General features: G+C 72.9%; 99 protein-coding genes, 1 tRNA gene and 3 pseudogenes (1 of these 103 only partly in view). 35 read left to right on the forward strand and 68 right to left on the reverse strand.

Translation table 11 applies throughout. From position 1 onward, the window contains the following. The first annotated feature begins 618 nt into the window (after window positions 1-618). Window positions 619-1,614, forward strand: a complete 996-nt coding sequence (gene trpS / locus ACZ3IG_RS29900; RefSeq protein WP_467435957.1) for a tryptophan--tRNA ligase — start codon at window positions 619-621, stop codon at window positions 1,612-1,614. A 12-nt stretch (window positions 1,615-1,626) separates the two neighbouring features. Here trpS and proC read toward each other — a convergent pair whose 3' ends face one another. The 4 genes from proC to ACZ3IG_RS29920 form a co-directional block, all read right to left on the reverse strand. Further along, window positions 1,627-2,439 carry a pyrroline-5-carboxylate reductase gene (gene proC / locus ACZ3IG_RS29905; protein WP_467435958.1) on the reverse strand — a complete coding sequence of 271 codons (813 nt, stop codon included), beginning with the start codon at window positions 2,437-2,439 and terminating at the stop codon, window positions 1,627-1,629. 108 nt (window positions 2,440-2,547) lie between these two features. Beyond that, window positions 2,548-3,321, reverse strand: coding sequence for a class I SAM-dependent methyltransferase (locus tag ACZ3IG_RS29910; RefSeq protein WP_467435959.1), 774 nt, complete (start codon window positions 3,319-3,321; stop codon window positions 2,548-2,550). A 29-nt stretch (window positions 3,322-3,350) separates the two neighbouring features. Continuing rightward, window positions 3,351-3,860 carry an EamA/RhaT family transporter gene (locus tag ACZ3IG_RS29915; protein WP_467435960.1) on the reverse strand — a complete coding sequence of 170 codons (510 nt, stop codon included), beginning with the start codon at window positions 3,858-3,860 and terminating at the stop codon, window positions 3,351-3,353. Window positions 3,861-3,949: 89 nt separating this feature from the next. Further along, window positions 3,950-4,270, reverse strand: a complete 321-nt coding sequence (locus ACZ3IG_RS29920) for an SH3 domain-containing protein (RefSeq protein ID WP_467435961.1) — start codon at window positions 4,268-4,270, stop codon at window positions 3,950-3,952. 152 nt (window positions 4,271-4,422) lie between these two features. Here ACZ3IG_RS29920 and ACZ3IG_RS29925 point away from each other — a divergent pair, with 152 nt between their 5' ends. Further along, complete coding sequence (locus ACZ3IG_RS29925; RefSeq protein WP_467435962.1) at window positions 4,423-6,552, forward strand: protein kinase domain-containing protein; 2,130 nt, start codon at window positions 4,423-4,425, stop codon at window positions 6,550-6,552. A gap of 519 nt (window positions 6,553-7,071) precedes the next feature. Here ACZ3IG_RS29925 and ilvD read toward each other — a convergent pair. The 3 genes from ilvD to ACZ3IG_RS29940 form a co-directional block, all read right to left on the reverse strand. Next, on the reverse strand, window positions 7,072-8,925 hold the full coding sequence (gene ilvD / locus ACZ3IG_RS29930) for a dihydroxy-acid dehydratase (protein ID WP_467435964.1): 1,854 nt from the start codon (window positions 8,923-8,925) through the stop codon (window positions 7,072-7,074). Between the two features lie 160 nt (window positions 8,926-9,085). Then, window positions 9,086-9,907, reverse strand: a complete 822-nt coding sequence (locus tag ACZ3IG_RS29935) for a sugar phosphate isomerase/epimerase family protein (protein WP_467435965.1) — start codon at window positions 9,905-9,907, stop codon at window positions 9,086-9,088. 125 nt (window positions 9,908-10,032) lie between these two features. Further along, window positions 10,033-10,965, reverse strand: a complete 933-nt coding sequence (locus tag ACZ3IG_RS29940; protein WP_467435967.1) for a Ppx/GppA family phosphatase — start codon at window positions 10,963-10,965, stop codon at window positions 10,033-10,035. 71 nt (window positions 10,966-11,036) lie between these two features. Here ACZ3IG_RS29940 and ACZ3IG_RS29945 point away from each other — a divergent pair, with 71 nt between their 5' ends. After that, window positions 11,037-11,975, forward strand: coding sequence for a DUF3109 family protein (locus ACZ3IG_RS29945; RefSeq protein ID WP_467435968.1), 939 nt, complete (start codon window positions 11,037-11,039; stop codon window positions 11,973-11,975). 47 nt (window positions 11,976-12,022) lie between these two features. Here ACZ3IG_RS29945 and ACZ3IG_RS29950 read toward each other — a convergent pair whose 3' ends face one another. Next, window positions 12,023-13,732, reverse strand: a complete 1,710-nt coding sequence (locus ACZ3IG_RS29950; protein ID WP_467435969.1) for a BACON domain-containing protein — start codon at window positions 13,730-13,732, stop codon at window positions 12,023-12,025. 279 nt (window positions 13,733-14,011) lie between these two features. Here ACZ3IG_RS29950 and radA point away from each other — a divergent pair, with 279 nt between their 5' ends. Together radA and disA are read left to right on the forward strand one after the other, a co-directional pair. Beyond that, window positions 14,012-15,421 (forward strand): DNA repair protein RadA, encoded by a 1,410-nt coding sequence (gene radA, locus ACZ3IG_RS29955; protein WP_467435970.1) that lies wholly within the window; start codon window positions 14,012-14,014, stop codon window positions 15,419-15,421. An 81-nt stretch (window positions 15,422-15,502) separates the two neighbouring features. Further along, the gene (gene disA, locus ACZ3IG_RS29960) at window positions 15,503-16,627 is read left to right on the forward strand and encodes a DNA integrity scanning diadenylate cyclase DisA (RefSeq protein WP_467435971.1); all 1,125 of its coding nucleotides are present in this window, start codon (window positions 15,503-15,505) and stop codon (window positions 16,625-16,627) included. A 48-nt stretch (window positions 16,628-16,675) separates the two neighbouring features. On the opposite strand, the gene ACZ3IG_RS29965 is transcribed toward disA, so the two are convergent. Continuing rightward, window positions 16,676-17,527, reverse strand: a complete 852-nt coding sequence (locus tag ACZ3IG_RS29965; RefSeq protein WP_467435972.1) for a hypothetical protein — start codon at window positions 17,525-17,527, stop codon at window positions 16,676-16,678. A 261-nt stretch (window positions 17,528-17,788) separates the two neighbouring features. On the opposite strand from ACZ3IG_RS29965, the gene ACZ3IG_RS29970 reads away from it, so the two are divergent. From ACZ3IG_RS29970 to cseC, 5 genes are all read left to right on the forward strand, one after another. Continuing rightward, window positions 17,789-18,805 (forward strand): HhH-GPD family protein, encoded by a 1,017-nt coding sequence (locus tag ACZ3IG_RS29970; RefSeq protein WP_467435974.1) that lies wholly within the window; start codon window positions 17,789-17,791, stop codon window positions 18,803-18,805. Window positions 18,806-19,015: 210 nt separating this feature from the next. After that, the gene (locus tag ACZ3IG_RS29975; protein ID WP_467435975.1) at window positions 19,016-19,567 is read left to right on the forward strand and encodes a SigE family RNA polymerase sigma factor; all 552 of its coding nucleotides are present in this window, start codon (window positions 19,016-19,018) and stop codon (window positions 19,565-19,567) included. Next, complete coding sequence (locus ACZ3IG_RS29980) at window positions 19,555-20,211, forward strand: hypothetical protein (RefSeq protein WP_467435976.1); 657 nt, start codon at window positions 19,555-19,557, stop codon at window positions 20,209-20,211. The genes ACZ3IG_RS29975 and ACZ3IG_RS29980 overlap by 13 nt, the downstream gene beginning before the upstream one ends. A gap of 119 nt (window positions 20,212-20,330) precedes the next feature. Continuing rightward, a complete protein-coding gene (cseB, locus tag ACZ3IG_RS29985; protein WP_467435977.1) occupies window positions 20,331-21,032 on the forward strand; it encodes a two-component system response regulator CseB in 702 nt (233 codons plus the stop codon). Window positions 21,033-21,046: 14 nt separating this feature from the next. Then, window positions 21,047-22,648 carry a two-component system sensor histidine kinase CseC gene (cseC, locus tag ACZ3IG_RS29990; protein WP_467435979.1) on the forward strand — a complete coding sequence of 534 codons (1,602 nt, stop codon included), beginning with the start codon at window positions 21,047-21,049 and terminating at the stop codon, window positions 22,646-22,648. Window positions 22,649-23,239: 591 nt separating this feature from the next. Here cseC and ACZ3IG_RS29995 read toward each other — a convergent pair. Next, window positions 23,240-24,835: an MDR family MFS transporter gene (locus ACZ3IG_RS29995; RefSeq protein WP_467435980.1), complete on the reverse strand. Its 1,596-nt coding sequence runs from the start codon at window positions 24,833-24,835 to the stop codon at window positions 23,240-23,242. 155 nt (window positions 24,836-24,990) lie between these two features. Between ACZ3IG_RS29995 and ACZ3IG_RS30000 the strand changes: the two genes are divergently transcribed. Beyond that, window positions 24,991-25,569 (forward strand): TetR/AcrR family transcriptional regulator, encoded by a 579-nt coding sequence (locus ACZ3IG_RS30000; protein WP_467435981.1) that lies wholly within the window; start codon window positions 24,991-24,993, stop codon window positions 25,567-25,569. Between the two features lie 34 nt (window positions 25,570-25,603). Here ACZ3IG_RS30000 and ACZ3IG_RS30005 read toward each other — a convergent pair whose 3' ends face one another. Further along, the gene (locus ACZ3IG_RS30005) at window positions 25,604-26,266 is read right to left on the reverse strand and encodes a M23 family metallopeptidase (RefSeq protein ID WP_467435982.1); all 663 of its coding nucleotides are present in this window, start codon (window positions 26,264-26,266) and stop codon (window positions 25,604-25,606) included. Between the two features lie 480 nt (window positions 26,267-26,746). On the opposite strand from ACZ3IG_RS30005, the gene ACZ3IG_RS30010 reads away from it, so the two are divergent. Beyond that, a complete protein-coding gene (locus ACZ3IG_RS30010; protein ID WP_467435983.1) occupies window positions 26,747-27,388 on the forward strand; it encodes an HAD family acid phosphatase in 642 nt (213 codons plus the stop codon). Window positions 27,389-27,631: 243 nt separating this feature from the next. On the opposite strand, the gene ACZ3IG_RS30015 is transcribed toward ACZ3IG_RS30010, so the two are convergent. Continuing rightward, the gene (locus tag ACZ3IG_RS30015; protein ID WP_467435985.1) at window positions 27,632-30,157 is read right to left on the reverse strand and encodes an ATP-dependent Clp protease ATP-binding subunit; all 2,526 of its coding nucleotides are present in this window, start codon (window positions 30,155-30,157) and stop codon (window positions 27,632-27,634) included. 429 nt (window positions 30,158-30,586) lie between these two features. On the opposite strand from ACZ3IG_RS30015, the gene ACZ3IG_RS30020 reads away from it, so the two are divergent. After that, the gene (locus tag ACZ3IG_RS30020) at window positions 30,587-31,336 is read left to right on the forward strand and encodes an SCO3374 family protein (RefSeq protein ID WP_467435986.1); all 750 of its coding nucleotides are present in this window, start codon (window positions 30,587-30,589) and stop codon (window positions 31,334-31,336) included. 59 nt (window positions 31,337-31,395) lie between these two features. On the opposite strand, the gene ACZ3IG_RS30025 is transcribed toward ACZ3IG_RS30020, so the two are convergent. The 10 genes from ACZ3IG_RS30025 to ACZ3IG_RS30070 all read right to left on the reverse strand — a co-directional run bounded on the left by ACZ3IG_RS30025 (window position 31,396) and on the right by ACZ3IG_RS30070 (window position 40,019). Continuing rightward, entirely contained in the window at window positions 31,396-31,731 is a 336-nt protein-coding gene (locus ACZ3IG_RS30025) for a histone-like nucleoid-structuring protein Lsr2 (protein WP_467435987.1), read from the reverse strand. A gap of 282 nt (window positions 31,732-32,013) precedes the next feature. Further along, window positions 32,014-32,547: an amino-acid N-acetyltransferase gene (locus ACZ3IG_RS30030; RefSeq protein ID WP_189421975.1), complete on the reverse strand. Its 534-nt coding sequence runs from the start codon at window positions 32,545-32,547 to the stop codon at window positions 32,014-32,016. Window positions 32,548-32,556: 9 nt separating this feature from the next. Continuing rightward, on the reverse strand, window positions 32,557-32,991 hold the full coding sequence (locus ACZ3IG_RS30035; protein WP_467436112.1) for a BlaI/MecI/CopY family transcriptional regulator: 435 nt from the start codon (window positions 32,989-32,991) through the stop codon (window positions 32,557-32,559). A gap of 71 nt (window positions 32,992-33,062) precedes the next feature. Further along, window positions 33,063-33,230: a hypothetical protein gene (locus tag ACZ3IG_RS30040; protein WP_467435989.1), complete on the reverse strand. Its 168-nt coding sequence runs from the start codon at window positions 33,228-33,230 to the stop codon at window positions 33,063-33,065. A gap of 26 nt (window positions 33,231-33,256) precedes the next feature. After that, window positions 33,257-33,862, reverse strand: a complete 606-nt coding sequence (locus tag ACZ3IG_RS30045; RefSeq protein WP_467435990.1) for a hypothetical protein — start codon at window positions 33,860-33,862, stop codon at window positions 33,257-33,259. 309 nt (window positions 33,863-34,171) lie between these two features. Continuing rightward, the gene (locus ACZ3IG_RS30050; protein WP_403541618.1) at window positions 34,172-34,969 is read right to left on the reverse strand and encodes a type III pantothenate kinase; all 798 of its coding nucleotides are present in this window, start codon (window positions 34,967-34,969) and stop codon (window positions 34,172-34,174) included. A gap of 7 nt (window positions 34,970-34,976) precedes the next feature. Further along, window positions 34,977-35,960: a carboxylating nicotinate-nucleotide diphosphorylase gene (gene nadC / locus ACZ3IG_RS30055; RefSeq protein ID WP_467435992.1), complete on the reverse strand. Its 984-nt coding sequence runs from the start codon at window positions 35,958-35,960 to the stop codon at window positions 34,977-34,979. Next, window positions 35,957-37,705, reverse strand: coding sequence for an L-aspartate oxidase (locus ACZ3IG_RS30060; RefSeq protein ID WP_467435993.1), 1,749 nt, complete (start codon window positions 37,703-37,705; stop codon window positions 35,957-35,959). The genes nadC and ACZ3IG_RS30060 overlap by 4 nt, the downstream gene beginning before the upstream one ends. Continuing rightward, on the reverse strand, window positions 37,702-38,766 hold the full coding sequence (gene panC / locus ACZ3IG_RS30065) for a pantoate--beta-alanine ligase (protein ID WP_467435994.1): 1,065 nt from the start codon (window positions 38,764-38,766) through the stop codon (window positions 37,702-37,704). Before panC ends, ACZ3IG_RS30060 begins: the two co-directional genes overlap by 4 nt. Further along, window positions 38,763-40,019, reverse strand: a complete 1,257-nt coding sequence (locus tag ACZ3IG_RS30070; protein ID WP_467435996.1) for a Rossmann-like and DUF2520 domain-containing protein — start codon at window positions 40,017-40,019, stop codon at window positions 38,763-38,765. The genes panC and ACZ3IG_RS30070 overlap by 4 nt, the downstream gene beginning before the upstream one ends. Window positions 40,020-40,270: 251 nt before the next feature. On the opposite strand from ACZ3IG_RS30070, the gene ACZ3IG_RS30075 reads away from it, so the two are divergent. Further along, the gene (locus ACZ3IG_RS30075) at window positions 40,271-41,431 is read left to right on the forward strand and encodes a threonine aldolase family protein (RefSeq protein ID WP_467436113.1); all 1,161 of its coding nucleotides are present in this window, start codon (window positions 40,271-40,273) and stop codon (window positions 41,429-41,431) included. On the opposite strand, the gene ACZ3IG_RS30080 is transcribed toward ACZ3IG_RS30075, so the two are convergent. The 3 genes from ACZ3IG_RS30080 to ACZ3IG_RS30090 form a co-directional block, all read right to left on the reverse strand. Next, window positions 41,432-42,193, reverse strand: a complete 762-nt coding sequence (locus ACZ3IG_RS30080) for a helix-turn-helix domain-containing protein (protein WP_467435997.1) — start codon at window positions 42,191-42,193, stop codon at window positions 41,432-41,434. It lies immediately after the preceding gene. Window positions 42,194-42,724: 531 nt separating this feature from the next. Then, complete coding sequence (locus ACZ3IG_RS30085) at window positions 42,725-43,399, reverse strand: response regulator transcription factor (protein WP_467435998.1); 675 nt, start codon at window positions 43,397-43,399, stop codon at window positions 42,725-42,727. Between the two features lie 68 nt (window positions 43,400-43,467). After that, entirely contained in the window at window positions 43,468-44,670 is a 1,203-nt protein-coding gene (locus ACZ3IG_RS30090; protein ID WP_467436000.1) for a sensor histidine kinase, read from the reverse strand. Window positions 44,671-44,797: 127 nt separating this feature from the next. Here ACZ3IG_RS30090 and ACZ3IG_RS30095 point away from each other — a divergent pair. Both ACZ3IG_RS30095 and ACZ3IG_RS30100 read left to right on the forward strand, forming a co-directional pair. Continuing rightward, a pseudogene (locus ACZ3IG_RS30095) lies at window positions 44,798-45,593 on the forward strand (SAM-dependent methyltransferase); the annotation flags it as partial. Window positions 45,594-45,979: 386 nt separating this feature from the next. Continuing rightward, window positions 45,980-46,279, forward strand: a pseudogene (locus ACZ3IG_RS30100) (SAM-dependent methyltransferase); the annotation flags it as partial. On the opposite strand, the gene ACZ3IG_RS30105 reads toward ACZ3IG_RS30100, so the two are convergent. Next, window positions 46,244-47,395: an NADH-quinone oxidoreductase subunit D gene (locus tag ACZ3IG_RS30105; protein WP_467436001.1), complete on the reverse strand. Its 1,152-nt coding sequence runs from the start codon at window positions 47,393-47,395 to the stop codon at window positions 46,244-46,246. The pseudogene ACZ3IG_RS30100 and the gene ACZ3IG_RS30105 overlap by 36 nt on opposite strands. A 31-nt stretch (window positions 47,396-47,426) precedes the next feature. On the opposite strand from ACZ3IG_RS30105, the gene ACZ3IG_RS30110 reads away from it, so the two are divergent. Both ACZ3IG_RS30110 and ACZ3IG_RS30115 read left to right on the forward strand, forming a co-directional pair. Beyond that, the gene (locus ACZ3IG_RS30110; protein ID WP_467436003.1) at window positions 47,427-47,933 is read left to right on the forward strand and encodes a PH domain-containing protein; all 507 of its coding nucleotides are present in this window, start codon (window positions 47,427-47,429) and stop codon (window positions 47,931-47,933) included. Continuing rightward, a complete protein-coding gene (locus ACZ3IG_RS30115) occupies window positions 47,930-49,264 on the forward strand; it encodes a PH domain-containing protein (RefSeq protein ID WP_467436004.1) in 1,335 nt (444 codons plus the stop codon). The genes ACZ3IG_RS30110 and ACZ3IG_RS30115 overlap by 4 nt, the downstream gene beginning before the upstream one ends. Window positions 49,265-49,269: 5 nt before the next feature. Here the strand turns inward: ACZ3IG_RS30115 and ACZ3IG_RS30120 are convergent, their stop codons facing one another. After that, window positions 49,270-50,514: a hypothetical protein gene (locus ACZ3IG_RS30120; RefSeq protein ID WP_467436005.1), complete on the reverse strand. Its 1,245-nt coding sequence runs from the start codon at window positions 50,512-50,514 to the stop codon at window positions 49,270-49,272. 289 nt (window positions 50,515-50,803) lie between these two features. Here ACZ3IG_RS30120 and folP point away from each other — a divergent pair, with 289 nt between their 5' ends. The 5 genes from folP (at window position 50,804) to ACZ3IG_RS30145 (ending at window position 53,953) form a co-directional block, all read left to right on the forward strand. Next, window positions 50,804-51,688 (forward strand): dihydropteroate synthase, encoded by an 885-nt coding sequence (folP, locus tag ACZ3IG_RS30125; RefSeq protein WP_467436006.1) that lies wholly within the window; start codon window positions 50,804-50,806, stop codon window positions 51,686-51,688. Then, window positions 51,685-52,188: a nuclear transport factor 2 family protein gene (locus ACZ3IG_RS30130; protein WP_467436007.1), complete on the forward strand. Its 504-nt coding sequence runs from the start codon at window positions 51,685-51,687 to the stop codon at window positions 52,186-52,188. The genes folP and ACZ3IG_RS30130 overlap by 4 nt, the downstream gene beginning before the upstream one ends. Before the next feature lie 237 nt (window positions 52,189-52,425). Next, window positions 52,426-52,785, forward strand: coding sequence for a dihydroneopterin aldolase (folB, locus tag ACZ3IG_RS30135; RefSeq protein ID WP_467436008.1), 360 nt, complete (start codon window positions 52,426-52,428; stop codon window positions 52,783-52,785). Then, complete coding sequence (folK, locus tag ACZ3IG_RS30140) at window positions 52,782-53,393, forward strand: 2-amino-4-hydroxy-6-hydroxymethyldihydropteridine diphosphokinase (protein WP_467436009.1); 612 nt, start codon at window positions 52,782-52,784, stop codon at window positions 53,391-53,393. Before folB ends, folK begins: the two co-directional genes overlap by 4 nt. A 71-nt stretch (window positions 53,394-53,464) precedes the next feature. After that, a complete protein-coding gene (locus tag ACZ3IG_RS30145) occupies window positions 53,465-53,953 on the forward strand; it encodes a DUF3180 domain-containing protein (protein ID WP_467436011.1) in 489 nt (162 codons plus the stop codon). 13 nt (window positions 53,954-53,966) lie between these two features. Here ACZ3IG_RS30145 and folE read toward each other — a convergent pair whose 3' ends face one another. The 6 genes from folE to dacB form a co-directional block, all read right to left on the reverse strand. After that, the gene (folE, locus tag ACZ3IG_RS30150) at window positions 53,967-54,572 is read right to left on the reverse strand and encodes a GTP cyclohydrolase I FolE (RefSeq protein ID WP_467436012.1); all 606 of its coding nucleotides are present in this window, start codon (window positions 54,570-54,572) and stop codon (window positions 53,967-53,969) included. Between the two features lie 119 nt (window positions 54,573-54,691). Further along, on the reverse strand, window positions 54,692-56,743 hold the full coding sequence (gene ftsH / locus ACZ3IG_RS30155; RefSeq protein ID WP_467436013.1) for an ATP-dependent zinc metalloprotease FtsH: 2,052 nt from the start codon (window positions 56,741-56,743) through the stop codon (window positions 54,692-54,694). Window positions 56,744-56,916: 173 nt separating this feature from the next. After that, entirely contained in the window at window positions 56,917-57,477 is a 561-nt protein-coding gene (hpt, locus tag ACZ3IG_RS30160; RefSeq protein ID WP_215170151.1) for a hypoxanthine phosphoribosyltransferase, read from the reverse strand. Between the two features lie 77 nt (window positions 57,478-57,554). After that, on the reverse strand, window positions 57,555-58,613 hold the full coding sequence (gene tilS, locus ACZ3IG_RS30165; RefSeq protein ID WP_467436015.1) for a tRNA lysidine(34) synthetase TilS: 1,059 nt from the start codon (window positions 58,611-58,613) through the stop codon (window positions 57,555-57,557). Window positions 58,614-58,802: 189 nt separating this feature from the next. Next, window positions 58,803-59,933, reverse strand: coding sequence for a zinc-dependent metalloprotease (locus tag ACZ3IG_RS30170; protein WP_215170155.1), 1,131 nt, complete (start codon window positions 59,931-59,933; stop codon window positions 58,803-58,805). Between the two features lie 68 nt (window positions 59,934-60,001). Continuing rightward, window positions 60,002-61,576: a D-alanyl-D-alanine carboxypeptidase/D-alanyl-D-alanine endopeptidase gene (gene dacB / locus ACZ3IG_RS30175; RefSeq protein WP_467436016.1), complete on the reverse strand. Its 1,575-nt coding sequence runs from the start codon at window positions 61,574-61,576 to the stop codon at window positions 60,002-60,004. Between the two features lie 79 nt (window positions 61,577-61,655). Here dacB and ACZ3IG_RS30180 point away from each other — a divergent pair, with 79 nt between their 5' ends. Beyond that, the gene (locus tag ACZ3IG_RS30180; protein ID WP_215170163.1) at window positions 61,656-62,147 is read left to right on the forward strand and encodes an inorganic diphosphatase; all 492 of its coding nucleotides are present in this window, start codon (window positions 61,656-61,658) and stop codon (window positions 62,145-62,147) included. A 136-nt stretch (window positions 62,148-62,283) separates the two neighbouring features. Then, a complete protein-coding gene (locus ACZ3IG_RS30185) occupies window positions 62,284-63,954 on the forward strand; it encodes a threonine/serine exporter family protein (protein ID WP_467436018.1) in 1,671 nt (556 codons plus the stop codon). A gap of 59 nt (window positions 63,955-64,013) precedes the next feature. On the opposite strand, the gene ACZ3IG_RS30190 is transcribed toward ACZ3IG_RS30185, so the two are convergent. From ACZ3IG_RS30190 to ACZ3IG_RS30220, 7 genes are all read right to left on the reverse strand, one after another. Continuing rightward, window positions 64,014-64,970, reverse strand: a complete 957-nt coding sequence (locus ACZ3IG_RS30190; protein ID WP_467436019.1) for a DedA family protein — start codon at window positions 64,968-64,970, stop codon at window positions 64,014-64,016. Between the two features lie 146 nt (window positions 64,971-65,116). Next, window positions 65,117-65,878: a MerR family transcriptional regulator gene (locus tag ACZ3IG_RS30195; protein ID WP_467436020.1), complete on the reverse strand. Its 762-nt coding sequence runs from the start codon at window positions 65,876-65,878 to the stop codon at window positions 65,117-65,119. Window positions 65,879-65,951: 73 nt separating this feature from the next. Then, window positions 65,952-66,680 carry an ABC transporter permease gene (locus ACZ3IG_RS30200; protein WP_467436115.1) on the reverse strand — a complete coding sequence of 243 codons (729 nt, stop codon included), beginning with the start codon at window positions 66,678-66,680 and terminating at the stop codon, window positions 65,952-65,954. A 38-nt stretch (window positions 66,681-66,718) separates the two neighbouring features. Beyond that, entirely contained in the window at window positions 66,719-67,696 is a 978-nt protein-coding gene (locus tag ACZ3IG_RS30205; protein ID WP_467436021.1) for an ATP-binding cassette domain-containing protein, read from the reverse strand. A 75-nt stretch (window positions 67,697-67,771) separates the two neighbouring features. Next, window positions 67,772-68,413: a PadR family transcriptional regulator gene (locus ACZ3IG_RS30210; protein ID WP_467436022.1), complete on the reverse strand. Its 642-nt coding sequence runs from the start codon at window positions 68,411-68,413 to the stop codon at window positions 67,772-67,774. A gap of 206 nt (window positions 68,414-68,619) precedes the next feature. Next, window positions 68,620-70,080 (reverse strand): aldehyde dehydrogenase family protein, encoded by a 1,461-nt coding sequence (locus ACZ3IG_RS30215; RefSeq protein WP_467436024.1) that lies wholly within the window; start codon window positions 70,078-70,080, stop codon window positions 68,620-68,622. A gap of 200 nt (window positions 70,081-70,280) precedes the next feature. Then, window positions 70,281-71,105, reverse strand: a complete 825-nt coding sequence (locus ACZ3IG_RS30220) for a helix-turn-helix domain-containing protein (RefSeq protein WP_467436116.1) — start codon at window positions 71,103-71,105, stop codon at window positions 70,281-70,283. 367 nt (window positions 71,106-71,472) lie between these two features. On the opposite strand from ACZ3IG_RS30220, the gene ACZ3IG_RS30225 reads away from it, so the two are divergent. Next, entirely contained in the window at window positions 71,473-71,976 is a 504-nt protein-coding gene (locus tag ACZ3IG_RS30225) for an ATP-binding protein (protein WP_467436025.1), read from the forward strand. A 147-nt stretch (window positions 71,977-72,123) separates the two neighbouring features. On the opposite strand, the gene ACZ3IG_RS30230 is transcribed toward ACZ3IG_RS30225, so the two are convergent. The 5 genes from ACZ3IG_RS30230 to rpmG all read right to left on the reverse strand — a co-directional run bounded on the left by ACZ3IG_RS30230 (window position 72,124) and on the right by rpmG (window position 74,477). After that, window positions 72,124-72,366 carry a DUF397 domain-containing protein gene (locus ACZ3IG_RS30230; RefSeq protein WP_215174570.1) on the reverse strand — a complete coding sequence of 81 codons (243 nt, stop codon included), beginning with the start codon at window positions 72,364-72,366 and terminating at the stop codon, window positions 72,124-72,126. A 269-nt stretch (window positions 72,367-72,635) separates the two neighbouring features. Continuing rightward, window positions 72,636-72,869, reverse strand: coding sequence for a 30S ribosomal protein S18 (gene rpsR / locus ACZ3IG_RS30235; protein ID WP_467436026.1), 234 nt, complete (start codon window positions 72,867-72,869; stop codon window positions 72,636-72,638). A 5-nt stretch (window positions 72,870-72,874) separates the two neighbouring features. After that, window positions 72,875-74,056, reverse strand: coding sequence for a CobW family GTP-binding protein (locus ACZ3IG_RS30240; RefSeq protein ID WP_467436028.1), 1,182 nt, complete (start codon window positions 74,054-74,056; stop codon window positions 72,875-72,877). Beyond that, window positions 74,056-74,304: a type B 50S ribosomal protein L31 gene (locus ACZ3IG_RS30245; RefSeq protein ID WP_467436029.1), complete on the reverse strand. Its 249-nt coding sequence runs from the start codon at window positions 74,302-74,304 to the stop codon at window positions 74,056-74,058. Before ACZ3IG_RS30245 ends, ACZ3IG_RS30240 begins: the two co-directional genes overlap by 1 nt. An 8-nt stretch (window positions 74,305-74,312) precedes the next feature. Next, the gene (gene rpmG, locus ACZ3IG_RS30250) at window positions 74,313-74,477 is read right to left on the reverse strand and encodes a 50S ribosomal protein L33 (protein WP_044382365.1); all 165 of its coding nucleotides are present in this window, start codon (window positions 74,475-74,477) and stop codon (window positions 74,313-74,315) included. Window positions 74,478-74,548: 71 nt separating this feature from the next. Between rpmG and rpmB the strand changes: the two genes are divergently transcribed. From rpmB to ACZ3IG_RS30270, 4 genes are all read left to right on the forward strand, one after another. Then, window positions 74,549-74,785, forward strand: coding sequence for a 50S ribosomal protein L28 (gene rpmB / locus ACZ3IG_RS30255; RefSeq protein ID WP_215174563.1), 237 nt, complete (start codon window positions 74,549-74,551; stop codon window positions 74,783-74,785). Further along, window positions 74,785-75,090, forward strand: a complete 306-nt coding sequence (gene rpsN / locus ACZ3IG_RS30260; RefSeq protein WP_215174561.1) for a 30S ribosomal protein S14 — start codon at window positions 74,785-74,787, stop codon at window positions 75,088-75,090. The genes rpmB and rpsN overlap by 1 nt, the downstream gene beginning before the upstream one ends. Before the next feature lie 556 nt (window positions 75,091-75,646). Continuing rightward, on the forward strand, window positions 75,647-75,955 hold the full coding sequence (locus ACZ3IG_RS30265) for a hypothetical protein (protein WP_467436032.1): 309 nt from the start codon (window positions 75,647-75,649) through the stop codon (window positions 75,953-75,955). A 92-nt stretch (window positions 75,956-76,047) separates the two neighbouring features. Beyond that, entirely contained in the window at window positions 76,048-76,599 is a 552-nt protein-coding gene (locus ACZ3IG_RS30270) for a DUF4232 domain-containing protein (protein WP_467436033.1), read from the forward strand. Between the two features lie 32 nt (window positions 76,600-76,631). On the opposite strand, the gene ACZ3IG_RS30275 is transcribed toward ACZ3IG_RS30270, so the two are convergent. Further along, complete coding sequence (locus tag ACZ3IG_RS30275; RefSeq protein ID WP_467436034.1) at window positions 76,632-77,837, reverse strand: DUF2786 domain-containing protein; 1,206 nt, start codon at window positions 77,835-77,837, stop codon at window positions 76,632-76,634. A gap of 126 nt (window positions 77,838-77,963) precedes the next feature. Here ACZ3IG_RS30275 and ACZ3IG_RS30280 point away from each other — a divergent pair, with 126 nt between their 5' ends. Together ACZ3IG_RS30280 and ACZ3IG_RS30285 are read left to right on the forward strand one after the other, a co-directional pair. Next, window positions 77,964-78,737 carry a Clp protease N-terminal domain-containing protein gene (locus ACZ3IG_RS30280; RefSeq protein ID WP_467436036.1) on the forward strand — a complete coding sequence of 258 codons (774 nt, stop codon included), beginning with the start codon at window positions 77,964-77,966 and terminating at the stop codon, window positions 78,735-78,737. 111 nt (window positions 78,738-78,848) lie between these two features. Next, window positions 78,849-80,519 carry a bifunctional 3'-5' exonuclease/DNA polymerase gene (locus ACZ3IG_RS30285; protein ID WP_467436037.1) on the forward strand — a complete coding sequence of 557 codons (1,671 nt, stop codon included), beginning with the start codon at window positions 78,849-78,851 and terminating at the stop codon, window positions 80,517-80,519. A gap of 72 nt (window positions 80,520-80,591) precedes the next feature. On the opposite strand, the gene ACZ3IG_RS30290 is transcribed toward ACZ3IG_RS30285, so the two are convergent. Together ACZ3IG_RS30290 and ACZ3IG_RS30295 are read right to left on the reverse strand one after the other, a co-directional pair. Beyond that, the gene (locus ACZ3IG_RS30290) at window positions 80,592-81,188 is read right to left on the reverse strand and encodes a TetR/AcrR family transcriptional regulator (protein ID WP_467436038.1); all 597 of its coding nucleotides are present in this window, start codon (window positions 81,186-81,188) and stop codon (window positions 80,592-80,594) included. A 68-nt stretch (window positions 81,189-81,256) separates the two neighbouring features. After that, on the reverse strand, window positions 81,257-81,712 hold the full coding sequence (locus ACZ3IG_RS30295) for a hypothetical protein (protein ID WP_467436040.1): 456 nt from the start codon (window positions 81,710-81,712) through the stop codon (window positions 81,257-81,259). A gap of 268 nt (window positions 81,713-81,980) precedes the next feature. Here ACZ3IG_RS30295 and ACZ3IG_RS30300 point away from each other — a divergent pair, with 268 nt between their 5' ends. Beyond that, window positions 81,981-83,702 (forward strand): translation initiation factor 2, encoded by a 1,722-nt coding sequence (locus ACZ3IG_RS30300; protein WP_467436041.1) that lies wholly within the window; start codon window positions 81,981-81,983, stop codon window positions 83,700-83,702. Here ACZ3IG_RS30300 and ACZ3IG_RS30305 read toward each other — a convergent pair. The 12 genes from ACZ3IG_RS30305 to bldG form a co-directional block, all read right to left on the reverse strand. Continuing rightward, the gene (locus ACZ3IG_RS30305; RefSeq protein ID WP_467436042.1) at window positions 83,699-85,741 is read right to left on the reverse strand and encodes a hypothetical protein; all 2,043 of its coding nucleotides are present in this window, start codon (window positions 85,739-85,741) and stop codon (window positions 83,699-83,701) included. The genes ACZ3IG_RS30300 and ACZ3IG_RS30305 overlap by 4 nt on opposite strands. 232 nt (window positions 85,742-85,973) lie before the next feature. Next, window positions 85,974-86,047 (reverse strand) — tRNA-Thr (locus tag ACZ3IG_RS30310). 118 nt (window positions 86,048-86,165) lie between these two features. Next, window positions 86,166-87,740 (reverse strand): alpha/beta hydrolase, encoded by a 1,575-nt coding sequence (locus ACZ3IG_RS30315; RefSeq protein ID WP_467436043.1) that lies wholly within the window; start codon window positions 87,738-87,740, stop codon window positions 86,166-86,168. A 154-nt stretch (window positions 87,741-87,894) separates the two neighbouring features. Then, entirely contained in the window at window positions 87,895-89,100 is a 1,206-nt protein-coding gene (locus tag ACZ3IG_RS30320; protein WP_467436045.1) for a DNA polymerase III subunit delta', read from the reverse strand. Window positions 89,101-89,466: 366 nt separating this feature from the next. Continuing rightward, window positions 89,467-92,865 carry a dTMP kinase gene (tmk, locus tag ACZ3IG_RS30325; protein WP_467436046.1) on the reverse strand — a complete coding sequence of 1,133 codons (3,399 nt, stop codon included), beginning with the start codon at window positions 92,863-92,865 and terminating at the stop codon, window positions 89,467-89,469. A 127-nt stretch (window positions 92,866-92,992) separates the two neighbouring features. Further along, on the reverse strand, window positions 92,993-95,842 hold the full coding sequence (gene topA / locus ACZ3IG_RS30330) for a type I DNA topoisomerase (RefSeq protein ID WP_467436047.1): 2,850 nt from the start codon (window positions 95,840-95,842) through the stop codon (window positions 92,993-92,995). Between the two features lie 503 nt (window positions 95,843-96,345). Continuing rightward, the gene (locus ACZ3IG_RS30335; protein WP_467436049.1) at window positions 96,346-96,543 is read right to left on the reverse strand and encodes a hypothetical protein; all 198 of its coding nucleotides are present in this window, start codon (window positions 96,541-96,543) and stop codon (window positions 96,346-96,348) included. A 449-nt stretch (window positions 96,544-96,992) separates the two neighbouring features. Beyond that, entirely contained in the window at window positions 96,993-98,516 is a 1,524-nt protein-coding gene (locus ACZ3IG_RS30340; protein ID WP_467436050.1) for a DUF7059 domain-containing protein, read from the reverse strand. Window positions 98,517-98,565: 49 nt separating this feature from the next. Continuing rightward, window positions 98,566-99,156, reverse strand: coding sequence for a small secreted protein (locus tag ACZ3IG_RS30345; RefSeq protein ID WP_467436051.1), 591 nt, complete (start codon window positions 99,154-99,156; stop codon window positions 98,566-98,568). A 237-nt stretch (window positions 99,157-99,393) separates the two neighbouring features. After that, window positions 99,394-101,778, reverse strand: a complete 2,385-nt coding sequence (locus ACZ3IG_RS30350) for a sodium-translocating pyrophosphatase (protein WP_467436053.1) — start codon at window positions 101,776-101,778, stop codon at window positions 99,394-99,396. A gap of 345 nt (window positions 101,779-102,123) precedes the next feature. Continuing rightward, window positions 102,124-102,558, reverse strand: a complete 435-nt coding sequence (locus ACZ3IG_RS30355; protein WP_467436054.1) for an ATP-binding protein — start codon at window positions 102,556-102,558, stop codon at window positions 102,124-102,126. Window positions 102,559-102,672: 114 nt separating this feature from the next. Continuing rightward, a complete protein-coding gene (gene bldG / locus ACZ3IG_RS30360) occupies window positions 102,673-103,014 on the reverse strand; it encodes an anti-sigma factor antagonist BldG (RefSeq protein WP_003991900.1) in 342 nt (113 codons plus the stop codon). Between the two features lie 83 nt (window positions 103,015-103,097). Between bldG and ACZ3IG_RS30365 the strand changes: the two genes are divergently transcribed. Then, entirely contained in the window at window positions 103,098-105,638 is a 2,541-nt protein-coding gene (locus ACZ3IG_RS30365; protein ID WP_467436055.1) for a DEAD/DEAH box helicase, read from the forward strand. Here the strand turns inward: ACZ3IG_RS30365 and ACZ3IG_RS30370 are convergent. The 7 genes and pseudogenes from ACZ3IG_RS30370 to ssd form a co-directional block, all read right to left on the reverse strand. Next, window positions 105,586-106,050 (reverse strand): annotated as a pseudogene (locus ACZ3IG_RS30370) (Rv3654c family TadE-like protein); the annotation flags it as partial. The gene ACZ3IG_RS30365 and the pseudogene ACZ3IG_RS30370 overlap by 53 nt on opposite strands. Beyond that, window positions 106,047-106,424 (reverse strand): TadE family type IV pilus minor pilin, encoded by a 378-nt coding sequence (locus tag ACZ3IG_RS30375; RefSeq protein WP_467436056.1) that lies wholly within the window; start codon window positions 106,422-106,424, stop codon window positions 106,047-106,049. The pseudogene ACZ3IG_RS30370 and the gene ACZ3IG_RS30375, both read right to left, overlap by 4 nt. Further along, entirely contained in the window at window positions 106,411-106,641 is a 231-nt protein-coding gene (locus tag ACZ3IG_RS30380; RefSeq protein ID WP_467436057.1) for a DUF4244 domain-containing protein, read from the reverse strand. Before ACZ3IG_RS30380 ends, ACZ3IG_RS30375 begins: the two co-directional genes overlap by 14 nt. Window positions 106,642-106,716: 75 nt before the next feature. After that, on the reverse strand, window positions 106,717-107,508 hold the full coding sequence (locus tag ACZ3IG_RS30385; RefSeq protein ID WP_467436058.1) for a type II secretion system F family protein: 792 nt from the start codon (window positions 107,506-107,508) through the stop codon (window positions 106,717-106,719). Next, window positions 107,505-108,446: a type II secretion system F family protein gene (locus ACZ3IG_RS30390; RefSeq protein ID WP_467436118.1), complete on the reverse strand. Its 942-nt coding sequence runs from the start codon at window positions 108,444-108,446 to the stop codon at window positions 107,505-107,507. The genes ACZ3IG_RS30385 and ACZ3IG_RS30390 overlap by 4 nt, the downstream gene beginning before the upstream one ends. Window position 108,447: 1 nt before the next feature. Further along, window positions 108,448-109,611: a TadA family conjugal transfer-associated ATPase gene (locus ACZ3IG_RS30395; protein WP_467436060.1), complete on the reverse strand. Its 1,164-nt coding sequence runs from the start codon at window positions 109,609-109,611 to the stop codon at window positions 108,448-108,450. Window positions 109,612-109,826: 215 nt separating this feature from the next. Further along, a complete protein-coding gene (gene ssd, locus ACZ3IG_RS30400) occupies window positions 109,827-110,930 on the reverse strand; it encodes a septum site-determining protein Ssd (protein ID WP_467436061.1) in 1,104 nt (367 codons plus the stop codon). A gap of 575 nt (window positions 110,931-111,505) precedes the next feature. Between ssd and ACZ3IG_RS30405 the strand changes: the two genes are divergently transcribed. After that, complete coding sequence (locus ACZ3IG_RS30405; protein WP_467436062.1) at window positions 111,506-112,390, forward strand: HAD family hydrolase; 885 nt, start codon at window positions 111,506-111,508, stop codon at window positions 112,388-112,390. Window positions 112,391-112,779: 389 nt separating this feature from the next. On the opposite strand, the gene ACZ3IG_RS30410 is transcribed toward ACZ3IG_RS30405, so the two are convergent. Then, window positions 112,780-113,154 carry the final stretch of a Fic family protein gene (locus ACZ3IG_RS30410; protein WP_467436064.1) on the reverse strand. 456 nt of this gene lie beyond the right edge of the window, so only the last 375 of its 831 coding nucleotides appear in the window; its start codon lies off the right edge, out of view; its stop codon occupies window positions 112,780-112,782.

Here is a 113,154-nt window from a genome sequence, read left to right on the forward strand (position 1 = left end):
CACCCGAGAGACTCTCTCAGGCTTTCCTCCGGGCGCTTCCCTTCGGTCTTGCGTTTCCGACTCTATCAGATCCTTTTCCGATCCGATTTCCTCGGCGCTTTCCAGGTTCCCGCTTCCGCGTTTCCCTTTCCGGCGGTTCCGACTCTATCAGATCCTTTCGGGCCTGATTCCCAGTCAGAGGGGCTTGTCTTCCCGGCCGTTGGGCCGTTCCGACGTGGTGAGACTTTAGCGGATTCCCGGCTCCCGACCTAATCGGGGCCGCGCCCTTTCGAACGTGGATTCCTCACTCCGTAATACGCATGCCAGTGACACCCGAGGTGGCTGGTTACGTTCGGAATGGCTGTCCGGGGACCGACCGGAGTCGGCGCTCACGTCGGACAACTCGGAGAACCCTACGGAGGGGGGACCGGCGTGTCAACTCAGGTGTGTCGTAGCCGCTCGGGGCGTAGTCTCGGGAGCGTGATGACGCGTACGTGCACCCAGTGCTGGTGGGCCGCCTGACGGCGGCCGCGCTCACGTACGCAGGTAGACGGCCGCCGCTTCGGCGGCCGTTCTCGTATCTCCCTCCAGGAGGGGCGGCCGGCGGGCGGCGGTCCTGACCAGGAGGAGAGAAGAGAGATGGCACGGGTCTTCAGTGGGGTCAAGCCGACCGGGCATCTGACGCTGGGGAACTATCTGGGAGCCATGCGGCAGTGGGCCGCCGTCGATCAGCACCGGGGCGGGGCGCTGTTCTGCGTCGTCGATCTGCACGCGCTGACCGTGGAGCACGATCCGGCGCGGGTGCGGCGGCTGAGCCGTCAGACGGCGTCGCTGTTGCTGGCGGCGGGGCTGGATCCGGAGCTGTGCACCCTGTTCGTACAGAGCCATGTGGACGAGCACGCTCGGCTGTCGTACCTGATGGAGTGCGTCGCGACCGACGGGGAGATGCGGCGGATGATCCAGTACAAGGAGAAGGCGGCGCGGGAGCGGGTGCGGGGCGGGAGTGTGCGGCTGTCGTTGCTGACGTATCCCGCGCTGATGGCGGCGGACATCCTGGCGTACAACGCCGACGAGGTGCCGGTGGGGGACGACCAGACGCAGCATGTGGAGCTGGCGCGGGATCTGGCCGTGCGGTTCAACCAGCGGTACGGGCACACGTTCGTGGTGCCGCGGGCCACCCGGCCGGGGGTGGCGGCTCGGGTGATGAATCTCCAGGAGCCCACGTCCAAGATGGGGAAGAGCGATGACGCCGGGCCGGGGATCGTCTATCTGCTCGACGAGCCGGATGCCGTGCGGAAGAAGGTGATGCGGGCCGTCACCGACAGTGGGGAGGGGGTCGTGTACGACCGGGAGGGGCGGCCCGGTGTCGCGAATCTGCTGGAGGTTCTCGCCGCCTGTGCGGGTGGGGAGCCGGAGGCGCTGGCCGGCGGTTACGACTCGTACGGGGCGTTGAAGAAGGATGTCGCCGAGGCGGTCGTGGAGGTGTTGCGGCCGCTGCGGGAGCGGCATCGGGAGCTGTGTGCCGATCCCGGGTACGTGGAGGGCGTGCTGCGGCGGGGGGCCGCGCGGGCTCGGGACGTGGCGCGGCCCACCGTGGACGCCGCCTACCGGGCGATCGGGTTGCTCGCCCCGTAGGCCGGGCCGGCGTCAGCCGTTGTTGCCGGAGGCCAGCTCGCGGCTGCGGTCGCGGGCGGCTTCCAGGGCGGCGATGAGGGCGGCCCGTACGCCGTGGTTCTCCAGTTCGCGGATGGCGCTGATCGTCGTGCCCGCGGGGGAGGTGACGTTCTCGCGGAGCCTGACCGGGTGTTCGCCGCTGTCGCGGAGCATGGTCGCGGCGCCGATCGCGGACTGGACGATCAGGTCGTGGGCCTTGTCGCGGGGCAGGCCGAGCAGGATGCCGGCGTCGGTCATGGCTTCGACCAGGTAGAAGAAGTACGCCGGGCCGGAGCCGGAGAGGGCCGTACAGGCGTCCTGCTGGGACTCGGGGACGCGGAGGGTCTTGCCGACGGCGCCGAAGATCTCCTCGGCGTGGGCGAGGTGGGCGGCGGTGGCGTGGGTGCCGGCGGAGATGACGGACATGGCCTCGTCGACGAGGGCGGGGGTGTTCGTCATGACGCGGACGACCGGGGTGCCGGTGGCGAGGCGGTCCTCGAAGTAGGCGGTCGGGATGCCCGCCGCGCCGCTGATGACCAGGCGGTCGGCGGGGACGTGGGGGGCCAGCTCGTCGAGGAGGGTGCCCATGTCCTGGGGTTTGACCGTGAGGATCAGGGTGTCGGCGGTCTTGGCGGCCTCGGCGTTGGTGACCGGGGTGACGCCGTGGCGGGCGTGGAGTTCGTCGGCCCGTTCCTGGCGGCGGGTGGTGACCAGCAGGTCGGCGGGGGTCCAGCCGGCGCGGATCATTCCGCTGAGCAGGGCTTCGCCGATCTTGCCGGTGCCGAGGACTGCGACTTTCTGGGTCATGGCTGCGGGTGCCTCCGAGGGTGCGTCGTCCGTCGTCATCCTCGCATCCCGGGGGCGGGCGGGGGTGGTGCGTCCAGTGGGCGGGACGTGGGTCGCCGCGGCCGGGCGTCAGGGGGCCGGGGCGCACTGGAGGGTCACGTCGTAGACCTCTTCGACGATGCCGTCGGGGAAGACGGCCAGGAGGCGCTCGCGCTCCTCGGTGAGGAAGGCGGCGCTGTGTTCCGCGTCGTGGACGAGGAAGACCGAGTGGCTGCCGATGTTGGCCAGGTGGGTGTCGAGCGGGACGCGGCGGCTCCAGCGGATGACGCGGCGCACCGGCACGAGGCGGTCGTCGGGGTCGTCGAGGCGGGTGCCGGCGTCGCGCTGCTCGGCGGAGACGTCGAGGCGGAAGTGGCGCCGGATCCGTTCGGCGGCGTCGGCGATCCAGGGGACGTCGACGGCGTCGGTGTTCCACCACAGCGCGAGGGCGCCGCCCGGACGCAGCACGCGCAGCGCCTCCGGCACCGCGCGGGCCGGGTCGGTCCAGTGCCAGGACTGGGCGTAGGTGAGCAGGTCGAGGGAGGTGTCGGCGAGGGGGAGGGCGTCGCCGGTGCCGCGGATCAGGGGGACGTCGGCGAGGGTGCGGCGGAACTGGGCGGCCATGCCCGCGCCGGGTTCGACGGCGGTGACGTCGGCGCCGCGGGCGTGCAGCAGGGCGGTGGCTATGCCGGTGCCGGCGCCGATGTCCGCGACGCGGGCGCCGGTGAGGGGGCGGCCGGTGAGGTCTTCGGAGGCGTCGAAGAGGGCGGGCGGGTAGGCAGGGCGGGCGGCGGCGTACTGGGCGGCGGCCGCGTCGAAGGAGCGGGCGCGGGCGGAGTGCGCGGGCGGAGTGGGCGTGGTCATACGGCCATTGGTGGCCGGGCGGGGGCGGTCTAGCGGCGGCGCTTTTTCGGGTTGCCCGAGCGGCGGGTCGTGCGCTTCTCGTACTGGGCGACGGCCGTTTTGTACTCGGCGCGGTGGAGCTTCTCGCCGGGGGCCTCGGCGAGGCAGCGCAGGGCGTAGGCGAGGAGGGAGCCGAGGAAGCCGACGGTGAGCAGGCCGCGCAGGGACGCCTGGCGGTCGGGGTCGGGGCGGGTGGTGAAGGTGCCCCAGGTGTGGCCGAAGGCCAGGGCACTGCACACCGCGAACATCACGATGACCAGGACGGTGACGAAGCTGCCGATCTCCGCGATCCGCAGGCCCTGGTAGGCGAGACGCAGGACCAGGCAGGCGGCGGCCGCGAGGACCAGCGCGCCGGCGGCGAGGCCGAGGCGGCGGGCGGTGTAGCCGCCGTCGTGGTGCAGCCAGGTCGTGCCGAAGAAGCGGATGGGTTCCGGGCGGGGGCCGGCCGGGGTGCCCGCGGCGGTACCGGTGGTCTCGGGGCTGCCGTTCTCTTCGCTCACGCGTCGATTATCGCCGCCGGTGGTCGCCGTCCCGCCGCGGGTTCCGGGTGGAGCGGTCGCGTGGTCAGTCGCGTGGTCAGTCGCGTGGGTCAGGAGCAGCGCGGGCGGATGTAGCCGTCGCTGCCGGTCCTGACGTAGGCGTCCGAGACGAACTGACCGTTGTCGATGTTGTCCCAGATGTTGGTGGTGCCGTAGGTGCCGGTGACCCGGGTGCCCGGGGACTGGCAGAAGATCGGGACCTTGGCGCCCAGCGGCAGCTGCTTCACCAGTGCGTACTGGGTGCCGGGGCCGGTGCGGACGTTGAGGCGCACGCCCGGCGCGACCGCGAAGTAGGTGAGGTCCGCCGCCGCCGTGGTGACGGCCTCGCCCTCGTCCCCGCCCGTGGCTTCCGTGGCCTGTTCGACCGACATGAGAACTCCCCCCAGATCGTCCCTTGCGCCCCACGGCTGTCGTGGGGTCACAGTGATTCGAACGCGGAGGCTAGCAAGCCGCCTCGGTCTCGTACGAGTCATCGACTAGGCTCCGTGCGTCGCGCGCGTGGACGAACAGTACGGGGGGTCCCATGGCGCCGCAGCGGAGCACCGGTACGGATGCGGAAGCGGAACTTCCTGAGTACGCCGGTCACTACCGTCTGGAGTCCTGTCTCGGGTCGGGCGGCATGGGCGTCGTACACCTGGCGCGCAGTACGTCGGGGATGCGGCTGGCGGTGAAGGTCGTGCACGCCGAGTTCGCCAGGGACCCGGAGTTCAGGGGGCGGTTCCGGCAGGAGGTCGCGGCGGCGCGGCGGGTGAGCGGGGCGTTCACCGCGCCGGTCGTCGACGCCGATCCGGATGCCGGGCGGCCGTGGATGGCCACGTTGTTCATCGACGCGCCGACCCTTGCCGAGCAGGTGAAGCGGAACGGTCCGCTGGACGCCGACCGGCTGCGCCGGCTGATGGCGGGGCTGGCGGAGGCGCTGCGGGACATCCACCGGGTCGGGGTCGTGCACCGGGATCTCAAGCCGAGCAACGTGCTGCTGGACGAGGACGGGCCGAAGGTCATCGACTTCGGGATCTCCCGGCCGGCCGACAGTGAACTGCGTACGGAGACGGGGAAGTTGATCGGGACGCCGCCGTTCATGGCGCCCGAGCAGTTCCGGCGGCCGCGGGAGGTGGGGCCGGCCGCGGACGTGTTCGCGCTGGGCTCGGTGATCGTGCACGCGGCGACCGGGCGGGGGCCGTTCGACTCGGACAGTCCGTATGTCGTCGCCTATCAGGTGGTGCACGACGAGCCGGATCTGACGGGCGTGCCCGAGTCGCTGGCCGCGCTGGTGCTGCGGTGTCTGGCGAAGGAGCCGGAGGACCGGCCCACGCCGGACGAGGTGATGCGGCAACTGCGGTCGGTGGCGGCGTCGTACGACACGCAGGCGTTCATTCCGGCGCAGCGGGCGCCGGAACCCGCTCCCGCCGTTCCCGCCGTGGAGGCGGACGCGTCGACCCACGTCAAGGAGTCGGCCGGGGCGGTCCCGGAGCGTCGGGGACCGCGCAGGCGGCTGCTGCTGGTGGCGGGCGCGGTCTGCCTCGCGGCGGTCGGCATGCTCGTCCCGCCGCAGTTGCTCGGGGGTACGGACGCGGAGTCGTCCGGGGGGCGGGCGAGCGCGTCGGCGTCGTTCGCCGGGTGGGAGAGCGCCGCGGTGACCGGGGCGGGGGGTTCCGTGTGCGCGTACGGGGCGGGGCGGTTGCTGTGCGCGCGGGACGGGGCGGTGCTCGCTCTCGACCCCGACGACGGGACGCGGCTGTGGCGGCGCTCCGTCGCGGGCCGTTCCCGCAGCGGGCCGCCGGCCGTCGCGGGCGGGCTCGTGCAGCCCGCGCTGAACGAGGGCGCCGCGCTGACGGCGTTCGACCCGGTCACGGGCGAGCCCGCGTGGCGCCGGGAGGTGCCCGCGTACCAGGGTGTGCGCCCGGTCGGCGGGATGCTGCTGCTCACCGGCACGGACGGCAAGGTGACCGGGGTGGACGGGGCCACCGGTGAGACGGTGTGGTCGCGGCGGATTCCCGGGCAGGCGGTGCCGTACTTCGCCTCGTTCGGCGACGGCGGGGCGGCGGGCGGCATGGCGTACGCGACGAGTGTGTCGGACGACGGGACGCGTACCCGGGTCACGGCCGTGGACGCCGGGACGGGTGACGTGCGGTGGGACGCGGAGCTGGCGGGAGAGCTGGAGGTGGTGGGGGCGGCGGACGGTTCCGTCGTCTTCCTCGACTCCGACGCGGTCTACGGCGAGACGCGGGCCGTCGTGCGGTACACCCCCGGGGCCGGGGCCGTGCGGCGGGTGTCGCTGCCGGTGCCGGTGGCCCGGGCGCAGGGGGCCGTGCGCGGGGACGTCGTGTACGTGATGGGCGCGGGCGGCACGCTGGCGGCCGTCGATCTGGCGGCGCGTGAGCAGCGGTGGAGCCTGGAGACGGGCGTGAGCCGCGGTTCGGCGCCCGTCACCGACGGGCGGCATGTGTACGTCACCGCCCCGGACGGGCGACTGCTCGGCGTGGACGCCCGTACCGGGCGGCTCCTGGGTCAGACGGCCCCGCGGCTGGGCGGTGGGTCGGACCGGGTGGCCGCGGCGCTGCCCGCGCCCGTCGCCGTCGGGGGCCGGGTCTACGCCGGTGCCCCCGACGGGACGGTCTTCGCGGTGGACGGGCGGGATCCGGCCGCCTGGTGACGGCAGTCCAGTCGCCTGGTGACGGCATCCAGTCGCCTGGTGCGGGGCGGGCGGGGCCGGGCGGTGGGTGTGGCACGGGGCGGGGCGGGCGACGGTGGGCGGGCCCGCGGGGCGGGGCGCCTCGCGGGGGGGGTGGCGCGAGGTGGGGCGCCTCGCGTGGGCGGCCCCGCGGGGCCAAGCCGCCCGGCAGACGGCTACGGCGCGGGACGCCCTGTGGAGGGCGGCCCACGGCGCGAGGCCGTCGAGCAGAAGGCGAAGGGACGGGACAGGCCCCTGCCCCCGTAGGCGGCCCCGCAGGCCAAGCCACCCGGCAGACGGCTCCGGCGCGGGACGCCCCGTAGAGGGCGGCCCGATGCGCCAGGCCGTCGAGCAGAAGGCGAAGGGACGGGACAGGCCCCTGCCCCCGTGGACGGACCCGCAGGGCCAAGCCACCCGGCAGACGGCTACGGCGCGGGGCGCCCCGTGGAGGGCGGCCCGATGCGCCAGGCCGTCGAGGGGTGGGCGTGGGTGTGGGCGGGGTCAGCCGAGCTTGCTGACGTCCCGGACGGCGCCCTTGTCCGCGCTGGTCGCCATCGCGGCGTAGGCGCGCAGGGCGGCCGAGACCTTGCGGTCGCGGTTCTTCGGGGCGTACGTGCCGTTCAGCGCCTGCTCGCGGCGGGCCAGCTCGGCGTCGTCGACCAGCAGCTCGATGGAGCGGCCCGGGATGTCGATGCGGATGCGGTCGCCGTCCTCGACCAGGGCGATGGTGCCGCCGGAGGCCGCCTCGGGGCTGGCGTGGCCGATGGACAGGCCCGAGGTGCCGCCGGAGAAGCGGCCGTCGGTGACCAGCGCGCACGCCTTGCCCAGGCCGCGGCCCTTCAGGTACGAGGTCGGGTAGAGCATCTCCTGCATGCCGGGGCCGCCCTTGGGGCCCTCGTAGCGGATGACGACGACGTCGCCCTCCTTGACCTGCTGGGTGAGGATCTTCTGCACGGCCTCCTCCTGCGACTCGCAGACGACCGCCGGGCCCTCGAAGGTCCAGATCGACTCGTCGACGCCGGCGGTCTTGACCACGCAGCCGTCCACGGCGAGGTTGCCCTTGAGGACCGCCAGCCCGCCGTCCTTGGAGTAGGCGTGCTCGGCGGCGCGGATGCAGCCGCCCTCGGCGTCCGTGTCGAGGGTGTCCCAGCGCTCGGACTGGGAGAACGCCTCGGCGGAGCGGACGCAGCCCGGGGCCGCGTGCCACAGTTCCACGGCCTCGGGGGACGGGGAGCCGCCGCGGACGTCCCAGGTCTTCAGCCAGTCGGCGAGGGACGGGCTGTGGACGGAGTGCACGTCCTCGTTGAGCAGGCCCGCCCGGTGCAGCTCGCCCAGCAGGGCGGGGATGCCGCCGGCGCGGTGCACGTCCTCCATGTAGTACGTGCGGTCCTTGGCGACGTTCGGCGCCACCTTGGCCAGGCACGGCACGCGGCGCGAGACGGCGTCGATCTGCTCCAGGCCGAAGGGCACGTCCGCCTCCTGGGCGGCGGCCAGCAGGTGCAGGATCGTGTTGGTGGAGCCGCCCATCGCGATGTCGAGGGCCATGGCGTTCTCGAACGCCTGGAACGTGGCGATGGAGCGGGGCAGCGCCGAGGCGTCGTCCTGCTCGTAGTAGCGGCGGGTGAGGTCCATGACCGTCTCGGCGGCGCGCACGTAGAGCTGTTCGCGGGCCGTGTGGGTGGCCAGCACCGAGCCGTTGCCGGGGAGGGAGAGGCCGATCGCCTCGGTGAGGCAGTTCATGGAGTTGGCGGTGAACATGCCGGAGCAGGAACCGCAGGTCGGACAGGCGCTCTCCTCGATGCGGAGCATGTCCTCGTCCGAGACCTTCTCGTTCACCGCCTCGGACATCGCGTCGACCAGGTCGAGCGTGCGGACCGTGCCGTCGACCAGGGTGGCGCGGCCGGACTCCATCGGGCCGCCGGAGACGAAGACCGTCGGGATGTTCAGGCGCAGCGCCGCGTTGAGCATGCCCGGGGTGATCTTGTCGCAGTTGGAGATGCAGATCAGGGCGTCGGCGCAGTGGGCCTCGACCATGTACTCCACGCTGTCCGCGATCAGGTCGCGGGAGGGCAGGGAGTAGAGCATGCCGCCGTGGCCCATGGCGATGCCGTCATCGACGGCGATCGTGTTGAACTCGCGCGGGATGCCGCCGGCCTCCTTGACCGCCTCGCTGACGATCCGGCCGACGGGGGCCAGGTGGGTGTGGCCGGGCACGAACTCCGTGAAGCTGTTGGCGATCGCGATGATCGGCTTCCGGCCGATGTCCGCACCGGGTACACCGGAGGCGCGCATAAGGGCGCGGGCGCCCGCCATGTTGCGGCCGTGGGTGACTGTGCGGGACCTCAGCTCGGGCATCGTCGCTCGCTCCTTCGGAGAGTTCTGCCGTGTCGCTCAGAGCACTGACAGGGTTCTGACTGACGTCGAGCGTACGCCCGTCATCCAGGGTCCGGGACACGGTGTCCGGATGACGGGACGCGTATCGCGTCGGCCGGGGTGCTCCCCAGGCCGCCGTCGCTCACCCGCGGGAGGTGCTCGTCGTGGAGGCCAGGTGGCGGCGGGTGAAGGCGAGGGCCTCGGCCAGGTCGGCCTCCCGTTCGGCGCTGGACATCGCCCGGCGGGTGTTGACCTCGATGACGACATGGCCGTCGAAGCCGGTCAGCGCGAGACGCTCCAGCAACTGGGCGCAGGGCTGGGTTCCGCGGCCGGGGACCAGGTGCTCGTCCTTGGCGGAGCCCCGTCCGTCGGCGAGGTGGACGTGACCGAGCCTCTCCCCCATGCGGTCGATCATGCCGAGGGCGTCGGTGCGGGCGGTGGCGGTGTGACTGAGGTCGATCGTGAAGTGCCGGTAGTCGTCCTTGGTGACGTCCCAGTCGGGGGCGTAGGCGAGCATCTCGCGGTCGCGGTAGCGCCAGGGGTACATGTTCTCGACGGCGAACCGCACGTCCGTCTCGTTCGCCATGCGCCACACGCCGTCGACGAAGTCACGCGCGTACTGGCGCTGCCAGCGGAAGGGCGGGTGGACGACGACCGTGCTCGCGCCGAGCTTCTCGGCGGCGGCGCGGGCGCGCTGGAGTTTGACCCAGGGGTCGGTGGACCAGACGCGCTGGGTGATGAGCAGGCACGGGGCGTGCACGGCCAGGATCGGGACCTGGTGGTAGTCGCTGAGTCTGCGTAGTGCCTCGATGTCCTGGCTGACCGGGTCGGTCCACACCATGACCTCGACGCCGTCGTATCCGAGGCGCGCGGCGATCTCGAAGGCCGTCGCCGTCGACTCCGGGTAGACGGAGGCCGTCGACAGGGCGACCTTCGCATCCGGGATGCGTAGGGGCTCCGCCATGGGGTTCAGGTTACGGGGTGCGGTCGGGTGAGCCGGCGCGCCCGGTCGCCGTTGTGGTGAGGGCCATAGGGCGGGTGCGGCGCCGTCGTGGCTGTCCGGGCGCTGCCCCGCGCCCCTGTCGGGCGCTATTCCTGGCCCATGTGATCAAGGCGGCGGAGGATCACTCCCTCCCTCAGGGCCCACGGGCAGATCTCCAGGGTTTCCACCCCGAAAAGATCCATCGCCGCCTCGGCCACCAACGCGCCCGCGACCAACTGGCTCGCCCGGCCCTCGGAGACGCCGGGGAGTTCGGCGCGTTCGGCGGTGGTCATGGCGGCCAGGCGGGGGACCCAGCTCTCCAGGGAGGAACGTTTCAGTTCGCGCTGGACGTAGAGGCCCTCGGCGGAGCGGGCGGCTCCGGTGAGGCGGGCCAGTTGCTTGAAGGTCTTGGAGGTGGCGACGACGTGGTCGGGGGCGCCGAAGCGGCTGAACTCGCCGACCGTCCGGGCTATCTCCGTACGGACGTGCCGGCGCAGGGCGCGGACGGCGTCCGGGTCGGGCGGGTCGCCGGGGAGCCGGCCGGCGGTCAGGCGGCCCGCGCCGAGCGGCAGGGAGACGGCGGCGTCGGGTTCCTCGTCGATGCCGTACGCGATCTCCAGGGAGCCGCCGCCGATGTCGAGGACCAGCAGCTTGCCCGCGGACCAGCCGAACCAGCGGCGGGCGGCGAGGAAGGTGAGCCGGGCCTCGTCCGCGCCGGTCAGGACGGTCAGCTCGACGCCGGTCTCGGCGCGGACGCGGGTGAGGACCTCGTCGGCGTTGTGCGCCTCGCGCACGGCGGAGGTGGCGAACGGCAGCAGGTCCTCCACCCCCTTGTCCTCGGCGGCCTGCAGCGCCCGCCGGACGACGGCTGTCAGCCGGTCGACGCCGTCGGCGCCGATCGCGCCGTCCGCGTCGAGGAGTTGGGCGAGGCGCAGTTCGGCCTTGTGCGAGTGCGCGGGCAGCGGGCGCGCGCCCGGGTGCGCGTCCACCACCAGCAGGTGGACCGTGTTGGATCCCACGTCGAGGACACCGAGTCTCATGTACGGAACGCTACTGCCAGGACGGCCGACGGTGGTGCGGGTACCGGGGGCGGGCGACTTACCCTGGACGGGTGCCAAAGACGAAGCAGGCGAAGGACGCGAAACTGCCCAAGAAGGGCAAGCGGAAGAAGACGGACGCGCGGGCCGTGGCAGCGCCGGCGGGTGACGAGAAGGGGCTCGACTTCGCGCGCGCGTGGGTGGAGTTTCCGGATCCGGCCGACGACGAGCAGGTCTTCCGCTGCGATCTGACATGGCTGACCTCTCGTTGGAACTGCGTCTTCGGCAGTGGCTGCCAGGGCATCCAGGCGGGCCGCGCGGACGACGGGTGCTGCTCGCTGGGTGCCCACTTCTCCGACGAGGACGACGAGGCCCGGGTCGCCGGGCATGTGGCCCGGCTCACGCCGGACATCTGGCAGCACCACGCCGAGGGCACGGCGAACGGCTGGGTGTCCGAGGACGAGGAGGGCTCCCGGCAGACCCGTCCCTTCCAGGGGTCGTGCATCTTCCAGAACCGGCCCGGTTTCGCCGGGGGCGCCGGCTGCTCGCTGCACATCCTGGCGCTGCGGGAGGGGCGCGAGCCGCTGGAGACCAAGCCGGACGTGTGCTGGCAGCTGCCGGTGCGGCGGACGTACGAGTGGATCGACCGGCCCGACGACACGCGTGTCCTCCAGGTGTCGATCGGTGAGTACGACCGGCGGGGCTGGGGTCCGGGCGGCCATGATCTGCACTGGTGGTGCACGTCGGCCACGTCGGCGCACGGTGCGGGCGAGCCGGTGTACGTGTCCTACCGGCCGGAGCTGATCGAGCTGATGGGCAAGGCGGGTTACGACCGGCTGGCCGAGCTGTGCGAGGAACGGCTTGCCTCGCGGCTGCCGCTGCTGGCGCCGCATCCGGCGGATCCGGTGCTTCCGGTGCCGACGGTGCCTTCTGCTGCTCCAGCGGCTCCTGCTGCTCCAGCGGCTCCTGCTGGTTCCGTGCCTCCTGTGCCTCCTGTGCCTCCTGTGGCGTAGGCGGTACTGGGGACTGCGGCGTCGCGGCACCGCGGACTGCTCGGGGTCTACGGCGCCGCCGGGCTCGGGACGTCGTCGCCGTCGGGCGGGGCCTGCGGGCCGCCCGTGCCGGTGGGGGACGGGTCGGCGGGGGTGGGGTCGGGGGCCGTGGTGGTGGGTGGCGCGGTCGGGGTGGGCTCGGCCGGCGGCGGGGCCGTGGCGGTGGGGCGCGGGTCGGCGGGGGGCGGGGTGTCCGGCGTGCCGGGCGGGCCGGGGCGGGGGCCTGGCCGGGAGGGGCCGGGCGCGGTGCCGTAGCCCTCGATGGAGACGACGGCGCCGCCGGGCGCGACGGCCACCCGGGCGCTCCAGTGGCCGGAGGGCTCGCGCAGCTGATCGACGTGGACCTTGACCGTGGTGCTGGTGCCGGGGGCGAGCGTGCCCGAGGAGCGGTCCAGGTAGAGCCAGGGGGCGCCGGTCGAGGCGGACCAGCGCACCGGGGAGCGGCCGGTGGCGGTGAGGGTGATGAGCGTGGTGCCGCCGCTGCGGGCGGCCGTCACCTCCATCCGGGCGGTGCCCTCGCGGTCGACGGGGCCGAGGACCTTCACAGAGACGCGCAGGTCGCCCGCGGATGCGGTGCCGGCGCTGCCGGTGTGCTCGTAGCCGCCCGCCGTCGTGCCGTCGCCGTCGCCGTCGGCGGCGTCGGTGTCATGGGTCTCGCTGGCGCTGGTGACGCGGCCGTCCTCGGTCCCGGTGGCCGGGGTGCCGCGACAGGCCGCCCACAGGGCGAACGCGGGGGCCGCCACGACGGTGGCGACGACGGTCGTGACGACGGCACGCGCGCGTAGCCGGTCGCGCCGGGCGGCGCGGTCGCCGGGAGGCATCGGGAAACCCCGCCGGTCGAAGCGGGGGGCGGCGCCCCGCGCGCGCGGGAGGTGCGCCATCGTCATGTGCAGAGCCGCGCGGGGGGCGGTCAGGACGGGCAGCGCGGCGGGCGTGACGCTGGTGCCGGGCCAGCGGCCGGGGATGGCTCGCTCGGCGGTGCGGCGGCAGCGCGGGCAGTCGTCGACGTGCCGGACCAGCTCGCGGCGGAGGGCCGCGCTCAGCACCGGCCGGTCGTCGCCGCCGGCGCCGGCGAAGCGGGCGATGCCCGGGCAGGTGCCGGTCTCGACGACGGCGAGGGCGGCGCGGGTGCGTTCGACCTCGCAGGCGGCGGAGGCGAGCAGTTCGCGCGCGGCGGCCGGGGCCGTGCCGAGGACGGCGGCGACCTCGTGGGCGGCCAGGTGGTGGCGGACCGCGAGTTCGAGGGCCTCGCGCTGTTCCGGGGTGGTGCCGGCCGCCTCCGGCCAGGCGAGCAGGGCCAGTTCGCGGCGGCGGTGCTCCTGGACGTCCACGGGGACGGCCGGGGCGGGCGGGGCCTCGGTGGGGGCCTCACGGCCCGCCGCGTGGGCGGCCTGACGTTTCTGCTGGGCCTCGGACAGCTTGCGCAGACAGGCCCAGCGGGCCAGCGCGTACAGCCAGGCCCGGCGGTCACCGGCGGCCTCGGGGCAGCGGTGGTGGCGGCGCTCGGCGAGGACCAGGGCGTCGCCCAGGGCGGCGGTCGCGGCGTCGTGGTCGCACAGCACGGACAGGCAGTAGGTGAACAGACCGTCCAGATACGGCTCGTGGGGCGTGGGCGGTCGCTGCGCCACCGTGCGCGCCGCGCCGCGGTCACGCGCTTCCCGGTGCGCCCGGTGTGCGCCGGTCGTGCGGGTCGTGGTCTGCGGACTGCTGCTGCTCATCCGGCGACCGTAGGGGGCTATGGGTGGCGCGGACTGGCGCGTTGGCCACTTTTAATCCGTACGGGTGAAATGATCCCTCGATAGGGGACAGGAACCCTTTGTTCCGCCTTGGCGTTTTACGGCAGATGGCCGACGCGCGCCCGCTGGCGCCGGGCAAACGCCGGGCCGGCGCCTGGGGTGCCGGGTGGACTGCCGGGGGCTGTCGGAGAGGGCCGTCGGAGAGGGCTGTCGGAGGGACTGTCGGAGGGCCTGTCAGTGGGTGCGGCTACGGTTTCGTGCATGGCTGCCCGTACGAAGACCACCAAGGACCGTCCGTCCTACCGCTGCACGGAGTGCGGCTGGCAGACGGCCAAGTGGCTCGGTCGCTGCCCCGAGTGCCAGGCGTGGGGGACGATCGAGGAGTACGGCGCGCCCGCGGTCCGCACGACGGCGCCGGGGCGCGTCACCACCTCCGCGCTGCCCATCGGCCAGGTCGACGGCCGCCAGGCCACCGCCCGCTCCACCGGCGTGCCCGAGCTGGACCGCGTACTGGGCGGCGGGCTGGTCCCCGGCGCGGTGGTGCTGCTGGCCGGTGAGCCCGGCGTCGGCAAGTCCACGCTGCTCCTCGACGTCGCGGCCAAGGCGTCGACCGAGGAGCACCGGACCCTCTACGTCACGGGCGAGGAGTCGGCGAGCCAGGTCCGGCTGCGCGCCGACCGCATCGGCGCCCTCGCCGACCACCTCTACCTCGCCGCGGAGACCGACCTCGCGGCGGTCCTCGGCCACCTCGACGCGGTGAAGCCGTCCTTGCTCATCATGGACTCGGTGCAGACGGTCGCCTCCCCGGAGATCGACGGCGCCCCCGGCGGCATGGCGCAGGTGCGGGAGGTGGCGGGGGCGCTGATCCGCGCCTCCAAGGAGCGCGGCATGGCCACCCTGCTGGTCGGCCACGTCACCAAGGACGGCGCGATCGCCGGCCCCCGGCTCCTCGAACACCTCGTGGACGTCGTCCTGAGCTTCGAGGGCGACCGGCACGCGCGGCTGCGCCTGGTCCGGGGCGTCAAGAACCGCTACGGCGCCACCGACGAGGTCGGCTGCTTCGAGCTGTCCGACGAGGGCATCGTCGGGCTGGCCGACCCCAGCGGGCTGTTCCTGACCCGCCGCGCCGAGCCGGTGCCCGGCACCTGCCTGACCGTCACCCTGGAGGGCCGCCGCCCGCTGGTGGCCGAGGTGCAGGCGCTCACCGTCGACTCGCAGATCCCCTCCCCCCGGCGCACCACGTCCGGTCTGGAGACGTCCCGGGTGTCGATGATGCTGGCCGTCCTGGAGCAGCGCGGCCGCATCAGCGCCCTGGGGAAGCGGGACATCTACTCCGCGACGGTCGGCGGCGTGAAGCTCTCCGAGCCCGCCGCCGACCTCGCCGTCGCCCTCGCCCTGGCCAGCGCGGCCAGCGACACCCCGCTGCCCAAGAACCTGGTCGCGATCGGCGAGGTCGGCCTCGCGGGCGAGGTGAGACGGGTCACGGGCGTGCAGCGCAGGCTCTCCGAGGCGCACCGGCTGGGCTTCACGCACGCGCTGGTACCGGGCGATCCGGGGAAGGTCCCGCCCGGCATGAAGGTCCTGGAAGTGGCGGACATAGGGGACGCGCTGCGGGTCCTTCCGCGATCCCGTCGCCGAGAGGCCCCACGGGAGACGGAGGACCGCCGGTAGACTTTGCCCTGGTCTCGCCCGTCCGTACGAACCGAGTGCGCGAAACGGGGGCGTCCCAGAACCAGCGACCGGAGGAGTGCAGTGGCAGCCAACGACCGGGCGGCGGCTCCCGGGAAATCCGGTGCGAGCGCCGGTTCCGATGGCCTGATGCGCGCCTCGCTGAGTGCCGTGGCACCGGGAACAGCGCTGCGTGACGGCCTGGAGCGCGTGCTCCGCGGCAACACCGGCGGACTGATCGTGCTCGGCTCCGACAAGACCGTCGAGGTGATGTGCACCGGCGGCTTCGTGCTGGACGTGGAGTTCACCGCGACGCGGCTGCGCGAGCTGTGCAAGCTCGACGGCGGCATCGTGCTCTCCTCGGACCTGTCGAAGATCCTGCGGGCCGGTGTCCAGCTGGTCCCCGACCCGACGATCCCCACGGAGGAGACGGGCACCCGGCACCGTACGGCGGACCGGGTCAGCAAGCAGGTCGGCTTCCCCGTGGTCTCCGTCTCGCAGTCCATGCGGCTCATCGCGCTCTACGTCGACGGACAGCGCCGGGTCCTGGAGGACTCGGCGGCGATCCTGTCCCGCGCCAACCAGGCGCTGGCCACGCTGGAGCGGTACAAGCTGCGTCTCGACGAGGTCGCGGGCACGCTGTCCGCGCTGGAGATCGAGGACCTGGTCACCGTCCGGGACGTCTCGGCGGTCGCGCAGCGCCTGGAGATGGTGCGCCGGATCGCCACCGAGATCGCCGAGTACGTGGTGGAGCTGGGCACCGACGGACGGCTGCTCGCGCTCCAGCTCGACGAGCTGATCGCGGGCGTGGAGCCCGAACGGGAGCTGGTGGTACGGGACTACGTGCCCGAGCCCACCGCGAAACGTTCGCGCACGGTGGACGAGGCGCTGGCCGAGCTGGACAAGCTCAGCCATGCGGAGTTGCTCGAACTGTCCACGGTGGCGCGGGCGTTGGGCTACCTGGGTTCACCGGAGACGCTGGACTCGGCGGTGTCGCCGCGCGGGTTCCGGCTGCTGGCCAAGGTGCCGAGGCTGCCGGGGGCGATCATCGACCGGCTGGTGGAGCACTTCGGCGGGCTGCAGAAGCTGTTGGCGGCCAGTGTGGACGACCTGCAGGCCGTGGACGGGGTCGGGGAGGCTCGGGCGCGGAGTGTGCGGGAGGGGCTCTCGCGGTTGGCGGAGAGTTCCATTCTGGAGCGGTACGTGTAGCCTCCGGCGTTCGGTGCGTTCTCCGTGCCCCTGGCGGGGCGCTTTTCCTCAGGCGCTCTCCAGCACGAACGACGTCTGCGTCTTCGTGAAGCCCGGAACCTTGGCCTCGACCAGGTACGTGCCCGCCTTCGCCTTGCCGGACTCGGGGGTCGCGCACTTGGGGGCGCTCGGCTCGCGGTCCCACTTGACCGTGTAGGTGATGCCGGTGCCGGCCGGGACCCGGAACGCCAGGCTCTCGGCGCCCTTCACACAGTCGTCGGAGGACCAGAACGCGTCGTCGCCGTCGGCCGGGGTGATCGTCACCACCGCGTGCCCGGGCCCGAGATCGACTTTGCAGTCGCTGCCGGAGGTGTTGCGCACGGTGAGTTCGAAGGCGGGGGTCTGGCCCGGCTCGTAGGTGTTGCGCACGCTGCGCAGGCTCAACTCGACGGCGCCGGCGGTGCAGTCGGGCAGCGAGGTCCCCGCCGGCAGGGCGTCGCCCGAGCCGACACCGGCGGCCGTACCCCCTCCCGAGCCGCTGCCGGAACCCGAACCGCCCGCGTCACCGGAGCCGCCACCAGAGTCCCCCGCGCCGGATCCCGAACCGTCGCCGGACCCGTCGCCCGGCCCGTCCTCCCCGCCGGAGCCGGTCCCGCCGGAGTCCTCGTCGCCCGACTCGTCGCGCCCGCCCGGCGCTTGGCTGATCGCGGGCCCCGAACCCGAGGGACCCGGCGTGATCGAGGGAGCGGGATTCTTGCCGTCGGCACCGTCGTCACGGCCGCCCCCGCCGCCTCCGCCGCCCATGGTCATGATCCACGTGACCAGAAGCGCCAACACGACGACGACGGACAGCAGTACGGCCCTCCGACGCCAGTAGATGGAGGAGGGAAGCGGCCCGACCGGATTGCGCAGAGATCCCACGGCGGAAACTGTACGAGAGATCGATGCGTTACCTTGCGCCACCCGCCGTTCGGGGCATCAACTTTTGCGGATCATCATTCCGGAGATGGCCCCTGACGTGCCGTCAACCACCGTAAGCGGACAAAACGGTCACCCATCATGACGGCCGGCCCCCTGCGTCTTCACAGCTGCGGCGCTTGCAGCTCTGGCCATTGCTTGACGTACGTCACCGGGTGGCGCTGCGCCCGCCGGACCGTCCTCCCGTGGCAGGATCGGTAGGCCATGACTGCGCCCACGAAGCCTCAGCCTCAGACCGAGCCCCAGACCCAGCCCCAGCCCCAGACCGAGCCTCAGACCGAGACCGAGCCTCGGACCGAGACGGAGCCCTCGCGCACCGGTCCCGCCGAGCCCGTCCCGGCCGGTTCCGGCTCGCCGCTGCACGCCCCCGTCATCGACTGGTTCGACGAACACGCCCGCGACCTGCCGTGGCGGCGCCCGGAAGCCGGCGCCTGGGGCGTCATGGTCAGCGAGTTCATGCTCCAGCAGACGCCGGTCAGCCGCGTCCTGCCCGTCTACGAGCAGTGGCTGGCCCGCTGGCCGCGCCCCGCCGACCTGGCCGCGGAGGCCCCCGGTGAGGCCGTCCGCGCCTGGGGCCGGCTCGGCTACCCGCGCCGCGCGCTGCGGCTGCACGGCGCCGCCGCCGCCATAGCGGAACGGCACGGCGGCGACGTACCGTCCGACCACGCGGCGCTGCTCGCGCTGCCCGGCATCGGCGAGTACACGGCCGCCGCCGTCGCCTCGTTCGCCTACGGCCGGCGCCACGCCGTGCTGGACACCAACGTCCGCCGGGTCTTCGCGCGGGCCGTCACCGGTGTGCAGTACCCGCCGAACGCCACCACCGCCGCCGAGCGCCGGCTCGCCCGCGCGCTGCTGCCGGACGACGAGCCGACCGCCGCGCGCTGGGCCGCCGCCTCCATGGAGCTGGGCGCTCTGGTGTGCACCGCGAAGAACGAGTCGTGCCACCGCTGCCCGATCGCCGCGCAGTGCGCCTGGCGGCTGGCGGGCAAGCCCGCCCACGACGGTCCGCCGCGCCGCGGCCAGACCTACGCGGGCACCGACCGCCAGGTGCGGGGCCGGCTGCTGGCCGTACTGCGGGAGGCCCCCGGGCCGGTCCCGCAGGCGGCCCTCGACCGGGTCTGGCACGAGCCGGTCCAGCGGGCCCGCGCCCTGGACGGCCTGGTCGCCGACGGACTGGTCGAGCCGCTGTCCGGCGGCCGTTACCGGCTGCCGCTGGCCTGATCTCGTACGGACGAAGGCGCCGATAACCGCCCCAACCTGCCCTCGCCTTTATCCCGGCCTTACTTCCGTTACACAACCGACGGACAGCCGATTGCCAGTCGCGGCCTTCCTCGCACAGCGCCGTGACAACGCTTCCCTAGCTTCGTTCCCGTGCCCCTCAGGCACAGCAGGACCACGGAACACACAACGGGGAACGGGAGGCGGTTCACCATGGCGCAGGCGCAGGCGCAGGGCGAGGTGCTGGGATTCGAAGAGTACGTCCGCACCCGGCAGGACGCGCTGCTGCGCAGCGCCCGCCGGCTGGTCCCGGACCCGGTCGACGCCCAGGACCTGCTCCAGACGGCGCTGGTCCGCACGTACGGCCGCTGGGAGACCATCGAGGACAAGCGGCTCGCGGACGCCTATCTGCGCCGGGTCATGATCAACACGCGGACCGAGTGGTGGCGGGCGCGCAAGCTGGAGGAAGTGCCGACCGAGCAGCTCCCGGAGCCCTGCGTGGACGACGCCGCCGACCAGCACGCCGACCGGGCGCTGCTGATGGACGTACTGAAGGTGCTCGCCCCCAAGCAGCGCAGCGTGGTCGTGCTGCGACACTGGGAGCAGATGTCCACGGAGGAGACGGCCGCCGCCCTCGGCATGTCGGCCGGCACCGTCAAGAGCACGCTGCACCGGGCGCTGGCCCGGCTCCGCGAGGAGCTGGTGGCCCGCGAGTCGGACGCACGCGCGCTGGAGCACGAGGAGCGGGAGCGGTGCGCGGCCTGAGCGGCGGCCCACGGTCCGGGCCGGGCCGGGTGAGCGTCAGAGCGGCGGTTCCGGCGGTGGCCGGGGCCGTCGCCGTGCTGCTCTCCGGCTGCATGGCCGGCGGCACCGGCGCCCGCGACGAGGGGCCGGCCCGCGCCGAGTCGGCGACCGCCCCTGCCGTGTCGCCCTCGCCGTCGGTCTCCTCGGCCAAGGCCGCCGGCCGGGTGGACGCGGTCCGCCTGGTCAAGAACGACCCGCAGGTCTCGGCGGAGGTCAAGCGGGAGCTGAAGCCGTGCGTCGCCGACGAGTACCCCGTCGACGTCAGTTACGGCAATCTGACCGGCGGCCCCGCCGCGGACATCGTCGTCAACGTTCTGACCTGCGGCGACGCGGTCGGCGTGGGCAGCTATGTGTACCGGGAGGAGAACGGCGGCTACCAGCACGTGTTCAAGGCCGAGGAACCGCCGGTCTACGCGGAGATCGACCGCGGCGACCTGGTGGTGGCCAAGCAGGTGTACGCGACGGACGACACGGTGTCGGTCCCGTCCGGCGAGAACGTGATCACGTACCGCTGGGTCTCGGGCCGGTTCGTCGAGAAGTACCGCACGCACAACGACTACAGCAATGCCGTCGGGACCGGTGCCTCGCCGGTCCCGGACAGCTGACCCGGGCACCGGCCCCGGCACGACCGCGCGAGTGGACCGGACGGGCCGTCCGGACCGATGGGACAGTGACCGGCTCGCGGCGCCCGCACCGACCACCTTCGAGGACTGAGAGCACCCGGATGTCAGACCAGACCCACGTCCTGTTCGTCGAGGACGACGACGTCATCCGCGAGGCCACCCAGCTCACCCTGGAGCGGGACGGCTTCGCGGTCACCGCGATGCCCGACGGGCTGTCGGGTCTGGAGGCGTTCCGGGCGAGACAGCCCGACATCGCGCTGCTGGACGTCATGGTCCCGGGGCTGGACGGGGTCAGCCTGTGCCGCCGTATCCGGGACGAGTCCACGGTGCCGGTGATCATGCTGTCGGCGCGGGCCGACTCCATCGACGTGGTGCTGGGCCTGGAGGCGGGCGCCGACGACTACGTGACCAAGCCGTTCGACGCGGCGGTGCTGGTCGCGCGCATCCGCGCGGTGCTGCGCCGCTTCGGCCACGCGGGCGGCGGCCGGTACGACGACCGGGGCGCCGCGGCGGCCGGCGGGGTGCTGACCTTCGGCGCGCTGGAGGTGGACACCGAGGGCATGGAGGTACGCCGGGAGGGGCGGCCGGTGGCGCTGACGCCGACGGAGATGCGGCTGCTGCTGGAGTTCTCCACCGCGCCGGGCACGGTGCTCTCCCGCGACCGGCTGCTGGAACGGGTGTGGGACTACGGCTGGGGCGGGGACACCCGGGTCGTCGACGTCCATGTGCAGCGGCTGCGCACGAAGATCGGCCAGGACCGGATCGAGACGGTCCGCGGCTTCGGCTACAAGCTCAAGGCCTGAGGAGCTGAGGGCGTATGCGGCAGTTGCGGTTCATCCGGCGGCTGCGGGGCGCGGCGCGGCGGCGTGGGGGTGGTGATGCCCGCGGTACCGATGTGCGTGGTGTGGAGGTCCGCGGTAGGGAAGCCCGTGGTGGGGAGGCCCGTGGTGGCGCGGGGGCCGTCGGTGGCGCGGAAACCCGTGGTGCGGATGTCCGGCGCGCGGGCATCCGTACCGGCGGCGGGCGTACCGGCCCGTCGGCAACGGCGCTCCGGCGCGCGGGTGCCCGTACCGGCCGACGGGCCGACGTACTGCGGCGGGCCGGTATCCGTACCGGGCTGCGATGGAAGCTGAGCGCGGCCATCGCGCTGGTCGGCGCGCTGGTCGCGATCGTGCTCAGCCTGGTCGTGCACAACGCCGCCCGGGTGTCGATGCTGGACAACGCGCGTGACCTCGCCGACGAGCGGGTCCTGATCGCCCAGCGCAACTACGAGCTGTCGGGACGGCTCAACTTCCCCAACGCCCGGATCGACGACCCGGGGCTGCCCCCCGAGCTGCGCGCGAAGGCCCAGGAGGGGCGCCGGGCGACCTTCGTCTCCGACCGGCCGGGCGGCGCCGCCGACATCTGGGCCGCCGTGCCGCTCAAGAACGGGCACGTGATGTCGCTGCACACCGGGTTCACCGACCGCAGCTCCGACATCCTCGAAGACCTCGACAAGGCGCTGGTCATCGGCTCGATCACGGTCGTCCTGGGCGGCAGCGCGCTCGGCGTGCTCATCGGCGGGCAGCTCTCGCGCCGGCTGCGCAAGGCCGCCGCCGCCGCGAACCAGGTCGCCGCGGGCGAGACCGACGTACGGGTGCGGGACGCCATCGGCGGGGTGGTGCGGGACGAGACCGACGACCTCGCGCGGGCGGTGGACGCGATGACGGAGACGTTGCAGCAGCGGCTGGAGGCGGAGCGCCGGGTCACCGCCGACATCGCGCACGAGCTGCGCACCCCGGTGACGGGACTGCTGACCGCCGCCGAGCTGCTGCCGCCGGGCCGGCCCACCGAGCTGGTGCTGGACCGGGCCAAGGCGATGCGCACCCTGGTCGAGGACGTGCTGGAGGTGGCCCGGCTGGACAGCGCCTCGGAGCGGGCCGAGCTGCAGGACATCGTGCTGGGCGAGTTCGTGGCCCGGCGGGTGGCGGCCAAGGGCGGGGACGTCACGGTGCGGGTGCTGCACGAGTCGGAGGTCACCACCGACCCGCGCCGCCTGGAGCGGGTGCTGTTCAACCTGCTGGCCAACGCCGCCCGGCACGGCCGGCCGCCCGTCGAGGTCAGCGTCGAGGGGCGGGTGGTGCGGGTACGCGACCACGGTCCCGGCTTCCCCGAGGGGCTGCTCGCCGACGGCCCGAGCCGCTTCCGCACCGGCAGCGCGGACCGGGCCGGCCGGGGCCACGGGCTGGGGCTGACCATCGCGACCGGTCAGGCCCGGGTCATGGGCGCGCGGCTGACCTTCCGCAACGTACGGCCCTCCGGTGCGCCCGAGGACGCGCCCGCCGAGGGAGCCGTCGCCGTGCTGTGGCTGCCGGAACACGCGCCGACGAACACCGGCAGCTTTCCGATGCTGCCGGATCAGCCGACGGACGGCGACTGACCGGCGGGCCGGCTGATCCGGCCCGCCGCCGGACGGAGCCCCCGGGCCTGGAACGGCCCGGGGGCTCCGGTGGTGCGGGTGCGTGCTGCCGACCGGCGGTCGGACGGCTGCCGGAGCCTGCTGACGGCTGTGCGCTGCTTATGGCTGCGACGGCTGTGCGGCTGCTGAGGGCTGCTGAGGGCTGAGGCAAGCCGACGGCTGTGCGGCTGGTGACGGCTACTACGGGTGAGGCAAGCCGACGGCTGTGCGGCTGCCGACGGCTACTACGGGTGAGGCAAGCCGACGGCTGTGCGGCTGCCGACGGTTACTACGGGCTGAGGCAGGCCGACGGCTGACGTCGGCTGTGCGATGGCCGCGACGGCTTACGTCGGCCGCGACGGCTTACGTCGGCTGCGACGGCCGCCAACGGCGTCAGCCGGCGGTCCGGTGGCTTCCCGGACGGCCGGCTCTCCGACGGCTGCCCGGCCGGTGTACCGGACAGCCGCCCGCTGTGCCCGACAGACCGCCCCCGTACCGAACAGCCACCCCCGTACCGGACGGCCACCCGCTGCACCCGACAGCCGCCCCCGTACCGGGCAGCCGCCCGCCGCGTCAGACCGGTTCGGCCGCCGGTGCCTTCAGCGGCGCCGTGCCCTCGCCCGGGCCGTCTCCGGGTTCCTGGCCCGTCTTCGGGCCCGTCCCCTTCAGCGGGACCTCCTTGACGAACACGGCCGCGACCAGCGCGAGCACCGCCACCCCGGCGCCGAGCAGGAACGCCCCGTGGGAGCCCGCCGACACGGCGTGCTGGTACGCGTCCCGGGCCAGCTCCGGCAGCTTGGCGAGGCTCGCCGCGTCGAGCTGGGCGGACTGCTCGGTCACCTTCGAGCCCAGGTCCCCGGCCCGCTCGGCCATCACGTCCTGGACGCGGTGGTTGAAGAGCGCGCCCATGATCGCGACGCCGAAGGAGGAGCCGAGGGTGCGGAAGAGGGTGGTGGACGAGGAGGCCACGCCCATGTCCCTCATCTCCACGCTGTTCTGCGCGACCAGCATGGTGATCTGCATCAGGCAGCCCATGCCGAGACCGACGACGGCCATGTACACCCCGGAGGTGAACCGCGAGGTCTCCGTGTCCATCAGCGACAGCAGGAACAGCCCGACCGTCATCAGCGCGCCGCCGACTATCGGGAAGATCTTGTACCGGCCGGTGTTGGTGGTCACCCGGCCCGCCACCATCGACGTGACCAGCATCGCGCCGAGCATCGGCAGGAGCAGCAGCCCGGAGTTGGTCGCGGACGCGCCCTGGACCGACTGCTGGTACAGCGGCAGGAAGAGCGTGGCGCCGAACATCACGAAGCCGGTGATGAAGCCGATCACGGACATCAGCGTGAAGTTCCGGCTGCGGAAGATGTGCAGCGGCATGATCGGCTCGGCGGCCCTGGTCTGCCAGAACACGAACCCGACCAGCGCGGTGACCCCGATGCCGATCAGCTCCATGATCCGCGCGGAGGTCCACGCGTACTCCGTGCCGCCCCAGGTGGTGACCAGGACGATCGCGGTGATGCCGATGGTCAGCAGCGCGGCGCCGAGATAGTCGATGCGCGTCTCGGCCCGCTTCTTCGGCAGGTGCAGGACGACGCTGATCAGCACCAGCGCGACGGCGCCCAGCGGCAGGTTGATGTAGAAGGACCAGCGCCAGCCCCAGTGGTCGGTGATGGTGCCGCCGACCAGCGGTCCGCCGATCATCGCCAGCGCCATGACGCCGGCCATCATGCCCTGGTACTTGCCGCGCTCGCGGGGCGGTATCAGGTCGCCGATGATCGCCATGACGCCGACCATCAGACCGCCGGCGCCCAGGCCCTGGACGGCGCGGAAGCCGATGAGCTGGCCCATGTCCTGGGCCATGCCGCTGAGCGCCGAGCCGATCAGGAACAGGACGATCGACGTCATGAACGTGCCCTTGCGGCCGTACATGTCGCCGAGCTTGCCCCACAGCGGCGTGGCCGCAGCGGTGGCGAGGGTGTACGCGGTGACCACCCACGAGAGATGTTCGAGTCCGCCCAGCTCGCCGACGATCGTCGGCATCGCGGTGCCGATGATCATGTTGTCCAGCATCGCGAGCATCATCGCGATCATGAGCGCCAGCAGGACGACCCGCACGCTCCTAGGTTGTTTCTCGCCGGTCGCCCCGGCCGTCGCTGTTTCCGCCATCGCTCCGTCTCCCCCAGCCTCCGGGGACTTACTTGCCGCCCGGCTAGTGACTACACTCGGAAGGTAGCCGCGCAACTAGCCGGGCGTCAAGTAAGTTTCCCGGAAGGCCCGCGACGTGCGCGGCACGCAGGCGACGTAGGAAGATGGGCGACACGATGGACGGCACAAAGCAGCACCGACGCCGCGGGGACACCCGCCAGCGCATCCAGGACGTGGCGCTCGAACTCTTCGCCGAGCAGGGCTACGAGAAGACCTCCCTGCGCGAGATCGCCGAGCGCCTGGAGGTCACCAAGGCGGCTCTCTACTACCACTTCAAGACCAAGGAAGAAATCCTGGTCAGCATCTTCGAGGACCTCACGCAGCCCATGGAGGAGCTGATCGAGTGGGGGCTGGAACAGCCCCGTTCCCTGGAGACGAAACAGGAACTGGTGCGCCGGTACAGCACGGCCCTGTCGGACGCCGCCCCGCTGTTCCGCTTCATGCAGGAGAACCAGGCGACGGTACGGGAACTGCGCATCGGCGAGATGCTCAAGAGCCGCACGCTGAGCCTGAAGGACATCCTGGTCGACCCCGAGGCGGACATGACCGACCAGGTGCGCTGCGCCAGCGCGCTGTTCACGCTGCACGCGGGGATGTTCCTCCTGTACGACCTCGAAGGCGACCCCGAGACCAGGCGCAAGGCCGTTCTCGAGGTCGCCATCGATCTGATCACCCAGGCCCATCAGGGCAGCTGAGGCTCTTGTCGGGTCACCCCCGCGCTGACACCCGTCAGACGGTCACACCGTGCGAGCGCAGGAAGGCCACCGGGTCGACGGCCGAGCCGTAGTTCGGGGTCGTACGGATCTCGAAGTGCAGGTGCGGGCCGCTGGAGTTACCGGTGGAGCCGGAGGCGGCGATGTGCTGGCCGGTGGTGACGACCTGGCCGATCTTCACGTCGATCCGCGACAGGTGGGCGTACTGGGAGTACGTGCCGTTGCTGTGCTTGATGACGATGGCGTTGCCGTAGGCGGGGCCGTCACCGGCGCCGTTGCCGCCGGCCTTGACGACGGTGCCGCCGTGCACGGCCATCACGTTGGTGCCGGTGGGCACGGCGAAGTCCTGGCCACTGTGCTTGGCCGACCACATGCCGCCGGCCTGGTTGAACTTGGCGCTGAGCGTGTAGCTCTTGACCGGGTCGACCCAGGAGGCGGCCTTCTTGGCGGCGGCCTGCTCGGTCTCGGCCTTCTTGGCGGTGGCGGTCTTCGCGGCCTTGGCCTGAGCCTCGGCCTGCGCCTGGACGGCACCGGCGGTGCTGGAGGCCGCCGTGGTGTCGGCGGCTGCCGCGACCCCGGCTCCCAGCGCGACCGAGGCTCCCAGGCCGGCGGCCAGGACTGCGGCGCGGGTGCGGATGGCGGTCGTACGGGAAGAGCGGGACGTGACACGCGGAGACATGCGGAACCTCATGGGGACGGGATCAGGGAAACGCCCATCCGACGAACGGTCGCTCACCGGGCGGGCTCCACCTTGGTAACCCACCCGGCCGTACCAGCACAAAGGTGTGACCTACGACCGTATCTAGTAATTGAGGTCGAAACTTCTCTTCGCGCGACAGGTCTCCCATTCAGGACAAAGCAGGTCAGAAGGGCGGGCGCACGGCTCATCCGTACGGAGATATGCCCTATTTGTTAGTTCTCGCCCTTTCCACTATTCCCCGTAGTACCCCCCGGATCGCCTGTGCGGCACATCACCGGCACCCATGATCGACGGCTGGCGGATTGTGACGGGGGCTACTCCGGCGCGGGGCGCGACCGAGGTGCGCCCGCCACTACTTACCCGTCGGTAACCCCACGGTCCCTTCCGCGCCACCCTCGTCGTCGAGCATGCACGCGACAACAACAGCGTGTACGGCTCGTACGAACGGGAGAAGCCCCTATGCCCAGACGCCCCTGGCTGCGTCGGCTCGCCCTGACCACCGTCTCCGCGGCGGCCCTCGCCTCCCTCGCGGCGCCCGCCGAGGCGGCGACGAGCGCTCCCGCGTCCACCGGCTCCGCCGCCGTGACGGCCTCCGCCGCCGCAGCGGACGTCGACTACGACACCTGGCAGCGGGACTGCCAGGCCGTGATGGACCAGGCGCTGCCCTACCTGAAGCAGCGCATCGCCGCCGCGGGCCCCGGTGAGAAGCAGGCCGTCGTCCTCGACATCGACAACACCTCGCTGGAGACCGACTTCGGCTTCAGCTTCCCGCAGCCCGCCAACCGGCCGGTGCTGGAGGCCGCCCGGTACGCCCAGGAGCACGGCGTCGCCCTGTTCTTCGTGACCGCCCGCCCCGGCATCCTCTACGCGCCGACGGAGTACAACCTCGACCAGGCCGGCTACGAGGTCTCCGGCCTGTACGTCCGCGGCTTCTTCGACCTCTTCGAGGATGTCGCCGCCTACAAGACCGCCCAGCGCGTCGCCATCGAGTCCCAGGGCTACACGGTCATCGCCAACATCGGCAACAGCGCCAGTGACCTGTCGGGCGGCCACGCGGAGAAGACGTTCAAGCTGCCGGACTACGACGGACAGCTGTCGTAGCCCCCCAGCCCCCCAGCCCCAGCCCCCCCCCTAGCCCCCCTAAGCCCCCGTAGCCTCCGGCAGCGTCTGGCAGCCTCCTGGCGGGCGCGGCGCTGCGCTGCGGGGGGGGCCGTGCGGGTGTGCGTGCCGGGCCCCCCTACGCGGGTCCTGCGCGGGCTTCCTGCGCGGGCGCGTACGGCCCTGTGCGCGGGCATGGAGAAGGGGCCGGTGCTCTGGTGAGCACCGGCCCCTTCTCGTCGAGGCTTACGCCTCCTTGCTCAGGTTCGGTCCGGCACCGCCGGCCGCCTGCTCGATCGGCGGGACGTCGGGGAGCGCCGACTTCTCCTCACCCCGGAAGGTGAAGGTCTTGGCCTCGCCCTCGCCCTCGGTGTCCACGACCACGATGTGACCGGGGCGCAGCTCGCCGAAGAGGATCTTCTCCGACAGCGTGTCCTCGATCTCGCGCTGGATCGTGCGACGCAGCGGACGCGCGCCCAGCACCGGGTCGTAACCCTTCTTGGACAGCAGCTCCTTGGCGGACTGGGACAGCTCGATGCCCATGTCCCGGTCCTTGAGGCGCTCGTCCACCTTGCCGATCATCAGGTCGACGATCGCGAGGATGTCCTCCTGGGTCAGCTGCGGGAAGACGACCACGTCGTCGACGCGGTTGAGGAACTCGGGCCGGAAGTGCTGCTTCAGCTCGTCCGAGACCTTGTTCTTCATGCGCTCGTAGTTGGTCTTCGTGTCACCCGCGGCGGCGAAGCCGAGGTTGAAGCCCTTGGAGATGTCCCGGGTGCCGAGGTTGGTCGTCATGATGATGACCGTGTTCTTGAAGTCCACGACCCGGCCCTGGGAGTCGGTCAGGCGACCGTCCTCCAGGATCTGCAGCAGCGAGTTGAAGATGTCCGGGTGGGCCTTCTCGACCTCGTCGAAGAGGACGACGGAGAACGGCTTGCGGCGGACCTTCTCGGTCAGCTGGCCGCCCTCTTCGTAGCCCACGTAACCGGGGGGCGAACCGAAGAGACGCGACACCGTGTGCTTCTCGCTGAACTCCGACATGTCGAGGGAGATCAGCGCGTCCTCGTCACCGAAGAGGAACTCGGCGAGCGCCTTGGACAGCTCGGTCTTACCGACACCGGACGGACCGGCGAAGATGAACGAGCCACCCGGACGCTTCGGGTCCTTCAGACCGGCCCGCGTACGGCGGATCGCCTTCGAGAGCGCCTTGACGGCGTCCTTCTGGCCGATGACCCGCTTGTGCAGCTCGTCCTCCATGCGCAGCAGACGCGAGGACTCCTCCTCGGTGAGCTTGAAGACCGGGATGCCGGTGGCGGTCGCGAGGACTTCGGCGATCAGCTCGCCGTCGACCTCGGCGACGACGTCCATGTCGCCGGCCTTCCACTCCTTCTCCCGCTTGGCCTTCGCGGCGAGGAGCTGCTTCTCCTTGTCGCGCAGGGAGGCGGCCTTCTCGAAGTCCTGCGAGTCGATCGCGGACTCCTTGTCGCGGCGGACGCCGGCGATCTTCTCGTCGAACTCGCGCAGGTCCGGCGGCGCGGTCATCCGGCGGATGCGCATCCGGGAGCCGGCCTCGTCGATCAGGTCGATCGCCTTGTCCGGCAGGAAGCGGTCCGAGATGTACCGGTCGGCCAGGGTGGCCGCCTGGACGAGGGCCTCGTCCGTGATGGAGACACGGTGGTGGGCCTCGTAGCGGTCACGCAGACCCTTGAGGATCTCGATCGTGTGCGGCAGCGAGGGCTCGGCGACCTGGATGGGCTGGAAGCGGCGCTCCAGGGCCGCGTCCTTCTCCAGGTGCTTGCGGTACTCGTCCAGGGTGGTGGCACCGATGGTCTGCAGCTCGCCGCGGGCCAGCATCGGCTTCAGGATCGAGGCGGCGTCGATGGCGCCCTCGGCGGCACCCGCACCGACCAGCGTGTGCAGCTCGTCGATGAACAGGATGATGTCGCCGCGGGTGCGGATCTCCTTGAGCACCTTCTTCAGGCGCTCCTCGAAGTCACCGCGGTAGCGGGAACCGGCGACCAGCGCGCCGAGGTCCAGGGTGTAGAGGTGCTTGTCCTTGAGGGTCTCGGGCACCTCGCCCTTGACGATGGCCTGCGCGAGGCCCTCGACGACGGCGGTCTTGCCGACACCGGGCTCACCGATCAGGACCGGGTTGTTCTTCGTACGGCGGGACAGCACCTGCATGACCCGCTCGATCTCCTTCTCGCGCCCGATGACCGGGTCGAGCTTGGACTCACGAGCGGCCTGGGTGAGGTTCCGGCCGAACTGGTCGAGGACCAGGGACGTCGAGGGGGTGCCCTCGGCAGGCCCGCCGGCGGTGGCGGTCTCCTTGCCCTGGTAACCGGAGAGCAGCTGGATGACCTGCTGCCGCACCCGGTTGAGGTCTGCGCCCAGCTTGACCAGGACCTGGGCGGCGACGCCCTCGCCCTCACGGATCAGGCCGAGCAGGATGTGCTCCGTGCCGATGTAGTTGTGGCCCAGCTGAAGGGCCTCGCGGAGCGACAGCTCCAGGACCTTCTTGGCACGGGGGGTGAAGGGGATGTGACCCGACGGGGCCTGCTGGCCCTGGCCGATGATCTCCTCCACCTGCTGGCGGACCGCCTCGAGCGAAATCCCGAGGCTCTCAAGGGCCTTGGCGGCGACACCCTCACCCTCGTGGATCAGGCCCAGGAGGATGTGCTCGGTGCCGATGTAGTTGTGGTTGAGCATCCGGGCTTCTTCCTGAGCCAGGACGACAACCCGCCGCGCGCGGTCGGTGAACCTCTCGAACATCGTTAATCGCTCCTCAGAGCGGTCAGGCAGTAAGGGGAACTTCCCCTCCCTGTCCTTCCGCAGCTTAGTCCCGCAAGCGGGGACCGCTCATTCCAACTGCCGACACCGTCGATGGCCTCCTGACCCGCAACGCCGACATCTGCTCCAACCCGATGGTGCGAGACGATGTTCCCGCAGGCCAGGCACTTACCCCAGTCGCCAGTACGCCGATGGCGAACGCGAGACGGCCTTTTCTGCGTGTCGCCCCCTCCCACTAGGGATGTCTTACCCGCTCGGACTGACAGTCCATGCCGCGCACACCGTTTCCCTCCGCTACGGGCGAACAACCTTGTGCCTCGCCGCACCCCCGCACGCCCCCTCACCCGGCACACTGCGTGTCCACTCAAGCACCCACCGTAACTCGCGCCTCCCGGGGCGGTTGCTCTTGGCATGGTCGGTGTCACACCCGAGGTCCCTCCGGACGCTCCCGCGGCCCCGGATGCTTCCGCCGCCGTGGCGTGGGAGCGGGTGCGGCGGTGGTACGAGTGCGGGCTCGGCTGGGAGACGGCACCGGGGATTCCGGTACGGCTGCGCACCGGCGTCCGCTTCGACGTGCTGGACGTTCCCGCCGAGGCCGGGCACGCGTCCCTGCGGCGGCTCGGCACGCACGCTCCGGTGGCGCTGCGGGGTGACCGGATGCTGCTGCTGGTGGCCGCGGGCAGCGCGGAGGAACTGCCGGGGCTGCTGCGGTGGCTGGAGTGGGGGTCGCTGCCGCTGGACCTGTCGGCGAGCGGGGCGGGCGGCCTCATGGAGGCGCCGCTGCCGTGCGGGGCGGGGTGTCTCGCGGGAGGGGCGGGGCCCTCGCCCTACCGGGCGGGGTGTCTCGCGGAAGAGGCGGTCTCCTGCCGGGCGGACGCCCTCTCGGGAGGGGCGGTCTCCCGCCGGGCGGGCCGGCCGGTGGGAGGGGCGGGCCCCGGTGGCGGTGGGCAGGGGGCCGCTGTGTGGTTGCGGCCCCCCGTGCCGGGGAGTGAGGTCGAAGCCTCGTTGCCGACGCTGTCGGCTGCCGGGGCTCTGGGGGGCGTTGGGGGCGCCCCCGGTCGCGCACCCGATCTCGCACGGCTGGTCGACACGGTGGCCACGCACTGCCATCGCGTCCGGCTGCGGGGCGCGGGCCCGCCGCGCTCGCAGGGGTGCCAGTGAACGCGCCGCCGATTCCGTCGCCGGGTGTCCGACGGTGATTCGGGCGGCGGAACCGGTGATCAGCCGTTGGCCTTCTCGTAGGCCTCGCGAATGGTCGCCGGAACACGGCCGCGGTCGTTGACCTCGTAACCGTTCTCCTTGGCCCAGGCGCGGATCGCCGCGGTGTCCTGGCTGCCGCCGGAAGCGGCGCGGGCCTTGCCGCGTCCGCCGGAAGTACGGCCTCCGGTGCGCCGGCCGCCCTTCACGTAAGGGTCGAGCAGGTCACGGAGCTTGTCCGCATTGGCAGTGGTGAGATCGATCTCGTACGTCTTGCCGTCCAGCGCGAACGTCACGGTCTCGTCCGCCTCGCCGCCGTCGAGGTCATCGACAAGAAGGACCTGAACCTTCTGTGCCACCGGATTTCCTTTCATCGATAACTTGAGGGCCGGGGTCCGCCGGGGTCCGCCGTATCGCCGCCCCTTGTTATATGCAGTACTGCAGTACGTCGGAAAGCAAACCGCTTTTGCCGGAAAAACACAAACCCCCGGCGGAGAGCAGCCGCTCCGCACCGGGGCCGGAACATGTGCGTTTCGGACAAAGGGCACCCGTGAGGGGTCGCCTAGGAGGAATAAACCTGGCGGATGTGTGCGGATCCCGTGCGGCAGAACCGGGAGATGCGGGAGACCCGGCGGTGACGATCACAGATGCAGAAGCATCCGGCTGTTGCCCAAGGTGTTCGGTTTCACTCGTTCGAGGCCCAGGAACTCCGCGACGCCCTCGTCATAGGAACGGAGCAGCTCCGCATAGACATCGGTGTCAACCGGCGTCTCGCCGATCTCCACGAAGCCGTGCTTGCCGAAGAAGTCGACTTCGAAGGTCAGACAGAAAACCCGGCGAACGCCGAGCCAGCGCGCGGTCTCCAGCAACTTCTCCAGCAACTGATGACCGACGCCCGCGCCCTTCAGGCCGGGCTTCACCGCGAGAGTCCGTACTTCCGCGAGGTCTTCCCACATCACGTGCAGGGCGCCGCAGCCCACCACCTCGGCGTTGTCGTCCCGCTCCGCGACCCAGAACTCCTGGATGTCCTCGTAAAGCGTCACCGTCGCTTTGTCGAGCAGGATGCGGCCGCGTACGTACGCGTCGAGGAGCCGGCGGACGGAGGGGACATCGCTGGTGCGGGCCCGGCGTACGGTGATGGCTTTTGCGGTGACTTCGGGGCTCACTGCTGACATGAGCGGACGCTATCGCTCATCGGGTCCGGGTGCGGAGCCGGGGTTCCGGGGAGGGTTCAGGGGCTCGGGTGTTTCTGGGCCCTGGGCGATGCGGATGGCGTCCCTCAGGGCCTGCCGCTGTTCCTCGCTCATCATGCCGAAGAAGGCGATGAGGGCGGCTGCCGGGTTGTCGCTCTGGGACCACGCGTCGTTCATCAGGGCGGCGGCGTAGGCGGCGCGGGTGGAGACCGCCTCATATCGATAGGCCCGGCCTTCGGCCTCGCGGCGGACCCAGCCCTTCTGATGGAGATTGTCCAGAACGGTCATCACCGTGGTGTAGGCGATCGACCGTTCCTGCTGGAGATCTTCAAGGACTTCTCGTACCGTCACCGGGCGGTTCCACTTCCACACCCGGGTCATGACCGCGTCTTCGAGTTCTCCCAATGGGCGAGGCACGTTCAGCACACTAGTGGGAGATTCCGCCCGGGGCGTGCTGGACGTGCGGTTCACCGGCGAATCGGACGAGAAGGGGCGGTTCAGGCCTCGGTCCGGCGAGTGCCCTCCGCCTGCGCGATGGCGGCGTCGACGGCCGCGTCCTCCTTGGCCTTGTTGGCGCCGCCCTGGGTCTTCACGATCACCCTGATCACGGCGATGAAGAGCACGGCCATGACGACCGGGGGCAGGAGCGCGGAGACGTAGTCCATGACCCCAGGGTAGCCACCGGGCCGGATCAGCCTGCCGCGAGGTGCTGCCCCGGGGTGCCGGCGCCGGGGGACGGAGCCGGCTTGCGGCGGGGGAAGACCTCGCCCGGGGTGGGTACGGGGCGCTTGGGGGTGGCCGGTGGCGGGCTGGGCTGGGGGCGGGGGGTGCCGGGCTTCCGGTCCCGGTCGGGTTCGCGGTCGGGGCGGGCGGCGGGGCCGCCGCCGGGGAGGGCGAGGAGGCGGGTGCGGGCGGCGGGGACGGTGGGGATGAGTGCCTGGCAGCGCCTGAGGAGGGCGGCGGCGGTGGGATTGCCGCGGAGGGCGCCGAGCGCGGTGAGGTCGTCCCGGGCCGGGCGGTGGCCGGCGCTCAGCGCCTCGTCCAGGAGCGCGAGGTAGCCGGCGGCGGTGCCGGGGAGGGCGGCGCGGTACCGGGCGAGGTCGGCCAGGAGGAAGGCACGCAGTCGGGCGCTCTCCCGCGTCGCCTCGTCGAGGGACTCGGCCAGGCGGAGGCAGTCCTGGGCGTCCTCGGTCGAGACGGGGCTGGGGCTGAGGGCGAGGGCGAGGGCGCGGCGGAGCACACGCAGCTCCTCCACACCGAACGCCAGGCCGCCGCGGGATCCGTAGGGCGTGGGCATGCGGCGACGATACGCGCTAATCAGACAAACTCGGCACAGGGTGGCGGGTGTGGCGTATCGGTCCCACTCGGGTGGGTGGGACCGATACGCCTGCGGCGGCCTGCGCGGGCTCGGTGGGGGTGCGCGTAGCGCCCAGGGTGCGGTGCGGGTGGTCGGGGCCGGGGTGGGGGGTGTCCGTCCTCGGAACGGCGCGGAATCGGTCTCCTACGGGGGTGCGGCGGGTTGACGCGCCAACCGCTGCGGGCGGACGCCCCCCACCCCGGCCCCTTCCCGCCGTACGCGACTGCGGGTGTGGGCGCGTCCCCGTTGTCAGAGGCGGGACACGTTGCGTTCGTAGACCAGGCGCAGGCCGATCAGGGTCAGCCACGGTTCGTGTTCGTCGATGACCGAGGACTCGCCCAGGACCATCGGCGCGAGTCCGCCCGTCGCGATGACCGTGACGTCGTCCGGGTCGTCGGCGAGTTCGCGGGCCATGCGGCCGACCACGCCGTCGACCTGGCCGGCGAAGCCGTACACGATGCCCGCCTGCATGGCCTCGACCGTGTTCTTGCCGATGACGCTGCGGGGGCGGGCCACCTCGATCTTGCGGAGCTGGGCGCCCTTGACGCCCAGGGCGTCGACGGAGATCTCGATGCCGGGGGCGATGACCCCGCCGACGTACTCCCCGCGGGCGGACACCGCGTCGAACGTCGTCGCCGTGCCGAAGTCGACGACGACGGCCGGGCCGCCGTAGAGGTCGACGGCGGCGACCGCGTTGATGATGCGGTCGGCGCCGACTTCCTTGGGGTTGTCGGTGAGGATCGGGACGCCCGTCTTGACGCCCGGTTCGACGAGGACGGCCGGGACGTCGCCGTAGTAGCGGCGGGTCACCTCGCGGAGTTCGTGGAGGACGGAGGGGACGGTCGCGCAGATGGCGATGCCGTCGATGCCGTCGCCCAGTTCGTCGCCGAGCAGCGGGTGCATGCCCATGAGGCCCTGGAGGAGGACCGCCAGCTCGTCGGCGGTGCGGCGGGCGTCGGTGGAGATGCGCCAGTGTTCGACGATCTCGTCGCCGTCGAAGAGGCCGAGGACGGTGTGGGTGTTGCCCACGTCGATGGTCAGCAGCATGGTTCGCCTACTCCGCCGGACGCAGGTCGAGGCCGATGTCGAGGATCGGGCTGCTGTGGGTGAGGGCTCCTACCGCGAGGTAGTCGACGCCTGTCGCGGCGTAGGTCTTGGCGTTGTCCAGGGTGAGGCGGCCCGAGGCTTCCAGGGCGGCGCGGCCCCCGACCAGGGCGACGGCTTCCTCGCATTCGCCGGGGGTGAAGTTGTCGAGGAGGATCAGGTCGGCGCCCGCGTCCAGGACCTCGCGGAGCTGGTGCAGGGTGTCGACCTCGACCTCGATGGGGAGGTCGGGGAAGCGGTCGCGGACGGCCTGGAAGGCCTGGGCGACGCCGCCCGCGGCCACCACGTGGTTGTCCTTGACCAGAGCCGCGTCCGAGAGGGACATGCGGTGGTTGACGCCGCCGCCGCAGCGGACCGCGTACTTCTCCAGGCTGCGCAGGCCGGGGGTGGTCTTGCGGGTGTCGCGGACCTTCGTCTCCGTGCCGTCCAGGGCGTCCGCCCACGCGCGCGTGGCCGTCGCGATGCCGGAGAGGCGGCAGAGGATGTTCAGCGCGCTGCGTTCGGCGGTGAGGAGGTCGCGGGTGCGGGAGGTGACCGAGAGGAGGGGCCGGCCGGGTTCGACGCGGTCGCCGTCGTCCACGTGGCGTTCCACCTCGAACTCGTCCGTGCAGACGACCGACAGGACCGCCTCGGCGACCCTGAGGCCGGCCACGACACCCGCCTCGCGGGCGGTGAAGTCGGCGGTGGCCACCGCGTCCTCGGGGATCGTGGCGACCGTCGTCACGTCGACGCCGTTCGCGAGGTCCTCCTGGACGGCGACGTTCGCGATGTCCTCGATCTCGACGGGGTCGAGGCCGGCTTCGGTCAGGAGCTGGGCGAGCGCGGGGTCGAGACCGCACTCCAGGTAGTCGTCCTCGCCGGCGTATCCGGCTCCGCAGGCGCAGCCGTCGCCGCAGCCTCCGTCGGGGGCGAGGGGGAGGTCGTGGGTGCTCACGTCGTCACTGCTCCTGAGGGATCTTGGGCGGTCTGCGCCGGCTGTCCGGTCGGGGGAAAGTCTGCGGCCTGTGTGGTGTGCACGGCGAGGGCACGGTCCGGGTTCAGCCGTACGACGATGTGGCGGCGCCATGCCGTGTCGTCGCGGTCGGGGTGGTCCTCGCGCCAGTGGCAGCCCCGGGTCTCCTCGCGCAGGACGGCCGCGGCGAGGAGCGCGCGGGCGACGCACAGGAGGTTGGTGGTCTCCCAGGTGTCCACGCCGGGCTCGGCGGTCTTGCCGTGCTCGTGGAGGGCCTCGCGGGCCTCGTCGTGGAGGTGCTGGAGGCGGTCGGCCGCCCGGGTGAGGGACTTGGCGGAGCGGAGTACGCCGGCGCCCTCGGTCATGATCCGCTGGAGGGTGAAGCGGGCCTCCGGGGGGAGGAGGGGGTGCGCGGGGCGTTCGGGACGGGCGTACGGGGCGGGGGTGCGGGCGGGCCGGGGGGTGGCCGTGATGTCGGCGGCGATGCGTTCGGCGTAGACCAGGCCTTCGAGGAGGCTGTTGGAGGCCAGGCGGTTCGCGCCGTGCACGCCGGTGCAGGCGACCTCGCCGCACGCGTAGAGGCCGGGCACGGTGGTGCGGCCCGCGGCGTCGGTGCGGACGCCGCCGGAGGCGTAGTGGGCGGCCGGGGCGACGGGGATGGGCTCGGTGACCGGGTCGATGCCGTGGGCGCGGCAGGCGGCGAGGATGGTGGGGAAACGGGTCTCCCACATGGCCGGGCCGAAGTGGCGGGCGTCCAGGTACATGTGCTCGGCGTCCTGTTCGAGCATGCGGCGCGTGATCGCCTTGGCGACGATGTCCCGGGGGGCCAGTTCGGCCAGTTCGTGCTGCCCGAGCATGAAGCGGGTGCCGGCCGCGTCGACCAGGTGGGCGCCCTCGCCGCGTACCGCCTCCGAGACCAGGGGCTGCTGGCCCTCCGCGTCCCGGCCGAGGAAGAGGACGGTCGGGTGGAACTGGACGAATTCGAGGTCGCTGACCTCGGCGCCCGCGCGCAGGGCGAGCGCGACGCCGTCGCCGGTGGAGACGGCGGGGTTGGTCGTCGCCGAGAAGACCTGGCCCATGCCGCCGGTGGCGAGGACGACTGCGGGGGCGTGGACGGCACCGACGCCGTCGTGCCGGCCCTCGCCCATGACGTGCAGGGTGACGCCGGCCGTGTGGCCTTCGGTGTCCGTGAGGAGGTCGAGGACCAGGGCGTTCTCGATGGTGGGGATGGTGCGGGCGCGTACGGCCTCGACCAGGGCCCGGGAAATCTCCGCGCCCGTCGCGTCGCCGCCCGCGTGGGCTATGCGGCGGCGGTGGTGACCGCCCTCGCGGGTCAGCTGGAGGGCGCCGTCGGCCGCCTCGTCGAAGTGCGCGCCGGTGGCGATGAGGCGGTGTACGGCGTCGGGGCCCTCGGTGACCAGGATGCGGACCGCCTCCTCGTCGCACAGGCCGGCGCCCGCGACCAGGGTGTCGTCCAGGTGCTGCTCGGGGGTGTCGCCCTCGCCGAGGGCCGCGGCGATGCCGCCCTGGGCCCAGCGGGTGGAGCCGGCGTCCAGGCGGGCCTTGGTGACGACGACGGTGCGCAGTCCGGCGGCCTCGCAGCGCAGGGCGGCGGTGAGGCCGGCGACGCCGGAGCCCACGACGACCACGTCCGCGTCGATGGCCCAGCCGGGGGCGGGAGCGTGCAGTCGTATGCCTGTGCCTGTGCCTGTGTCTGTGCCGGTCATGCGGTGGCTCCGGAGGGTTCGGGGGTTCCGAAGGTGAGGGGGATGTTGTCGATCAGGCGGGTGGTGCCGACGCGGGCGGCGACGGCGAGGACCGCCTCGCCGGTGAAGTCCTCGTCGATCTCGGTGAAGTCGGAGGGGTCCACCAGGGCCAGGTAGTCCAGGAGCAGGGGCGGGGTGGCGCGGGCGGCGTCGTCCAGGACCAGGCGGGCGGCGGCGCGGACGGCCGCCGGGCCGCCCTGGACGTCCGGGGCCGCCTGGGCGACGGCGTGCGCGTCGGCCGCGGCGCGGGACTCACCGAGCTTGCCGAGCGCCTCGGCACGCGCGTGCGTGGCGGGCACTTCGCGGGCCCGGGCGCGCAGCGCCTCCTGGGCGGCGTGCCGGTCGCGGCCGGCGAACAGGGCCTGGGAGAGGGCGAGGGCGGTACGGCGTTCCGCCGGGGAGAGGTAGCGGTTGCGGCTGGAGAGGGCGAGGCCGTCCTCCTCGCGGGCGGTGGGGACGGCGACGATCTCGATGCCGAAGTTCAGGTCCCTGACCATCCGGCGGATCAGGGCGAGCTGCTGGGCGTCCTTCTGGCCGTAGAGCGCCACGTCGGGGCGGGTGAGGTGGAGGAGCTTGGCGACGACCGTGAGCACGCCGTCGAAGTGGCCGGGGCGGGAGGCGCCCTCCAGGCGTTCGCCCATCGGGCCGGCCGAGACGCGGACCTGGGGTTCGCCGCCGGGGTAGACCTCGTCGACGGACGGGGCGAAGACGGCGTCGGCGCCGGCCCGTCCGGCGAGGGCGAGGTCGGCGTCCAGGGTGCGGGGGTAGCGGTCGAGGTCCTCGCCGGCGCCGAACTGGAGCGGGTTGACGAAGACGGTGACGACCACCTCGCCGTCCGGGCCCGCGATCCGGCGGGCGGTGCGGATCAGGGTGGCGTGGCCCTCGTGCAGGGCGCCCATGGTCATCACTACGGCCCGGCGGCCACGACGTCCGGCGCGCTCACGCGCGTGCAGTTCGGTGGCGGTGCTCAGGAGGGCGGGGGTGTGAGCGGATGCCGGGGTGGGGGCGGGGGCGGCGGTCATCGGGGGGTTCCTTCGGGGCCGGTGGGGCCGGGAGGGGCAGGGGGGCCGGGAGGGCCAGGAGGGGCAGGAGGGGCAGGGGGGCCGGGAGGGCCAGGAGGAGAGTCGGGGCCTTCAGGCCGTTCGGGGTCTGTGGGGCCTTCAGGGTTTGTGGGGCCCGCGGGGTCAGTGGGGCCCGCGGGGCCGGTCGGGCCTTCGGGGTCGGTCGAGCCCGCGGGGCCGGTCGGGCCTTCGGAGCCGGTCGGGCCTTCGGGGTCGGTCAGGCCGGCGAGGTCGGTCGGGCCGGCGGGGTCGGTCGGGTCCCCGGGGCTCCCTCCAGTGACCGCGGCCCCCGTGGTCCCCTCAGCCCCCCGAGTCCCCCCGGCGAGCACCCCCAGCAGGTCCTCGGCGAGGCGTGGCTCCAGCAGGCCGTGGGCGAGGGCCCGGTCAGCGGTCGCGCGGGCCATGGCCAGGTAGCCGGCGACGGCGCCCGGGGCGTGCGCGCGCAGTTCCTCGATGTGCGCGGCGACCGTGCCCGCGTCCCCGCGCGCGACGGGGCCGGTCAGGGCCGCGTCGCCGGAGCGCAGGGCGTTGTCCAGGGCCGCGCCGAGCAGCGGGCCGAGCATCCGGTCGGGGGCGCCGACACCGGCGGTGCGCAGCAGCTCCAGGGACTGGGCGACCAGGGTGACCAGGTGATTGGCGCCGAGGGCGAGCGCCGCGTGGTACAGCGGGCGTTTCTCCTCGTCGATCCACTCCGGCTCGCCGCCCATCTCGATGACCAAGGCCTCGGCGGCCAGCCGCAGTTCCTCGGGCGCGGTGACGCCGAAGGAGCAGCCGGCCAGCCGCTGCACGTCGACGGGGGTGCCGGTGAAGGTCATCGCCGGGTGCAGGGCGAGCGGCAGGGCGCCGGCCCGCAGGGCGGGGTCGAGGACGCGGGTGCCGAACCGCCCGGAGGTGTGGACGAGCAGCTGGCCCGGGCGGATCGCGCCGGTCCCGGCGAGGCCGGACACCAGGGCGGGCAGGGCGTCGTCGGGGACGGTGAGGAGGACGAGTTCGGCGCGCTGGAGGACCTCGGCGGGCTCCACCAGCGGTACGCCGGGCAGGAGGGCCTCGGCGCGGCGCCGGGAGGCGTCGGAGACGCCCGAGGCGGCGACCGGGCGGTGCCCGGCGAGCTGGAGGGACGCGGCCAGCGCGGGACCCACCCGGCCGGCGCCGACGACGCCGACGGTGAGCCGCGCGGGGCGGTCCCTGGGATCTGGCTGTGGGGTTGTGTTCACGCGACGGTGGCCTTCCCGTTCCAGTCCGCGCTGGGTACCGGACGATTTCTCGTCATGTTAACGCGATCGGTCCTCGCGGGGCCGTTCGTCCACAGGCTGTGGGGAGCGGACGGGGCGCCGCCACAGGCGTCCGCCGCGGGCACCGGCCACGGCGGACGTCCCGTGTCGCCCGCCGGACGTCACCCTGCATGATCGGCCCCATGACTACGACGGATGACGCGGAGCGGCGGGACGGCGAGAAGAGCGGGCGGATGCCGGAGACGGAACGGAAGTCGCAGCTCCGCAAGCGGCGGCAGGCCGCTCACCGGGGCGCGCGGCGGGTGCTCGCGCGCCCCGGCTTCCTCGCCTCGCTCCGGGATCGGCTGGCCCTGCTGGACGGCGCCGGAGAGCTGTACGACCTGGACGAGCCGGCCGACCAGTACGGCAACGGCGTCGTCACCGCCCTGGAGGAGCGGGTCGCGACGCTGCTCGGCACGGAGGCGGCGGCGTTCTTCCCGACGGGCACGATGGCCCAGCAGGTCGCCCTGCGCTGCTGGGCGGGCCGCACCGGCAGCCCGGTGGTCGCCCTGCACGGGCTCAGCCACCCCGAGGTGCACGAGGGGGGCGCCTTCAGCCAGGTCAGCGGATTGTGTCCGGTACGGCTGACGAGCGCGCCCCGGCAGCCCACCGCCGAGGAGGTACGTGACTTCGAGGAGCCGTTCGGGACGCTGATGCTGGAGCTTCCGCTGCGCGACGCCGGGTATCTGCTGCCCACCTGGGAGGAGCTGACCGAGGTGGTGGGGGCCGCCCGGGAGCGGGACGCCGTGGTCCACTTCGACGGGGCCCGGCTGTGGGAGAGCACCGCGCACTTCGGCCGGCCGCTCGACGAGATCGCGGGCCTCGCGGACAGTGTCTACGTGTCGTTCTACAAGTCCCTCGACGGCTTCGGCGGCGCCGCCCTCGCCGGTCCGCGGACGCTCGTGGAGGAGGCGCGCACCTGGCGGCACCGTTACGGCGGCATGGTCTACCAGCAGTTCCCCACCGCCCTGTCGGCCCTGGCCGGCCTGGAGCGGGAGCTGCCCCGGCTGCCGGACTACGTGACGCACGCGCGCGTGGTGGCCGACGCGCTGCGGGAAGGGTTCGCGGCGGCGGGCGTGGCGTGGTCGCGGGTCCACCCCGAGGTGCCGCACACCCATGAGTTCCAGGTCTGGCTGCCGTACGACGCCGATCTCGTCGCCGAGGCGGCGGTGCGGCAGGGCGAGGAGACGGGCGTCCTGCTCTTCGCCCGCCCCTGGAACTCACCCGGGCCGGGTCTGGCGATGACCGAGGTGAGCGTGGGGGCCGAGGGACTGGAGTGGTCGGCGGAGGATGTACGGGCGGCTGTCGCCGGCTTCGTGGGACGGCTGGCCGTAACGGACACGGGAGCCCGGTGATCACTCAGGTGCGCGGTTGTACCGGGCGATGGTGGCCTTGCCGGTGTCGGCGTCCAGGAAGGTCAGTGACCACGGCCCCGTGTTGACATCGAATTCCTTGCCGAATCCGACCCATTTCCCGGCCATCCGGCGACCCGTCGGCTCGACCAGCATCTGTACGGCGCCGAAATAGCGCGCGCCTCGGTAGTAGCCGTCCCGCGCGGTCTGTTCGGTCCAGGTGCCGGTCACGATGTTGCCCTCGACCTGGAGGTCCAGGGTGAGCGGGCTGTCCGGGTTCAGGGAGCCCTGGGGCAGGCTGCGGCCCGTGAGCCGGTTCCCGTGCTGAAGCAGCACCACGTGGTGGCGCCCGGAGAAGACAGCGTCGCGTCCGGAGCTGAAGTACTCGTACGCCGACAACCAGACGCCGCTGTAGTTGCCTCGCGGAGCGGCCTGCGGGACAGGGGCGCCCGGGGCCCGGACCGTGGTGGCGCCGCTCTCCGTGTCGTGACCGCCGCGCCCGTCGCCCGTCACCCTCAGCTGCGGAACGGCGGCGGCGAAGCCCAGGGCCTCGATGGGCAGGCCGGTGACGCTTTCGAGCGCACGGGCATAGACCGGCCGGGGCGCGGCCGTCTCCCCGCTCTCCCAGCGCTGAACGAGGCGTTTCGAGGCGTCGTTGGGCTGACCCGCGCGGACTCCGGCCTCTCGGACCGCGCGGGCGAAGTCGTCCTGGGACATGACCATGCCCAGCCGTACCGCGCGCAGGGGGCTGTTCGGTGTGCTCATACGTCCACGGTACGCATCCGAGGCGTCACACGACACCGAAATGACGCCCTTGGTGACGTCGGAACGACGCCCTCACTGCCGCCGCGCTCCCCTCACCCGGTACCCGATCGTGAGTCACGTGAAGGACACAGAACGTGACGCCCCTGGCCGCCCGGATCACCCCGGCCTGACCATCTCGGTGTACCGCATCGACCCGGTGACACTGACGCGCACACAGGTCCGCCCCCTCCGGACGATCCCGCCCGCCGATCCGCCGCCGTTGAGCACGGGCTTCCCCCCGTGCGCGTGCCCGCGCTGCTCCGCCCGGCCGGAGGAGGTGCCGTGAGCCCGCGGCGGACACCGGTTCTCCCCGCATCTTCGCAACCGCGCCTGCCGCCCGCGGATGCGCGCACGGTCCGCGTCGAGGGGCACCACCGCAACACCGGCCCGTAGCGGAGCCCGCCCGAACAGCGGCTCGCTCTGCGGCCGGCCGCCGCATGTACGGAGCCTGCGCCCCGCCCGTCTGCGGCAGCGGGCGCGGCGGCCGTCCCCTCAGCCCCGCCCACCGCCCGCCCGCACCAGCCCCGTCTCGTAGGCCAGGACCACCACCTGCACCCGGTCCCTGAGACCGAGCTTGGTGAGGATGCGGCCGACGTGGGTCTTCACCGTCGCCTCGGACAGGACGAGCCGGGCGGCGATCTCGCCGTTGGACAGGCCCTGGGCCACCAGCACCATCACCTCACGCTCGCGCTCGGTGAGCCGCTGGAGCCCCGCGTGCGGCGGCTCCTGGACGCCGCTGGGCAGCATCGGAGCGAAGCGGTCCAGCAGGCGCCGGGTGGTCGACGGGGCGACCACCGCGTCGCCGCTGTGCACCGAGCGGATGGCGGCGAGGAGTTCGGCGGGCGGCACGTCCTTGAGGAGGAAACCGGAGGCGCCGGCCTTCAGCGCCGAGAACGCGTACTCGTCGAGGTCGAAGGTGGTCAGGATGAGCACCTTGGGGGCGCCGGGCTCCCCGCAGATGCGCCGGGTCGCCTCCACGCCGTCCAGCTTGGGCATGCGGACGTCCATCAGGACGACGTCCACGGCGGTGGCGCGCAGCACCTGGAGGGCCTCGACGCCGTCGCCCGCCTCCGCCACGACCTCCATGTCCGGCTGGGCGGCGAGCACCATCCGGAAACCGGTGCGCAGCAGCGCCTGGTCGTCGACGAGCATGACGCGGATGGTCATCGGGGCTCTTTCCTTGATGGGAGGTGATGGGGTCATGGGGATCGGGGCGTCCGGGCGACAAGCCCGGCTCAGTGGGCCGGTTTGAGGGGCAGCAGGGCACTGATGCGGAATCCTCCGCCGGGGCGCGGGCCCGCGTCCAGTGTGCCGCCCACCATGCCGACCCGTTCCCGCATGCCGATCAGGCCGTGGCCCTGCCCGTCGAGCCCGCCCTCCTCGTACATCTCGTGCGGGGCGCCCTTGCCGTCGTCCTCGACGAGCAGGCCGAGCCCGTCGTCGAAGTAGACCAGACGCACGCTCGCCCCGGCGTCCGGGCCGCCGTGCTTGCGGGTGTTGGTGAGCGCCTCCTGCACGATGCGGTACGCGGTCAGCTCCACGCCGCTGGGCAGCGGGCGCGGGGTGCCCTCGACAGCGAAGTCGACGGGCAGCCCGGAGCCGCGGCACTGTTCGACCAGGTCCTCGATCTGCTGGACGTCGGGCTGGGGAACGTACTCTCCCGCCTCCTGGTGTTCGCCGGTGCGCAGCACGCCGAGCAGGCGGCGCATCTCGGCGAGCGCCTGGCGGCCGGTGGAGGAGATCGTCTCCAGGGCCTTCTTGGCCTGGTCGGGCGCGGCATCCAGGACGTAGGCGGCGCCGTCGGCCTGCACCACCATCACCGAGACGTTGTGCGCGACCACGTCGTGCAGCTCGCGGGCGATCCGGGCGCGCTCGGCGGCCACCGCCACCTTGGCCTGCGCCTCGCGCTCCTTCTCCAGCCGGGCGGCACGCTCCTCCAGCTGCGCGAAGTACGCGCGGCGGGTGCGGACGGAGTCGCCGAGTACCCAGGCGAGCGCGAACGGCACCGTCATGAACACCGTCAGCGCGATGTTGCCCGACACCCCCGTGTACTCGTTGGGCCAGCGCAGCTGGGCCATGGGCGCCGCGCACAGGCCGGTCGCCAGCGCCAGCCGGGAGGCCCAGCGGGCGCCGGTGGCGGCCACCGTGTAGACGATCACCAGCATGGCGAAGTCGGCGGCCATCGTGGCGAGGTCCAGTGCCAGCTGTCCCGCGCCCAGCACGAGGGCCAGCAGCAGCATCTTCTCCGGCATCCGCCGGCGCAGCGCCACCACCAGGCACAGCAGCACGGCGAACGGGATGATCAGCGCCGGGGCATCCATCCCCCTGTTCACCTGTCCCGCGCTCGCGGACAGCAGGGTGAGCGCGAGCAGGACGAGGGCCCAGAAGAGGTCGACCCCGGTGGGGTGCCTGCGGAGGAAGTCGTAGAGGCGCTGCACGTAACCCAGCGTAGGGAAGGCCGATAGGTGCAGGGGTCAACCGGAGGGCCGATCCCGAGCGGGCGTGTGTACTCCGCAAGGTGGAGGCCGTGCGCGCCCGCACGGCTGCGGTCCGTAGCCTGAGGCGGTGACAGAAGGGGCGACAGGGGTTTCGCGGCAGGGCTGGCGGGGGTGGCGGGACGCGGCGCGGGAGGCTTTGTACGGACCGGACGGCTTCTACCGCCGCCCCGAAGGACCGGCCGGGCACTTCCGTACGTCCGTGCACGCGTCGCCGCTGTTCGCCGCCGCCGTGGCGCGGCTGCTGTGCCGGGTCGACGAGGCGCTGGGCCGGCCGGCGGCGCTGGACTTCGTCGACATGGCGGCCGGGCGGGGCGAACTCGCCGCCGGGGTGCTCGCCGCGCTGCCCGCCGACGTGGCCGCCCGGGTCCGGGCCTGTGCCGTCGAGGTGGCCGGCCGTCCCCCGGGGCTGGACCACCGGATCGAGTGGCGGAGCGAACTGCCGCGCCGGATCACGGGGTTGCTGTTCGCCAACGAGTGGCTGGACAACGTACCGGTGGAGGTCGCGGAGACCGACGCGGCGGGAGTGGCGCGACGGGTCCTGGTGCGGAGCGACGGGGCCGAGCGGCTCGGGGAGCCGGTCGGCGGGGCCGACGCCGACTGGCTGGCGCGCTGGTGGCCGCTGCCGCCGGAGCCGGGGCGGCGGGCCGAGATCGGGCTCCCCCGGGACGCCGCCTGGGCGTCCGCCGTGTCGGCGCTCGACCGGGGGCTCGCCGTGGCCGTCGACTACGCGCACACGGCGGACGCCCGCCCGCCCTTCGGGACGCTGACGGGGTTCCGCGACGGCCGGGAGACGCGGCCCGTGCCGGATGGCTCGTGCGACATCACCGCCCATGTGGCGCTCGACGCGTGCGCGGCGGCGTGCACGCCCCCCGAGGCCGCCCGCACACCTCCCGAGACGGCGTACCCACCTCCCGACACGGCAGGCACACCCTCCGACACGGCGTGCGCGCCCTCCGACACGGCACGCACGCCCCCCAGTACGACACACGCCTCCCCCGGCACCGCACGGACACCCTCCGGTACGACGTACACACCCCCCGACACGGCAGGCACGCCCTCCGACACGGCGTGCGCGCCCTCCGACGCGGCACGCACACCCCCCAGTACGACACACGCCTCCCCCGGCACCGCACAGACACCCTCCGGTACGACGCACACACCCCCCAGCGCGGCAGGCACGCCCTCCGACGCGGCACGCACGCCCCCCAGCGCGGCAGGCATGCCCTCCGGTACGACGCACACGCCCCCCGACACCGCGCCCTCACCCCCCGGCACCGCGCACGCGCTCACCGGCGTCCGCCTGCTGACCCAGCGCGCCGCCCTGCGCGCCCTGGGCCTCTCCGGCGCACGCCCCCCGCTCGCGCTGGCGTCCAGCGACCCCGCCGGCTACGTACGCGCCCTCGCGGCCGCCGGTGAGGCCGCCGAACTCATCGCGCCGGGCGGCCTCGGCGACTTCGGCTGGCTGCTCCGGCCGATCGGGATCCCGGACCCGATCCGCGACCCGATCCCCGGCCTATTTGTCGATGTCCCCGACCACGAAGAACAGTGACCCCAGGATCGCCACCATGTCCGCGACCAGCGTCCCCGGCAGCAGCTCGGTCAGCGCCTGGATGTTGTTGTACGACGCCGAGCGCAGCTTCAGCCGGTACGGGGTCTTCTCGCCCTTGCTCACCAGGTAGTAGCCGTTGATCCCGAGCGGGTTCTCGGTCCACGCGTACGTGTGCCCCTCGGGCGCCTTCAGGACCTTCGGGAGCCGCTGGTTGACCGGGCCGGGCGGCAGCTCGGCGAGCCGGTCCAGGCAGGCGTCGGCGAGGTCGAGGGCGTTGTGCGTCTGCTCCAGCAGGCACTCGAAGCGGGCCAGGCAGTCGCCCTCTGCGCGGGTGACCACCCGCAGGGTGTCCTGGAGGTCCCCGTAGGCCAGGTAGGGCTCGTCGCGGCGCAGGTCGAAGTCGACGCCACTGGCCCGCGCGATCGGGCCGCTGACGCCGTACGCGTGCACGGCCTCGGCCGCGAGCACGCCCACGCCCCGCGTCCGCCCCCGGAAGATCTCGTTGCCCAGCACCAGGTCGTCGAAGACGTCCATGCGCGAGCGCACCGCGGACACGGCGCCACGCGCGCGTGCCGTCCAGCCGGCCGGCAGGTCCTCCTTGAGGCCGCCCACGCGGTTGAACATGTAGTGCATGCGCCCGCCGGAGACCTCCTCCATGACGTTCTGCAGCTCCTCGCGCTCCCGGAACGCGTAGAACACCGGCGTGATGCCGCCCAGTTCCAGCGGGTAGGAACCGAGGAACATCAGGTGGTTCAGCACCCGGTTCAGCTCGGCGAGCAGCGTGCGCAGCCACACCGCCCGCTCGGGCACCTCCATGCCGAGCATCCGCTCCACGGCGAGGACCACGCCCAGCTCGTTGGAGAACGCCGACAGCCAGTCGTGGCGGTTGGCGAGCACGATGATCTGCCGGTAGTCACGCGCCTCGAACAGCTTCTCCGCGCCCCGGTGCATATAGCCGATCACCGGCTCCGCGCGCGTGACGCGCTCGCCGTCCAGGACCAGCTTGAGGCGCAGCACCCCGTGCGTGGACGGGTGCTGCGGGCCGATGTTCAGCACCATGTCGGTGCTCTCCGCGGCGCCGCCGATGCCGACCATGGTCTCCGTCGTAGGAGTCATGAACCCAGTCTCCCCTACGTACGCTGGGCCCATGGAGACGGGGAACCCACACGGCACGGCGACGACGAGCGGGGGCGAGCCCGTCTGGACCGGGCTGCCGCCGGGTCTGCTGCGGATGAGACGACTGCTGCTGGTGGTGTGGCTGGGGCTGCTGGCCGTCGCCGCCGGGGTGCTGCCGGGCCTGTTCGCCGGTCCCGCCTGGGCCGCCTTCGCCCTCCTCCCCCTGGCCCCGCTGCCCTGGGGCTGGGTGATGCTGGAGCGCAACTGGCGCTCCTGGCGGTACGCCGAGCGCGCCGACGACCTGCTGATCACGCGGGGCGTGCTGTGGCGCCAGGAGACGGTCGTGCCGTACGGGCGGATGCAGTTGGTCGAGGTGACCTCGGGGCCGGTCGAGCGGTACTTCGGGCTGGCCAGCGTGCAGCTGCACACGGCCGCCGCCGCGACCGACGCCACCATCCCCGGCCTGGACCCGGCCGAGGCGGAACGGCTGCGCGACCGGCTCACCGAGCTGGGCGAGGCCAGATCGGCGGGGCTGTGAAGACCCTCGACGAGAAGGCCGAGGCGGTCGTCGAGCGGCGGCTGCACCCCGTCACCCCGCTGCGACGCGCCTGGGCACCGGTCGCCGTCCTGGTCGGCTGGGCGCTGCACGACCCCGACCAGGCCCAGCGCCAGCTGACCCGGCTGACCACCACCACGCTCGTCGTCGGCCTCGCCGTGCTCATCCCGGCCGCCGCCCTCTACGGCTTCCTGTCCTGGTGGTTCACCCATTACGCGGTCACCGGCACGGAACTGCGCATCCGCACCGGGCTCCTCTTCCGGCGCACCGCGCACATCCGCCTCGAACGCATCCAGGCCGTCGACGTCACCCAGCCCCTGCTGGCCCGGGTCGCGGGCGTGGCCAAACTCAGACTCGACGTCGTCGGCACCGACAAGAAGGACGAACTCGCCTTCCTCGGCGCCGCCCACGCACGGGCACTGCGCGCCGAACTGCTCGCCCGGGCGGCCGGTTTCGCCCCCGAGACCGCCGCCGAGGTGGGCGAGGCCCCCTCCCGGCAACTGCTGCGCGTGCCGCCCGGGGTCCTCGCCGTCTCCCTGCTGCTCACCGGCGCGACCTGGGGCACGCTGCTGGCCGCCGTGGTCGTACCGGCGCTGCTGTGGCCGGCCACCCACAGCCTGTGGACGGTGCTGGCCACCGCCGTACCGCTGCTGGGCTGGGCGGGCGCGAGCAGCGTGGGGCGGTTCGTCGGGGAGTACGACTGGACGCTGGCCGAGTCCCCGGACGGGCTCCGCATCGACCACGGGCTGCTGGACCGCACCCACGAGACCGTGCCGCCGGGGCGGGTGCAGACGGTACGGATAGTGGAACCGGTGCTGTGGCGCCGCCGGGGGTGGGTCCGGGTGGAACTCGACGTGGCCGGGTCCTCGAACTCCCTCCTGCTGCCCGTCGCCCCGCGCGAGATCGCCGAGTCCGTGGTCGCGCGGGTGCTGCCCGGAGTGGCGGTGCCGCCCCTCGCGTCCCTGGCGCCCGCGCCGCGCCGGGCCGGGCGCCGGGTGCCGCTGTGGTGGCGCGGCTACGGGCTCGCCGTCACCGACGAGGTCTTCGCCGCCCGGCACGGACTGCTGCGGCGCGTCCTGGCCCTGGTCCCGCACGCCAAGGTGCAGAGCGTGCGGCTGACCCAGGGGCCGTGGCAGCGGGCGCTGCGACTGGCGCACGTACGGGTGGACACGGGGGCCGGCAAGACGGTGACGGCGCGGCAGCGCGACGCCGCGGAGGCGGCCGACCTGCTGCGCACCCAGGCGGAACGCTCCCGCACGGGGCGGCGCGACGCCGGGCCGGACCGGTGGATGACACGGGGGCGGCCGGGCTGACCCCGTCAGGACACCGCGCTCCGCAGCCCCTCCACGTCGATCTGCTCGGTCTCGTCGTGGGCCGTCAGGTCGACGACCTGGCCGACGCCCCGGGACTCCGCGCCCGGCCGCTTGAACCCGGCCTCCGCCTCGGCCTTGTGGAGGGCGAGGGCCTCCTGGCCCACCACGTCGGCGAGGTCCTCGTTCTGCACGGAGGCCACGGCGCCGGCGGAGGCGCCCTCCTCCGGGCCGGACCGCTGCGGCTTCTTGTTGCCGAAGAAGTCGAAGCCGCCCTCGGCGGCCGGGCGCCGCGCGGGCGCCGCGGCCGGGACGACGGCCACCGCGGTCGGCACGGTGAAGTGGCCCAGGGTCCGCCGCGTGGGCTGGGCGGGCTGGTCCGGCGCGGCGGCACCCGCCGCGCGCTCGTGCCCGCCGGCCGTCTCGGCGCCCTCGGCCGTCTCGTCCGCGGCCTCGGCCCGCCCCGGACCCGGACCCCGCCCCGCCGCCGGCTCGGCCGCCGCGTCGGCCTCCCGGCCACCACCGCCGCCGTCCCCGTCGTCACCGCCGTTCCCGCCGGCGCCGGGCCGCCCGATGCCGCCGTCGCCGTCGGCGTCACCGTCGGCGGAGACGTCCGCGTCCGCTCCGGCCGCCTTCGACCCGGCCGCCCCGGCGTCCAGCCGCGCCAGGGCCGTGCTGGCCCGCAGGAACAGCCGTGAGCCCTCGGGCGAGAAGACGGAGGGAGCCGCCGTACGCCGCTCGGTCACCGGTGCCTCCGGCGCCTCGGGGACCGCCGTCATCGCCGAAGCCTCCGGCGCCGTACGCGCCGCCGGCAGCGCGGGCGTCGGGGACACCGTCTCCAGTTCCAGCCGCCGGCGGCCCTCCAGGGCGCTGGCGCGCTCGGTCTCCGCGGTGGCGTACCGGCGCAGCAGCGCGGCGTGCTCATTGCGCAGCCCCGCCAGTTCCGCGCGCTTGGCCCGCAGCCGCTGTTCCAGTTTGCCGCGCAGTTCGCGCGACTCCTCCAGATCGGATTCGAGTTCGGCCACGCGTTCCTCGAAACGCCACTCGTCGCTCGCCCGCGCGCGCGTGAGGTCGGCGACCCGCCGGCCCGCCTGGGTGTCCCAGTGCCGCATCACCGCCGCGCCGAGCACGGCGGTCACCGCCGCGGCCCCGGCCAGCGCGCGGAGCACCGGCGTTTCGCTGAACACCCAGGGGCCCACGGCGCAGACGACGGAGACGCCTGCGATCGCCGACGGGGGAAGCAGCCTGTGCAAGGGCGGGGAATGGCGGTGACGTCCACGTGGCATGGCCAGAAACTTACCGCGCGTAGGCGTTTCTTGACGCCTCGACCCCGCAAAAAGACAGCTGCCCCAGAAGTGTTCACAGGACATCAGGAAACAAAGCCCGGACACGATGCGGACCCGGCGCCATTTGATCAAGATCATTTATTGCCGATCGCTTCCCATTAACCGCGCGGAATGACACCCCGGACCGATTCCGCACCCGGCCCGCACCCCCGGCCCGCGGCGGAACGCCGCCACCCGCTGGGCCTACGCTGAACACATGAGCAAGCAGACCGGCCCCCGCCACGTGGCGGGACTCCCCGCATGGGACCGCTGCGCGGTCATGGGGGTCGTCAACGTGACCCCCGATTCCTTCTCCGACGGCGGTCGCTGGTTCGACACGACGGCCGCCATCAAGCACGGCCTCGACCTGGTCGCCCAGGGCGCGGACCTGATCGACGTCGGCGGCGAGTCCACCCGCCCCGGCGCCACCCGGGTCGACGAGGCCGAGGAACTGCGGCGGGTCGAGCCGGTCGTGCGCGGCCTGGCCTCCGAGGGCGTCACGATCTCCGTCGACACCATGCGCGCCTCCGTCGCCGAGCAGGCCCTCGCCGCCGGGGCCGCCCTGGTCAACGACGTCAGCGGCGGACTCTCCGACGACCGGATGATCCCGGTGGTCGCCGACGCCGGCGCCCCCTTCGTGGTCATGCACTGGCGCGGCCTGCTGAGCGGCGGCAACGTACGGGGCTCCTACGCCGACGTCGTCACCGAGGTCGCCGACGAGCTGCACGCGCGCGTGACGGCCGTCCTGGAGGGCGGCATCGCCCCGGACCACGTCATCGTCGACCCCGGCCTCGGCTTCTCCAAGGACGCCGAGCACGACCTGGCCCTGCTGGCCCGTCTGGACCGCCTCCTGGGCCTCGGCCACCCCCTCCTCGTCGCCGCCTCGCGCAAGCGGTTCCTCGGCCGGGTGCTGGCCGGGCCCGACGGCGCCGTGCCGCCCGCGCGGGAGCGCGACGCCGCCACCGCCGCCGTGTCCGCGCTCGCGGCCCGGGCCGGCGCCTGGGCGGTGCGGGTGCACGAGGTGCGCGCCACCGCCGACGCCGTACGGGTCGCCCACGCCGTCGAGCAGGCCGCCGGCCACTACCCGGAAGGAACCAGGTGAACGCCCCCCACCTCGATGTGGAACAGGTCGAGGCGGCCAACACCGCCTTCTACGAGGCGCTGGAGCAAGGCGCCTTCGAAGAGCTGAGCGACCTCTGGCTCGCCCCGTCCGACCTCGGCGTCGACGAGACGTACCACGACCCGGCGGACACCGGCGTGGTCTCCTGCGTGCACCCCGGCTGGCCGGTCCTCACCGGCCGCGGCGAGGTCCTCAGGTCGTACGCGCTGATCATGGCGAACACCGACTACATCCAGTTCTTCCTCACCGACACGCACGTCTCCGTCACCGGCGACACCGCCGTGGTCACCTGCACGGAGAACATCCTCAGCGGCGGCCCCGCCCCCGAGGAAGGCACCGAACTGGGACCGCTGGTCGGACAGCTCGTGGTCGCCACCAATGTGTTCCGCCGCACCCCCGCCGGCTGGAAAATCTGGTCCCACCACGGCTCACCGGTCCTCGCGGAGACCGACGAGGAGGACGAGGAGGAAACACCCTCCTGAATACCGGGACCGGGAAAGTGGTTGGAATCACCGACCGGCGGGTATGGACGGCTACCAGCCGGTGAGCGACCGCCCCCGCCTGGGGGAACACCCGGTGAAACCTCCCGGCGCGCGCCCGGCGTCGGGCCCCCGCGGCCCGGCGCTGTCAGTGCTCGCGGGTAGATTCGGGTGTGGTCCGGGTGCCGCCCGCATCCGGCGGGGGGACCGGCCGAGACCGACGACTGCAGGAGTGATCGCGTGGATCGTGTCGCGCTGCGCGGCCTGAAGGCCCGCGGGCACCACGGTGTCTTCCCCAAGGAGCGCGAGGACGGCCAGACCTTCCTCGTGGACATCGTGCTGGGCCTGGACACCCGGCCGGCGGCGGCCGACGACGACCTGACCAAGACCGTGCACTACGGCATCGTGGCCGAGGAGGTCGTGGCCGTCGTCGGGGGCGAACCCGTCAACCTCGTCGAGACGCTCGCCGAGCGGATCGCCCAGGTCTGCCTCAAGCACGAAGGGGTCCAGGAGGTCGAGGTCTGCGTCCACAAGCCGGACGCCCCGATCACCGTCCCGTTCGACGACGTGACCGTCACCATCACCCGGAGCCGTGTATGAGCGCCCCCTTCATCAAGGGCCCCACCGACCCGACCGTCCAGCCGGTGCCCGCCTCGGTCGTCGACCAGGTCGACGCGGCCGACACCACGCTGTCCAACCCCAAGCGCGCCGTGATCGCCCTCGGCGCCAACCTGGGCAACCGGCTGGAGACCCTCCAGGGCGCCATCGACGCGCTGGAGGACACCCCCGGCGTACGCGTCAAGGGCGTCTCCCCCGTCTACGAGACCGAGCCGTGGGGCGTCGACCCCGGCACCCAGCCCTCGTACTTCAACGCGGTCGTGGTCCTGAAGACCACCCTGCCCCCGACCTCCCTCCTGGAGCGCGCGCACGCCGTGGAGGAGGCCTTCCACCGCGTCCGGGAGGAGCGCTGGGGCCCGCGCACCCTGGACGTCGACATCGTCTCCTACGCCGACGTCGTCTCCGACGACCCGCAGCTCACCCTGCCCCACCCCCGCGCCCACGAGCGCGCCTTCGTCCTCGCCCCCTGGCACGACGTGGACCCCGACGCCACGCTCCCCGGCCGCGGCCCGGTCGCCGACCTCCTGGGCGCCGTCGGGCGCGAGGGCGTGTCCCCCCGCGCCGACCTGGAACTCCGGCTGCCCGAGTAGTCGTTAAGGTCAGCACGACGACACGTGCGCGGACGACCGGACGACCACGCGCGGGGAACCGAAGGGACACCGTGAAAGAGCTGCGCATCAGGGTGCTGGCCGGCGTCTTCGTCGTGGCCGGAATCCTCTCCTGGGCGGGCGCCCGCCTGTGGAACTCGGTCGGGACACTGCCCAGCGTCCCCCTGGCCGCCCCGATCGTGCTCGCCCTGATCGCCGTGGTCCTGCTGGCCACGGCCCTCTCGCTGCGCGCCCGCCTCAAGGCCCAGCGCGACCGCGTCCCCGGCGCCAAGGGCGTCGACCCCCTGATGGCGGCCCGCGCGGTCGTCTTCGGCCAGGCCAGCGCCCTGGTCGCCGCCCTGGTCGCCGGGATGTACGGCGGCACCGGTGTCTTCCTGCTGGAGCAGCTCGACATCCCCGCCCGCCGCGACCAGGCCGTCTACGCCGGCTTCGCCGTCCTGGCCGCCGTCGGCGTGATAGCGGCGGCCCTCTTCCTGGAACGCGTCTGCAAACTCCCGGAGGACGAGGACGACAACCCCCCGGGCGCGCCCTCGGCGGCGTGAGCCTCCGGCGGCGTCAGCGCGCCATGATCAGGCTCATCGCCTCGGCCCTCGTCGCCGCGTCCCGCAGCTGACCGCGCACCGCCGACGTCAGCGTCTTCGCACCGGGCTTGCGGATGCCGCGCATCGACATGCACATGTGCTCGCACTCCACCACGACGATCACCCCGCGCGGCTCCAGTATCTCCATCAGGGAGTCCGCGATCTGCGTGGTGAGTCGTTCCTGCACCTGCGGACGGCGGGCGTACACGTCGACGAGCCGGGCGAGCTTGGACAGCCCCGTGATCTTCCCGCTGGTGGCCGGGATGTAGCCGACGTGCGCGACACCGCGGAACGGCACCAGATGATGCTCACAGGTCGAGTAGACCTCGATGTCCTTCACGAGCACCATCTCGTCGTGCCCGAGGTCGAACGTCGTCGTCAGCACGTCGTCCGGCTGCTGCCACAGCCCCGCGAATATCTCCTTGTACGCCCGCGCCACCCGCGCCGGCGTCTCCCTCAGTCCCTCGCGGTCCGGGTCCTCGCCGACCGCGATCAGCAGTTCGCGTACGGCATTCTCGGCGCGCTTCTCGTCGAACTCGCCGATGAAACCCTCGCCGTCCAGCGTCACGGGGTCGGTCATGTGGTGCCTCGTTCCTGTCACTGTCCCGCTTGGCGGCACATGGGACTGCCGCGCCCCCCAGGCTAGAACCTGGGGGGCGCGGCAGTCATTCCGGGCCTGGTAGGGCCTTGGGTGAGCGGTCAGCTCTCCGGGCGGTCCTCCGGGGCGCGCTCCGGAGCCGGGGACGGCTCCGTCGTCGTGCTCTTGGCCGTCGTGCTCTTGGCGGTGATCGCCGCCGTGGAGCCGTTGGCTCCGTTCGTCAGGGCCAGCTCCTTGGGGGAGAGCACCGGCGGACGGGTGGACGGCGTACGGCGCGAGGAGCCGGTCCAGGCGGGCCTGGCCGGGCGCTTCACGATCTGCGCGAAGATCTCGGCGATCTCCTCCTTGCCCAGCGTCTCCTTCTCCAGGAGGGCCAGGACCAGGTTGTCGAGGACGTCGCGGTTCTCGACGAGGATCTCCCACGCCTCGTTGTGCGCGGTCTCGATGAGCTTCTTGACCTCTTCGTCGACCAGCGCGGCGACCTCTTCCGAGTAGTCGCGCTGGTGAGACATCTCACGCCCGAGGAACGGCTCGGTGTTGTCGCCACCGAACTTGATCGCGCCGAGACGCTCGGTCATGCCGTACTGGGTGACCATCGCGCGGGCCAGGCCGGTGGCCTTCTCGATGTCGTTGGCCGCGCCGGTGGTCGGGTCGTGGAAGACCAGTTCCTCGGCCGCCCGGCCGCCCAGCATGTAGGCGAGCTGGTCGAGCATCTCGTTGCGGGTGGTGGAGTACTTGTCCTCGTCCGGGAGGACCATCGTGTAGCCCAGGGCGCGGCCCCGGGACAGGATGGTGATCTTGTGGACGGGGTCGGAGTTGGGTGAGGCCGCCGCGACCAGGGCGTGTCCGCCCTCGTGGTACGCGGTGATCTTCTTCTCCTTGTCGGACATGATCCGGGTCCGCTTCTGCGGGCCCGCCACCACGCGGTCGATCGCCTCGTCCAGCATGTGGTTGTCGATCAGCTTCTGGTCGCTGCGGGCCGTGAGGAGCGCCGCCTCGTTCAGCACGTTGGCCAGATCGGCACCGGTCATGCCGGGGGTGCGCCGGGCGACGGCCGAGAGGTCGACGTCCGGGGCGACCGGCTTGCCCTTCTGGTGGACCTTGAGGATCTCCAGGCGGCCCTGCATGTCCGGGCGGTCGACGGCGATCTGCCGGTCGAAGCGGCCGGGGCGCAGCAGCGCCGGGTCGAGGATGTCGGGCCGGTTCGTCGCGGCGATGAGGATCACGCCGCCCTTGACGTCGAAGCCGTCCATCTCGACGAGGAGTTGGTTGAGGGTCTGCTCGCGCTCGTCGTGACCGCCGCCGAGGCCGGCGCCGCGGTGGCGGCCGACCGCGTCGATCTCGTCGACGAAGACGATCGCCGGGGCGTTCGCCTTGGCCTGCTCGAAGAGGTCACGGACCCGGGAGGCGCCGACGCCGACGAACATCTCGACGAAGTCGGACCCGGAGATCGAGTAGAACGGGACGCCCGCCTCGCCCGCGACGGCCCGCGCGAGCAGGGTCTTGCCGGTGCCGGGAGGCCCGTAGAGCAGGACGCCCTTGGGGATCTTGGCGCCGACGGCCTGGAACTTCGCCGGTTCCTGGAGGAACTCCTTGATCTCGTGGAGCTCCTCGACGGCCTCGTCCGACCCCGCGACGTCGGAGAACGTCGTCTTGGGGGTGTCCTTGGTGATGAGCTTCGCCTTGGACTTCCCGAAGTTCATCACCCGGGAGCCGCCGCCCTGCATCTGGTTCATCAGGAACAGGAAGACGACCACGATGAGGACGAAGGGGAGCAGGGAGAGCAGGATTCCGACGAAGGCGTTCTGCTTGGTCGGCGAGACCGTGTAGCCGTCGGTGATCTGCTTGTCCTGGTACTTGTTCTGCAGCGTGTTGGCGATGTCCACGCCTTGATCGCCGATGTAGCTCGCCTGGATCTTCGAGCTGCCCTCGATCTTTTCGCCGTCCTTGAGCTGGACCTTGATGGTCTGCTCGTCGCCGGTGGTGAGTTTGGCCGATTCGACCTTGTTCTGGTTGATCGCCTGGACGACCTGGCCTGTGTCCACCGTCTTGTAGCCGCCGGACGAGCCGACGACCTGCATCAACACGACCACGGCAAGGACGGCCAGCACGATCCACATGACCGGCCCACGGAAGTATCGCTTCACGTCCATCCACACGGAGCGGTGCCGCCCCGTCCCTCCTGCCATAGTGAGTTTGATAAGACAGTTCTTCTGACGGTACCCCAGCTTGGCGGCCCGCAGCCGCACGGGAAGCCGGCATCCCCGTCTGCATGCTCCAACGGCGCGGGGGCCGCCGGGGTTCCCGGCCGCCCCGCGCGAGCCTGTCAGCCGCCGTAGACGTGGGGCGCGAGCGTACCGACGAACGGCAGGTTCCGGTACTTCTCGGCGTAGTCGAGGCCGTAGCCGACGACGAACTCGTTGGGGATGTCGAAGCCGACCCACTCCACGTCGATGGCGACCTTGGCGGCGTCGGGCTTGCGCAGCAGCGTGCACACCTTCAGGGAGGCGGGCTCGCGCGAGCCGAGGTTGGACAGCAGCCAGGACAGCGTCAGCCCGGAGTCGATGATGTCCTCGACGATCAGGACGTGCTTGCCCTTGATGTCGGTGTCGAGGTCCTTGAGGATCCGTACGACCCCGGAGGACTGGGTGCCCGCCCCGTAGGAGGACACGGCCATCCAGTCCATGGTGACCGGGGTGGACAGCGCCCGGGCGAGGTCGGCCATGACCATCACCGCGCCCTTGAGGACCCCGACGATCAGCAGGTCCTTGCCCGCGTACTCAGCGTCGATCTTCGCGGCCAGCTCGGCCAGCTTGGCGTCGATCTCTTCCTTGGTGATGAGTACCCGCTGGAGGTCGGCACCCATGTCGTTCGCGTCCACCCGCATCACTTTCGGTCGTCCCGCACTTACGGCCTCCGGCTGCCCGGTCCGGCCGCCGGAGTCGCTGCTCCGGGCGGTCGGCCTCAGCCTTGCCGAATCACCAGTCTGCCACCCTGGCGCCGGGCGACGACCTTGCCGGGCAGGTTGATGGCTCCCTGGCCGCGCCAGCCGGTGATCAGCTTGTCGATTTCCTCGATGTGGCGGGCGAAGAGCGAGCCGGCCGGGGCGCCCGCCTCGATGGCGGCCCGGCGCAGGATCCGGCGGCGTACGGCGGGCGGCAGGGCGTAGAGCTTGCCGCACTCCAGGAGTCCCGCGGCGTCGCGGACGCCGGCCTCGGCCTGCCGGGCCCAGCCGTCGAGCGCGTCGGCGTCGTCGCGGGAGAGCTGGGCGGTGCGGGCCAGGGCCTCGACGACGCCCTTGCCCAGGGCCTTCTCCAGGGCGGGCAGGCCCTCGTGGCGGAGCCGGGAGCGGGTGTAGGCGGGGTCGGTGTTGTGCGGGTCGTCCCAGACCGGGAGGGACTGGGCCATGCAGGCCTTGCGGGCGGTCTGCCGGTCGAGCTGGAGGAACGGGCGCCGGTAGCGGCCGCCGGCCCCCGAGACCGCGGCCATGCCGGACAGGGAGCGGATACCGGAGCCGCGGGCGAGGCCCAGCAGGACGGTCTCGGCCTGGTCGTCGCGGGTGTGGCCGAGCAGGACGGCGGCGGCGCCGTGGCGTTCGGCGGCGGCGTCCAGGGCGTCGTAGCGGGCGTCGCGGGCCGCGGCCTCGGGGCCGCCGTCGCGGCCGACGGTCACGGCGGCGGACTCCACCGGGTCGAGGCCGAGCGCGCGCAGCCGCAGGACGACCTCCTCGGCCCGCAGGTCGGACCCGGGCTGGAGACCGTGGTCGACGGTGACGCCGCCGGCGCGGATGCCGAGCCGGGGCGCCTCGAAGGCGAGGGCGGAGGCGAGCGCCATGGAGTCGGCGCCGCCGGAACACGCGACGAGCACGAGCGGGGACGGTGCCGGGCGTTCGAGTGCCGGGGAGTACGCGTGGGCGGGGTGCCGGCTGTGGTGGCTGTCGTGGCTGTGGTGTTCGGTGAGGATGTCGTGGAGGACGCGGCGGACCGCCAGGCGTATCGCCGCGACCGCAGGATGGGGACCCATGTCCGGTTCCCTTCATGAAGTTTTCTTGGGGGTGCCCGTAGGCGGTCACGCAGAGTGTGTAGATGGTGACAGAAACGGGCCGTTCCCCGAGCATCGCACGCCTGCGAGGGCCTCACGGTCCCTCGGACGGGTGATAGATAGGGGTGTTGGTCTGCCGCGCACTCCCTGTTTCACTCCGCGGACCCGGTTTCACGACTCCGTCTTGCGGTGCACCCGTGCGATCCAGTCCGCCGGTTTGGCGATCTCCGTCTTGGTGGGGAGGGTGTTGGGCGAGGTCCACACGCGGTTGAAGCCGTCCATGCCGACCTCGTCGACGACGGCCCGTACGAAGCGTTCGCCGTCGCGGTACTGGCGCAGCTTGGCGTCCAGGCCGAGCAGTTTGCGCAGCGCCAGGTCGAGGCGGGAGGCGCCCTTGGCGCGGCGCTGCTGGAACTTCTCGCGGATCTCGCCGACGGTCGGTACGACCTGGGGTCCGACGCCGTCCATGACGTAGTCGGCGTGGCCCTCCAGCAGGGACATCACGGCGGTGAGGCGGCCGAGGATCTCGCGCTGGGCCGGGGTCTGCACCAGTTCGACGAGCGAGCGGCCGCCGTCGTCCTCCTCGCCCTCGGGGCGTCCGCCGGCCAGGGTCTGGGCGGCCTCGCGGACGCGTTCGAGGACGGTCATGGGGTCGACGTCGGTCTCCCCGAGGAACGACTGGATCTCGCCCTGGAGGTGGTCCCGCAGCCAGGGCACGGCCGTGAACTGGGTGCGGTGGGTCTCCTCGTGCAGGGACACCCACAGCCGGAAGTCGTGCGGGTCGACGTCGAGTTCGCGCTCGACGTGGACGATGTTCGGGGCGACGAGCAGCAGCCGGCCGCCGCCGTTGCCGGCGGGCAGGTCGCGAGTGGCGGGGGCGAAGGTCTCGTACTGGCCGAGGACGCGGGAGGACAGGAACGACAGCAGCATGCCGAGTTCGACGCCGGTGACCTTGCCGCCGACGGCGCCGAGGACCGCGCCGCCGGCCGAGGTGCCGCGGCGCTCCTCCATCTTGTCCAGCAGGGGTTTGAGCAGTTCCCGGAAGCCCGCGACGTTGGCCCGCACCCAGCCGGGGCGGTCGACGACCAGGACGGGGGTGTCGGCGTCCTCCTCGGAGACCATGCGGGTGAACCCGCGGACGTGTTCCTCGGAGGCCTTGGCGTGCCGGCGAAGTTCCGCGACGACGGCCCGGGCCTCGTCGCGGCTGACTTCGGGGCCCGGCCGCACCAGGCGGGTCGCGGTCGCCACCGCGAGGTTCCAGTCGACCATCCCGGAAGAAGCAGCACCACCGATGCTCGTCATGCGTCAACCGTACGTGAGCCCCGCCGCCGGGGGCAGGCCGTGCGCGGCAGACGGGAGCCCGCCCGCGCTCAGCGGCAGCCGCAGTCCGCGAGGGCGGTGGCCATGCGGTCCAGGGTCGTCTGAGCGGCCTGGGCGTCGGTGGTGCCGGAGGCCAGGAAGGCGAAGCCGAGCACCCGGCCGTCCTGGGTGACGACGGTGCCGGCCAGGGTGTTGACGCCGGTCAGGGTGCCCGTCTTGGCCCGTACGAGGCCGGCGGCGCCGTCGGTGTAGCGGCCGCTGAGCGTGCCGGTGAAGCCGGCGACGGGGAGCCCGGTGAGGGCGGGGCGCAGCTCGGGGCTGCCGGGGTCGGCGGCGGCGGTCAGCAGGTCGGTGAGCAGTCCTGCGGTGAGCCGGTCGGCGCGGTCGAGTCCGCTGCCGTCGTGGAACGAGGCGCCCTCGACGGACACCCCGGCCTGCTTCAGACGGGCGGCGATCGCGGCGGCGGCGCCCTTGAAGTCGGCCTTCTTCCCGCTCGCCACGGCGGTGTGCCGGGCGAGGGCCTCGGCGAGGTCGTTGTCGCTGTGGGTCAGCATCCGCTCGACCAGGGCCGACAGCGGCGGGGAGGAGACGGTGGCGAGGGTGCCGGCGCGGCCGGTCGCCTTGGACGGGCCGGGGGACGACGCCTGGACGCCGCGCTCCGCCAAGAGGTCCGCGAAGGTGCGGGCGGCGGCTTGTGCCGGGTCGCTCTCGCGCGGGGCGGGGCCGCTGGTGGAGCCGTCGGTGCGGGCCTCGTCGGCCATCAGGGCGGTGACGGTGGCGAGGTTGTCGTTGTCCCCTATCGGGTGCGCCCCGGAGCCGGCGTAGAGGGTGGTGTCGTAGGACAGCGTCACCTCGCGCACGTCGCGTTTCTTGAGGGCTTTCGCCGTCTTGGCGGCGAGGGTGCGCAGGCTGGCGAGGCCCTCGGCGTCCTCGCGGGCGGTGAGGGTGGGGTCGCCGCCGCCGACCAGGACGAGTTCGCCGGTGTCGGCCTCCAGGGCGGTGCGGGTGGTGAGGCGGTGGTCGGGGCCGAGGGCGGTGAGGGCGGCGACCGCGGTGGCGATCTTGGTGGTGGAGGCGGGGGTGAGGGAGGCGCCGACGCCGGTGCCGTACAGGCGCTCGCCGGTGGCGAGGTCGACCACCGAGGCGGCGTGGCCGTCGCCGAGCGCGGAGTCCGCCAGCAGCGGGTCCAGTACGTCCTCGAGGGCCGTGCCCCCGGCCGCCCGCCCGGTGCCGGCGGCGCTGTCGCCGTCGAGGCCGGCCAGGACGGACCCGGCGCTCGGGGCGGGCCGGGGCGGTCCGGAGGCGGCGGTGCCACCGTGATCTGCGCCACCCGTGTGCCGCTGGGCGACGGCCAGGTCACGCTCGGCCGTACGCTGGCCCGTGGAGTCCCAGGGGCCCGCGACGGTCACCGCGCCGGTGGCCAGCGCCAGCCCCGCGGTGGCGGCACCCGCGGTGTAGCGCCAGGTCCGCGGTCCCGTGATCCGGGCCGCCGCGGCCCGGGCCGGCCGCGCGATCCGCGGTACGGCGGCCCGCGCGGCGCGTGCGAGATACGGACGTACGGCGTCCACGGCCCGCGCGACACGCGGTCCGGCGGACCGCCACGGTCTCGGCTCCACCACGGTCACCAGCCCCTTTCGCGATCACGCACCTGCGTGAGGGACACTTAACCACCAGAACTGTGTGCTGATCATGGAGGAGCGTCCGGTGGAGTTCGACGTCACGATCGAGATCCCGAAGGGTTCGCGGAACAAGTACGAGGTGGACCACGAGACCGGTCGTATCCGCCTGGACCGTCGCCTGTTCACCTCGACCGCCTACCCGACCGACTACGGCTTCGTCGAGAACACCCTCGGCGAGGACGGCGACCCGCTGGACGCGCTGGTCATCCTGGACGAGCCGACCTTCCCGGGCTGCCTCATCACCTGCCGCGCGATCGGCATGTTCCGGATGACGGACGAGGCCGGCGGCGACGACAAGCTGCTGTGCGTGCCGTCGACCGACCCGCGCGTGGAGCACCTGCGCGACATCCACCACGTGTCGGAGTTCGACCGCCTGGAGATCCAGCACTTCTTCGAGGTCTACAAGGACCTGGAGCCCGGCAAGTCGGTCGAGGGCGCCAACTGGGTGGGCCGCGTCGACGCCGAGGCGGAGATCGAGCGCTCCTACAAGCGGTTCAAGGAGCAGGGCGGTCACTGACCCCCGCAGCCGCCCCTGGTGCCTTCCGGGGCGTGAGATGCGTGACGGGCCGTACGCGTACGCGTGCGGCCCGTTCGCGTTTGAGTACGCATACTGAGGGCTACAGGAGGTTGTGGTCGCAGGGAGCTTGGGACAGGTGACGGACGCGGAGGACCGAAAGCCGCAGTCGGACGAGGCGAGGAGCGCCTTCCGGCCGCCCAGTGGGGTCGCGGCACCCTCCGACGGCGAGTCGTCGACGACGTCCGAGTTCGCGGTGCCCGAGGGGCTCGCGGTGCCCCGGACGGGCCCGAGCGAGTCCGAGGTGACCTCGGAGTTCGCCCTTCCGGAAGGGCTGGACGCGCCGCAGCCGGTGCCCGCGGAGTCGTACAGCGCGAGTGCCTTCACCCCGCCGGCCGGGATACCGGCGGTCAACCTCGCCAAGGACGTGCCCTGGCAGGACCGGATGCGCACGATGCTGCGGATGCCGGTCGCCGAACGGCCCGCGCCGGAGGCGCCCCAGCGGCACGACGACGAGACCGGTCCGGCCGTACCGCGCGTGCTCGACCTGACGCTGCGCATCGGCGAGCTGCTGCTGGCGGGCGGCGAGGGCGCCGAGGACGTGGAGGCCGCGATGTTCGCGGTCTGCCGCTCCTACGGCCTGGACCGGTGCGAGCCGAACGTCACCTTCACGCTGCTGTCGATCTCGCACCAGCCGTCCCTGGTGGACGACCCGGTGACGGCGTCGCGGACGGTACGCCGCCGGGGCACCGACTACACGCGGCTCGCGGCCGTCTACCACCTGGTGGACGACCTCAGCGACCCGGAGACGCACATCTCCCTGGAGGAGGCGTACCGGCGGCTGGCGGAGATGCGCCGCAACCGGCACCCGTACCCGACCTGGGTGCTGACCTCCGCGAGCGGTCTGCTGGCCGGCGCGGCCTCGCTGCTGGTCGGCGGTGACCTGATCGTCTTCGTGGCGGCGATGCTCGGCGCGATGCTCGGCGACCGGCTGGCGTGGTTCTGCGCGGGGCGCGGGCTGCCGGAGTTCTACCAGTTCGCGGTGGCCGCGATGCCGCCGGCCGCGATCGGGATCGCGCTGACCCTCACCCATGTGGAGGTGAAGGCGTCGGCGGTCATCACCGGTGGGCTGTTCGCGCTGCTGCCGGGACGGGCGCTGGTCGCCGGGGTGCAGGACGGTCTGACCGGCTTCTACATCACCGCGGCGGCGCGGCTCCTGGAGGTGCTGTACTTCTTCGTCAGCATCGTCGCCGGGGTGCTGGTGGTGCTGTACTTCGGGGTCCAGCTGGGCGCCGAGCTGAACCCGGACGCGGCACTGGGGACCGGTGACGATCCGGTGGTGCAGATCATCGCCTCGATGCTGCTGTCGCTGGCGTTCGCCATCCTGCTCCAGCAGGAACGATCCACCGTGCTGGCCGTGACCCTCAACGGGGGTGTGGCCTGGTGCGTGTACGGGGCGATGCACTACGCGGGTGACATCTCGCCGGTGGCGTCCACGGCCGCGGCGGCGGGGCTCGTGGGGCTGTTCGGACAGCTGATGTCCCGGTACCGGTTCGCGTCCGCGCTGCCGTACACGACGGCGGCGATCGGGCCGCTGCTGCCGGGTTCGTCGACGTACTTCGGGCTGCTGGCGATCGCGCAGAGCGAGGTGGACCGGGGGCTGGTGTCGTTGTCCAAGGCCGTCGCCCTCGCCATGGCGATCGCCATCGGGGTGAACCTGGGATCGGAGATCTCGCGGCTGTTCCTGAAGGTGCCGGGGGCCGCGAGCGCGGCGGGGCGCAGGGCGGCGAAGCGGACGCGGGGATTCTAGGGCCTCGGGTTCGGGCGGGCCCCGCGTCCCTCTCCGGGGCGGTCCCTCTCCGGGACGGTTCAGTACCCCTGGTTGTACGGGTTCTGTTCGTTCTGGGGGTACTGCTGCTGACCGTAGCCCTGCGGGTACTGCTGCTGCGGGTACTGCTGGGCGTAGGGCTGCTGCGGGTGCGGCTGCTGCGGGTACTGCTGGGCGTGCGGGTGCGGCGGCTGCTGCCGCGGGTGCGGCTGCTGGGTGTACGGCTGCTGGCTGGGATCGGGGTTTCCGTAGTACTGCTGCTGCGGGTGCTGGTCGGCCGGGGGGACGCGGCGGAGCTGGGTGGTGGCGTCGTCCATGACCGGGGGCTCGTGGTGCTGCGGGGCCTGGGGAGCCTGCGGGGCCTGCGGCGGGTTCTTCTTGTTCTTGGAGCGGGCGCGCAGGAACTCGATCGCGATCGGGACGACGGAGACCAGGACGATCAGGATGAGGATCGCCTCGATGTTCTCCTTGACGAAGTCGATGCCGCCCAGCCAGGAGCCCAGCAGGGTCACGCCCGCGCCCCACAGGACGCCGCCGATCACGTTGAAGATCAGGAACGAGCGGTACCGCATGCCGCTGACGCCGGCGATGATCGGCGTGAACGTGCGCACGACGGGCACGAAGCGGGCCAGGACCAGGGACTTGGGGCCGTACTTCTCGAAGAACTCGTGCGCCTTGGTGACGTTCTCCTGCTTGAACAGCCGGGAGTCCGGGCGCTTGAACAGGGACGGTCCGACCTTCTTGCCGAACATGTAGCCGGCCTGGTCGCCGAGGATGGCGGCGACGCAGATCAGCGCGATCGCCCCCCACAGCGGGAAGTCGAGCTGCTTGGAGGTGATGAGCAGTCCCGCGGTGAACAGCAGCGAGTCGCCCGGCAGGAAGAACCCGATGAGCAGGCCCGACTCGGCGAAGACGATGAGGAGCAGGCCCCAGATGCCGAACGTGTCGAGGAGATAGTTCGGATCCAGCCAGCTCGGGCCGAGGGCAAGCGTCGTCACGGTTCCGGGCTCCTGAGGGATGAGGGCGGTGAGGCGTTCGGATACGGCCGCACAAAGCTATCAACGCCTTGTGCCCACCCCAGGTTCCACCGGTGGAGCCAGGATGCACTGTGGCCACCCTCGGACCGAGCTGTGAGCCACCGGGGTCAGCCGGCGCGGCGGTCCGCGTTGGCCATGATCGCGTCCTTGAGGTGCTCGGCGAGGCCGGGGCGCATCGCATCGTAGAACGCCTTGAAGCGCTCGTCCGCCACGTACATCTCGGCGAGGCAGCGGTGCATCTCGTAGGGACAGTCGTAGTACCAGGTGCCGATGTGCTGCCGGTGCTCCTCCGCCAGGGCCATGGCGGCCTCGCCGGACGGCGGCTCGCCGGCCGCCATGAGCGCGGCGTAGCGCTCGCTCCAGTCGGTCGCCTCGGCCATCAGCCGCTGCCAGTCCTCCTTGGTGTAGCGCGCGGCCCGGCGCTGTGACTCCGCGTACGCCTCCGTGCCGCCCCAGCGGGCCTGAGCCTCGTCGGCGTACTGTTCCGGGTCCTTGTCCCCGAAGACCTCGAACCGCTCCTCAGGGGTGAGGTTGATGCCCATCCTGCGTGCCTCCATGGCCTGCTCCACGGCCGCCGCCATCTCCCGCAGCTTCTCGATCCGGGCGGTCAGCAGTTCGTGCTGCCGGCGCAGGTGTGCGCGCGGGTCCGTGTCCGGATCGTCGAGGAGGGCGGCGACCTCGTGGAGCGGGAAGCCGAGCTCCCGGTAGAACAGGACGCGCTGCAGCCGGTCGAGGTCGGCGTCGCTGTAGCGACGGTGCCCCGCGCGGCTGCGCTCGCTGGGCGCGAGCAGGCCGATGTCGTCGTAGTGGTGCAGCGTGCGCACCGTCACTCCGGCGAAGCCGGCCACCTGTCCCACGGAGTAGCTCAACTCCCGCTCCCTTCTTCCGACGCCGGCCACGCTGCCTCCTCACGTGGCGTGAGGTGCAAGCCCGGTGCGGGGTTCAGTGGCTCAGCCTGCCGAACCCGCGCACCGCCAGCGGGACGAACACCGCGAGCAGGGCGAGCGGCCACAGCACGGCCGCCCAGACGTGGCCGGGTTCGCCGCCGGGGCCGCCGAACAGGTCGCGTACGGCCGTGGCGGTGTGCGACATGGGGTTGTGGCGGACGACCGTGCCCAGCCAGCCGGGCATGGCGTCCGGGGTGGCGAAGGCGTTGGAGAGGAAGCCGACGGGCCAGACCAGGATCTGCACCGCCGAGACCATCTCGGGTCTCCCGGCGACCAGGGCGAGGTGGATGCCGATCCACAGCATCGCGAACCGGAAGAGGAGAAGGAGGCCGACGGCGCCCAGGAAGGCGCCGGGGGTGCCGTCGGCCCGCCAGCCGAGTCCGTACCCGACGGCGATCAGTACGGCGAGGCCGAGGGCCGACTGGAGCATGTCGGCGACCGCGCGGCCCACCAGGACGGCCCCGTCGGCCATGGGCATCGCCCGGAACCGGTCGATCACGCCCTTGTCGAGGTCCTGGGTGACGGCGACCATCGTGCCCTCCAGGCCGAAGGCCATGGTGAGGGCGAGCATGCCGGGGACCAGGTAGTCGACGTAGTCGCCCGTCACGCCCCGGCCGCCGCCGACCAGGTAGCCGAACATCAGCAGCAGCATGACGGGGAACAGCAGGCCGACGAGGACCGGCACGGGCCGGCGGGCCCAGTGGGCCAGCTCGCGGCGGGTCATGGTCCAGGAGTCGGTCAGGACGTAGGTCCCGGGGGTGCTCACGCGGCCTCCTCGGTGGTCTTCTCCGTGGTCTGCTTGCTGGTCTGCTCGGTGGTTTCCGTCAGGCGCAGGAACACCTCGTCGAGCGTGGGGCGGCGCAGCGCCACGTCCTCCGCCTCGATGCCGGCGTCCTCAAGGGCCCGTACGACGCCGGTGAGCGCCGCCATCCGGTCGGTGACCGGGGCGCTGAGCAGCCGCCGGTCGGCGTCGGTGCGGACGCCGGTGAGCGGGAGGAGGGCGGCGGCCTCGGCGAGCCGCCCGGCGTCGCGCAGGACGACGTCGACGCGGTCGCCGCCGATCGCCGCCTTCAGCTCGTCGGTGGTGCCGTCGGCGACCACCCGGCCGGCGTCCACCACCGACACGCGGTCGGCGAGCTGGTCGGCCTCCTCCAGGTACTGCGTGGTCAGCAGCACCGTCGTACCGCCGTCGGCCAGGGAGCGGACCGACTCCCACACCTCGGCGCGGCCCCGGGGATCGAGGCCAGTGGTCGGTTCGTCCAGGAAGAGCACATGGGGGTCGGTGATCAGGGAGACGGCCAGGTCCAGCCGGCGGCGCATGCCGCCGCTGTAGGCGCTGACCGGTTTGCGCCCGGTGTCGGTGAGGCCGAAGCGGGCCAGCAGTTCGCCGGCACGCGCGCGTGCCCGCTCGGCGCCCAGGTGGTGGAGGCGGCCGAACAGTTTTAGGTTCTGCCGGCCGCTCAGTTCCTCGTCCAGGGCGGCGTGCTGGCCGAGCAGGCCGATGCGCCGCCGGACGGCGTACGCCTCGGTGACCACGTCGTGCCCGGCGACCTCGACGCGGCCCGCGTCGGGCCGCAGCAGGGTGGCCAGGACGCGTACCAGGGTCGTCTTGCCCGCGCCGTTGGGGCCGAGCATCCCGTGCACCGTGCCGCGCGCGACGGTCAGGTCGAGGCCGTCCAGCGCGTGTTTGGTGCCGTACCTCTTGCGTGCTCCTTCGACGGTGATCGCCGCGTCGGCCATGGAACCCCTTCGCTAGTCAAGCTTGACTACTGGCTCATGGAAAATACCCTTGCCCTTCTAACTGGTCAAACTTGATTAGTGAGCGTCCCCTGGATGCGGCTCACCCGTCCCGTACGGGTTCCGCTCGCCCTCGCGCAGCACGCCGACGAACGGTTCGCCCTCGCCCGCGAAGGTGTAGGCGCCGCCGCGGATGCGTTCGACGAGGCCGCGGGTCCAGCGGGCGCCGGTGTCGGCGGAGTCGACCCACATGTTCATGATCTCGCCGATGTGGCCGAGCTGCTGCGGGCCCTCCTCGGGCGTGTAGTACTCGGTGACGGCCTCCCGCCACGCCCCGATGGCCCGCAGCCGCTCCTGGAGCAGCTCCAGCACCTCCTCGCGGCGCAGGTCGACCATGAGGCCCAGCCCGGCGGAGAGCACGTCCGGCTTCTGGTCGTAGGCGGTGAGGGACTTCCGCAGCAGGGAGAAGTACTCCCGCGTGCCCTCTTCGGTGATCTCGTACTCGGTGCGCGGCGGGCCGCCCGCGGTGGACGGGGCCGTCTCGTGCGCGAGCAGCAGTCCCTGTTTCGCCATCTGCTTCAGGGCGTGGTAGATCGAGCCGGGCTTGGCGTTGGACCACTCGTGCGCGCCCCAGTACTCCAGGTCGTTGCGCACCTGGTAGCCGTGGGCCCGCCCGTGCTGGCGCACCGCGCCCAGCACGAGGAGACGGATCACTGACATGGGGTCCAGGTTAGGCGGGAGCGGAGCCGGGTCAGGCTCCGGTCCGGCCCACGTGCTCGATGGGGACCGTGCGGGTGCCGGTGTCGACGCGGTGGAGCACGCGCCACGCGCCGTGGCGGAGAGGGCGCTGACCAAGCCGGTCAGCGGCTCGCGGGAGTGCGGGCTTGGTCATGCGGTATCGGCTTCTCCGTGCACCCCGGCGCCCCTCAGAACGGGAACCCGCTCCGGCCGTGCTGCACCGAGATCCACTTGTGGGTGGTGAAGGCGTCCAGCATGGAGTCGCCGTTGAGCCGGCCGAGGCCCGAGTGCTTCTCGCCGCCGAACGGCACGATCGGCTCGTCGTGCACGGTCCCGTCGTTCACGTGGAACATCCCGGCGTCGATCCGCTTGGCGAACGCCACGCCCCGCTCCACGTCGCCGGTGTGCACGGCGCCGCTGAGGCCGTACGGGGTGTCGTTGACCAGGCGTACCGCCTCCTCCTCGCCGTCGAAGGGGACGACGAAGGCGACGGGGCCGAAGACCTCCTGGCGGAGCAGGGCCGAGTCGGCGGGGACGCCGGTGAGCACGGACGGCTCGACCAGGTTGTCGGTGCGCCGGCCGCGCACCAGGGCCGTCGCGCCCTGGGCGAGGGCCTGCTCCACGACGCCGGCGACGGTGTCCGCCTGGCGGGAGTTGATCAGCGGGCCGATGACGGTCTCGGGGTCGCTCGGGTCGCCGGCCTTGAGGGTCTTCACCTTGGCGACGAACTTCGCCGTGAACTCCTCGGCGACCGACTCGTCGACCAGGACCCGGTTGGCGGCCATGCAGACCTGGCCCTGGTGGACGTAGCGGCTGAAGACGGCCGCGTCGACGGCGTAGTCGAGGTCGGCGTCGTCGAGGACCACCAGGGCGCTGTTGCCGCCCAGTTCGAGGACGGAGCGCTTGAAGTGCGCGGCGCAGACGGTGGCGACGTGGCGGCCGACCGCGTCGGAGCCGGTGAAGGAGATGACCTTGGGGACCGGGTGCTCCAGGAAGGCGTCGCCGATCTCCGCTATGTCCGTGACGACGACGTTGAGCAGACCGCCGGGCAGGCCGGCGTCCTCGAAGATCTTCGCGATCAGGGTGCCGCCGACGATCGGGGTGTTCTGGTGCGGCTTGAGGACGACGCCGTTGCCGAGGGCGAGGGCGGGGGCGACCGACTTCAGGGAGAGCAGGAAGGGGAAGTTGAAGGGGCTGATGACGCCCACGACGCCGACCGGGACGCGGTAGACGCGGTTCTCCTTGCCCTCCGTCGGGGAGGGCAGGATGCGGCCCTCGGGACGCAGCGCCAGGTGGACCGCCTCGCGCAGGAACTCCTTGGCGAGGTGCAGTTCGAAGCCGGCCTTGGTCCGGGTGCCGCCCAGCTCGGCGATGATCGCCTCGGCTATCTCGCCCTCGCGCTCCTCCACGATCCGCAGCGCCTTCTCGAACACCGCGCGGCGGGCGTACGGGTTGGTCGCCGCCCACTCCCGCTGGGCGCGCTCGGCGGCCCGGTAGGCGGCGTCGACCTCGTCGGTGGTGGCTATCGCGATCGATGCGAGCTTGGCGTCGTCGTACGGGTTGAAGTCGATGATGTCCCAGGAGCCGGAGCCGGAGCGCCACTCACCGTCGATGTACTGCTGCGCCAGGTCGGTGAAGTACGACGACATGTGATCCCTCAATCCCTTGCTGCCGGGGCAGGCGGAGTCGGCGACCGTGCGTCTTCACGGAACGTCCGCGCGTCATCCTACTGAGCACCAAAGGGAGTTGGCGTTGCCTTTCGGTGTCAGGAGACAGGCGTCAGGAGACAGGCGTCAGGAGACAGGCGTCAGGAGACAGGCGTCAGGGGATCGGCCCCAGGAGACCGGCGTCAGGAGAGCTGGAGCAGGCCGCGCAACACGTCGCGGCTCTCGTCCGGCCCGGGGCTGTCCCCCTGCAGTTCCTCGATCGCCTTCTCGTACTGGGCGACGTCCTCGGACTTGTCCAGGTACAGCGCGCTGGTGAGCTGCTCCAGGTAGACCACGTCGGAGAGGTCCGGCTCGGGGAAGCTGAGCAGTGTGAAGGCGCCGGACTCTCCGGAGTGGCCACCGAAGCCGAACGGCATCACCTGGAGGCGGATGTTGGGGCGCTCGGACATGTCGATCAGGTGCTGGAGCTGGCCGCGCATCACCTCGCGGTCGCCGTAGGGGCGGCGCAGCGCGGCCTCGTCCAGGACGATGTGGAACTGCGGCGCGTTCTCGGCCACCAGGTACTTCTGGCGCTCCAGGCGCAGCGTCACCCGGCGCTCGACGTCCTCCTCGCTCGCACCGCGCGCCCCGCGGCGCACCACCGCGCGCGCGTACTCCGGCGTCTGCAGCAGCCCGTGCACGAACTGCACCTCGTAGACGCGGATGACGGAGGCCGCACCCTCCAGACCCACGTAGGTGGGGAACCAGCTGGGCAGCACGTCCGAGTAACTGTGCCACCAGCCCGCGACGTTGGCCTCCTTGGCCAGCGACAGGAGGGAGGACCGCTCCTGCGGGTCGGTGATGCCGTACAGCGTCAACAGATCTTCCACATCGCGTGTCTTGAAGCTCACCCGGCCCAGCTCCATGCGGCTGATCTTCGATTCCGAGGCGCGGATCGAGTACCCCGCCGCCTCCCGTGTGATCCCCCGCGCCTCACGCAGTCGCCTGAGTTGTGATCCGAGCAGCATGCGCCGCACCACCGATCCGGGCTCTCCCGCGCTCACGTTCGCCAGCCTCCCCAGCCGTCTTCAGAGGCTGAAGTCTGCCACTAAAACACTCCGAGCAGTACTCGTCCGATTACGGAAACGGAGAGCCTGCCAAGAAAACGCACAGGTAATGGCAAGGAGTTGCGGAGGCGACACCCAGGACGAGAGGTGAAGATGGCAGAAAATTTGCCCAACAAGCGGTACGGGCAGGTCCATTTCGGTCACGTGCACGTGCATCTGCCCTTGCATCTGCCCTACGCATCCGAAACCATGGTGCCGCACCACCGCGCCGCATCGCTACGACCGCGAACTCCCGGGAGTGCCTCGCATGGGGACGAATGGATCGACCATGCTCGAGCCGTTGAGGCAGGGCCTTCCGCCGCTGGACCCCGCCCACGTCTCCAGCGCCGCCTCCTGCGCCCTGCCGCCCCGCTACGAAGCGGTGCGCGAGGCCCGCCGGTTCACCCGCCGCACCCTCGACGGCTGGCACACGGGCGACCGGTTCGACGACATCTGCCTGGTGGTCTCCGAACTCGTCACCAACGCCCTGCGGCACGCGCTGCCGCCCTGCGGCACGCGGCAGGCGGACGGGCACGGGCAGGTGCGGCTGCATCTGATGCGGTGGACCGGGCGGCTGGTGTGCGCGGTGCGCGATCCCAGCCACGACAGTCCGGTGACCCGGGAGACGGAGGACTTCGCGGCGGAGTCCGGCCGGGGACTGTTCCTCGTCGAGTCCTTCAGCGACGGCTGGGGCTGGTACCCGCTGGCGGGCACGCTGCACGGCAAGGTGGTCTGGGCGCTGTTCCGGCTGCCGGACCCGTCGGCCGGGTGGCCGGACCCGGCGGCCGAGTGATCCGCCGCGCCCCTTCGCCGCGCCGCGTTTCTACGCGCGTCGCGGCGGGCCGCGCATGCGGGGCCGGCCGCGCATCGCGGCGGGCCGTGCGCGGGGCGGTCAGCCGGGTGGAGCGGGCCGCTGGGGCGGGCCGCCGGGGCGGGGCGGTCAGCCCGCGACCAGGTGGTCGAACTCCCCGTCCTTGACGCCCAGCAGCATCGCCTCGATCTCGGCGCGCGTGTAGACCAGCGCCGGACCGTCGGGGAAGCGGGAGTTGCGCACGGCGACGTCCCCGCCGGGCAGCAGTGCGAACTCCACGCAGGACCCCTGCGAGTTGCTGTGCCGGCTCTTCTGCCAGGCCACTCCGTGCAGTTGCGTAGCGGCGATGCCGTTGTACACGTCGTGGTTCACAGGCCGCTCCCCGGTGTCGCACTAGTGGCTGGTGTGGCCATTGATGCATTGGTCAACTGATGCGGATCATAACCTTGTTCACGTGCATCTGCTTGCGCAAATGCACGTGCACGCGGGGTGGTCTCACGATTACAGCCCCGTCCTGTGGGACGCCGGGCCGCCGCCGGCCGTTCCCGCGTCTGCCCCGACTTCTGTTGATCATGCAACAACATGTGGGACCCGCCTGACCAGGCGGGTCCCACATGTGAACGGGGTGGCCGGTGACGGCGTCAGCGACTGGAGTAGGGCAGCAGCGCCATCTCACGCGCGTTCTTGATCGCCGCGGCGAGCTGCCGCTGCTGCTGGGACGTGACGCGGGTGACCCGGCGGCTGCGGATCTTGCCGCGGTCGGAGATGAACTTCCGGAGCAGATCGACGTCCTTGTAGTCGATGTAGGTGATCCCCGCCTGGTCCAGGGGGTTCGGGCGGGCCTTGAGGGGCTTGCGGTCGCTCTTGCGGGGCACGGTGGTCAGACCTCCAGGAGGGTGTCGAAGCCGGACGGCAGCCGCTTCCAGGCGCCCGGTCCGGCGGCGTACTCGGCGTCGGTGAGCAGGCAGGACTCCAGCAGCCGTGCCAGCCCGTCCCGGTCGAGGCCGGGTGAGGTGAAGACGAGGTGCTGGCAGCGGTCGCCGTGCTCGGGGTGCCAGTCGAGGGCGGCGGCGGCCCTGCGCACGGGAGGCACCATCTCCCAGGCCGCGTCCGGCAGCGAGGCGAGCCACGGGCCCGCCCCCTCCACGCACAGGGCCCCGCCCGCGGCGTCCCAGTGCAGCAGCGTGTCCGGCTTGTCGGCCAGCCAGAACCGTCCCCGGCTGCGGGCCGCGGCGCAGGTCAGGTCCTCCAGCGCGGCGTACAGCCGCTCCGGGTGGAAGGGCCGGCGCCGGTGCCACACCAGGGTCGTGACGCCGTGCGCGTCGGCCTCCGCGGGCAGCAGGGCGCAGGCCGGGTGCTGGGCCGCCGCCGCGGCCTCCACGTCGAACCCGGCGAGCGCGGCCCGCGCCAGGTCCGGGGCGGAGCCCGCCAGGTCACCGTGGCCGATGGGGACCTGGCGGGCGGTCGGGTGGAGCTGCGCCAGCAGCTCGCGGTCCTCGTCGTCGGCCTCCGGGGAGTCGACGACGGCCAGGACGGGGGCGTACTCCAGTTGCCGCGCGAAGGTGTCGGCGACCGTGCGCTGGTCGGTGGCGGCCGCGGCGAGGCCGCCCTCGGCGAGGTCGTCGCCGTTGCCGAGGTACGGCAGCACCAGCGCCGGGTCGACGGCCGTGATCACGCCGGTGACGGTGAAGCCGCCGGCCGTGACGACCTCGGCCATCGCCTTGGGCTCGACGGAGTCCCACAGCTCGACGACGGCCAGCGGGACGGTCCCGGCGTCCGCGAGCCGCTCCAGCTCGGGGACCAGGTCCTCGCGCAGGGCGCAGCAGGCGCAGTCGTTGACCAGCGGCGCCTCCCCGGCGGACAGCAGGCCGGTGGCGTCGCGGACGGTGCGGACGACCGTGCCCGCGGTGGCGGTCGCCAGGTCGTGGTGGAGGACGACGCTGCCGGGGACGTCGGCCAGCAGCCGGGCCACGGCGGCCTGGCGGGCGTCGGAGTGCAGTCCGCCGACGATCACCACGGGCAGCGCCGGCCCGGCCGCCCCCGCCGCCATCTCCTCCGCCATCAGCTCTGCTTCCCGTACCGGCGCTCGAAGCGCTCCACGCGGCCGGCGGTGTCCAGGACGCGGGCGGTGCCGGTGTAGAAGGGGTGGCTGACGTCGGAGATCTCGACGTCGACGACGGGGTAGGTGTGCCCGTCCTCCCACTCGATCGTCTTCTCGCTGGTCATGGTGGACCGGGTGAGGAAGGCGTAGTCGGCGGCGCGGTCGCGGAAGACGACCGGGCGGTACTCGGGGTGGATTCCCTTGCGCATGGCGGTGCTCAGCGCTCCTCTCGGAAGTCGACGTGGCGGCCGGCGACCGGGTCGTACTTGCGCAGGGTCAGCCGGTCGGGGTCGTTGCGGCGGTTCTTGCGGGTGACGTAGGTGAAGCCGGTCCCCGCGGTGGACCGCAGCTTGATGACCGGGCGGAGTTCGTTGCGTGCCATGCTGCTATCTTACTGAAAATGAATTCCATTAACAGTCGTGTCCGTCAGGACTGACCGAGAGGTACGTCACCGTGTCCGCGCACTGCATGCTGACCGGCGCCCAGCCCGGCTTCGGCAACCGCATCTCCCACTCCCACCGGCGCACCTCGCGCCGCTTCGACCCCAACATCCAGACCAAGCGGTACTGGCTGCCGAGCGAGAACCGGCACGTACGGCTGCGGCTGAGCACCAAGGCGATCAAGACCGTCGACACGATCGGCGTCGAGGCGGCCGTGGCCCGCATCCGCGCCCGGGGAGTGAAGGTCTGATGGCGAAGAAGAGCAAGATCGCGAAGAACGAGCAGCGCCAGGAGACCGTCGCCCGGTACGCCGCGCGCCGCGCCGAGCTGAAGGAGATCATCCGCCGCCCGTCCTCCACGGACGCCGAACGCCTCGCCGCCCAGCGGGAGCTGCGCCGCCAGCCCCGGGACGCCAGCGCCACCCGCGTCCGCAACCGCGACCAGACCGACGGACGCCCGCGCGGCTACTTCCGTACGTTCGGGCTCTCCCGCGTCTCGCTGCGCGAACAGGCGCATGCCGGACATCTGCCCGGGGTCCGCAAGTCGTCCTGGTAGCTTGCGGCTTGTCGTGGGACGGCCCCGGCCGCCCCGCGCCGTCCCGGCCGTCCCGGCCGTCCCGGCCGTCCCGGCCGTCCGCTACAGCTTGGAGCTTCCGGTGACATGGATGACATGGGTGAGTGTGGACGGTACGGCGAGTACGTCGGGTGCGGCGAGTACGGGGAGTACGGCGGTCGGGGTGAGGGGCGGCCGTCCTCCGCGTCGGCGGGGGCACGGGCGGCTGCGGGGTGCGGCGGTGGCCGCCGGGGTCGTGGGCCCGCTGGTGCTCACCGGGTGCGGTGACGGCGGGGGTTCGGACGACGGGGCGGCGAGGGGCGCGAGTACGAGCGGGTCCGCGTCCGCCCCCGGGTCCTCCTCCCCGTCCGCGTCGCCCTTCGGCTCCGCGGCTCCCTCCGCGTCGACGCTCGCATCCGCGTCGACGCTCGCATCCGCGCCGGCGTCCGCATCCTCCTCCGCAGCGGCGTCTGCACGCGCATCGGCGTCTTCCGGTGGCGGCGGCGGGAACGGGAACGGCGGCGGGGGTTCGTCGTCCGCCGCCGTCGCAGTCGACGAGGTGGAGGGCAGTTGGCTGGCCACCGCCGGCGGCAAGGCGGTCGCCCTGGTGGTCACCGGGAAGCAGGCCGGTCTCTTCGCCACCGGCGGGACCGTGTGCAGCGGCGACGTGGGCGGGGCCGGCGGCGCCCTCACGATCCGCCTCTCCTGCACCGACGGGACCGACGACCGGGCGTCCGGAACGGTCGAGTCGGTCGACGGCTCGACCCTGGAGGTCGACTGGGCGGGCCGCCTGGGGACGGAGAAGTACCTCAAGGCCGAGGGCGCCAAGCTGCCGAGCGGGCTGCCGACGGAGGGCCTGGGTTCCTGAGCCGGGCCGGGCCGGTAACCTCTGCTGACCCCTGTCCCGCCCCCGGCGACCGCAGGGAATCCGTTCACCACCCGTCTCCAGAGGACCCGTTCATGCGCGCCACCCGGCCGACCGTCGCCCTCGCCGCCGCCTCCGTCGCCGCGGCGCTTCTCCTGACCTCCTGCTCCGACGAGGGCGGCGGCACCGACGAGAGCGGTGACAGCTCCGCCTGCCGGATCGGCGGGTCGGGCACGGAGATCGCGGCGAGCCCCGCCCCGGCCGCCGGGGACACCGGCACCGTCACCGTCACCCTGACCAACCGCGGCGCCGAGTGCGTCCTCGAAGGCTTCCCGACCGTGACGCTCCTCGCGGACGGCGCCTCCAAGGAGACCGGCCGGGAAGAGGGCGCCTCGGCGCGGCGACTGACCCTGGCCAAGGGCGCCGCCGCCTCCTTCACCATCACCTACGTGCGCGGGGAGGAGGACGGCACGAGCCTGGACGTCCGTACGGCGCGCTTCGCCCTGCCCGGCGCCTCCGCCACGCAGGACATCCCCTGGTCGTACGGCGCCGTCGCGACGAAGGACGGCGGGGACGGTGGGGACGGCGGGAACGGCGAGGGCGGACCGGACGCGACGGTGAGCGCGTTCCAGCAGATGGGCGACTGAACCGGCTGAAGCGGGCGTCCGCACGGGACCGTTCAGGGCAGCGGGCGACGGTGCCCGACCCGGGCCCGGTCGGCCGCGCGGACGCCCTCCGTCCAGCCCGCCTCGTCGGAGACGCCCCGCAGCCGGGTGGTGGTCGTCTCCGGGAACATCTGCTCCAGGCGGCCGGTCACCGCGACCTCGCGGGAGGCGAGCACGGGCAGCAGGCTCTCGTCCTCGCTGACCGGGGCCTCGGCGGCTTCCCGCAGCCGGGTGCCCACGCGGTGGGCGTAAGCCGCGAGGAACGACTGACGGAACGTCTTCGTCCGTTTCCGGCCGCCGGCCCGCTGGGCGGCCTCCGCCCGGGTCATGGCCGTCTCGGCCTGCACGAGCAGCGACGTGTGCAGCAGCTTGACCGCCGCGAGGTCGGTCTCGAAGCCGACCACGGTGGAGAAGCCGAGGTCCTCGTTCCACACCGCGCGGCAGTGGTTGGCGGCGGCCACCGCGTCCAGCAGTACCGCCTTGGCCTGCTCGTACGGTGGCTCCACCCCGATCCGGCAGGCCCCCGGAGTGTCGGGCGCGGGCGCGCGGGCGGCCAGCAGCGCCTCGTCGATGCTGTGCCGGGCCATCAGCTCCTGCGCCTTGGCGCTCAGGGCCTCGGCCTCCTCCGGGTACCCGGTCGCCTCCGCCTTGGCCAGCAGCGCGCGGATGCGGGCGAGGGCGCGTGACGCGGGGCGCACCCCGGAGCGTCCCTCGGAGTGTCCTCCGGGGGACGGCGTACCGGGCTCGTCCAGTGGCTCCAGGTGGGGCAGGCGCAGCAGCAGGCGGTACAGCTCCAGGACGGTGGTGGCGCGCGAGAAGCGGTCGCCGCGGTCCGCCGGGTGCGTGGGCGATCCGGCGGGGAGCCCGTCGAGCTGAGCGGTCCAGCGCGGGCCGCGCGGACGGTCGTACGCCGCCTGCGCCCGGATCAGGCCGGCGGTCAGCCGCAGGTGCGGGTCCCCGAGTTCCCGCCGTACGACCCGTACGAGGTCGGCGGGCTGCCAGCCGCGCCGCCAGGCGCCTGCCACGAACTCCTCCCCGCGCCGGGCCAGTTCGGCGTCGGCCGCCGGGTCGGCCGCGAGCAAAGAGGCCGCCGTGTCGAGGGCGGCGTCGTCGGTGCCGTACAGGGCGGTCCGGAAGGCGCGGTCGACGGTACCGGGGGTGCCGGCGGCTCCGGGGGTGCTGGACGTGCCGGGGTTGTTGGATGTGCCGGGGTTGCTCACCCGGCGATGGTGCCATGACCGCCGTATGACTTCCTGCCTCCTCCCTCCTTCCTCCTCCCTCCTCCGTGGACCGGCACTGTCAACCGAAGGTTGACAGTGCCGGGAGGCGCAACCTACGGTTGACACATGACGACGAACCCGAACATCACGGCATCCGTACGTCTCGACGACCTGATCGCCGCCATCAAGAAGGTCCACGCCGAGCCCCTGGAACAGCTCCAGGACGCCGTCCTCGCCGGTGAGCACCTCGGGGAGGTCGCCGACCATCTGATCGGCCACTTCGTCGACCAGGCCCGGCGTTCGGGCGCGTCCTGGACGGACATCGGCCGGCGGATGGGCGTCACCCGGCAGGCGGCCCAGAAGCGCTTCGTGCCGAAGGAGTCCACGGGCCCGGACGCGAGCGAGGGCTTCAGCCGCTACACGCCCCGCGCGCAGAACACGGTGATGGCCGCGCACAACGAGGCCAGGAACGCCCGCAACGCCGAGGGCGTGCCCGAACACCTCGTCCTCGGTCTGCTCGCCGAGCCGGAGGGCTTCGCCGTACGGGCGATCGCCGCGCAGGGCGTGACGCCGGACGCCGTCCGCGAGGCGGCCCTCGCCGCGCTCCCGCCGGCCGCCGACGAGGTCCCGGAACTCGTGCCGTACGGTCCGGCCGCCAAGAAGGCCCTCGAACTCACCTTCCGCGAGGCCCTCCGCCTCGGCCACAACTACGTCGGCACCGAGCACATCCTCCTGGCCCTGCTGGAGCACGAGAACGGCGACGGGGTCCTCAGCGGCCTCGGCCTCACCAAGGAGGCGACGGAGCGGTTCGTCACCGAGGCGCTGGCCGAGTTCATCACCGAGCAGGAGGGGGAGGGGGCAGGGGACGCCCCCGCGGCGGCCGAGGCGACGGGGTCCTGACGGCGGGCAGCCGGTGGGCGGACGGCGGGCGGGCGGCGGGCGGGCGGCGCGGTCCCGGCGTCCCGCCCCGCGCGGCCGTCCGTTGTCAGACCCTGCTGCGAGACTCGTTCCATGGCCGACCGGTGGATGCTCGCGGTGGCCGAGGACGGTGGCGCGGACGTCGCCCCCCTCGGCCCCGACGGGCTGCCCGCCGGCCCGGTACGGCGGGAGGCGGACGCCGCCGAGGCGGTGCGGGCCCGCCCGGACGTGGCCCGGTGGGTGTGGCGTTCCACCGCCGAGCTGTACCCGCGGCTGCTCGCCGCCGGGGTCCGGGTGGAGCGGTGCTACGACATCGAGGACGCCGAGACGCTGCTCCTCGGCCACGAGGGCCGCTTCGGCGAACCGAGGTCGGCCGCCGCCGCCCTGGCCAGACTGCGCGGCGACCCCGTGCCCCCCGACCCGCCCCAGCGGCCCGCCGCGCCGGGCGCCCAGTCCCCCCTCTTCGAACCCCGGGGCGTCCACCTCCCCCTCCCCGACCTGGCCGCCGTCTACGCCGACCAGCAGCGGCGGCACGACCGTGCCGAGCACCCGGACCGGATGCGGCTGCTGACCGCGAGCGAGTCGGCGGGGATGCTGGTGGCCGCCGAGATGAACCGCGCCGGGCTGCCCTGGCGGGCCGACGTGCACCGCGAGGTGCTGCGCGATCTGCTGGGCGAGCGGTACGCGGGCGGCGGCGAGCCGCGCCGGCTGGCCGAGCTGGCCGACGAGGTCTCCGCCGCCTTCGGGCGACGGGTCAGGCCCGACCTGCCCGCCGATGTCGTCAAGGCGTTCGCGGGGGCCGGCATCAAGGTCCGCTCCACCCGCCGCTGGGAGCTGGAGTCCCTCGACCACCCGGCCGTGAAGCCGCTCATCGAGTACAAGAGGCTGTACCGGATCTGGGTCGCCCACGGCTGGTCCTGGCTCCAGGACTGGGTGCGCGACGGCCGCTTCCGCCCCGAGTTCCAGGCCGGCGGCACGGTCACCGGCCGCTGGGTCACCAACGGCGGCGGCGCCCTGCAGATCCCCAAGGTCATCCGGCGGGCCGTGGTCGCCGACCCGGGCTGGCGGCTGGTGGTCGCCGACGCCGACCAGATGGAACCGCGCGTGCTGGCCGCGATCTCCCGCGACCCCGGCCTGATGGAGGTCGCCTCCCACGCGACCGACCTCTACCAGTCCGTCTCCGACCGCGCCTTCTCCGGCGACCGCGCCCAGGCCAAGCTGGCGGTGCTCGGCGCGGTGTACGGCCAGACCTCCGGCGACGGCCTGAAGAACCTGGCCGCGCTCAGACGCCGCTTCCCGCGCGCCGTGGCCTACGTCGACGACGCCGCCCGCGCGGGTGAGGAGGGGCGCCTCGTCCGCACCTGGCTGGGCCGCACCTGCCCTCCGGCGGCCCAGCCGGGCGACGACGGCACCGGTGAGGCCGGCCTCCCCCAGGACGAGCCGCCGGGGAGCCGGCCCGGCGAGACGTCCGGCGCCCGGGCCCGGGGCCGCTTCGCCCGCAACTTCGTCGTCCAGGGCAGCGCCGCCGACTGGGCCCTGCTGATGCTGGCCGCCTTGCGGCAGACCTGCGCGGGGCTCTCCGCCGAGCTGGTCTTCTTCCAGCACGACGAGGTGATCGTGCACTGCCCGGCCGGCGAAGCCGACGTGGTCGTCACCGCGATACGGGAGGCGGCGGACCTGGCGGGGCGGCTGACGTTCGGGCGGACGCCGGTGCGGTTTCCGTTCAGTACGGCAGTGGTGGGGTGCTACGCGGACGCGAAATGAGCGCTGCCCGCCCCGAAGGTCCTCCGGCTCGGGCCACGGCGGCACGAGCGGCACCGGCCGCCCTCGCCCGGCTCAGCCCGGCGCCACGGCCCCGGCGAGGACCGTGGCGACGATCCCACGGACGTCCTCGGCCCCGGGCGGCGTACCGTCCGAGTCCGCGAACCGCAGGTGCAGCGCCCCGACCAGGGTCGGTACGAGCACGGCGACGTCGGCGTCGGGCGCGACGCGCCCCCGTTCGCGCTCGGCTTCGAGGTAGGCGGTGAGGATGTCCACGATCTCGGCGAGCACCGGGACGCCCCCGGCCGGCCGCGCCTCGCGCAGCCGTACCCGTACCTGGTTCTGGAAGGTGACGACGGCGACGATCGACACGGCCAGCGGGCCGAAGAGGCGCAGCACGGCGTCGGTGAGGTTGTCGACCACGGTGCGGGCCCCGGCGGCCTCACGCAGCGCGGCGCCCTCGGGCCGCATCCGCTCGATGCGGTCCAGCACGAACTCCGCGAGGAAGGCGTCGAAGGACTCGAAGTGCCGGTGCAGGACGCCCTTGGCGCAACCGGCCTCAACGGTCACCGCGCGGCTGGTGAGCGCGTCCGGACCGTCGCGGAGCAGGATGTGCTCGGCGGCGCCGAACAGTTGCTCGCGCGGGTCCCGCAGGTGCACTCCCGTCGGCATGCCGCGTCCTCTTCGCCTTGTCGTGCTCCCCCACGTCCACGAGTGGGCGGGGGCCCACCCTACTGGGTTCACCGGGGCCGGCAGCACTCCTGCGCCACCGCCACGAAGGCCAGCTTGGCGCGCTTGACCTCGTCGGGCCGCTCATGGCGCCTCAGACAGTCGACGAGACGCTGCGCCGCGTCGGCGGCGTCCGGCGGGCCTTCCAGCAGCACCCCGCCCAGGGCGCGCTGCAGCAGGACGTCGTCGTCGGCCTGCCCCCGCCCGTTCCGCTCGGCGACGATCCTGGCCTCCGCGGCTCCGAGGAACTCCGCGTAGGTCTGGCGACGGAGGGCGAACTCACGGTGACCGGACTCGGCGCGAAGCGTCATGCGCACCGATTCCAGCAGCGCGTCCGCCTGCCGGTCACCCGCGTGCCGCGCGGCGGCGGCCTGCCGGAGGCCGGCGCTGCGGGCGTACCAGCCGGTGACGACACTGCCCGCGATCGCTGATCCGGCGGCGATCAGTGCGATTCCCCAGTCACTCATGCCACCATCCTCGCGACCGGCCCCGGCCCGCCACACGCTCCTGCGGAATGTGCGGCGTGGATCACTCCCGGCGGCCTGCCAACAGCCCGCGCCAGGATCGAACCATGTCGTCCGACGACGCGCAGGAACCCACTCCGACCTGCGAAAACACCCGTATCCGCCCGCCCTCCCTCGGTAGACTGGACACTTATGGCGACGGGCGACGGGCGACGGGCGACGGGCGACGGGCGACGGGCGACGGGCGACGGGCGACGGGCGACGGGCGACGGTGGCCCTCTACCGCCTGCTCGACGTCCTCCCCGTCTTCTCCGGTGACGACCGGATCACCCGCCTCTTCACCCTCGTCCCCGGCTCCGACTTCGGAGCGGACGCCCTCTCGGCGATAGACGCCCTCGGCGGCCGCACGGTCCCCTGGAGCGAAGCGCGCGACCGCTCCTACGACCTGGTCGTCGCCGCCAGCCCGAAGGGCGCCCTGCGACTGCTGCGCGGCCCGCACGTCCTCCTGCCGCACGGCGCGGGCTTCAACAAGTCGATCCCCGGCGAGGGTTCGGCCGACTCGGCGTCCGGACTGGACCCGGCGTATCTGCGCCGCACCGGACACGACGCCCCGATAGCGCTGCACGCCCTGGCCCACCCCGACCAGGTCGCCACGGTGGCCGCCATGGACCCGCGAGCCGCCCGGCGCGCGAAGGTGATCGGCGATCTCACGCTGGAGCGGGTACTCGCCTCGTCGTCCCTGCGCGACCGCTACCGGGCGGCACTGGGCACCGGAGCCCGCGAACTGCTGGTCCTCGTCTCCACCTGGGGACCGGAGTCCCTGATCCGGCGACACCCCGGCCTGCCCGCCGCGCTCGCGGCCCACCTGCCCCACGACGAGTACCAGTTGGCGCTCGTGATCCATCCCAACGAGCACAGCCTGCTCGGCACGTACGAGCTGACCGAACGGCTGGCACCGGCCCTCGACGCCGGGATGATCCTGCCGGCCCCCCACGAGGAGTGGGCCTCCGTCCTGATCGCCGCCGACGCGCTGATCACCGACCACGGATCCACCGCCCTGTACTACTGCGCCGTCCAGGACCGCCCCGTCGTCAGCGTCCATCAGGGCGGCGGCGAACTGATCCCCGACAGCCCGATGGGCGTCCTCCTCGACCGCGTACCGCAGTCGGTACGGGCCGAAGAGATCGTCGACGCGCTCCGGGACTACCGGCCCGGCCCCGGACAGGCCGCCGCCGAGGCCGCGTTCGCGCCGCCCGGCGACGCCGTGGACCGCCTGCGGACCGAGGTCTACGCCCTGCTCGGCCTGACGCCGCCCACGCACACCCTCACACCCCGGCCACTGCCCCCACCCGCGCCCGCCCAGCGCACCCCCGCGGCATTCGACGTCCACGCGGAAACCTCTGAGACCACAGCAAGCACAACAACCACAACGCTCACCCCAGCAACCACAGCAACCACCACAACCACAGCGACCACCACAGCGATCAACGCCCCCGAAGCCCCCACCATCCGCATCACCCGCCACCCAGCTCACACCGGTCCGCCCGGCCACCACCTCGCTGCGGAGCACGGTGCGGCGAGCGAACGGCTCTGCCGCTCCGCCGGCCTGCTGTACCGCCGCCCGCTCCCGCCCTCCGCCACCCCCTCCGCCACCCCCGTGGACCTGGCCTGGACGGCCGACGGCTGGACCCGGCACGCCCTGTCCGCCTACCCGAACTGCCGCTCGGCCGCCGTTGTACTGCCGTCCGGAGGGTGCCTGCTCAGAGTCCGCGGCCACGAGCACCCGTACGCCGTCCGGGCCGAACCACGCGCCGAAGGAGGCCGGATCGTACGGCTCGACCCCGCCGTGGCGCTGTCGGCCGCGTACGCCCGTCTGGTCTCCCCCCGGCCCGCCCCGAACAGCCCCACCGCCCTGAACTGCCTCATCGGCGCCCGGACCTTCCGCGTCACCCTCCGCCCGGCCACGGACGCCGAGGCCACGCAGCCGATCTAGACCAGGCCGTCACGCCGCCGGAGGTTGCGGGCCTCGGCACGGTGCTCGTCGGCCTCCGCCAGATTCCCCTCAGCGGCGTCGAGTTCGGCGAGCGCGTCATGGACGCGTGCCAGGTCGAAGCCCGAGCGCCGCCTGTCGGCCCGCCCGAGCGACTGTACGTACAGCTCACGGGCCTCGCCCGTCCGGCCGAGGCGGTGCAGTACACCGGCGAGGGCAAACGCCGAGCGTCCGATCAGCCTCTCGCGCCGCTGCTCCACGAACCCGGTGTACGCCTCGGACAGCAGCCGACGCGCCGCCTCCAGGTCACCCGTCTTCGCACTCGCCTCGCCCATCCGATAGGTCTGGAGCAGGACGCCGTAGGGGTTGGGGATCGCCCGGTGCAGGTCGCGGGAGCCGACGAAGTCGTCCAGTGCCGCGCTCCACTCACCCCGGGCGCCCTTGAGCATGCCGCGGTGCTCGACGGCCGACGCGGCGAGCTTGCGGTCCCGTTCGGAGTCCCCCAGCAGTGCCAGGGCGGACATCGCGCCGTCGATCTGGTCCTGGGCCTCGTCCAGTTCCCGCGACTCCCACAGGAACCTGGCCAGTTGGCACCGGGTGCGCACCAGCCACCCGGCGTTCCCGCCGTGCCGGACGGCCGAGTCGACGGCACGCCGGAAGACCTCGCCGGCCTCGGTCTGGTGGGGGTGGTCCAGGGCGTGCGTCCACACGGGCTCGGACAGGGCCACGGCCTCGGTGTCCATCCCACGGCCGTGGGCGAGGCGCGAGCACGCGAACAGCACATGGCGTTCCTCGGCCAGCCAGCGCGCCGCGCGTTCCGCCCGTCGGGCCCGGGTTCCGTCGTCCCCGGCCGCCGCCGGGTCCTCCAGCGGAGCGTCCGGCACACCGGGAACGGGGGCGAGCAGGTCCACGACGGTCAGCCGGCGCCCGGCGGCGAACCGGTCGGCCAGCTGAGCCTGCCGTACCAGCCAGCGCACCACCCTGGCCTGCGCCTCGGCCACCACGCCGTCGGCCGCCCCCTCCTCCCGGCGGAACCGGCGCAGGGCGTGCCCGCGCTGCGGCCCCGGCAGCCTCATCTGGCCCGCCACCGTCAGCGACAGCGGACGCAGGTCCAGTAACCCGGCCCGGTCCAGTTCCTCCAGGGCGTCCTGGCAGTCCTCCGGGTCCAGTCCCGACAAGGCGGTGGCGGAGTGCGCCGTGAACGTCTCCCCCGGATGGTGCGGCAGCAACCGGTAGAGCAGGGCCGCCGGGCCGGACAGACCGGCGTAGGCGGTGTCCCAGATGTGCTCCACGCCCGGCACCCCCTTCTCGTCCAACTCGGCCTGAAGATCGGTGAGAATCCGGGACAGCGGACGCAGCCGGTGCGTACGCACCCACCGGCTCGCCACGTGCAGGGCGGCCGGGAGGCCGTCGCACAACCGGACCACCGCCCGCGCCGCCTCCGGATCGGCGGCCAGCCGGTCGTCACGGACGATCAGCTCCAGCAGTTGCATGGCCGCCCCCTCCTCCAGCGGCGGCAGCGGCAGCTCCACGGCGGCCCCGGCTTCGAGATCGTGCAGCGGCCCGTGACTCGCGACGATCACCACGCTGCCGCCGGACGCCGGAAGCAGAGGGACGACCTCCGAGGCGTAGCGCGCGTTGTCCAGCACCAGCACCAGCTTCGCGTCCGCCGTCCTGTTCCAGTACTGCCTGCACCGAGCCGCGTACGGGGCCCGCACCTGGTCCGGCGCCACGTCGAGCGAATGCAGCAGTTGGGAGAGCACATCACCGGGGTCGAGCACGCCGTCCGCCCGGAAGTCGTCGAGGTCGGCCGACAGCACACCATCGGTGAAGGGGTAGCGGTCGAGCAGAGTACGGGCGATCAGGCCGGCCAGCTCCGTCTTCCCCGAACCACCCGGCCCGCTCAGCGCCAGGACCAGCGGACGGGACCGGCTCCGCCACTCCGCCACGGCCCGCACAGCACGTTCCCGCTCCTCGTCGCGGTTGACGAAGTACACCGGCTCCGGCGGAAGTTCGACCCTCACCACAGTCCCCTCGACCATCCACAGCACCCTGCACGCACTGCCCGACGATCACGCACTCTAGAGACTTCCCCCGCCCGGCGCCCGGCAGAACGGGATCCTCGGGTCCTCCGTCGAGGTCTCGATGCCCCAACGACCGAACGGACCGACCGGAGCCTCACCGAGCCGCCACCCCTCCGGCCCCACACCCGCCCGCCCGCCCGACAAAAAGGAAAAACCGCAGATCGAAAATTCGACCTGCGGTCCACCACGGAGCCGCCTTCGGGATTCGAACCCGAGACCTACGCATTACGAGTGCGTTGCTCTGGCCATCTGAGCTAAGGCGGCGTGTCCTGCGCACCAGGGTGCGATCAGCGACGTCGGTAAGTCTACACAGTTTCGCGGGGTGCTTCGTACCGGCTCCGGGTGGGCCCCGGAGCCGGTGCGGGGCCGGTGCACGGGCCGGCTACGAGCAGCGCTTTCCGTCCGCCGGGGCGGTGCCCCGCAGGAGGTAGGTGTTGATCGTGGAGTCGACGCAGGTGCTGCCGCGGCCGTAGGCGGTGTGGCCGTCGCCGTCGTAGGTGAGGAGGCGGCCGGAGGAGAGCTGGGCGGCCAGGGACTGGGCCCAGCGGTAGGGGGTCGCCGGGTCCCGGGTGGTGCCGACCACCACGATGGGTGAGGCGCCGTCGGCGGTGATGCGGCGGGGCTCGCCCGAGGGCTGGACCGGCCAGTAGGCGCAGTTCAGGGAGGCCCAGGCGAGGCCCTCGCCGAAGACGGGGGACGCCTTCTCGAAGTCGGGGAGCGCGTCGCGGACCTCGTCGGGTGAGGAGAAGGCCGCCGGGAGGTCGAGGCAGTTCACGGCGGCGTTGGCGGACATGAGGTTGCTGTAGGTGCCGTCGGGATCGCGCTCGTAGTAGCTGTCGGACAGGGCCAGCAGGCCGGTGCCGTCGTTCTTCCGCATCGCCGCCGTCAGGGCCTCGCGCAGTTGCGGCCAGGCGCCCTCGTCGTACATGGCGGCGATGACGCCCGTGGTGGCCAGGGACTCGGTGAGTGCGCGGCCGTCGGCGTCGCCGGTGCGGACCGGCCGGGCGTCCAGCTTCCCGAAGAACGCCTTCAGGTTCTTGCCCACCTGGCCGGGCGTGGTGCCCTTGCCGCCGAGCGGGCAGCCTGACCGCCGTACGCAGTCCTCGGCGAAGGACCGGAACGCGGTGTCGAAGCCGGCCGTCTGCTCCCTGTTCAGCCGCCGCGCGGGAAGGGAGGGGTCCATCGCGCCGTCCAGCACCAGCCGGCCCACCCGGTCCGGGAACAGCCCCGCGTACGTCGCCCCGAGGAACGTTCCGTACGACGCGCCCACGTACGTCAGTTTCTCGTCGCCCAGCACCGCGCGCAGCAGGTCCATGTCGCGGGCCGTCTCGGCGGTCGAGACGTGCCGGAGCAGCTTGGGGGCGTCGGTGGCGCAGCCCTCGGCGAAGTTCTTGTAGGCGGCGACGAGCGCCTCGGCCTCCCGCTCGTCGTCCGGGGTGACGTCCGTCCGCGTGTACGCGTCCATCTTCCGGCCGTCGAGGCACTCCACGGGCTCGCTGCGGGCCACGCCCCTCGGGTCGACGGCCACCATGTCGTAGCGGGCGCGGACCTCCTCGGGGTAGCCGACGCCGGCGTACTGCTGGAGGTAGCCGACCGCCGAGCCGCCCGGTCCGCCCGGGTTCACCAGCAGCGATCCCAGCCGCTTTCCCGGGCCGGTGGCCTTCTTGCGGGCCACGGCGAGGCGGATGTCGCCGTCGGACGGGTGCGCGTAGTCGAGGGGCGCCTTCAGCGTGGCGCACTGGAAGCCGGGGACGCCGCAGTCGCGCCAGCTCAGTTTCTGCCCGTAGTACGGCGACAGGGCCGACGGCGTGGCCCGTGGCAGCGCGGCCGGCGACGCTTCCGAGGCCGAGCCGGCGGAGGTCGACGCGCCCGTCGAGGAACACGCGGCGGCGAACAGCGCGGCGGTGAGGAGTGCGAGACCGGTACGGGTTCTGCGGAGAGTGCGCCTTGTCTGCATCCGGCGAGCGTAACGCTCCGCGACGGCTTGGACGCCGTGCGTGCTCGATGTGCCACGGATGAGTTACCCGGCCACCTCGCCCGGTCTTCCCTCGGAACTCCCCCGGCCTTCCCCCGGCCCGCCCTGGCCTTCACCCGGTCTCCGGTGCCGCCGCTCAGCCCGATCTCAGTGCCATCGTCATCGCCTCCACGGCCAGCAGCGGTGCCACGTTGCGGTCCAGGGCCTCGCGGCAGGCGGCGATCGCCTCGATACGGCGGAGCGTGGCCTCCGGGGTGCCGGCGCGGGCCAGCCGCTCCAGGGCGTCCTCCGCGTCCGTGTTGGCGAGGGCGATCCGGGAGCCGAGCTGGAGGGCGAGGACGTCGCGGTAGAAGGCGGTGAGGTCGGTCAGGGCCAGATCGAGGCTGTCGCGCTGGGTGCGGGTCCTGCGCCGTTTCTGCTTGTCCTCCAGGTCCTTCATCACGCCTGCCGTGCCGCGCGGCATCCGGCCGCCCTGTGCCGCGCCCAGTGCCGCCTTCAGCTCCTCCGTCTCCTTGCCGTCCACCTCCTCGGCGAGCTGCTTGGCGTCCTCGCTCGCCGCGTCGACCAGTTCCTGGGCGGCCTTGAGCGCGCCGCCGACCTCCTCGACGCGCTGCGGCAGCTTCAGTACGGCGGCGCGGCGCGCGCGGGCGGCGGGGTCGGTGGCCAGCCGCCGGGCCCGGTCGACGTGGCCCTGGGTGGCGCGGGCCGCGGCGGCGGCGACGTCCGGTTCGACGCCCTCGCGGCGTACGAGCATGTCGGCGACGGCGGCGACGGAGGGCGTGCTCAGGTTCAGGTGGCGGCAGCGGGAGCGGATCGTGGGCAGGACGTCCTCGATCGAGGGGGCGCACAGGAGCCAGACCGTGCGAGGGGCAGGCTCCTCGACGGCCTTGAGGACGGCGTTGGCCGACTTCTCGTTCAGCCGCTCGGCGTCCTCGACGAGGATGATCTGCCAGCGGCCGTTCGCCGGCGAGGTGAACGACTTGCGGACGGTGTCCCGCATGTCCTCCACCAGGATCTGCGAGCCCACCGCGGCGACCGTGCTGACGTCCGCGTGCGTGCCGACGAGCGCGGTGTGGCAGCCGTCGCAGAACCCGCAGCCGGGGACGCCGCCGAGCGCGCGGTCGGGGCTCACGCACTGCAGCGCGGCGGCGAAGGCCCGCGCCGTCCGTGTCACTCCCGCGCCGGGCGGCCCGGTGAACAGCCAGGCGTGCGTCATCTTCGACGCCCCGGGCGGCGGGGTGTCGGCCGCGGCCGCCGTGACGAGGGCGTCGGCGTCCCGGGCGGCGGCGGTGAGCTGCTCGCTCACCCGCTCCTGCCCGACCAGGTCGTCCCATACGGTCATGGGTCACGCCGTCCTTCCACGCACTGTCCGTGCCACTGCCCACGCGTGCCGCGCACCGTCCGTGCGCGGCCGGGGTGCGCGTCCTGTGCACTGTCCGCGCGCCCTCTGTGCACTGCCCGTGCAGCGGCTGCCGCTGTCGTCCGCGTCGCCTTCCGCGCCGCGTCCCTCCATTGTGGAGGCGACCACTGACAACGGGCCGCCGGCGACCTGGCCGCCGCGGCCCGGCCAACCGACAGCCCGCGGCAACGCCGATGGCCCGGACGCCACCGGCTCGGGACGCCTCCGACCCCGGACGCCACCGGCTCGGGACATCACCGGTCCGGGACGTGACCGGCTCGGGACGTCACCGACCCGAACGCCTGCCGGTCAGTGACCCCGGCCGTCCCGGCCCCGGCGGCCTTCGTCGTCGCTGTCGTCCGCGCGCGGGCCGAGCAGTTCGTCCGCCAGTGTCGGCAGGTCGTCCAGCGGCGTCTCCTCGGCCCAGTCGGGCCGGGGCCTGCGCCGCGGGGCCTGCGGGACGCCGTCGGAATCGACCTGCGGCAGCTCCCGCGTACGGTCCGCGCCGTCGCTCGGTCCGCCCGGTCCGCCCCGCCCGTCCGAGCCGTCCTGCCCCGCGCTCCGCTCCTCGTCCCGGAAGTAGCCCGGCGGGACCCGGTCGGCCGGCGCGTCCTCGCGCACCTGGGGCAGCACGGCCGTCTCGTCGGCCGCACCGGGCGCCACCGACGGCAGCTCCGCCGTCACCTCGGCCTCGCCCGGCCGCACCGACGGAAGCACCGCCGTCTCCTCCGCCTCGCTCGGCGAAGCCTGCGAGGACTGCGAGGACTGCGAAGCCTGCGTGGACTGCGAAGCCTCCGGAACCGGCGGAACCGGCAGCTCAGCCGTCACCTCGGCCTCGGACACCCCGGACGACACCCCGGAGGGCCCGCCCGCGTCCTCGTCGTCCTTGAAGAGGCTGACGCGCTCCCCCCGCGCCCCGGCGGAGGACCGATCGGCGGACTCGTCCCGCACCGGCCGCAGTACCGCCGTCTCCTCCAGCGGGCCGCCGGAGGCGTTGGTCGGCGTGACCAGCGGCGTCGGTACGGTCATCGCGTCCGGGGGCGCCTGGCGCCGGGGGGCGTCCGCCGCGGGCGGGGCCGTGGGCCGCGGTCCGGTCGCCGCCGCTGCCGCCGCCTGCTCCGCCGCCCGGCGGGCCTCCTCGGCGCGCAGCAACGCCTCCTCGGCCCTGCGCTGCTTCTCCAGGCGCTTGGCCTCGGCCTCGGCCCGCAGCCGCGCCTCCTCCTCCGCCTGCTTGCGCAGCCGCTCCCGCTCGGCCTCGCGCCGGGCTTCCTCCTCGGCGCGTGCCTTCTCCTCCGCGAGGAGCCTCTGACGTTCCTCCTCGGCCCTGCGCCGTGCTTCCTCGGCCCGCTGCCGGGCCTCCTCCGCCTGCCGTTCGGCCTCGCGCCGCTGCGCCTCCTCCAGCTCGCGCCGCTTGCGCTCTTCCTCCTCCTTGCGCAGCCGCTCCAGCTCCGCCTGGCGCTCACGCTCAAGCCGCTCTTCCTCGGCCTTGCGCGCGGCTTCCTCCTCGGCCTTGCGCCGCGCCTCCTCCTCGGCCTTGCGGCGCGCTTCCTCCCGAGCCTTGATCTCGGCCTCGGACAGCGGCAGCACCCGGTCCAGCCGGTGCCGTACGACGGTGGTGACGGCCTCGGGCTCCTGGCCGGCGTCGACCACCAGGTACCGCCCGGGGTCGGCGGCGGCCAGGGTCAGGAAACCGGCCCGTACGCGCGCGTGGAACTCGGCGGGCTCCGACTCCAGCCGGTCGGGCGCCTCGGTGAACCGTTCGCGGGCGGCCTCCGGCGAGACGTCCAGCAGGACCGTCAGGTGCGGCACCAGCCCGTTGGTCGCCCAGCGGTTGATGCGGGCGATCTCGGTCGGGGACAGGTCGCGGCCCGCCCCCTGGTAGGCCACCGAGGAGTCGATGTACCGGTCGGAGATGACGACCGCGCCGCGCTCCAGCGCGGGCCGGACCACCGTGTCGACGTGCTCGGCGCGGTCGGCGGCGTACAGCAGCGCCTCCGCGCGGTGCGACAGTCCGGCGCTGGAGACGTCCAGCAGGATGGAGCGCAGCCGCTTGCCGACCGGCGTCGCGCCCGGCTCGCGGGTGAGGACGACCTCGTGGCCCTTGCCCCGGATCCACTCGGCGAGCGCCTCGGCCTGGGTGGACTTCCCGGCACCGTCCCCGCCCTCCAAGGCGATGAAGAAACCGTTCGACGCGGGCGCCTGCACCGGGTCGTCGCCGCCGAGCAGCGCGTCGCGCAGGTCGTGCCGCAGCGGCACCCCGGAGCGGTCGTCGACCTTGGCCAGCACCAGCGCCGCCACCGGCAGCAGCAGCGCGCCGACCAGCATCAGCGTGAACGCGGCGCCGCCGTGCGCGAAGACGAACTTCCCGTTCTCCAGCCGGTGCGGCCCGATGCCCGCGGCCACCAGCGGGGCGACCACGGCGGCGAGCGCCACGACGAACCGCACGCACGCGTGCAGGTGCTCGGTCGTCCGGGCCCGCCGGGCCTCCTCGGTCTCCTGGTCGAGCAGGGCGTGCCCCACGTTGGCGGCCACGCCCGCGCAGGCACCGGCCAGCGCCAGGAGCAGCAGCACGGTGGTGCCGTCCGGGACCAGCCCGGCCACTAGCAGGAGGACGCCCTCGACGGCGATCGCCAGGGCGAGCAGCCGCCGGCGGGACAGCGAGGGCAGCAGGGCGGGCGCCGTGCGGATGCCGACGACCACGCCGCCGGTCAGCAGGCCCACCGCCAGCCCGTACAGCACCGGCCCGCCGCCCAGGTCCTTGGCGTGCAGGACGGCCACGGCGACGGCGGCGGCCACCGCGCCGGCGACCGCGGCACAGGCCAGCACCAGCAGCGGCAGCACGCCGGTACGGCCCTGGTCGGCGCCCGTGCCGCTCTTCGGACGGCGCAGCCCCTCCAGCGGCGACCGCGCGCGCGGGGTGCGCGTGGCGGGCAGTTCCAGGAAGGCCACCACCGACACGGACGCGGCGAACAGTCCGGCCGCGACGTACGAGGCGAGGGCCGCCTGGTGCTCGGCGAACCAGCCGATCCCCGCGCCCAGGACGTTGTTGAGCAGCCCGGCGACGACCAGCGCCACCGCCGCGAGGGGCACCGACACGAAGCCGGTACGCAGCGACAGCCGACGCAGCGTGTCCATGTGGTCGGGCAGTGGACGTACCGTCGCGCCCTCCGGGGGCGGGGCCGGCAGCAGCGCGGGGGCCGCGCTCTCCCGGCACACCGTCCAGAACCGCTCGGCGACACCGACGACGAAGACGGTCGCCAGCAGGGCGGCGAGGGCGTCGTCCGGCGTCCAGTCGATCCACAGCGGTGCGACGATCAGCAGTGCCGCCCGCAGGCCGTCGGCCCCGACCATCGTCCAGCGGCGGTCCAGCGGACCGTCCTGCGAGGTGAGTGAGGTGAGCGGGCCGAGCAGTACGGCGCCGAAGAGCACGGTCGCCAGGATGCGCACCGCGAAAACGGTCGCCACTGCGAACGCCACGCCCCGGTAGCCGCCGCCGAACGAGCCCACGGAGATGGCCGCCTGAACGGACAGCAGGAGCAGGACCAGCAGGGCGAGCGTGTCGCCGACGCCGCTCACGAGATGGGCGCTCCACAAACGCCGCAACTGCGGCCGGCGCAACAGGGCACGGATGGCGCGCTCGCGGGAGTCCGCCACCAGCGCGTCGTCAGGGGCCGGGTGTGGGGCCGTGGGCTGCTCGGCTCGCGTCATGCGTTCAGCCTATCGGGAGCCGCCGACAACACCGCCTCCCCGCCCGAACGTACGCGCGCCCCGACACCGAATCGATGCCGGGGCGTTCGTTTCGCGAAGCGAGGCGTTCCCCGAGGGAGACGGAACCTCAGCCCTCGGCCCCCTTCGACGCGGTGGTCTTCTTCGCGGTCGACTTCTTCGCAGCGGTCTTCTTCGCCGCCGTGGTCGTCTTCTTCGCGGCCGTCGTCTTGGCAGCCGCCGTCTTCTTCGCAGCCGCCGTCTTCGTGGCCGGCTTCTTCGCCGGAGCCTTCTTGGCGGCCGACTTCTTCGCCGTCTTCTTGGCGGGCCCCTTGGCCCGCTTCTCGGCGAGCAGTTCGTAACCGCGCTCCGGGGTGATCTCCTCGACGCTGTCGCCGGAGCGCAGCGTCGCGTTGGTCTCCCCGTCGGTGACGTACGGTCCGAAGCGGCCGTCCTTGACCACGACCGGCTTCTCGCTGACCGGGTCGGTGCCCAGCTCCTTCAGCGGCGGCTTGGCCGCGGCCCGGCCGCGCTGCTTGGGCTGGGCGTAGATCGCCAGCGCCTCCTCCAGCGTAATCGTGAAGAGCTGCTCCTCGGAGGTGAGGGACCGCGAGTCCGTGCCCTTCTTCAGGTACGGGCCGTAGCGGCCGTTCTGCGCGGTGATCTCCACGCCCTCGGCGTCGGTGCCGACGACCCGCGGCAGCGACATCAGCTTCAGGGCGTCGTCCAGGGTCACCGTGTCCAGCGCCATCGACTTGAAGAGCGAGGCCGTGCGCGGCTTGACCGCGTTCTTGCCGGTCTTCGGGGTGCCCTCGGGGAGGACCTCAGTGACGTACGGGCCGTAGCGGCCGTCCTTGGCGACGATCGTGTGCCCGGTGGCCGGGTCGGTGCCCAGCTCGAAGTCGCCGCTGGGCTTGGCGAGCAGCTCCTCCGCCAGCTCGACGCTCAGCTCGTCGGGCGCCAGGTCCTCGGGGATGTCGGCGCGCTGGTGGTTCTCGGAGTCCTTCTCGCCGCGCTCGATGTACGGGCCGTAGCGGCCGACCCGCAGCACGATGTCGTTGCCGACGGGGAACGAGGAGACCTCGCGGGCGTCGATCGCGCCGAGGTCGGTCACCAGTTCCTTGAGGCCGCCGAGGTGGTCGCCGTCGCCGTTGCCGGCCTCGGCCGCGCCGCCGGCACCCGAGCCCTCACCGAAGTAGAACCGGCGCAGCCACGGCACGGCCTGTGCCTCGCCGCGGGCGATGGCGTCGAGGTCGTCCTCCATCTTGGCGGTGAAGTCGTAGTCGACGAGCCGCCCGAAGTGCTTCTCCAGGAGGTTGACCACCGCGAAGGAGAGGAAGGACGGGACGAGCGCCGTGCCCTTCTTGAAGACGTAGCCGCGGTCGAGGATCGTGCCGATGATCGACGCGTACGTCGACGGGCGGCCGATCTCGCGCTCCTCCAGCTCCTTGACCAGCGACGCCTCGGTGTAGCGGGCCGGGGGCTTGGTGGCATGGCCGTCGACCGTCAGCTCCTCGGCGGTGAGGGCGTCGCCCTCGCTCACCTGGGGCAGCCGGCGCTCGCGGTCGTCCAGCTCGGCGTTGGGGTCGTCGGCGCCCTCGACGTACGCCTTGAGGAAGCCGTGGAAGGTGATCGTCTTGCCCGACGCGCTGAACTCGACGTCCCGGCCGTCGGCCGCCGTGCCGCCGATCTTGACGGTGACGCTGTTGCCGGTGGCGTCCTTCATCTGGGAGGCGACGGTCCGCTTCCAGATCAGTTCGTACAGCTTGAACTGATCGCCGGTCAGTCCCGTCTCGGCAGGCGTGCGGAAGCGGTCGCCGGAGGGGCGGATCGCCTCGTGCGCCTCCTGGGCGTTCTTGACCTTGCCGGCGTACGTCCGCGGCTGCGCGGGCAGGTAGTCGGCGCCGTACAGCTGCGTGACCTGGGCGCGGGCGGCGGAGATCGCCGTGTCGCTCAGGGTCGTCGAGTCCGTACGCATGTAGGTGATGTAGCCGTTCTCGTACAGCTTCTGCGCGACCTGCATGGTGGCCTTCGCGCCGAAGCCGAGCTTGCGGCTCGCCTCCTGCTGGAGCGTCGTCGTACGGAACGGGGCGTACGGCGAGCGGCGGTACGGCTTGGACTCGACGGAGCGGACGGAGAAGGCGGTGCTCTCCAGGGCGGCGGCGAGCGCGCGGGCGTTCGCCTCGTCGAGGTGGAGGGTGTTCGCGCTCTTGAGCTGTCCCAGGGAGTCGAAATCGCGGCCCTGCGCGACCCGCTTCCCGTCGACGCTCTGCAGGCGGGCGACGAGGGAAGAGGGGTCGCTCGCGTCACCGGCCCGGCCCGTCCCGAACGTGCCGGTCAGATCCCAGTACTCGGCCGAACGGAAAGCGATCCGCTCGCGTTCCCGCTCGACGACGAGCCGGGTGGCGACGGACTGGACGCGGCCCGCCGACAGGCGCGGCATGACCTTCTTCCAGAGCACCGGCGAGACCTCGTAGCCGTAGAGGCGGTCGAGGATGCGGCGGGTCTCCTGGGCGTCGACCAGCTTCTGGTTGAGCTGGCGCGGGTTGGCGACGGCGTCCCGGATCGCGTCCTTGGTGATCTCGTGGAACACCATGCGCTTGACGGGGATCTTGGGCTTGAGGACTTCCTGGAGGTGCCAGGCGATGGCCTCGCCCTCGCGGTCCTCATCGGTGGCGAGGAAGAGCTCGTCGGAGTCCTTCAGCAGGTCCTTGAGCTTCTTGACCTGCGCCTTCTTGTCGGCGTTGACGACGTAGACGGGCTGGAAGTCGTGATCGACGTCCACCCCGAGGCGGCGGACCTCACCGGTGTACTTCTCCGGCACCTCGGCGGCGCCGTTGGGAAGGTCGCGGATGTGCCCGACGCTCGCTTCGACGACGTAGCCGGGGCCGAGGTAGCCCTTGATCGTCTTCGCCTTGGCAGGCGACTCGACGATGACGAGTCGGCGGCCGCCGTTTGCGGTCTCGCTGGTCGGGGACAACTTCGCTCTTCTCTCCGGTCGACGCTGGGGACTGCCCCAGGCGTGGGGTCCGGGGTCGGGTCCTGCTTCCTTGTTCGCTCGTGACGCTGCGGAGTGTGACGGTACCTCCCGCCCCCGTGTCAAACGGGAAAAGCCCGCAACGGCCACTCGAACGGTAACCCGACCGACCCGCTTCCTGCCGCCCGGAGTGCCCACGGGCTTCCCCGGGTGTATCCGGAGCGCGATCTTTCGGTTACGCCCCGGACGGCGTCCGGAACCTCCGGAATCCGCCACGCGGAACTCTCGCGGGGCGCCCCCCCCCCAGGCACCCCGCCGGACACCTGTCTGCCGCCCGTCAGCCGCCCGTCAGCCGCTCGTCAGCCACTCGTCAGCCACTCGCCGAACGCTGGTGAGGCGCTCGTCAGAGGCAGGCCGGGGGTGGGGCGGCAACGGGCCGGCGGCGCGTCGCAGGCCCGTGTCCGAGGTGCGCGTCGCACGTACGTCAAGCACGCCTCGTACGTCCGTCAGACGCGCGTCAGACACCAGGCCCCGACCGCCAGCGCGACCACGCCGGCGATGCTCGCGACGGTCGCCGATGCGACGGGGCTCACACCCTGGGCAACGGGGCGCCGGTAGCGGACCTGGGTCGCGGTCCACGCCAGCAGACCGCCTCCGAACAGGACGAACACCACGCCCACGAAGATCGCCGGTCCACGTTCCATGGCTCCCGTGCCCCTTGTTTTCCGTCCGCGAGTACCACGCCTCACGGAGGGTGACACGCGCGGGCGGCGGCCAGGCGAAGCCGAGGTGAACAAGGGGCCGACGGGACGCCTCACGGCCCCGTCGCCCGGACGGCGACATGGCCGATTGCCGACGGTGCGCACGGCTCGTCACGGCGCGTGCCGGTGCACGTGCCGAGGGCGCCCGCTCCGTGCGCGGACGGACGTCCGGGACCGCCCGCCGCCCGCCGACCTCCGCGGCAGCGGTCGCGGCCGGGGCCGGGCCGATCCGAGGTCCTGGACGGACGTCCGGGGCCGGGCCGATCCGAGGTCCTGAATGGACGTCCGGGGCCGCCCGCCGGCCCCCGCGACCGGGGCCGGTGCCGGAGTCCGCGACCGGGGCCGGTGCCGGGGCCGGTGCCGGGGCCGGAGTCCGTGGCCCGGGAGAGCCCTCACCCCACCGGTTCGAGGAACCCCTGCTCCACCAGCAGCCGGATCTGCGCGGGCGTACGGTCCCGGAGCAGCACCGGGTCCTCCCCCAGCAGCTGCGCGATCGCGTCCAGGATGCGGCCCGCGCTCATCGTGCCGTCGCAGACGCCGGCGAACCCGGCGGCGACCGTGTCGACGCGGGTGGCCCGGCGCATGCCGCGGTTCTGCCGCAGGACCACGTGCTCCGGGTCCTCGGCGCCGGGCAGCCCGACCTGCTCCTGGACGACCTCGCCGGCCAGCGTGAAGCACGCCTCCAGCAGGGCCGCGTCGTCATGGGTGCGCAGGTAGTCGAGCCGGTCGAAGTGGGCCCGGACCGTCTCGCCGAGCGGCTGCTCGACCGGGTGCGGCCATTCCTCGACGGTGACCGAGGGTTCGGCGGCGTCGCTGCGGCGCAGCGTGATCCAGCCGAAGCCGACGGCCCGGACCCCCCGCGCCTCGAACTCGTCCAGCCACGCGTCGTACCGCGCCTGGTACGCGGCCACGTCGTCCCGGTGGTCGCCCGCGTCCCGCAGCCACAGCTCGGCGTACTGCGTGATGTCCTGCACCTCGCGCTGCACGATCCAGGCGTCGCAGCCGCGCGGCACCCAGGAGCGGAGCCGGTCCGTCCATTCCTCCCCCTCCACGTGCTGCCAGTTGGCGAGGAACTGCGCGAACCCGCCGGCGGTCAGCCGTTCCCCCGCCTGCTGAACGAGCGTGCGGCACAGATCGTCCCCGCCCATGCCGCCGTCCCGGTACGTCAGCCGGGCGCCCGGCGAGATCACGAAGGGCGGGTTGGAGACGATCAGGTCGTACCGCTCGTCCTCCCGGACCGGCGCGAAGAGCGAACCCTCGCGCAGGTCGGCGCCGTGGACCCCGGAGAGGGCGAGGGTGAGGCCGGTGATGTGCAGGGCGCGCGGGTTGACGTCGGTCGCCGTCACGCGCGTGGCGTGCCGAGAGGCGTGCAGCGCCTGGATGCCGGAACCGGTGCCGAGGTCGAGGGCGGCGGCGACGGGCGTACGGACGGTGAGCCCGGCCAGCGTCGTGGAGGCGCCGCCGACGCCCAGGACGACGCCCTCGGCGCGGCTGCCGATGCCACCCGCGCCGCCGACCGCGCAGCCCAGGTCGGAGACGATGAACCAGTCCTCGCCGTCGGACCCGCCGTAGGGCCGTACGTCGACGGTGGCGGCCACCTCGTCGCCACCGGCCCGCACCAGCCAGCCGCTCTCCAGGCAGTCGTCGACGGGCAGGATCGCCGCCACGCGCGCGTACGGCACCGGCTGCTGGAGCAGGAACAGCCGCACGAGCAGTTCGAGCGGTGTGTCGCCGCGGGTGGCGCGCAGCGCGGGGACGGTCTCGCTCCGGGAGAGCGCCGCGTAGGCGGGGGCGCCGAGCAGCTCCAGCAGTCCGTCGGCGGTGTACGAGGCCCCGAGCAGCGCGTCCCGGAGCCGGGCGGTGACGTCGGGGCGGTCGGTTGCGGGCAGCGGGGAGAGGGCGTCGGCGTTACTCACGCCCCCATTGTGACCCTGATCGCGTCCGCCGCCCGTCCGCCGCTGAGCCTCAGCTCGTCGTCGCGGACGCCGACGCCGAGGCCGACTTGCAGCTGGCCTGCTGGGCCATCGCCTGGCCGACGTCGCCCTCCTCCAGCGCCTTGAGGGCGTCGTTGCCGCTCTCGCTGAGCTTGTTCAGCTCGGTGGCGATGTCCTTGAGCCCGTCGGCGAACTTCGCCTGGTCCTCGGTGTCCAGCTCCTCGACCTGCTTCTTCAGGGAGGCGTACGACGTCGACAGCTGGTTCAGCTCGGCGACCGCGGCCTTCTGCTTCTGCTCGCCGTCCTCGACGTCCGGCGCCCCGGCCTTCTGCACCGCCGTGCCCATCGCCTTGTAGGCGTCCGACATGTCCTGGAACGCCTGGGCGTCGGTCTTCTGCACGTCGGCCGGCTGGCTGCTGTCCGAGGTCTGCTTCTGGATCGCGGCGTTGGCGGCCTCGATCTTCTTCGCCTGCGGCTGTACGCCCTCGCAGACCTGCTGGGCCCAGGAGTTCAGCTTGTCGCCGCTGTCGTCGCCGCCGCATCCCGTCAGCGCCAGTACCAGTACCGCACCGCCGGACAGTGCGGCCGCGAGCTTCTTGTTCACCGGATTGGTCCCTTCCATGGCTCTCGGCCCCGGAACATACACGCCATCCGGGCGACAACCGCGTGACCAACATCCGATACGACCGCTATTGCAGCCATTTGAACCAAGCGAGAGAAGGCTCACGGGCGCTGCGCGGACGCGCTGGTGAGGGGCACGGACGCGCTGGTGAGGGGGCGCGCAAGCGCACTCCGCAAGCGGACGGCACGTCAATACGCGCCGTCCGCCCGCAACATGGCCGCCAGCGGCTCGGCCGCCCTACGAAACCGCCGCCCGGTCCGCCGCCTCGGGTTCCCGTCCGCTGTCGCCCCCGTCCCCCATCGCGATGCCGCGACGTTTGGAGACGACCACCGCGCCGGCGATGACCAGGAAGGCGACCGCCGCGATCAGCACCCGGACCGTGACGTTCTCGTCCGGACCGTAGGAGAACTTGATCACTGCCGGCGCGATGAGCAGCGCCACCAGGTTCATGACCTTCAGCAGCGGGTTGATGGCCGGTCCGGCGGTGTCTTTGAAGGGGTCGCCGACCGTGTCGCCGATGACGGTGGCGGCGTGCGCCTCGCTGCCCTTGCCGCCGTGGTGGCCGTCCTCGACCAGTTTCTTGGCGTTGTCCCAGGCGCCGCCGGAGTTGGCGAGGAACACCGCCATCAGGGTGCCCGCGCCGATCGCTCCCGCCAGGAAGGCGCCCAGGGCGCCGACGCCCAGGGTGAAGCCGATGAAGAGGGGCGCCATCACGGCGAGCAGCCCGGGCGTGGCGAGTTCGCGCAGGGCGTCCCGGGTGCAGATGTCGACGACCTTGCCGTACTCGGGCGTCTCCGTGTGGTCCATGATCCCGGGCCGCTCCCGGAACTGCCGCCGCACCTCGAACACCACCGCCCCCGCCGACCGCGACACCGCGTTGATCGCCAGTCCGGAGAAGAGGAAGACGACCGCCGCGCCCGCGATCAGCCCGACGAGGTTGTTGGGCTGGGAGATGTCCATCATCAGGCTCATCGGCGCGCCCGCCCCGCTGAGCCGCTCGCCGACGTCCCGCGCGCCGGTGGTGATGGCGTCGCGGTACGACCCGAAGAGCGCCGCCGCCGCCAGGACGGCCGTGGCGATGGCGATGCCCTTGGTGATGGCCTTGGTGGTGTTGCCGACCGCGTCCAGGTCGGTGAGCACCTGCGCGCCCTCGCCCTCGACGTCGCCGGACATCTCGGCGATGCCCTGCGCGTTGTCGGAGACGGGTCCGAAGGTGTCCATGGCGACGATCACGCCGACCGTGGTGAGCAGACCGGTGCCGGCCAGCGCCACCGCGAACAGCGCCAGCATGATCGACGTACCGCCGAGCAGGAAGGCCCCGTAGACGCCGAGGCCGATCAACAGGGCGGTGTAGACGGCCGATTCCAGGCCGATGGAGATGCCGGCCAGGACGACGGTGGCCGGGCCGGTCAGCGAACTCTTGCCGATGTCCCTGACGGGGCGTCGGGTGGTCTCGGTGAAGTAGCCGGTGAGTTGCTGGATCAGCGCGGCCAGCACGATGCCGATCGCCACGGCGACGAGCGCGAGGACGCGCGGGTCGCCGCTCCTGCCCGCGATCGCCGCGTCGGTGACGCCGTCCAGCTCGGAGTACTTCCCCGGGAGGTAGAGGAAGACGGCCACCGCGACCAGGACGAGCGAGATCACCGCGGAGACGAAGAAGCCCCGGTTGATCGCGCTCATCCCGCCGCGGTCGGCCCGCCTCGGCGCCACCGCGAAGATGCCGATCATGGCGGTGACCACCCCGATCGCCGGGACGAGCAGCGGGAACGCCAGCCCGGCGTCCCCGAAGGCCACCTTGCCGAGGATCAGCGCGGCGACCAGGGTCACGGCGTAGGACTCGAAGAGGTCGGCGGCCATGCCCGCGCAGTCGCCGACGTTGTCGCCCACGTTGTCGGCGATGGTCGCCGCGTTGCGCGGATCGTCCTCCGGGATGCCCTGCTCGACCTTGCCGACCAGGTCGGCGCCGACGTCGGCGGCCTTGGTGAAGATGCCGCCGCCCACCCTCATGAACATCGCGATCAGTGCCGCGCCGAGCCCGAAGCCCTCCAGGACCTTCGGCGCGTCGGCCGCGTACACCAGTACGACGCAGGAGGCGCCCAGCAGGCCGAGCCCCACCGTGAACATGCCGACGACGCCGCCCGTGCGAAATGCGATCTTCATCGCTTTGTGCGAGACGAGGGTGAGATCCTTTCCCGGTTCACCCGGCCCCGGTGTCGCCTCCCGGGCCGCCGCGGCGACGCGCACATTGCTGCGCACGGCGAGCCACATGCCGATATATCCGGTGGCCGCCGAGAACGCCGCGCCGATCAGAAAGAAGATCGAACGTCCGGCCCGCTGATTCCAGTCGTCCGCGGGCAGCAGCATGAGCAGGAAGAACACCACTACGGCGAATACGCCGAGGGTGCGCAACTGCCGGGCCAGATAGGCGTTGGCGCCTTCCTGGACGGCGGCCGCGATCTTCTTCATGCTGTCGGTTCCCTCGCCGGCCGCGAGCACCTGACGCACCAGGACGCCCGCGACCACCAGCGCCGCCAGGGCCACGACGGCGATGACGGCGACGAGCAGGCGGTTGCCGTCGGTCAGTTCCGCGGCCAACCGCTGTGCGGTGGAAAGCTCCGCCATTCGTCCTCCTTGACGCTTGGGCTGAGCTCAAGATGTGGACGGATCTAGATACCTGCTGGATACCGGAACCGGTTCTCAATAGAGCATGACAAAACTATTCGACCCGTCAAGCCGAAAGAGTGATGGGTAACGCCTTTGACGCATTGACCGGACCGGACCGGACGGAGATCAATGGACGCGGTCCAGCTTTACATAATGGGACTGCCCGTAAAGGAATTCACTCGGCTCCGCACGGAACCACTGTAGGCGCGTGCCCAGGCTTCCGCACATGGCAAAGGGCCCTACGTGGTAGGGCCCTTCGGGTTCGATGGGCGTTCAGTGAGCGCCCGGTGAGCTCGGGGGTTGTCAGACCAGGGGCGGCAGGAGGGGAGGCGGGGTGGTGGGCCAGGTCATGCGGATCAGTCCGCCGTCCAGGCCGGCCTTGACCTCCACGTCGTCGACGAGCCCGCTGATGACGGCGAGGCCCATCTCGTCCTCCTCGGCCTCCGGGTCGTCGTCGGCGACGCCGGGCACACCGCCGCCGGGCGTGTGCGGCGCCTCGTCGCCGACCTCGATGGAGAACTGTTTCTCCTCCTCGATCAGCGACACCTTCACGGGCGCCGTGATGCCACCGTTCTGGTGCAGTCCCACGGCCCGGCTGCAGGCCTCGCCGACGGCGAGCCTGACCTCGTCGAGAACGGCCTCGTCCACTCCGGCCCTGCGTGCCACCGCGGCCGCCACCAGCCGGGCGGTCCGGACGTGCTCGGGCAGCGCGCTGAAGCGGAGTTCAACGGTGGCCATGCATCCCCCTCGGAACTACGGGCGTGCTGTCGAGGGACCGGGCCGCCGAAAGCCCGGCCCCCTGCTGTGACTGCGCGCCGTCCCGGACCCGGGGGCCCGGGACGGCGGTCGTCCTCAGTCGGTGGCCGCTACCGCTTCCTCGACCGAGGTGTGGATCGGGAACACCTTGGTGAGGCCGGTGATGCGGAAAATCTTCAGAATGCGCTCCTGGTTGCAGACCAGGCGCAGCGAGCCCTCGTGGGCACGCACCCGCTTCAGGCCGCCGACCAGCACGCCGAGCCCGGTGGAGTCGAGGAAGTCCACGCCCTCCATGTCGACGACAAGGTGGAAACTGCCGTCATTCACCAGCTCGACCAGCTGCTCGCGCAGCTTGGGCGCGGTATACACGTCGATTTCGCCACCGACCCTGACGATCGTGCGATCGCCCATGGTCTCGGTCGACAGGGACAGGTCCACGGATCCTCCAGCACCTTGCTATCGAGCGGTCGCCCCTCGGGGTTACCTCGGCTTGGAGCCCCCGGGACGGTTCGCCAGCCGCGATGGCATTCAATCACTTACCGGCAGGCGTACACGACGCCTTGGTCCCATTGTCCGTCACGCCAGTGACAGACTCGGTGCCGATGGCCAAGAATCACCGTTCCGATGGACTCCCGACGGACCCCGTTCCCCGGCTGGATCCGGGCGCGGTCCTGGACCGGCTCGCCGCGGGGCGGAGCCGGGCTTCGCGCATCACTCATACGGAGCACTTGCCCCCGCGCGCGGGACGCCATGCCCTCTGGCCGGACCGGATTCGCCCCGAAGTGCTCGCCGCGGTGCGGGCAGCGGGTATCGAACACCCCTGGGCCCACCAGGCCCGAGTGGTCGAGCACGCCCTCGACGGCGACTCGGTGGTCGTCGCCACGGGCACCGCCTCCGGCAAGTCCCTGGCCTATCTGGTGCCGGTCCTGTCGGCCCTCCTGGACGGCTCAGAAGCACCGAACGGCCGGGGCGCCACCGCCCTCTACCTGGCCCCGACGAAGGCTCTGGCCGCGGACCAGTGCCGGTCGGTGAAGGAACTTTCACAACCTCTCGGGACCGCGGTGCGCGCCGCCGTCCACGACGGCGACACCGCGTTCGAGGAACGCGAATGGATTCGTCAGTACGCCACCTTCGTCCTCACCAATCCGGACATGCTGCACCGCGGCATCCTGCCCGCCCACCCTCGCTGGTCCTCCTTCCTCAAGGCGCTGAAGTACGTCGTCATCGACGAATGCCACACCTACCGCGGCGTGTTCGGCTCGCACGTCGCCCAGGTCCTGCGCCGGCTGCGCAGGCTCTGCGCCCGCTACGGCTCCTCCCCCGTCTTCCTGCTGGCCTCCGCCACCGCCGCCGAGCCCGCGACGGCCGCCCGCCGGCTCACCGGCCTGCCGGTGGTGGAGGTCGCGGACGACGCCTCACCCCGTGGCGAACTGGTGTTCGCCCTCTGGGAACCGCCGTTGACCGAACTGGAGGGCGAGAAGGGCGCACCCGTCCGCCGCACCGCCACCGCCGAGGCCGCCGACCTGCTCACCGACCTCACCGTGCAGGGCATGCGCTCCATCGCCTTCGTCCGCTCCCGGCGCGGCGCCGAACTGATCTCCGTCATCGCCCAGGAACGCCTCGCCGAGGTGGACCGGTCGCTGACCCGGCGGGTCGCGGCGTACCGCGGCGGCTATCTGCCCGAGGAACGCCGCGCCCTCGAACGCGCCCTGCACTCCGGTGAACTCCTCGGGCTCGCGGCGACCAACGCCCTGGAACTCGGCGTCGACATCTCCGGCCTGGACGCCGTGGTGATCGCCGGCTATCCGGGCACCCGCGCCTCGCTGTGGCAGCAGGCGGGGCGGGCGGGGCGGTCCGGGCAGGGGGCGCTGGCCGTCCTGGTCGCCCGCGACGACCCGCTGGACACCTTCCTCGTCCACCACCCCGAGGCCCTCTTCGACCAGCCCGTGGAGTCCACCGTCCTCGACCCCGACAACCCGTACGTACTCGCCCCGCACCTGTGCGCGGCGGCGGCCGAGCTGCCGCTGACGGAGGAGGACCTGGAGCTGTTCGGCCCGGCGTGCGAGGAGCTGCTGCCGCAGCTGGAGGCCGCGAAGCTGCTCCGGCGCCGCACCCGGGCCTGGCACTGGACGCGCCGCGAACGGGCCGCCGACCTCACCGACATCCGCGGCGAGGGCGGCCGCCCGGTCCAGGTCGTCGAGGAGGGCACGGGCCGGCTCCTCGGCACGGTCGACGCCGGCGCCGCCCACACCACGGTCCACGAGGGCGCGGTCCATCTGCACCAGGGGCGCACGTATCTGGTCCGGTCGCTCGACCTGGACGACTCGGTCGCCCTGGTCGAACAGGCCAGTCCGCCGTACTCCACGGTGGCCCGTGACACCACCGCCATCTCCGTCCTGGAGACCGACATCGAGGTCCCCTGGGGCGACGGCCGCCTGTGCTACGGCTCCGTCGAGGTCACCAACCAAGTGGTCTCCTTCCTGCGCCGCCGGCTGATCACCGGCGAAGTCCTCGGCGAGACGAAACTCGACCTGCCTCCCCGTACGCTGCGCACCCGAGCCGTGTGGTGGACGGTCACCGAGGACCAGCTCGACGCCGCCCGGATCAACCCGGAGATCCTCGGCGGCGCCCTGCACGCCGCCGAACACGCGTCGATCGGCATGCTGCCCCTCTTCGCGACCTGCGACCGCTGGGACATCGGCGGCGTGTCCATCCCCCTGCACCCCGACACGCTCCTCCCCACGGTCTTCGTCTACGACGGTCATCCCGGCGGCGCGGGCTTCGCGGAGCGCGCCTTCCACACGGCCCGCGCGTGGCTCACCGCGACCCGCGAGGCCATCGCCTCCTGCGAGTGCGACGCCGGCTGCCCGTCCTGCATCCAGTCCCCCAAGTGCGGCAACGGCAACGACCCGCTGCACAAGAGGGGCGCGGTACGGCTGCTCACGGTGCTGCTGCGGGGGGCTCCGGGGGAGGCGGGGGCGCCGGTACGGGAGCAGGAGGCTCCGGGCGAGGCGGGGGAGCCGCCGGGGGAAGTGCCGTCGCCGGGCCCGCACGGGCCCTGACCTGCGCCGCGAACGGCCCCCGCCCCGACGCGGCCGTCACGTCCGACACCTGCCCGGTGAGCACGCACCGCACGATCCGCGTGCCCTGCGCCCGGGCCACCCGGTCCGCACTGGAGCACGCCCCGGCACCGCCCCGCGCCCAGTGGTCCGCGGCCGCGAGTGCCGCGAGGTCGGCACCGCCGGCCGCCCGGTGCCGGGCCACCACGGCCTGCCCCAGGGCCAGGACGACGCCGAAGACCACGCACAGCACCGCGATGACACCGACGCTCCAGACGGTGGCGGAGCCGCGGTCGGAGTGCCGGTCGGAGCACCGGCCGGAGTGCCCGCAGGAGTACCGGCCGCGGGCCGGGAACCGCTGGGACCGCCGGAACCGCCCAGGCGCCCCTCGACAGCCCCCGCCGCCGCCCCTCACGGCGCCGCCTCCACCGTCCGCTCCACCGAGGCCACGGCCTCCTCCCGTACCTCGAACGGCAGCCCGCTCAGCACCGGTGGCCTCGCCACCACGACCACCCGGACCTGTTCCGCCTCCCGGCCGACCGTGACCTCCGCGCCGTCCGGAGCCGCCGCCCGGGTGACCTCGACGACCGCCTCGGCGGGATCCTGCCGGGCCGCGGCGCGGGCCCCGGTGCGGGCCGCGTCCACACACTGGATCTGCGCGGCCACCACCAGCAGCGCCCACACCAACGCCATGGCGAACATGACCAGCACCGGGAGCGCCACGGCAGTCTCGGCGGTCACGAACCCCCCGTCGGCCCTGCGGCCCGCGCCCCTCTCACATCCGCGCATCGAGCGCCTGCTTGACGATGCGTTCCAGCTCACCGCTGACCGTTCCGCTGGTCACCACCTTGTAGAGGACCACCGCGAACGCCACCGCCGCCACGATGCCCATCGCGTACTCCGACGTGACCATTCCCGCGTCCCGCCGCGCGGCTCCGCCCGTCCAGCGCACCGCACGCACCCTGCACACCAGGGCACGCAACCGCGCCCGAACCATTCGACCCATCTCGACCCCCGTGGGATTCACTGCTTTTCTGACGTTTCTCGCTGTTCTCACTCGTCCGCATCGCCCGGCGCCGCCTCAGCCACCACCTCCCCCTCCCAGCACCCCGCCCGCCAGACCGATCACCACCGGCAGCACGCCCACCGCGATGAACGCGGGCAGGAAGCACAGGCCCACCGGTGCGGTCACCGCGACGGCCGCTCGCCGGGCCCGTGCCGTGGTCGCGCGGGCCCGGTCCGCGCGGGCCTGTCCGGCGAGACGCGCGACCGGGCCGGCCGCGGGCAGCCCGGATTCGTCGGCACGTTCCAGCAGGCGCGCCAGCGCGGAGGCACCCGGCACCACGGCCAACTCGCGCCACGCGCCGCCCGGTTCACCGCCCAGCCGGACCTCCGCCGCGCCACGGGCCAGCGCATCGCCGACCGGACCGCCGAGGGCATCGCCCACGGCCCGGGCGGCGTCCACCGGGCCGGCCCCCGCCGCGATGCAGGCCGCCAGCAGGTCCGCCGCCAGGGGCAGTTGCCGTGCCGCGTCCGCACCGTCGCTCCGGGCGGCGGTGCCCGTGGGGGGCCGCCGCCGCTGCCAGTGCCACAGCCCCGCCGCGACGGCCGTCCCCAGCACAAGGCCCGTGCCGCCGCCGACCAGCGCCCATCCCGCGCCCGCCGTGCCCACCAGGGGCAGCCACGCGCGGAGCCGTCGGCCGAGGGCGTCCACCCGCGGGGCGCCGCGCGTCCGCCCCGGAAGCAGCAGCGCGGTGAGCCGACGCCGTGCCTTTCCCTCGCGCCGGGCGTCCCACGCCCACCCCACCAGCCACCCGGCGAGCGACAGCGTCCCCATGACCGCCCCCAGGCTGTGGACAACATTCCCGTTCACGCCTCCGCCTCCGCTCGCCGCACGATCCCGTTCACCCACCACATCCCGAGCCCCTCCAGCACGCCGCCGACCAGCAGACAGCCCAGCCCCGCCCCGCTGTGCAGCAGGACGCGCAGCGGATCGGCCCCGAGGGCCACCCCGAACAGCAGGCCCAGGACCGGCAGGCCGGCCAGCATCACGGCGGTGGCCCGGGCCCCGGCCAACTGGGCGCGCAGATCGGCCCGTCGGTCCCGTTCGGCACGCAGCGCCCCCGCCAGCCGGTCCAGTCCCGTGGCGAGACCCGCGCCCTGGTCGACGGCGACCCGCCAGCACGCGGCCAGGCCCCGCAGCCCTTCGGCACCCGGTTGCCGCGCCGCCGTCGCGAGCGCGCCCGGCACGTCCCCGCCGAACCGGGCCGCCGCCAGCACCGCCGCCTGCCCGTCGCCGAGCCCGCCGGACTCCCGCGCGGCGCACAGCAGCGCCTCACCGGGCTGCCGTCCCGCCCGTACCTCGCCCGCCAGGAACGCGCACAGCGCGATCACCGCGTCCTGCCGCCGCTCCCGGGCACGTCGCGCCCGGCCGGCCAGCCGCGCCCGGCGCAGTACCGGAACCCCGGCCGCTCCCATGACGAGCGGCAGGACCGACGTCCCCAGCAACGCCAGCACCAGCCCGGCCACCGGGGACCACCACTCGGCCCGCAGCCGCCCCCGGAGCCGGCGCAGCCCGTCCGTCAGCCGGATGACACTCACCGTCACCCGATCGGCTCCCGGCGCTCCGCTCCCGCCCGCACCACCGCCCACACCACCGTCCGCCCCGCCTCCCGCCTCGCCGCCGGCCCCGCCGCCCGCGAGCAGCAGACGTGCCCGCCGCGCCCCGGACTGCCGCTCACCGGCCAGCCAGGCGGCGGCTGCGAGACAGACCAGGGCCGCCGCCGTCGACAGCTCGCTCACCTCGCTCACTTCACTCACCCCCCGTACTCCCCTCACCTGCCAGCAGCCCCCTGAGCCGCGCCCACCCCCGCTCCGGCACGAAGGCCTCCTCGCCCCACCGCAGCGCCGGCACCGTCCGCACCAGCCCCGCGGGGTCCCTCTCCAGCACCCGCACCTCCGCGATCCGCCGCCGCCCGGTGCGGTCCCGTACGAGGTGGAGCAGCACCGACAGCGCGGCGGCCACCTGGCTGTGCAGGGCGGCCCGGTCGAGGCCTGCGGCCGTGCCGAGCGCTTCCAGACGGGCCGGGACGTCCGCCGCGGCGTTGGCGTGGACGGTTCCGGAACCGCCCTGATGGCCGGTGTTGAGGGCCGCCAGCAGATGGACCACCTCGGGTCCCCGTACCTCGCCGACGACCAGCCGGTCCGGCCGCATCCGCAGCGCCTGGCGCACCAGGTCCTCCAGCGTCACCAGGCCCGCGCCCTCCTGGTTGGCCGGTCTGGCCTCCAGGCGTACGACGTGCGGGTGGTCCGGCCGCAGCTCCGCGGAGTCCTCGGCCAGCACGATCCGCTCCCCGGCATCGACCAGCCCGAGCAGGGCGCTCAGCAGCGTCGTCTTGCCGCTGCCCGTACCGCCGCTGACCAGGAAGGACAGCCGGGCGTCCAGCAGGGCGCGCAGCACCCGGTCGCCGCCCGGCGGCACCGTCCCCGCCGCGACCAGCTCGTCGAGCGTGAACGCGCGCGGACGCACCACCCGCAGCGACAGGCAGGCGCAGCCGACGGCGACCGGCGGCAGCACCGCGTGCAGCCGCGTCCCGTCGGGCAGCCGGGCGTCGGCCCAGGGCCGGGCGTCGTCGAGGCGGCGCCCGGCGACGGCCGCGAGCCGCTGCGCGAGCCGCCGTACCGCTCCGGCGTCCGTGAAGGACACGGAGGTCAGCTCCAGACCGCCGCCCCGGTCCACCCAGACCCGGTCCGGAGCGGACACCAGTACGTCGGTCACCGACGGGTCGGCGAGCAGCGGCTCCAGGGGCCCGCTGCCGACGAGTTCGGACCGCAGCCGCTCGGCGGCACCGAGGATCTCGGCGTCCCCGAGCACGCGTCCCTGCGCGCGCAGGGCCTGCGCCACGTGCGCGGGCGTCGGTTCCGCCCCGCTCTCGGCGAGCCGGCGCCGCACGCCGTCGAGCAGTGCCGCCGGCATGCCGGCACCGGGCTCCTGGCGTCCCCGTACCGCACCGCCCCCGCGACCGCGATCATCCGCCGGCATCAAGGACTCGTGGCGGCCCCGCACCACACCGCCCCCGCGCCCAGGACCACGACCGCCCACCGGCTCCGGGAACGCCCGGTGCTCCCGAACGGCGCCACCGCCCCTCCCGTGACCGGCGTACCGGTGGCCGTCCCGTCCCTCCGGCGCCCTCATCCGGTCCTCGCCTCCGTCAGCGCCCGCTCCCAGAACTCCCGGCAGAAGCGCGCCAGCGGTCCGCGGGCGGCGGCCCCCGGCGGCCGGCCGCCGTCGATGGCGCGCGGCAGCCCGGGCTCGTCCGGAACCTCACCGGCGAGCGGCAGTCCGAGCAGCCGCGCCACCTCCCGGTCGTCGAGTCCCGGCGCGTACGGCCCGCGCACCGCGACCCGCAGGTCGCCCAGGACCATGCCGACGGCGGCGGCGACCCGGCCCGCCGCCGCGACCGCCCGCAGCTCGGCGGGGACGACGAGCAGCCCGAGGTCGAGCTGGGCGAGGACCTCGGCCGCCCCGTCGTCGATCCGGCGCGGCAGGTCGACGACGACCGCCCCGCCCCGGCGCCGGGCCGCGGCGAGTACCGCGCGGACGGCCGGCGGCGGCACGGCGACGCGGTCGCCGCGGTCCCAGCTGAGCACCCGCAGGGAGTGCAGTGCGGGCAGCGACTCCTCCAGGGCGCCGCCGCCGACCCGTCCGCGCGAGGCGGCGAACGCGGGCCAGCGCAGCCCCTCGGTGGTCTCGCCGCCGAGCAGCACGTCGAGTCCGCCGCCCAGCGGGTCGGCGTCCACCAGCAGGGTGCGCAGCCCCTCCCGTGCGGAGGTGACGGCGAGCGCGCAGGCCAGGGTGGAGGCCCCGGCACCGCCCCGGCCGCCGATGACGCCGACGGTGAGCGCCGGGCGGCCGACGCCCTCGGCGACGTCGGCGATGCGGTCGATCAACCACTGTTCGCCGTCGGGCAGCATCAGGACGTGGTCGGCGCCGATCTCGACGGCGCGCCGCCATACGCCGGGGTCGTCCTGGTCACGGCCGACCAGCACCACCTGGCGTCTGCGGGGTGCTCCCCGCACCCGGCGGGCGGCGTCGTCGCCCACCAGGACGAGCGGCGCGGTCTCCCAGCCGCCCCGGCGCTCGGGCACCGTGGGACGCACCTCGGGTGTGGCGCCCGCCGCCGCGCACAGCCGCAGCAGGTCGTCGAGCAGGTCGGGATCCTCGGTGACGATCAGCGGTCCGCTCTGCCGTCCTCCGGCGGCGGACGGCGGGTCGTGCGTGACTGTTCCGGTCATGGTGGTGTCCCCCTCAGGCGTCTCGCGCGGCCTGTGGGGCCCCGCGATTCCCAATCGTGTGAAGAACCGGCGAGCGGCCTCCATATGAGCGGCCGGCGAAAACCGGCAGCCCGCGTCCGACAAACGGAAGCCGCCGTGAACTCGGCGCGACCGGGACGCGTTGGAATCACGGTGCAGCGATCCGGGAAATCGTGTGGATCTTGGTCGATAACTGTGGACAACTCGGCGATTGTGAATATCGCCGTCACCCGAACCGGTGAGTGCCCGCACACTCCCCGCAGGACTGGGTACGACTGCCGCAGAGCAGCACAACGACTACCCACAGTGACGTTCAGCGATCACGGAGGACGAGCGTGGATGATCAGAGAAAGGTCGCGGCCGGCGTCCGCGGCATAGGCAGAAACCCGTCCGGACATGCGACGACCCCCGCCGGGGGGGAGAGCGGGGGTCGTCTCCACGGCCGACTCGGGGGGGGAGGAGTCGGACCGGGTTAGCACGGTCGCGAACGATCCGTGACTTCCATGGTGTACCCGAGAGCCTTCTCAGGCAAACCCACACGCCCCACGATACGCCGAATGGGGTGCGCCTATGCTCAGGGCGTGGAAAACCACTCGTCGACCCACTCCGCGCCCCACTCCGCGCCCCACTCGACACCCCGCACCGCGGCCTTCTTCGACCTGGACAAGACGGTCATTGCGAAGTCGAGCACACTGACGTTCAGCAAGTCGTTCTACCAAGGCGGCCTGATCAACCGCAGGGCTGTCATGCGTACCGCATATGCCCAGTTCGTCTTCCTCGCCGGCGGCGCCGACCACGACCAGATGGAGCGGATGCGCGAGTACCTCTCCGCGCTCTGCCGGGGCTGGAACGTCGAGCAGGTCAAGGAACTCGTCGCCGAGACCCTGCACGATCTGATCGACCCGATCATCTACGACGAGGCCGCGTCCCTGATCGAGGAGCACCACACGGCCGGCCGGGACGTGGTGATCGTCTCCACGTCGGGCGCCGAGGTCGTCGAGCCGGTCGGCGCGCTCCTCGGGGCCGACCGGGTCGTGGCCACCCGCATGGTGGTGGGCGAGGACGGCTGCTTCACCGGCGAGGTGGAGTACTACGCGTACGGCCCGACGAAGGCCGAGGCGATCCGCGAGCTGGCCGCCTCCGAGGGGTACGACCTCGCCCGCTGCTACGCCTACAGCGACTCGGCCACCGACCTGCCGATGCTGGAGGCGGTCGGCCACCCGCACGCCGTGAACCCGGACCGCGCGCTGCGCCGCGAGGCACTCGCGCGCGCGTGGCCGATCCTCGACTTCCACCGGCCGGTCCGGCTCAAGCAGCGCGTCCCCGGTTTCTCCGTACCGCCCCGTCCGGCGCTGGTCGCCGCCGCCGCGATAGGCGCCGCGGCGGCCACGGCGGGGCTCGTCTGGTACGCGGCCGGCCGGCGCCGGGCGACGGCGGCGTGACGCCGTACCGGGTCTCGCACCGGTCCCCCACGCGTCCCGTTTGCACTTAATGCTGAATTTGAACTTAAAAGTAAAGAAGTGTGGGCACCACTTCCGCTTGTCCCCCGCCTGGAGTACAAAGGACTCAACGGCCCGCGAGACCAAGGGCATCCGAGAGGATCTCCTCAACAACGCACATGGCCCCACGGACCGAGCATGGTCATCGGGCACCCACGCGACGTCGACCCGTCGATTACGGGCCAGCCGCACCAGGTGACGGGCGAAGTTCCCGACCTGATGGGCGACATAACGAGGACGCCTGGTAACCCGGTGAGCATGCCAGCGGCGGTACGGATTCCCGTACCGCCGCAACCTGTTCTGCCCCCTGTCCCGTTCTGCCCCCTGTCCCCCTACGCCGCCCCGCGCTGCAGCGCCTCGCACACGGCTGTCGACTCCCGCGCCCCCAGCACGACCGCCTTGCCGCAGTGCTCGATCCAGGCGGCCATGCCCTCCGCGGTCCCGGAGACATATCCGTCGAGGGCCGTGAGACACGCCGCCCGGCCCAGCTCGGCGTACCCGACCTCGGCCGGGCAGACCGACTTCGGGTCCAGGCCGCTGCCGACCAGGACGATCCGTTCGGCCGCCCGCGCGACCAGGCCGTTGTGGGAGGTGAACGGGCGCAGCGCGAGCAGCTCGCCGTGCACGACGGCGGCCTGCACCAGCGCCGGCGCGGAACTGCCCGCGACGAGCAGGGCCGCCAGCCCCTCCAGGCGGCCGTGCGCCTC

The organism is Streptomyces sp. NPDC016677, from assembly GCF_055562815.1.

Bases quoted from the DNA above. Each gene is read 5' to 3' on its own strand.
- trpS (WP_467435957.1), top strand. From the start codon at position 619: ATGGCACGGGTCTTCAGTGGGGTCAAGCCGACCGGGCATCTGACGCTG.
- proC (WP_467435958.1), bottom strand. From the start codon at position 2,439: ATGACCCAGAAAGTCGCAGTCCTCGGCACCGGCAAGATCGGCGAAGCC.
- ACZ3IG_RS29910 (WP_467435959.1), bottom strand. From the start codon at position 3,321: ATGACCACGCCCACTCCGCCCGCGCACTCCGCCCGCGCCCGCTCCTTC.
- ACZ3IG_RS29920 (WP_467435961.1), bottom strand. From the start codon at position 4,270: ATGTCGGTCGAACAGGCCACGGAAGCCACGGGCGGGGACGAGGGCGAG.
- ACZ3IG_RS29925 (WP_467435962.1), top strand. From the start codon at position 4,423: ATGGCGCCGCAGCGGAGCACCGGTACGGATGCGGAAGCGGAACTTCCT.
- ilvD (WP_467435964.1), bottom strand. From the start codon at position 8,925: ATGCCCGAGCTGAGGTCCCGCACAGTCACCCACGGCCGCAACATGGCG.
- ACZ3IG_RS29935 (WP_467435965.1), bottom strand. From the start codon at position 9,907: ATGGCGGAGCCCCTACGCATCCCGGATGCGAAGGTCGCCCTGTCGACG.
- ACZ3IG_RS29940 (WP_467435967.1), bottom strand. From the start codon at position 10,965: ATGAGACTCGGTGTCCTCGACGTGGGATCCAACACGGTCCACCTGCTG.
- ACZ3IG_RS29950 (WP_467435969.1), bottom strand. From the start codon at position 13,732: ATGAGCAGCAGCAGTCCGCAGACCACGACCCGCACGACCGGCGCACAC.
- radA (WP_467435970.1), top strand. From the start codon at position 14,012: ATGGCTGCCCGTACGAAGACCACCAAGGACCGTCCGTCCTACCGCTGC.
- ACZ3IG_RS29970 (WP_467435974.1), top strand. From the start codon at position 17,789: ATGACTGCGCCCACGAAGCCTCAGCCTCAGACCGAGCCCCAGACCCAG.
- ACZ3IG_RS29975 (WP_467435975.1), top strand. From the start codon at position 19,016: ATGGCGCAGGCGCAGGCGCAGGGCGAGGTGCTGGGATTCGAAGAGTAC.
- cseB (WP_467435977.1), top strand. From the start codon at position 20,331: ATGTCAGACCAGACCCACGTCCTGTTCGTCGAGGACGACGACGTCATC.
- cseC (WP_467435979.1), top strand. From the start codon at position 21,047: ATGCGGCAGTTGCGGTTCATCCGGCGGCTGCGGGGCGCGGCGCGGCGG.
- ACZ3IG_RS29995 (WP_467435980.1), bottom strand. From the start codon at position 24,835: ATGGCGGAAACAGCGACGGCCGGGGCGACCGGCGAGAAACAACCTAGG.
- ACZ3IG_RS30000 (WP_467435981.1), top strand. From the start codon at position 24,991: ATGGACGGCACAAAGCAGCACCGACGCCGCGGGGACACCCGCCAGCGC.
- ACZ3IG_RS30005 (WP_467435982.1), bottom strand. From the start codon at position 26,266: ATGTCTCCGCGTGTCACGTCCCGCTCTTCCCGTACGACCGCCATCCGC.
- ACZ3IG_RS30010 (WP_467435983.1), top strand. From the start codon at position 26,747: ATGCCCAGACGCCCCTGGCTGCGTCGGCTCGCCCTGACCACCGTCTCC.
- ACZ3IG_RS30015 (WP_467435985.1), bottom strand. From the start codon at position 30,157: ATGTTCGAGAGGTTCACCGACCGCGCGCGGCGGGTTGTCGTCCTGGCT.
- ACZ3IG_RS30020 (WP_467435986.1), top strand. From the start codon at position 30,587: ATGGTCGGTGTCACACCCGAGGTCCCTCCGGACGCTCCCGCGGCCCCG.
- ACZ3IG_RS30030 (WP_189421975.1), bottom strand. From the start codon at position 32,547: ATGTCAGCAGTGAGCCCCGAAGTCACCGCAAAAGCCATCACCGTACGC.
- ACZ3IG_RS30040 (WP_467435989.1), bottom strand. From the start codon at position 33,230: ATGGACTACGTCTCCGCGCTCCTGCCCCCGGTCGTCATGGCCGTGCTC.
- ACZ3IG_RS30045 (WP_467435990.1), bottom strand. From the start codon at position 33,862: ATGCCCACGCCCTACGGATCCCGCGGCGGCCTGGCGTTCGGTGTGGAG.
- ACZ3IG_RS30050 (WP_403541618.1), bottom strand. From the start codon at position 34,969: ATGCTGCTGACCATCGACGTGGGCAACACCCACACCGTCCTCGGCCTC.
- ACZ3IG_RS30060 (WP_467435993.1), bottom strand. From the start codon at position 37,705: ATGACCGGCACAGACACAGGCACAGGCACAGGCATACGACTGCACGCT.
- panC (WP_467435994.1), bottom strand. From the start codon at position 38,766: ATGACCGCCGCCCCCGCCCCCACCCCGGCATCCGCTCACACCCCCGCC.
- ACZ3IG_RS30075 (WP_467436113.1), top strand. From the start codon at position 40,271: ATGCCGGAGACGGAACGGAAGTCGCAGCTCCGCAAGCGGCGGCAGGCC.
- ACZ3IG_RS30080 (WP_467435997.1), bottom strand. From the start codon at position 42,193: ATGAGCACACCGAACAGCCCCCTGCGCGCGGTACGGCTGGGCATGGTC.
- ACZ3IG_RS30085 (WP_467435998.1), bottom strand. From the start codon at position 43,399: ATGACCATCCGCGTCATGCTCGTCGACGACCAGGCGCTGCTGCGCACC.
- ACZ3IG_RS30105 (WP_467436001.1), bottom strand. From the start codon at position 47,395: ATGACTCCTACGACGGAGACCATGGTCGGCATCGGCGGCGCCGCGGAG.
- ACZ3IG_RS30110 (WP_467436003.1), top strand. From the start codon at position 47,427: ATGGAGACGGGGAACCCACACGGCACGGCGACGACGAGCGGGGGCGAG.
- folP (WP_467436006.1), top strand. From the start codon at position 50,804: ATGAGCAAGCAGACCGGCCCCCGCCACGTGGCGGGACTCCCCGCATGG.
- folK (WP_467436009.1), top strand. From the start codon at position 52,782: ATGAGCGCCCCCTTCATCAAGGGCCCCACCGACCCGACCGTCCAGCCG.
- folE (WP_467436012.1), bottom strand. From the start codon at position 54,572: ATGACCGACCCCGTGACGCTGGACGGCGAGGGTTTCATCGGCGAGTTC.
- ftsH (WP_467436013.1), bottom strand. From the start codon at position 56,743: ATGGACGTGAAGCGATACTTCCGTGGGCCGGTCATGTGGATCGTGCTG.
- hpt (WP_215170151.1), bottom strand. From the start codon at position 57,477: ATGCGGGTGGACGCGAACGACATGGGTGCCGACCTCCAGCGGGTACTC.
- tilS (WP_467436015.1), bottom strand. From the start codon at position 58,613: ATGGGTCCCCATCCTGCGGTCGCGGCGATACGCCTGGCGGTCCGCCGC.
- ACZ3IG_RS30170 (WP_215170155.1), bottom strand. From the start codon at position 59,933: ATGACGAGCATCGGTGGTGCTGCTTCTTCCGGGATGGTCGACTGGAAC.
- ACZ3IG_RS30200 (WP_467436115.1), bottom strand. From the start codon at position 66,680: ATGACCCGCCGCGAGCTGGCCCACTGGGCCCGCCGGCCCGTGCCGGTC.
- ACZ3IG_RS30205 (WP_467436021.1), bottom strand. From the start codon at position 67,696: ATGGCCGACGCGGCGATCACCGTCGAAGGAGCACGCAAGAGGTACGGC.
- ACZ3IG_RS30210 (WP_467436022.1), bottom strand. From the start codon at position 68,413: ATGTCAGTGATCCGTCTCCTCGTGCTGGGCGCGGTGCGCCAGCACGGG.
- ACZ3IG_RS30215 (WP_467436024.1), bottom strand. From the start codon at position 70,080: ATGTCGTCGTACTTCACCGACCTGGCGCAGCAGTACATCGACGGTGAG.
- ACZ3IG_RS30220 (WP_467436116.1), bottom strand. From the start codon at position 71,105: ATGCTGCTCGGATCACAACTCAGGCGACTGCGTGAGGCGCGGGGGATC.
- ACZ3IG_RS30225 (WP_467436025.1), top strand. From the start codon at position 71,473: ATGCTCGAGCCGTTGAGGCAGGGCCTTCCGCCGCTGGACCCCGCCCAC.
- ACZ3IG_RS30240 (WP_467436028.1), bottom strand. From the start codon at position 74,056: ATGGCGGAGGAGATGGCGGCGGGGGCGGCCGGGCCGGCGCTGCCCGTG.
- ACZ3IG_RS30245 (WP_467436029.1), bottom strand. From the start codon at position 74,304: ATGCGCAAGGGAATCCACCCCGAGTACCGCCCGGTCGTCTTCCGCGAC.
- rpmG (WP_044382365.1), bottom strand. From the start codon at position 74,477: ATGGCACGCAACGAACTCCGCCCGGTCATCAAGCTGCGGTCCACCGCG.
- rpsN (WP_215174561.1), top strand. From the start codon at position 74,785: ATGGCGAAGAAGAGCAAGATCGCGAAGAACGAGCAGCGCCAGGAGACC.
- ACZ3IG_RS30270 (WP_467436033.1), top strand. From the start codon at position 76,048: ATGCGCGCCACCCGGCCGACCGTCGCCCTCGCCGCCGCCTCCGTCGCC.
- ACZ3IG_RS30280 (WP_467436036.1), top strand. From the start codon at position 77,964: ATGACGACGAACCCGAACATCACGGCATCCGTACGTCTCGACGACCTG.
- ACZ3IG_RS30285 (WP_467436037.1), top strand. From the start codon at position 78,849: ATGGCCGACCGGTGGATGCTCGCGGTGGCCGAGGACGGTGGCGCGGAC.
- ACZ3IG_RS30290 (WP_467436038.1), bottom strand. From the start codon at position 81,188: ATGCCGACGGGAGTGCACCTGCGGGACCCGCGCGAGCAACTGTTCGGC.
- ACZ3IG_RS30295 (WP_467436040.1), bottom strand. From the start codon at position 81,712: ATGAGTGACTGGGGAATCGCACTGATCGCCGCCGGATCAGCGATCGCG.
- ACZ3IG_RS30305 (WP_467436042.1), bottom strand. From the start codon at position 85,741: ATGGTCGAGGGGACTGTGGTGAGGGTCGAACTTCCGCCGGAGCCGGTG.
- ACZ3IG_RS30315 (WP_467436043.1), bottom strand. From the start codon at position 87,740: ATGCAGACAAGGCGCACTCTCCGCAGAACCCGTACCGGTCTCGCACTC.
- ACZ3IG_RS30320 (WP_467436045.1), bottom strand. From the start codon at position 89,100: ATGACCGTATGGGACGACCTGGTCGGGCAGGAGCGGGTGAGCGAGCAG.
- tmk (WP_467436046.1), bottom strand. From the start codon at position 92,865: ATGACGCGAGCCGAGCAGCCCACGGCCCCACACCCGGCCCCTGACGAC.
- ACZ3IG_RS30335 (WP_467436049.1), bottom strand. From the start codon at position 96,543: ATGGAACGTGGACCGGCGATCTTCGTGGGCGTGGTGTTCGTCCTGTTC.
- ACZ3IG_RS30345 (WP_467436051.1), bottom strand. From the start codon at position 99,156: ATGGAAGGGACCAATCCGGTGAACAAGAAGCTCGCGGCCGCACTGTCC.
- ACZ3IG_RS30350 (WP_467436053.1), bottom strand. From the start codon at position 101,778: ATGGCGGAGCTTTCCACCGCACAGCGGTTGGCCGCGGAACTGACCGAC.
- ACZ3IG_RS30355 (WP_467436054.1), bottom strand. From the start codon at position 102,558: ATGGCCACCGTTGAACTCCGCTTCAGCGCGCTGCCCGAGCACGTCCGG.
- ACZ3IG_RS30365 (WP_467436055.1), top strand. From the start codon at position 103,098: ATGGCATTCAATCACTTACCGGCAGGCGTACACGACGCCTTGGTCCCA.
- ACZ3IG_RS30375 (WP_467436056.1), bottom strand. From the start codon at position 106,424: ATGCGCGGATGTGAGAGGGGCGCGGGCCGCAGGGCCGACGGGGGGTTC.
- ACZ3IG_RS30380 (WP_467436057.1), bottom strand. From the start codon at position 106,641: ATGGGTCGAATGGTTCGGGCGCGGTTGCGTGCCCTGGTGTGCAGGGTG.
- ACZ3IG_RS30395 (WP_467436060.1), bottom strand. From the start codon at position 109,611: ATGCCGGCGGCACTGCTCGACGGCGTGCGGCGCCGGCTCGCCGAGAGC.
- ssd (WP_467436061.1), bottom strand. From the start codon at position 110,930: ATGACCGGAACAGTCACGCACGACCCGCCGTCCGCCGCCGGAGGACGG.
- ACZ3IG_RS30405 (WP_467436062.1), top strand. From the start codon at position 111,506: ATGGGGTGCGCCTATGCTCAGGGCGTGGAAAACCACTCGTCGACCCAC.